General features: G+C 63.9%; 107 protein-coding genes (1 of these 107 cut by a window edge). 55 read left to right on the plus strand and 52 right to left on the minus strand.

The window, feature by feature from the left end; translation table 11 throughout:
- The 6 genes in view from AC04SF_RS26000 to AC04SF_RS26025 are tightly spaced (each overlapping or abutting the next) and all read left to right on the plus strand, a layout consistent with a single transcriptional unit that may run on beyond the window.
- On the plus strand, positions 1-426 hold the 3' portion of the coding sequence (locus tag AC04SF_RS26000; RefSeq protein ID WP_488480109.1) for a hypothetical protein. Its footprint begins 501 nt before the window's first position; 426 of the gene's 927 nt are visible here — the last part of the coding sequence; its start codon lies beyond the left edge, outside the window; its stop codon occupies positions 424-426.
- Positions 423-2,066 (plus strand): GspE/PulE family protein, encoded by a 1,644-nt coding sequence (locus AC04SF_RS26005; RefSeq protein WP_488480110.1) that lies wholly within the window; start codon positions 423-425, stop codon positions 2,064-2,066. The genes AC04SF_RS26000 and AC04SF_RS26005 overlap by 4 nt, the downstream gene beginning before the upstream one ends.
- Positions 2,066-3,283, plus strand: a complete 1,218-nt coding sequence (locus tag AC04SF_RS26010) for a type II secretion system F family protein (RefSeq protein WP_488480111.1) — start codon at positions 2,066-2,068, stop codon at positions 3,281-3,283. Before AC04SF_RS26005 ends, AC04SF_RS26010 begins: the two co-directional genes overlap by 1 nt.
- Entirely contained in the window at positions 3,280-3,753 is a 474-nt protein-coding gene (locus tag AC04SF_RS26015) for a GspH/FimT family pseudopilin (protein ID WP_488480112.1), read from the plus strand. The genes AC04SF_RS26010 and AC04SF_RS26015 overlap by 4 nt, the downstream gene beginning before the upstream one ends.
- Positions 3,750-4,109 (plus strand): PulJ/GspJ family protein, encoded by a 360-nt coding sequence (locus AC04SF_RS26020; protein ID WP_488480113.1) that lies wholly within the window; start codon positions 3,750-3,752, stop codon positions 4,107-4,109. The genes AC04SF_RS26015 and AC04SF_RS26020 overlap by 4 nt, the downstream gene beginning before the upstream one ends.
- Positions 4,106-4,831 carry a hypothetical protein gene (locus AC04SF_RS26025; protein ID WP_488480114.1) on the plus strand — a complete coding sequence of 242 codons (726 nt, stop codon included), beginning with the start codon at positions 4,106-4,108 and terminating at the stop codon, positions 4,829-4,831. Before AC04SF_RS26020 ends, AC04SF_RS26025 begins: the two co-directional genes overlap by 4 nt.
- Positions 4,832-4,854: 23 nt before the next feature.
- Here the strand turns inward: AC04SF_RS26025 and gspG are convergent, their stop codons facing one another.
- The 9 genes from gspG to AC04SF_RS26070 all read right to left on the minus strand — a co-directional run bounded on the left by gspG (position 4,855) and on the right by AC04SF_RS26070 (position 15,891).
- The gene (gspG, locus tag AC04SF_RS26030) at positions 4,855-5,325 is read right to left on the minus strand and encodes a type II secretion system major pseudopilin GspG (RefSeq protein ID WP_488480115.1); all 471 of its coding nucleotides are present in this window, start codon (positions 5,323-5,325) and stop codon (positions 4,855-4,857) included.
- The gene (locus AC04SF_RS26035; protein WP_488480116.1) at positions 5,325-5,819 is read right to left on the minus strand and encodes a prepilin peptidase; all 495 of its coding nucleotides are present in this window, start codon (positions 5,817-5,819) and stop codon (positions 5,325-5,327) included. The genes gspG and AC04SF_RS26035 overlap by 1 nt, the downstream gene beginning before the upstream one ends.
- 2 nt (positions 5,820-5,821) lie before the next feature.
- The gene (gene gspD, locus AC04SF_RS26040; protein WP_488480117.1) at positions 5,822-7,945 is read right to left on the minus strand and encodes a type II secretion system secretin GspD; all 2,124 of its coding nucleotides are present in this window, start codon (positions 7,943-7,945) and stop codon (positions 5,822-5,824) included.
- A 399-nt stretch (positions 7,946-8,344) separates the two neighbouring features.
- Positions 8,345-8,884 (minus strand): hypothetical protein, encoded by a 540-nt coding sequence (locus AC04SF_RS26045; RefSeq protein WP_488480118.1) that lies wholly within the window; start codon positions 8,882-8,884, stop codon positions 8,345-8,347.
- A 6-nt stretch (positions 8,885-8,890) separates the two neighbouring features.
- On the minus strand, positions 8,891-11,563 hold the full coding sequence (locus tag AC04SF_RS26050) for an RHS repeat-associated core domain-containing protein (RefSeq protein WP_488480198.1): 2,673 nt from the start codon (positions 11,561-11,563) through the stop codon (positions 8,891-8,893).
- 535 nt (positions 11,564-12,098) lie between these two features.
- Positions 12,099-13,526, minus strand: a complete 1,428-nt coding sequence (locus AC04SF_RS26055) for a toxin TcdB middle/N-terminal domain-containing protein (protein ID WP_488480119.1) — start codon at positions 13,524-13,526, stop codon at positions 12,099-12,101.
- Complete coding sequence (locus AC04SF_RS26060; protein ID WP_488480120.1) at positions 13,523-14,227, minus strand: hypothetical protein; 705 nt, start codon at positions 14,225-14,227, stop codon at positions 13,523-13,525. Before AC04SF_RS26060 ends, AC04SF_RS26055 begins: the two co-directional genes overlap by 4 nt.
- Positions 14,228-14,250: 23 nt before the next feature.
- Positions 14,251-14,721, minus strand: coding sequence for a hypothetical protein (locus AC04SF_RS26065; RefSeq protein ID WP_488480121.1), 471 nt, complete (start codon positions 14,719-14,721; stop codon positions 14,251-14,253).
- A gap of 639 nt (positions 14,722-15,360) precedes the next feature.
- Positions 15,361-15,891 carry a MarR family winged helix-turn-helix transcriptional regulator gene (locus tag AC04SF_RS26070; protein ID WP_488480122.1) on the minus strand — a complete coding sequence of 177 codons (531 nt, stop codon included), beginning with the start codon at positions 15,889-15,891 and terminating at the stop codon, positions 15,361-15,363.
- 240 nt (positions 15,892-16,131) lie between these two features.
- Between AC04SF_RS26070 and AC04SF_RS26075 the strand changes: the two genes are divergently transcribed.
- Positions 16,132-17,661: an MDR family MFS transporter gene (locus AC04SF_RS26075; protein ID WP_488480123.1), complete on the plus strand. Its 1,530-nt coding sequence runs from the start codon at positions 16,132-16,134 to the stop codon at positions 17,659-17,661.
- Position 17,662: 1 nt separating this feature from the next.
- On the opposite strand, the gene AC04SF_RS26080 is transcribed toward AC04SF_RS26075, so the two are convergent.
- Entirely contained in the window at positions 17,663-18,985 is a 1,323-nt protein-coding gene (locus tag AC04SF_RS26080) for an MFS transporter (RefSeq protein ID WP_488480124.1), read from the minus strand.
- A gap of 215 nt (positions 18,986-19,200) precedes the next feature.
- Between AC04SF_RS26080 and cyoA the strand changes: the two genes are divergently transcribed.
- The 8 genes from cyoA (at position 19,201) to AC04SF_RS26120 (ending at position 27,482) form a co-directional block, all read left to right on the plus strand.
- Positions 19,201-20,382 (plus strand): ubiquinol oxidase subunit II, encoded by a 1,182-nt coding sequence (gene cyoA / locus AC04SF_RS26085; RefSeq protein WP_488480125.1) that lies wholly within the window; start codon positions 19,201-19,203, stop codon positions 20,380-20,382.
- A 10-nt stretch (positions 20,383-20,392) separates the two neighbouring features.
- Positions 20,393-22,390, plus strand: coding sequence for a cytochrome o ubiquinol oxidase subunit I (cyoB, locus tag AC04SF_RS26090; RefSeq protein ID WP_488480126.1), 1,998 nt, complete (start codon positions 20,393-20,395; stop codon positions 22,388-22,390).
- A 9-nt stretch (positions 22,391-22,399) separates the two neighbouring features.
- On the plus strand, positions 22,400-23,026 hold the full coding sequence (gene cyoC, locus AC04SF_RS26095) for a cytochrome o ubiquinol oxidase subunit III (protein ID WP_488480127.1): 627 nt from the start codon (positions 22,400-22,402) through the stop codon (positions 23,024-23,026).
- Positions 23,023-23,400, plus strand: a complete 378-nt coding sequence (cyoD, locus tag AC04SF_RS26100) for a cytochrome o ubiquinol oxidase subunit IV (RefSeq protein WP_488480128.1) — start codon at positions 23,023-23,025, stop codon at positions 23,398-23,400. The genes cyoC and cyoD overlap by 4 nt, the downstream gene beginning before the upstream one ends.
- Positions 23,397-24,215, plus strand: coding sequence for an SURF1 family protein (locus AC04SF_RS26105; protein WP_488480129.1), 819 nt, complete (start codon positions 23,397-23,399; stop codon positions 24,213-24,215). Before cyoD ends, AC04SF_RS26105 begins: the two co-directional genes overlap by 4 nt.
- Positions 24,212-25,561: an ATP-binding protein gene (locus AC04SF_RS26110; RefSeq protein WP_488480130.1), complete on the plus strand. Its 1,350-nt coding sequence runs from the start codon at positions 24,212-24,214 to the stop codon at positions 25,559-25,561. The genes AC04SF_RS26105 and AC04SF_RS26110 overlap by 4 nt, the downstream gene beginning before the upstream one ends.
- On the plus strand, positions 25,551-26,087 hold the full coding sequence (locus tag AC04SF_RS26115; protein WP_488480131.1) for a response regulator transcription factor: 537 nt from the start codon (positions 25,551-25,553) through the stop codon (positions 26,085-26,087). Before AC04SF_RS26110 ends, AC04SF_RS26115 begins: the two co-directional genes overlap by 11 nt.
- Before the next feature lie 132 nt (positions 26,088-26,219).
- On the plus strand, positions 26,220-27,482 hold the full coding sequence (locus AC04SF_RS26120; protein ID WP_488480132.1) for a DUF763 domain-containing protein: 1,263 nt from the start codon (positions 26,220-26,222) through the stop codon (positions 27,480-27,482).
- A gap of 39 nt (positions 27,483-27,521) precedes the next feature.
- On the opposite strand, the gene AC04SF_RS26125 is transcribed toward AC04SF_RS26120, so the two are convergent.
- Positions 27,522-28,307: an SDR family NAD(P)-dependent oxidoreductase gene (locus tag AC04SF_RS26125; protein ID WP_488480133.1), complete on the minus strand. Its 786-nt coding sequence runs from the start codon at positions 28,305-28,307 to the stop codon at positions 27,522-27,524.
- A gap of 102 nt (positions 28,308-28,409) precedes the next feature.
- Here AC04SF_RS26125 and uxuA point away from each other — a divergent pair, with 102 nt between their 5' ends.
- Positions 28,410-29,594, plus strand: coding sequence for a mannonate dehydratase (gene uxuA, locus AC04SF_RS26130; protein WP_488480134.1), 1,185 nt, complete (start codon positions 28,410-28,412; stop codon positions 29,592-29,594).
- Positions 29,595-29,607: 13 nt separating this feature from the next.
- Here uxuA and AC04SF_RS26135 read toward each other — a convergent pair whose 3' ends face one another.
- Positions 29,608-30,465: a sigma-70 family RNA polymerase sigma factor gene (locus AC04SF_RS26135; protein WP_488480135.1), complete on the minus strand. Its 858-nt coding sequence runs from the start codon at positions 30,463-30,465 to the stop codon at positions 29,608-29,610.
- Entirely contained in the window at positions 30,465-30,941 is a 477-nt protein-coding gene (locus AC04SF_RS26140) for a carboxymuconolactone decarboxylase family protein (RefSeq protein ID WP_095198044.1), read from the minus strand. Before AC04SF_RS26140 ends, AC04SF_RS26135 begins: the two co-directional genes overlap by 1 nt.
- 190 nt (positions 30,942-31,131) lie before the next feature.
- Here AC04SF_RS26140 and AC04SF_RS26145 point away from each other — a divergent pair, with 190 nt between their 5' ends.
- A complete protein-coding gene (locus AC04SF_RS26145; RefSeq protein WP_488480136.1) occupies positions 31,132-32,571 on the plus strand; it encodes an FAD-binding oxidoreductase in 1,440 nt (479 codons plus the stop codon).
- Between the two features lie 121 nt (positions 32,572-32,692).
- Here the strand turns inward: AC04SF_RS26145 and AC04SF_RS26150 are convergent, their stop codons facing one another.
- From AC04SF_RS26150 to AC04SF_RS26170, 5 genes are read right to left on the minus strand one after another with little or no spacing between them, the layout of a single operon-like run.
- Positions 32,693-34,009, minus strand: a complete 1,317-nt coding sequence (locus AC04SF_RS26150; protein WP_488480137.1) for an aspartate aminotransferase family protein — start codon at positions 34,007-34,009, stop codon at positions 32,693-32,695.
- Positions 34,006-34,791 (minus strand): N-formylglutamate amidohydrolase, encoded by a 786-nt coding sequence (locus AC04SF_RS26155; RefSeq protein WP_488480138.1) that lies wholly within the window; start codon positions 34,789-34,791, stop codon positions 34,006-34,008. The genes AC04SF_RS26150 and AC04SF_RS26155 overlap by 4 nt, the downstream gene beginning before the upstream one ends.
- On the minus strand, positions 34,791-36,113 hold the full coding sequence (locus tag AC04SF_RS26160) for a type I glutamate--ammonia ligase (RefSeq protein WP_488480139.1): 1,323 nt from the start codon (positions 36,111-36,113) through the stop codon (positions 34,791-34,793). The genes AC04SF_RS26155 and AC04SF_RS26160 overlap by 1 nt, the downstream gene beginning before the upstream one ends.
- Positions 36,110-36,772, minus strand: a complete 663-nt coding sequence (locus AC04SF_RS26165) for a cysteine hydrolase family protein (protein ID WP_096454438.1) — start codon at positions 36,770-36,772, stop codon at positions 36,110-36,112. The genes AC04SF_RS26160 and AC04SF_RS26165 overlap by 4 nt, the downstream gene beginning before the upstream one ends.
- 1 nt (position 36,773) lies before the next feature.
- Positions 36,774-37,706 (minus strand): MurR/RpiR family transcriptional regulator, encoded by a 933-nt coding sequence (locus AC04SF_RS26170; protein ID WP_488480140.1) that lies wholly within the window; start codon positions 37,704-37,706, stop codon positions 36,774-36,776.
- Positions 37,707-37,860: 154 nt separating this feature from the next.
- Between AC04SF_RS26170 and AC04SF_RS26175 the strand changes: the two genes are divergently transcribed.
- From AC04SF_RS26175 to AC04SF_RS26205, 7 genes are read left to right on the plus strand one after another with little or no spacing between them, the layout of a single operon-like run.
- Entirely contained in the window at positions 37,861-39,027 is a 1,167-nt protein-coding gene (locus AC04SF_RS26175) for an NAD(P)/FAD-dependent oxidoreductase (protein WP_488480141.1), read from the plus strand.
- Between the two features lie 14 nt (positions 39,028-39,041).
- Entirely contained in the window at positions 39,042-40,877 is a 1,836-nt protein-coding gene (locus tag AC04SF_RS26180; RefSeq protein WP_488480142.1) for a branched-chain amino acid ABC transporter ATP-binding protein/permease, read from the plus strand.
- A 48-nt stretch (positions 40,878-40,925) separates the two neighbouring features.
- A complete protein-coding gene (locus AC04SF_RS26185; RefSeq protein ID WP_488480143.1) occupies positions 40,926-41,603 on the plus strand; it encodes an ABC transporter substrate-binding protein in 678 nt (225 codons plus the stop codon).
- The gene (locus tag AC04SF_RS26190; RefSeq protein ID WP_488480144.1) at positions 41,489-42,091 is read left to right on the plus strand and encodes an ABC transporter substrate-binding protein; all 603 of its coding nucleotides are present in this window, start codon (positions 41,489-41,491) and stop codon (positions 42,089-42,091) included. Before AC04SF_RS26185 ends, AC04SF_RS26190 begins: the two co-directional genes overlap by 115 nt.
- A 4-nt stretch (positions 42,092-42,095) precedes the next feature.
- A complete protein-coding gene (locus AC04SF_RS26195; protein ID WP_488480145.1) occupies positions 42,096-42,800 on the plus strand; it encodes an ABC transporter ATP-binding protein in 705 nt (234 codons plus the stop codon).
- Positions 42,801-42,805: 5 nt separating this feature from the next.
- Positions 42,806-43,687, plus strand: a complete 882-nt coding sequence (locus tag AC04SF_RS26200; RefSeq protein ID WP_488480146.1) for a branched-chain amino acid ABC transporter permease — start codon at positions 42,806-42,808, stop codon at positions 43,685-43,687.
- 4 nt (positions 43,688-43,691) lie between these two features.
- Positions 43,692-44,321, plus strand: a complete 630-nt coding sequence (locus AC04SF_RS26205; RefSeq protein ID WP_488480147.1) for an FMN-binding negative transcriptional regulator — start codon at positions 43,692-43,694, stop codon at positions 44,319-44,321.
- A gap of 188 nt (positions 44,322-44,509) precedes the next feature.
- On the opposite strand, the gene AC04SF_RS26210 is transcribed toward AC04SF_RS26205, so the two are convergent.
- The 11 genes from AC04SF_RS26210 to AC04SF_RS26260 form a co-directional block, all read right to left on the minus strand.
- Positions 44,510-45,019 carry a helix-turn-helix transcriptional regulator gene (locus tag AC04SF_RS26210; RefSeq protein WP_488480148.1) on the minus strand — a complete coding sequence of 170 codons (510 nt, stop codon included), beginning with the start codon at positions 45,017-45,019 and terminating at the stop codon, positions 44,510-44,512.
- Positions 45,020-45,202: 183 nt separating this feature from the next.
- Positions 45,203-46,018 carry a trypsin-like serine peptidase gene (locus AC04SF_RS26215; RefSeq protein ID WP_096454444.1) on the minus strand — a complete coding sequence of 272 codons (816 nt, stop codon included), beginning with the start codon at positions 46,016-46,018 and terminating at the stop codon, positions 45,203-45,205.
- Positions 46,015-46,371, minus strand: a complete 357-nt coding sequence (locus tag AC04SF_RS26220; protein ID WP_488480149.1) for a hypothetical protein — start codon at positions 46,369-46,371, stop codon at positions 46,015-46,017. The genes AC04SF_RS26215 and AC04SF_RS26220 overlap by 4 nt, the downstream gene beginning before the upstream one ends.
- Before the next feature lie 17 nt (positions 46,372-46,388).
- Positions 46,389-47,087 (minus strand): hypothetical protein, encoded by a 699-nt coding sequence (locus AC04SF_RS26225; protein WP_488480150.1) that lies wholly within the window; start codon positions 47,085-47,087, stop codon positions 46,389-46,391.
- A 50-nt stretch (positions 47,088-47,137) separates the two neighbouring features.
- Positions 47,138-48,172, minus strand: coding sequence for a DUF4438 domain-containing protein (locus AC04SF_RS26230; protein WP_488480151.1), 1,035 nt, complete (start codon positions 48,170-48,172; stop codon positions 47,138-47,140).
- A complete protein-coding gene (locus tag AC04SF_RS26235; RefSeq protein WP_096454452.1) occupies positions 48,169-49,002 on the minus strand; it encodes a hypothetical protein in 834 nt (277 codons plus the stop codon). Before AC04SF_RS26235 ends, AC04SF_RS26230 begins: the two co-directional genes overlap by 4 nt.
- Before the next feature lie 131 nt (positions 49,003-49,133).
- On the minus strand, positions 49,134-50,237 hold the full coding sequence (locus AC04SF_RS26240) for a hypothetical protein (RefSeq protein WP_096454454.1): 1,104 nt from the start codon (positions 50,235-50,237) through the stop codon (positions 49,134-49,136).
- A gap of 40 nt (positions 50,238-50,277) precedes the next feature.
- Complete coding sequence (locus AC04SF_RS26245) at positions 50,278-50,952, minus strand: hypothetical protein (protein WP_096454456.1); 675 nt, start codon at positions 50,950-50,952, stop codon at positions 50,278-50,280.
- Between the two features lie 23 nt (positions 50,953-50,975).
- On the minus strand, positions 50,976-52,736 hold the full coding sequence (locus AC04SF_RS26250; RefSeq protein ID WP_488480152.1) for a hypothetical protein: 1,761 nt from the start codon (positions 52,734-52,736) through the stop codon (positions 50,976-50,978).
- Between the two features lie 11 nt (positions 52,737-52,747).
- Positions 52,748-54,040 (minus strand): hypothetical protein, encoded by a 1,293-nt coding sequence (locus tag AC04SF_RS26255; protein WP_488480153.1) that lies wholly within the window; start codon positions 54,038-54,040, stop codon positions 52,748-52,750.
- A gap of 33 nt (positions 54,041-54,073) precedes the next feature.
- The gene (locus AC04SF_RS26260; protein WP_488480154.1) at positions 54,074-55,102 is read right to left on the minus strand and encodes a hypothetical protein; all 1,029 of its coding nucleotides are present in this window, start codon (positions 55,100-55,102) and stop codon (positions 54,074-54,076) included.
- Positions 55,103-55,663: 561 nt separating this feature from the next.
- On the opposite strand from AC04SF_RS26260, the gene AC04SF_RS26265 reads away from it, so the two are divergent.
- Positions 55,664-56,683 (plus strand): isopenicillin N synthase family dioxygenase, encoded by a 1,020-nt coding sequence (locus AC04SF_RS26265; RefSeq protein WP_488480155.1) that lies wholly within the window; start codon positions 55,664-55,666, stop codon positions 56,681-56,683.
- Between the two features lie 36 nt (positions 56,684-56,719).
- Here the strand turns inward: AC04SF_RS26265 and AC04SF_RS26270 are convergent, their stop codons facing one another.
- Positions 56,720-56,929 (minus strand): hypothetical protein, encoded by a 210-nt coding sequence (locus AC04SF_RS26270; RefSeq protein WP_488480156.1) that lies wholly within the window; start codon positions 56,927-56,929, stop codon positions 56,720-56,722.
- 39 nt (positions 56,930-56,968) lie between these two features.
- Here AC04SF_RS26270 and AC04SF_RS26275 point away from each other — a divergent pair, with 39 nt between their 5' ends.
- Together AC04SF_RS26275 and AC04SF_RS26280 are read left to right on the plus strand one after the other, a co-directional pair.
- Positions 56,969-57,658, plus strand: coding sequence for an SDR family NAD(P)-dependent oxidoreductase (locus AC04SF_RS26275; RefSeq protein ID WP_488480157.1), 690 nt, complete (start codon positions 56,969-56,971; stop codon positions 57,656-57,658).
- A gap of 396 nt (positions 57,659-58,054) precedes the next feature.
- On the plus strand, positions 58,055-58,306 hold the full coding sequence (locus AC04SF_RS26280; protein ID WP_488480199.1) for a hypothetical protein: 252 nt from the start codon (positions 58,055-58,057) through the stop codon (positions 58,304-58,306).
- A gap of 54 nt (positions 58,307-58,360) precedes the next feature.
- Here the strand turns inward: AC04SF_RS26280 and AC04SF_RS26285 are convergent, their stop codons facing one another.
- From AC04SF_RS26285 to AC04SF_RS26295, 3 genes are read right to left on the minus strand one after another with little or no spacing between them, the layout of a single operon-like run.
- Positions 58,361-59,497 carry a DmpA family aminopeptidase gene (locus tag AC04SF_RS26285; protein WP_488480158.1) on the minus strand — a complete coding sequence of 379 codons (1,137 nt, stop codon included), beginning with the start codon at positions 59,495-59,497 and terminating at the stop codon, positions 58,361-58,363.
- A 2-nt stretch (positions 59,498-59,499) separates the two neighbouring features.
- A complete protein-coding gene (gene xseA, locus AC04SF_RS26290; protein WP_488480159.1) occupies positions 59,500-61,065 on the minus strand; it encodes an exodeoxyribonuclease VII large subunit in 1,566 nt (521 codons plus the stop codon).
- Positions 61,066-61,116: 51 nt separating this feature from the next.
- Entirely contained in the window at positions 61,117-62,073 is a 957-nt protein-coding gene (locus AC04SF_RS26295) for a LysR substrate-binding domain-containing protein (RefSeq protein WP_488480160.1), read from the minus strand.
- A gap of 177 nt (positions 62,074-62,250) precedes the next feature.
- Between AC04SF_RS26295 and AC04SF_RS26300 the strand changes: the two genes are divergently transcribed.
- A complete protein-coding gene (locus tag AC04SF_RS26300; RefSeq protein WP_488480161.1) occupies positions 62,251-62,541 on the plus strand; it encodes a DUF1127 domain-containing protein in 291 nt (96 codons plus the stop codon).
- Positions 62,542-62,891: 350 nt separating this feature from the next.
- Here the strand turns inward: AC04SF_RS26300 and AC04SF_RS26305 are convergent, their stop codons facing one another.
- The 4 genes from AC04SF_RS26305 to AC04SF_RS26320 all read right to left on the minus strand — a co-directional run bounded on the left by AC04SF_RS26305 (position 62,892) and on the right by AC04SF_RS26320 (position 66,928).
- Positions 62,892-63,908, minus strand: coding sequence for a DUF937 domain-containing protein (locus tag AC04SF_RS26305; protein ID WP_488480162.1), 1,017 nt, complete (start codon positions 63,906-63,908; stop codon positions 62,892-62,894).
- 89 nt (positions 63,909-63,997) lie between these two features.
- The gene (locus AC04SF_RS26310; RefSeq protein ID WP_202351325.1) at positions 63,998-65,371 is read right to left on the minus strand and encodes a glutamate--cysteine ligase; all 1,374 of its coding nucleotides are present in this window, start codon (positions 65,369-65,371) and stop codon (positions 63,998-64,000) included.
- Positions 65,372-65,514: 143 nt separating this feature from the next.
- Positions 65,515-66,249, minus strand: a complete 735-nt coding sequence (locus AC04SF_RS26315) for a 16S rRNA (uracil(1498)-N(3))-methyltransferase (RefSeq protein WP_488480200.1) — start codon at positions 66,247-66,249, stop codon at positions 65,515-65,517.
- 31 nt (positions 66,250-66,280) lie between these two features.
- Positions 66,281-66,928, minus strand: a complete 648-nt coding sequence (locus AC04SF_RS26320) for a hypothetical protein (protein ID WP_488480163.1) — start codon at positions 66,926-66,928, stop codon at positions 66,281-66,283.
- An 89-nt stretch (positions 66,929-67,017) separates the two neighbouring features.
- On the opposite strand from AC04SF_RS26320, the gene AC04SF_RS26325 reads away from it, so the two are divergent.
- Together AC04SF_RS26325 and AC04SF_RS26330 are read left to right on the plus strand one after the other, a co-directional pair.
- Positions 67,018-67,716, plus strand: coding sequence for a type 1 glutamine amidotransferase (locus tag AC04SF_RS26325; RefSeq protein ID WP_488480164.1), 699 nt, complete (start codon positions 67,018-67,020; stop codon positions 67,714-67,716).
- A gap of 280 nt (positions 67,717-67,996) precedes the next feature.
- Positions 67,997-68,137, plus strand: a complete 141-nt coding sequence (locus AC04SF_RS26330; RefSeq protein WP_162034344.1) for a hypothetical protein — start codon at positions 67,997-67,999, stop codon at positions 68,135-68,137.
- Between the two features lie 41 nt (positions 68,138-68,178).
- Here the strand turns inward: AC04SF_RS26330 and AC04SF_RS26335 are convergent, their stop codons facing one another.
- The 3 genes from AC04SF_RS26335 to AC04SF_RS26345 are packed head-to-tail and all read right to left on the minus strand — an operon-like array spanning position 68,179 to position 70,949.
- Complete coding sequence (locus tag AC04SF_RS26335) at positions 68,179-68,946, minus strand: metallophosphoesterase family protein (RefSeq protein ID WP_096454483.1); 768 nt, start codon at positions 68,944-68,946, stop codon at positions 68,179-68,181.
- Between the two features lie 37 nt (positions 68,947-68,983).
- Positions 68,984-70,120 (minus strand): alpha-hydroxy acid oxidase, encoded by a 1,137-nt coding sequence (locus AC04SF_RS26340; RefSeq protein ID WP_096454485.1) that lies wholly within the window; start codon positions 70,118-70,120, stop codon positions 68,984-68,986.
- 25 nt (positions 70,121-70,145) lie between these two features.
- Entirely contained in the window at positions 70,146-70,949 is an 804-nt protein-coding gene (locus tag AC04SF_RS26345; RefSeq protein ID WP_096454487.1) for an FCD domain-containing protein, read from the minus strand.
- A 210-nt stretch (positions 70,950-71,159) separates the two neighbouring features.
- Between AC04SF_RS26345 and AC04SF_RS26350 the strand changes: the two genes are divergently transcribed.
- The 6 genes from AC04SF_RS26350 (at position 71,160) to AC04SF_RS26375 (ending at position 78,236) form a co-directional block, all read left to right on the plus strand.
- Positions 71,160-72,482 (plus strand): DUF3422 family protein, encoded by a 1,323-nt coding sequence (locus AC04SF_RS26350; RefSeq protein ID WP_096454489.1) that lies wholly within the window; start codon positions 71,160-71,162, stop codon positions 72,480-72,482.
- Between the two features lie 125 nt (positions 72,483-72,607).
- Complete coding sequence (locus tag AC04SF_RS26355) at positions 72,608-74,104, plus strand: FAD-linked oxidase C-terminal domain-containing protein (protein WP_488480165.1); 1,497 nt, start codon at positions 72,608-72,610, stop codon at positions 74,102-74,104.
- A gap of 4 nt (positions 74,105-74,108) precedes the next feature.
- Entirely contained in the window at positions 74,109-74,690 is a 582-nt protein-coding gene (locus AC04SF_RS26360; protein ID WP_488480166.1) for an ASCH domain-containing protein, read from the plus strand.
- Complete coding sequence (locus AC04SF_RS26365; protein ID WP_488480167.1) at positions 74,687-75,892, plus strand: FAD-binding protein; 1,206 nt, start codon at positions 74,687-74,689, stop codon at positions 75,890-75,892. Before AC04SF_RS26360 ends, AC04SF_RS26365 begins: the two co-directional genes overlap by 4 nt.
- An 11-nt stretch (positions 75,893-75,903) precedes the next feature.
- Positions 75,904-77,202 (plus strand): glycolate oxidase subunit GlcF, encoded by a 1,299-nt coding sequence (gene glcF / locus AC04SF_RS26370; RefSeq protein WP_488480168.1) that lies wholly within the window; start codon positions 75,904-75,906, stop codon positions 77,200-77,202.
- Between the two features lie 29 nt (positions 77,203-77,231).
- Entirely contained in the window at positions 77,232-78,236 is a 1,005-nt protein-coding gene (locus tag AC04SF_RS26375) for a hypothetical protein (protein WP_488480169.1), read from the plus strand.
- Positions 78,237-78,245: 9 nt separating this feature from the next.
- Here AC04SF_RS26375 and AC04SF_RS26380 read toward each other — a convergent pair whose 3' ends face one another.
- Entirely contained in the window at positions 78,246-79,166 is a 921-nt protein-coding gene (locus AC04SF_RS26380) for a bifunctional 5,10-methylenetetrahydrofolate dehydrogenase/5,10-methenyltetrahydrofolate cyclohydrolase (protein ID WP_477222458.1), read from the minus strand.
- Positions 79,167-79,429: 263 nt separating this feature from the next.
- Entirely contained in the window at positions 79,430-80,170 is a 741-nt protein-coding gene (locus tag AC04SF_RS26385; protein ID WP_488480170.1) for a L,D-transpeptidase, read from the minus strand.
- A gap of 215 nt (positions 80,171-80,385) precedes the next feature.
- On the opposite strand from AC04SF_RS26385, the gene AC04SF_RS26390 reads away from it, so the two are divergent.
- A complete protein-coding gene (locus AC04SF_RS26390; protein ID WP_488480171.1) occupies positions 80,386-81,024 on the plus strand; it encodes a DNA-3-methyladenine glycosylase I in 639 nt (212 codons plus the stop codon).
- A 3-nt stretch (positions 81,025-81,027) separates the two neighbouring features.
- Here AC04SF_RS26390 and AC04SF_RS26395 read toward each other — a convergent pair whose 3' ends face one another.
- Positions 81,028-81,279, minus strand: coding sequence for a hypothetical protein (locus AC04SF_RS26395; protein ID WP_488480172.1), 252 nt, complete (start codon positions 81,277-81,279; stop codon positions 81,028-81,030).
- Between the two features lie 250 nt (positions 81,280-81,529).
- On the opposite strand from AC04SF_RS26395, the gene hisS reads away from it, so the two are divergent.
- The 5 genes from hisS (at position 81,530) to AC04SF_RS26420 (ending at position 88,093) form a co-directional block, all read left to right on the plus strand.
- Entirely contained in the window at positions 81,530-83,026 is a 1,497-nt protein-coding gene (gene hisS / locus AC04SF_RS26400; protein ID WP_488480173.1) for a histidine--tRNA ligase, read from the plus strand.
- 217 nt (positions 83,027-83,243) lie between these two features.
- Positions 83,244-84,365 carry an ATP phosphoribosyltransferase regulatory subunit gene (locus AC04SF_RS26405; RefSeq protein WP_488480174.1) on the plus strand — a complete coding sequence of 374 codons (1,122 nt, stop codon included), beginning with the start codon at positions 83,244-83,246 and terminating at the stop codon, positions 84,363-84,365.
- On the plus strand, positions 84,362-85,060 hold the full coding sequence (gene hisG, locus AC04SF_RS26410) for an ATP phosphoribosyltransferase (RefSeq protein WP_488480175.1): 699 nt from the start codon (positions 84,362-84,364) through the stop codon (positions 85,058-85,060). Before AC04SF_RS26405 ends, hisG begins: the two co-directional genes overlap by 4 nt.
- Before the next feature lie 92 nt (positions 85,061-85,152).
- Positions 85,153-86,925, plus strand: a complete 1,773-nt coding sequence (locus AC04SF_RS26415) for an AMP-binding protein (protein WP_488480176.1) — start codon at positions 85,153-85,155, stop codon at positions 86,923-86,925.
- Positions 86,926-86,989: 64 nt separating this feature from the next.
- Entirely contained in the window at positions 86,990-88,093 is a 1,104-nt protein-coding gene (locus AC04SF_RS26420; RefSeq protein ID WP_488480177.1) for a calcium:cation antiporter, read from the plus strand.
- A gap of 48 nt (positions 88,094-88,141) precedes the next feature.
- Here the strand turns inward: AC04SF_RS26420 and AC04SF_RS26425 are convergent, their stop codons facing one another.
- A complete protein-coding gene (locus tag AC04SF_RS26425; protein ID WP_488480178.1) occupies positions 88,142-89,050 on the minus strand; it encodes a LysR family transcriptional regulator in 909 nt (302 codons plus the stop codon).
- Between the two features lie 75 nt (positions 89,051-89,125).
- On the opposite strand from AC04SF_RS26425, the gene AC04SF_RS26430 reads away from it, so the two are divergent.
- Both AC04SF_RS26430 and AC04SF_RS26435 read left to right on the plus strand, forming a co-directional pair.
- On the plus strand, positions 89,126-89,956 hold the full coding sequence (locus tag AC04SF_RS26430; RefSeq protein WP_488480179.1) for a class I SAM-dependent methyltransferase: 831 nt from the start codon (positions 89,126-89,128) through the stop codon (positions 89,954-89,956).
- Positions 89,957-89,968: 12 nt separating this feature from the next.
- Positions 89,969-90,493, plus strand: a complete 525-nt coding sequence (locus tag AC04SF_RS26435; RefSeq protein WP_488480180.1) for a hypothetical protein — start codon at positions 89,969-89,971, stop codon at positions 90,491-90,493.
- Between the two features lie 42 nt (positions 90,494-90,535).
- Here the strand turns inward: AC04SF_RS26435 and AC04SF_RS26440 are convergent, their stop codons facing one another.
- Positions 90,536-91,222 (minus strand): TetR/AcrR family transcriptional regulator, encoded by a 687-nt coding sequence (locus AC04SF_RS26440; protein ID WP_096454522.1) that lies wholly within the window; start codon positions 91,220-91,222, stop codon positions 90,536-90,538.
- A 103-nt stretch (positions 91,223-91,325) separates the two neighbouring features.
- Entirely contained in the window at positions 91,326-92,270 is a 945-nt protein-coding gene (locus AC04SF_RS26445; RefSeq protein WP_488480181.1) for a nucleoside hydrolase, read from the minus strand.
- A 103-nt stretch (positions 92,271-92,373) separates the two neighbouring features.
- Here AC04SF_RS26445 and AC04SF_RS26450 point away from each other — a divergent pair, with 103 nt between their 5' ends.
- Genes AC04SF_RS26450 through AC04SF_RS26465 form a run of 4 tightly spaced genes read left to right on the plus strand, consistent with a single transcriptional unit; the run spans position 92,374 to position 96,077 of the window.
- On the plus strand, positions 92,374-93,387 hold the full coding sequence (locus tag AC04SF_RS26450; protein ID WP_488480182.1) for an isopenicillin N synthase family dioxygenase: 1,014 nt from the start codon (positions 92,374-92,376) through the stop codon (positions 93,385-93,387).
- Positions 93,388-93,417: 30 nt separating this feature from the next.
- A complete protein-coding gene (locus tag AC04SF_RS26455) occupies positions 93,418-94,275 on the plus strand; it encodes an ABC transporter substrate-binding protein (RefSeq protein WP_488480183.1) in 858 nt (285 codons plus the stop codon).
- 57 nt (positions 94,276-94,332) lie between these two features.
- Entirely contained in the window at positions 94,333-95,274 is a 942-nt protein-coding gene (locus tag AC04SF_RS26460; RefSeq protein ID WP_488480184.1) for an amino acid ABC transporter permease, read from the plus strand.
- Positions 95,271-96,077: an amino acid ABC transporter ATP-binding protein gene (locus AC04SF_RS26465; protein ID WP_488480185.1), complete on the plus strand. Its 807-nt coding sequence runs from the start codon at positions 95,271-95,273 to the stop codon at positions 96,075-96,077. The genes AC04SF_RS26460 and AC04SF_RS26465 overlap by 4 nt, the downstream gene beginning before the upstream one ends.
- Positions 96,078-96,087: 10 nt before the next feature.
- Here AC04SF_RS26465 and AC04SF_RS26470 read toward each other — a convergent pair whose 3' ends face one another.
- Positions 96,088-96,996: a hydrogen peroxide-inducible genes activator gene (locus AC04SF_RS26470; protein ID WP_488480186.1), complete on the minus strand. Its 909-nt coding sequence runs from the start codon at positions 96,994-96,996 to the stop codon at positions 96,088-96,090.
- A gap of 150 nt (positions 96,997-97,146) precedes the next feature.
- Between AC04SF_RS26470 and katG the strand changes: the two genes are divergently transcribed.
- Positions 97,147-99,345 carry a catalase/peroxidase HPI gene (gene katG, locus AC04SF_RS26475; RefSeq protein WP_488480187.1) on the plus strand — a complete coding sequence of 733 codons (2,199 nt, stop codon included), beginning with the start codon at positions 97,147-97,149 and terminating at the stop codon, positions 99,343-99,345.
- A 71-nt stretch (positions 99,346-99,416) separates the two neighbouring features.
- On the opposite strand, the gene AC04SF_RS26480 is transcribed toward katG, so the two are convergent.
- Entirely contained in the window at positions 99,417-100,094 is a 678-nt protein-coding gene (locus AC04SF_RS26480; protein ID WP_010914441.1) for an MIP family channel protein, read from the minus strand.
- 302 nt (positions 100,095-100,396) lie between these two features.
- On the opposite strand from AC04SF_RS26480, the gene AC04SF_RS26485 reads away from it, so the two are divergent.
- From AC04SF_RS26485 to guaA, 5 genes are all read left to right on the plus strand, one after another.
- The gene (locus AC04SF_RS26485) at positions 100,397-101,686 is read left to right on the plus strand and encodes an RsmB/NOP family class I SAM-dependent RNA methyltransferase (protein ID WP_488480188.1); all 1,290 of its coding nucleotides are present in this window, start codon (positions 100,397-100,399) and stop codon (positions 101,684-101,686) included.
- A 74-nt stretch (positions 101,687-101,760) separates the two neighbouring features.
- The gene (locus AC04SF_RS26490) at positions 101,761-102,213 is read left to right on the plus strand and encodes a TspO/MBR family protein (RefSeq protein ID WP_488480201.1); all 453 of its coding nucleotides are present in this window, start codon (positions 101,761-101,763) and stop codon (positions 102,211-102,213) included.
- Between the two features lie 100 nt (positions 102,214-102,313).
- Positions 102,314-102,772 carry a PaaI family thioesterase gene (locus AC04SF_RS26495; protein ID WP_023686843.1) on the plus strand — a complete coding sequence of 153 codons (459 nt, stop codon included), beginning with the start codon at positions 102,314-102,316 and terminating at the stop codon, positions 102,770-102,772.
- The gene (locus tag AC04SF_RS26500; protein ID WP_488480189.1) at positions 102,772-103,437 is read left to right on the plus strand and encodes a 5'-methylthioadenosine/S-adenosylhomocysteine nucleosidase; all 666 of its coding nucleotides are present in this window, start codon (positions 102,772-102,774) and stop codon (positions 103,435-103,437) included. The genes AC04SF_RS26495 and AC04SF_RS26500 overlap by 1 nt, the downstream gene beginning before the upstream one ends.
- 55 nt (positions 103,438-103,492) lie before the next feature.
- Positions 103,493-105,055: a glutamine-hydrolyzing GMP synthase gene (gene guaA, locus AC04SF_RS26505; protein ID WP_488480190.1), complete on the plus strand. Its 1,563-nt coding sequence runs from the start codon at positions 103,493-103,495 to the stop codon at positions 105,053-105,055.
- 438 nt (positions 105,056-105,493) lie between these two features.
- Here guaA and AC04SF_RS26510 read toward each other — a convergent pair whose 3' ends face one another.
- Positions 105,494-106,129 (minus strand): hypothetical protein, encoded by a 636-nt coding sequence (locus AC04SF_RS26510; protein ID WP_488480191.1) that lies wholly within the window; start codon positions 106,127-106,129, stop codon positions 105,494-105,496.
- A gap of 996 nt (positions 106,130-107,125) precedes the next feature.
- On the opposite strand from AC04SF_RS26510, the gene AC04SF_RS26515 reads away from it, so the two are divergent.
- A complete protein-coding gene (locus AC04SF_RS26515) occupies positions 107,126-107,335 on the plus strand; it encodes a hypothetical protein (RefSeq protein ID WP_202351209.1) in 210 nt (69 codons plus the stop codon).
- A 442-nt stretch (positions 107,336-107,777) separates the two neighbouring features.
- On the opposite strand, the gene AC04SF_RS26520 is transcribed toward AC04SF_RS26515, so the two are convergent.
- From AC04SF_RS26520 to AC04SF_RS26530, 3 genes are all read right to left on the minus strand, one after another.
- Positions 107,778-109,466, minus strand: a complete 1,689-nt coding sequence (locus tag AC04SF_RS26520; RefSeq protein WP_488480192.1) for a tetratricopeptide repeat protein — start codon at positions 109,464-109,466, stop codon at positions 107,778-107,780.
- A 74-nt stretch (positions 109,467-109,540) separates the two neighbouring features.
- Positions 109,541-110,902 (minus strand): HlyD family type I secretion periplasmic adaptor subunit, encoded by a 1,362-nt coding sequence (locus AC04SF_RS26525; RefSeq protein ID WP_488480193.1) that lies wholly within the window; start codon positions 110,900-110,902, stop codon positions 109,541-109,543.
- A gap of 86 nt (positions 110,903-110,988) precedes the next feature.
- Positions 110,989-113,193 carry a peptidase domain-containing ABC transporter gene (locus tag AC04SF_RS26530; RefSeq protein WP_488480194.1) on the minus strand — a complete coding sequence of 735 codons (2,205 nt, stop codon included), beginning with the start codon at positions 113,191-113,193 and terminating at the stop codon, positions 110,989-110,991.
- Positions 113,194-113,317: the final 124 nt, after the last annotated feature.

Consider the following 113,317-nt stretch of genomic DNA (forward strand, 5'->3'; position numbering starts at 1 on the left):
GAAGACAAGCAGGCGCCGTTCGAATCCGTGTCCGAACTGCAGGAGTTTTCGGCACTGTCGTCGATACAACTGCAGACCCTGGATGGCGTTTTCACGGTCAACTCGAAGCGTGGCACGATCAGCGCCGATCGCGCGCCAGGCCGTCTTCGTGCGGCCCTTGCCAGTGGCTCCGACGCTACGGTCGTTCAAGCGTCGGCCGAACCATCGGCCTACACGGTCGATGTGGTGGTGAGGCGGGACGGTTCCGGGATTACGGGCGAGGCCGGGTTCATCATCGAAAAATCTCCGGCAGGCGCGGCATTCTCCCGCGTCGCCCGAAGCCCGGCCATCGAAGCCGGCGTGTTGCCGCCGGTGGCCGGCACCGCCGACTGCGAAGCGCTTTTCGGCACTGAGGCGGCGCGGATTCTGCGGGGGTGGAGCTCATGAACGCCTCCGCGCAGTCGAAGGGGATAGAGGCGTTTCTTGCCTTTCTCGAAGGTGAGAAGGTGCTGACCGCGCATGCCGCCCAACGCGCTTTGGGGGCATCGCGGACATCCGGACACCCGTTCGATACGGTGATGACCGAACTCGGGCTGATCGGCGAGCAGGAGCTTGCCAACAGCCTCAGCCGCTATCTCCAAGCGCCGACGCCGGTCGAGATTCCCGAACAGGTCAGCCCGGAAATGCTGGCAAGCGTGCCGCTGGCCTATCTCAGGGAAAACGCCATCCTGCCGCTGCAGATGGACGCCGAGCACCTGGTCGTCGCGGTGGCCGATCCTTTCTCGTCGGCCACCATAGACGCACTGGCCTTCCACTATGAGCGGACACTGGCGCTGCGCATCTTGCCAAGGCGCATGATCGCCGAATGCATCGATCGCATCGAGCAATCGGCCCTGGCCGCTGTTTCAAATGGCGGCGGCAGTGGCGAAACCCTGGATTTCGGTCCTGACGACCTCGAGCGCTTGAAGGATTTCGCCCGTGAAGCGCCGATCGTGCGCTTCGTCGCCGAAACCATCCACAAGGCGGTCGATGCAAGAGCCACCGACATTCACATCGAGCCGCTCGAGGACCATGTCCGCATCCGCTTCAGGCATGACGGCATGCTGTCCACCGTCGACACCGCGTCGATCGCCATGCTGTCCGGCATCTCCACCCGCATCAAGATCCTGTCGCGGCTGAACATTGCCGAACGCCGCCTGCCGCAGGACGGGCGCATGCGCATTGCCGTGCGCGGCAGGGATGTCGACCTGCGCGTCTCGGTCATTCCGTCCATTCACGGCGAGGCCATCGTGCTGCGCATTCTCGATCGTGCCGGCGTTGAGCTGAAGCTGGAGAAACTCGGTTTCGACAGCGCCGCGCAAGCGAAGATACGCACCATGTCGCAATCGGCCAACGGCATCGTGCTGATCACCGGACCGACCGGCAGCGGCAAGACGACGACGCTCTATTCGATCCTGGCCGAACGCTCGCGGCCGGATGTCAAGATTTTCACGGTCGAGGATCCGGTCGAATACCGCATGGCCGGCATCACCCAGCTGCAGGTCAATCCGGCGATCGACCTCGACTTCGCGGCCGCCTTGCGCTCGATCCTGCGGCAGGACCCCGACATCATCCTGCTCGGTGAAATCCGCGACCGCGAGACGGCTCAGGTCGCGGTCCAGGCGGCCTTGACCGGCCATCTCGTCTTCTCGACGCTGCACACCAACAGTGCCGCAGGCGCGCTGACGCGCCTGCGCGACATGGGCATCGATGGCTATCTGCTCGGCGCCACGATCCGCGGCGTCATTGCGCAGCGGCTGTTGCGCCGTATCTGCCCGACTTGCCACGGCACCGAGCAGACCGGCCCGGCCTGCCGCACCTGCAACGGCTCCGGTTACAGCGGCCGCACGGTGACCTATGAAATGCTGCAAGTGTCGCCACGCATTGCCGAGCTTATCGACCAGGGTGCCGGCGAAATGGAGATCGGCCGCATTGCCGCCGAGGACGACCTCGTGCCGATGTCGGCCCACGCAACCGCCCTTGCGCGATCGCAGGTGACCACGATGGACGAAGTCCGCCGGGTCATCGATCTCGCGGGAGATGACTGATGCCGGCCTTCGCCTATCGCGCCTATCTGGCCGACGGCTCGACGGAAGCCGGCGTTCTCGACGCGTCGACCAAACAGGACGCCGCGCGCAAATTGGCGCAGCAAGGTCGCCGTTCCTACCATCTTGCCCCTGTGAACAGCGAAAGGCCGCAGCTTCGCCTGCCGGGGCGCAGCGCGCTGACGCTGACCCGCGGGGTCGATCTCAGCCGCTTGTTTTCCGAACTTTCGGTGCTTCTGAATGCCGGCTTCACGGTCGACCGTGCCTTGGGCGCAGTCATCTCCGGCGAAGCCAACCGGCAGCGGCGCCAGCAGCTGCAAGCGGTGCTCGATCTGACGACCGGCGGCCGGCCGATCGCCGAGGCCTTTGCCGCCCTGCCGGGCATCACCCCGGATATTGCCGCGCTGCTTGCCAGCGGCGAGCGCAGTGGCAAGATGGCTTATATCTGCCAGCGGCTGGCGGACACGTTCGAGGCAACAGCCAAGCGCCGCGCGGCAATCGGCGAGGCGCTGGCCTATCCGGCCTTCCTGCTGCTGGTCATGAGCGGCGCGCTGGTCATCCTGGCAACGGTCCTGGTGCCGGCGCTGGAGCCGATCTTCGAAGGGTCATCCGCCCCCAAGCCGTTCACCATGACCATGCTTTCCACCTTCGGCATCGTGTTCCGCGATTACCCCTTCGTTTTCCCGCTGGCGACGGTTCTCGGCCTGCTTTGTTACCTTCTGGTGTCCCGTTCCGCCGGCGCCAGGAGACAGCTTTCGCACTCGGTGTTGAAGATCCCGCTCATCGGCGCACTGGTCAGGGATGCCGTAGTCGCGCGCTATCTCGAAACGCTTGCGCTGCTGCTCGGCAATGGCGTGGCGATGACCGAGGCGCTTGGCCTGGCCGCCAATGTCTCCAGGCAGAGTTCATTGGCCGCGAGCTTTGCAACGATCGAAGAAAACGTCGCCAATGGCGCGCGCCTGCATGGCGCTATCGTCAAGGCGGGGATCTTTGACCACGCGACAATGTCGCTGGTCTCCCTTGGCGAAGAGGCCAATGCGCTTCCCGTGGTGCTGGATCGCGCCGCGAAAATGCTTCAGCTGACGCTGACGCGGCGCATCGACACCGTGCTGAAGCTGCTGACGCCGGCACTCACGATTTCGCTCGGCTTTCTCGTCGGCAGCCTGGTCATTTCGGTGATGACGACGATCCTCAGCATCAACGATCTGGCGCTGCAATGACCGCCGCCCCTGGAGCCAACACAGAGGCGGACGCAACGGCGGGATTCACCCTGGTCGAAATGCTGGTGGTGCTGGCGATCATGGCGCTTGTGGCGGCCATCGCCGCGCCGGGGCTGGTCAGCCACTATCGCACCAAGAGCCTGGAGACAGTGGCCGGCGAGATCACCATGCGGTTGCGCCTGTCGCGCACATCGGCCATCGCCACCGCCCGGCCGAGGCAGATCGTTGTCGATCTCGGCAGCCGTCTCATCCGCTTCGGCGAACGCGACAGTCTTGCCTTGCCGGACGATGTCAAAGTGACCGTGATCACCGGCCAGGAGACGGTCGTCGCCGATCGGCAGACAGTGCTGACCTTCCTTCCCGACGGCAGCGCTTCCGGCATGGACATAGCGCTGGAGCAAAAAGGGCGGACCGCGCGCATCGCGGTCAACTGGCTGACAGGGCTTTCGACATGGCGAACCCTGCCATGACCGGGCCATCGTCCCCATCCTCAGCCGAAGAGGGATTCTCGATCCTGGAGATGATCGTCGCCATGACGATCCTGACGCTCGTGCTCGGCATCGCCAGCCAATCGATCGTGCTGGCCAGCCGCAGCATTGCCGCGGCCAAACGCCAGGTCGAGGCGGCCAGAACGGTTCGCATGATGCTGGCCGACTACGAGGCCAGGGCGCAAACCACGGCACAGCCCGGCTGGACCCTGAAGACCCGCACGATAGACGTCGCAAAGGCGCGGGTGACCGCCGTTCTCATCGAGAAGCCGGGTGGAGCGTTTCCAAGCGGGCCGTTCCTGACCTTCGTGCCGGCGCAAGGCCCGGCTGCGCGATGAACTGGCCGTTCTCCCGCGCTCAGGCGAAGGCCTGCGTCGTTCGCCGCCGTCTTGCAGGCGCTGCTTCATCCGACGGCAAGTCGCATCCGCAACCCCAGGCATCGGCAGCGGGATTTGCACTCATCGACGTCTTGGTAGGGCTGGCGCTGATCGGCGTCATCACATCGCTGATGATGGTCTTTCTCGGCCAGGCGCGAACGATGATGCGTATCGAGAAGGCAACCGAGTTCCAGATGGAGGTCGATGCCGCATCGCGCTTTCTCGAGACGGCGATCAGTCACGCCGAGCCCTTGCCCTTGTCGAAATCGTCACCGGACCAGGTGCTTTATCTCAGTGGCGATGGTGCCCGGATCGAATTCAATGCCGTTCAGGCGATCGGCTTCAAATCCTCGGCGCTCCGCGAGATCGCCGTGTCGCTTGGTGATGGTGGCCAGTCGGGAAGCGCTCTGATGATTGTCCAGAAAACGCGGCGCGGCAGCAAACCCGGCGCGTCGGTGTCGAGCGAACCGGTGAGGTTGATCGGCGGTGTGAGCGCCATGAAATTCGAATATCTCGACAGCGCGCTGGCATCGCCCTCGTGGCTGCCCAGCTGGAATATACCCCGGCGGCTGCCTGCCGCCGTGCGTTTCACCCTCTCGGTGGTGCGCGATGGTGCCGCCTATTCATCGCAAGGTTTTGCCCGCCTCGATCTGGCCGGCACCCCGGCGCCGCGCACGAATTGAGGAACCGTCGTGTTCGGCCACCGTCAGTTGCTGACGTCCTGATCTTCGCCGGTTCCGTCGGGCTTGCCGTCCTTGCCAAGGCTGCGGATGACCACGCCGCTGGCATCGGCCTTCACTTCATAGGAGTAGGGCCTTCCCCACGGATCCTTGAGGCCGGTGTTTCCTTTGAGATACGGCCCGTTCCAGCGCGTTTCGCCGGCAGGCTGCGCGACCAGGGCGTTGAGCCCCTCTTCGTCGGTCGGGTATTTCGCATTGTCGACATAGTAGAGTTCGAGCGCGCTTTCGATGTTGCGGATCTGCGCCTTGGCCGCATTGGTCCTGGCCGCGCCGAGATAGCGCAGCACTTGCGGTGCCGCCAGCGTGGCGATCAGCGCGATGATGGCGAGCACGACCAGAAGCTCGACCAGGGTGAAGCCGCTTTCGCCATGACCGCTTTCGCCGCCAGATCTTCTGGCGCGGCGGAATCTCTCGGAGGGTTGAAGAAAGCGCATCATCAGAGCAGTCCCATGTCTAGACCTGCAAATTGTTCCAGCACCCAGCAACAGCCGAGGCCGATGGCGATGAACGGACCGAAGGCGACGCGCGCCCGCGCAGCCGCCGGCCCCGTCGCGACCACCCGCCCGCCGACGAACAAAAGAGCGCTGGCGCTGGCGATGAACAGCAGCACCGGCAGGAGCAGCGGGCTGATCCAGCACGCGGCCGCCGCCAGCATCTTGACGTCGCCGAGGCCGAGGCCGATCCGGCCGGTCATGAGGAAATGGCCGCGCCGCAGCAGCCAGGCAGCGGCGAAAGTCGTGGCGGCGAACAGCAGATGCACCGGCAGGCCGTCTGCGTCCGCCGCCAATTGATAGGAAAGCCCGATGCCGGCCAGCGCCAGGTTTAGCCCGTCCGGAATGATCTGGCGGCGGAAATCGGCGATCGCAATGGCGCCGAGCACAACCGCCAAGGCGATCGTGGCAGCCAGCACGAGAGAGGGGTGCGCAGCCATCGTCAATACGCCAGCCTCTTCAAATCCTGCTGCAGCTTGGTGCCGCCGCGCCGCTTCTGGATCGGCGTCTGCAGGCTGATCTTGCCGCGGAACTCGTCGGTCACCTCGCGCGCTTCATTGATATCACGCACGACATGAGGCCGGATGAAGATGATCAGTTCGGTTCGTCCGATACTGTCGTCCTTCTGCTTGAACGCATTGCCGATGATCGGGATATCGCCCAGGATCGGCATCTGGGTCCGGTCGACATTGTTGCGCTGCTGGATCAGGCCGCCCAGCGCCAGGCTTTCGCCGTCATTGACCAGCACCCGCGTCTGGATCTTGCGCTGCTGGATGGTCGGCGAATCGATGCCGGAACTGGTCGTCTTGGTCACATTGCTGACCTCCTGCTCGATGTCGAGCATGACCCTGCCGGCAGCATTGATGCGCGGCGTCACCGTCAGGATGACGCCGGTATCCTTCATCTGGATCGAGTTGATGATCGGCGCGCTGCCGGTCGTCGTGTCTTGCTGTTGCTGGGTGGCGATCGGTACCTGGTCGCCGACCTGCAAGATCGCCTTCTGGTTGTTCAGCGCCATGATGGTCGGCGCCGAGATGACGTTGACGTCGGTGATGCTGGACAGCGCGTTCAGCGTCACCTGGATGTTGTCGGTCGCATAGCTCCAGCTGAAGCCGGGCAGTGCGGCCGCGGCCGCGCCCTTTGCCACGTCCGACAGCGAGATCTTGGTGCCGCCATTCTCGAAGAACCAGCGCAGGCCGTATTTCAAATCGTCGTTGAGGGTGACCTCGGCGATGACGGCTTCGAGCATGACTTGCGTCGGCAGCACGTCGACCTTGGACAGGATCTGCTCGATGCGCTCATAGTCGCGCGCCGTGGTCTGGATCAGCAAGGCATTGTTCTCGACATCGGCGACGACCGTGGCGTGCGCGGGCGGTTGTCCATCCTGCAAATCGGGCAGTGAAGGCGAGGGGCCGGTCAACGGCGCCGGCGTGACGCCATCCGACTGCATGGCGATCGGCGTCTGGTTGGGCGACACGTTCGAGCCGCCGGATTCGCCTTCGGTCTTCACCGTGGTGCCGAGAACCGAGCTCAGCACCGCGGCCAGTTCCTTGGCCGGCCGGTTCTGGATCTGGTAGACGAAGAGCTGGTTCTCGTTGGTCTCGGCCAGCCTGTCGAGCTTGTTGATCCATGTCGAGGCGCGCGCCAGATAGGCCGGGCGCGAGGTGATCACCAGCACCGAATTCAGCCGGTCATTGGGGATGAACTGGATCAGCTTGGCGCCTGGGCCTTCCTTGGTGCCGAAGATCGAATCGAGCTCGGCGGCAACCGCTTCCGGCTTGGAGGTCTTCAACGGATGCAGCGCCACCGACATGCCGCGCATCCAGTCGACATCGAACACCGAAACCGCTTCGCGGATCGCATTGAGGTCGCTGTCGCTGCCGGCGACAGTGATGATGTTGCGGGTGGAATCGACCCTCAGCACCGAGCCCTGGCGGGTGATCGGTTCGAGAATGGTCTTCATCTCGTCGGCGGCGATGAATTGCAGCTGCAGCACCTGCACCTTGACGCCGGGGCCGGACGGCGAGGTCGACGGCACGCTGACGGGCGGCGTCGAGGCCATGATCTCCGACAGCGGCACGATCTGGTAGGTGCCGGCGCGGCTGGTAATGCCGGCGGCGTTCACCGCGAGCGCCGATTGCAGGATATCGACCAGCGCATCCTTCGACACCGGCTGCGAGGTCTGCAGCGTCACCGTGCCTTGCACGCGCGGGTCGACGATGTAGTTGAGGTGCAGCGCATCGCCCAGCACCGCCTTGGCCGCGTCGGCGATCGGCGCATTGACCAGATTGAGCTCGAACTTGCCGGCGCCGTCGCTGGTCACCTTGGTGACCGGCGCGCCCGACGACACGAACTGGCCCGTGCCCTGATACTGCGCGCCGTTGAAACGCTGCGCGGCACTCTGCGCCGAGGTGATGGTGGCAGGCCCTGTGTAGCCCGACCGCAAGGGCGAGTTCTTGGCATGCAGGCTGTCGATGGTCTCGGTGAAAAAATCCGGCGAAGACGTGCAGCCGGCAACAGCCAGCAGCGTGCACAACACGACGCAATGACTCGGCTTGCTCGACATCCACCCGATTCCCCTAGGGGTCCAGTCTAGGGCTTCTTGCAAACCGATGTCGGGAATGATGGCGGTGTTTGCGGTCTATCCACAGGGTAGGTGGGGTTGCCCAGGCAGGGCGGGAGCGTTGCCGATCTGGATATCGATGGAGGACGCTTGCGCTGCAGCACAGGAGCGCGATCTCGGTCGGGGCTGCTTTAGACTAGGCTACAGAGGCGGCGTGGCCTTGGTATGGGAGGTCAAGCCGACATCGCGAAAAAGTGCACTGTCACCGTAATTCCCATGCGGTCAATCTACACGCGGCGATAGCCAGGCGAACAGGGTAAAAGCGCACTGTCACTGTAATTCCTATCGTCGGCTACCTCAGATTTATCAAAAACAAATAAAAGCGACACTGTCGCCACAAAATCAAGCTGCGGTAAGTCGGAGTCCTGTTAACTTATTGGAATCGTATATATTTTTAAAATTATCTGAAACGATTACGTCGAATCTGGCGACAACGGGATCGTGCAGTCTAAATAAGTCCAGATCTGTCGAAAATCCATTTTTTAATTTTAGTTCGAAAATCCGGGATATACTCCCGTCATCATATTTTTCATAAGATGAATTTAAAAAATCGAATCCGTCCACTTCTTCCATAGGCACATATATTTCTAAGTCGTATTTGTCAGTTTTTGCTGTGTAAAATTTGTGGCGACTCCGTAAAGTTATCGACCCAAACAGCTCGAATATTTCGCGCCTTGCAAACAAGACACCCCTCTTAGCAGTAGGCACGAAATCTCCGATTGGAAGGGGGCGTTGTTTGTCAAAACGGAATTGCAACTTACTTTGGTCGATGTCTCTCGCACCTTCCATTCCCAGAAGATCTTGCGATCCATAGTCATTCCCCCAATCACCAAGGATGGCATAATTTCTGATATCTTGTTCGGCTCGCCAATATAGCATCATAGCTCCTTAGAATTGAGTTCTACCGGCGGCGACGTCGTTCGCCCAAGCGTTCGCCGCATTCTTTTCGCCCCTCTCGTGGTTTGATATTTCATTATCAACCTTCGAGATTTCTTTGCCTATTCTACCAAGAGTGTCCTCCGTCTTCTTTCTTGTTGTAGCAAGTCCTAACTCCCTTTCAACCATTTCGGAATATAGAGTGGTATGCTTACCAAGATGGTTACTCAGTCCGATACCATTTTCTGCAGAGTTCAGACCAATTGCAAATTTCGAAAGTTGGGCCCGCGCGGCAGCTGCGTTCTTAGCTGTCAGTTCGACAATGTGATGCGCCTTCTGCCCTACGGTTTGTTTCCCGGCAGCCATTAGTGCCCGAGAGAACGTCGTTGTGCGGACACCAGGGTCCGTGGGTGTCGATCCAAACAGCGACTGCGACATCACATTATCCCAGGCAGCTTGCTTCGCGTCCTCCGGCGCCATCCCTTGAGCTACGTAACTTTGGGTCTGATTGTCGAGTTCTCGCTGTTGTTCGTCAGTTAGGTCTTGGAGTTTGGTCGGCGTGATCATAGCTACGCCGAATGTAACAACCCCCGCCACAGGATTGACAAAAGCGACTAAGCCTCGCCATCCGACGGCTTCCGCCCCCGCAAGAGCTGCCTCGTAAGCGCTTGCATCCCCATTAAGATGTCCGTTCGGGTCGCTTTTGTTAACCGGATCGTTCTGGGCATATGCATACCGATTGGTGCCCACGCCCGGCAGTGTCGGATCCCAATCATCGGGCGAGATGAACCGCCCCAGCACCGGGTCCATGTACCGGGCATTGAGATACAGAAGCCCGGTTTCGGCATCGAAGCGCTCGCCTATATAGCCCTTCTGCGTTTGGAAGCCGGTGTTGAGGCTTTCGCCATAGGTGGCGTAGGTGGTGCCTTCGACCACGGCGCCCGACATGTCGGTGACCAGCCGCACCGAGGCCAGATGCTCACGGTGCAGGAAGTATTTGGTCGTGCCGACAACCTTGATGTCGGGATGCGGGTAGCGCGTGTAGATTTCGGCGCCCGGTGTCGCCGGATTGATCTCGACATTGGCGTCGGGATAAAGCGTCGTCGCGAAGCTCGATGTTTTCTTCGCCCGCGCTCCGTCCGGTCCATAGGCGAGATTGACGGTGTTGGAGGCAAGGCTGACGGTCTTCAGCCGGTTGGCCTCGTCCCAGGCGAGCGTGCGGCTGCCGTCCGAGGTGAGGTTGCCATTGGCGTCATAGGCCATCGCATTGGCGCCGACGGTGACCGGTGCATGCGGGCGCGGGGATGTGGCCGAGGGATAGACGTAGGTGCCGGCCACACGCGTGCGTGAGGTCATGTTGTCGTTGGCGGCATAGACGAAAGTCTCGTCGAGCGTGTTGTCGCCGAGATTGTCCGCCGAGGTCAGCCGGTCGGCATTGTCATAGACATAGTTCCAGCTGCCGGGCGCCGACGCCCCGACAATGTTGGTGATGCGGCCAAGGTTGTCGCGGGTATATTGCCGGTCCATCAATGTGGTGGCGCCAAGTGCCGTGGTGATGCGCGTCACCCAGCGCCGTGTCGGCGAGTAGGTGAAGGACGTCTTCACGCCATTGACGTAGGTGATCTCCTTCGTCTGGCCATCGGCCTCGTAAATGGTCGAGGTGATGAAGCCGGGTGCCGAGGCCAGCCTGTTGCCGGCGGTGTATTGCAGCGGCGCGGCCGTCGTGCCGAAGTCGAGCTGCACCGGCAGATATTGCGTCGCCAGGGTTTGCCCCGAGGCATCGCGCAGCGTCGTCGTGGTGTGGGTCAGCGTGCCGATCGTGGCATCCTGCCGCGCCACCTTGCCGAAGCCATCATATTTGTAGCTCTGCGTGGCGGCAGCATTCTGCGACGTGGTCAGCTGGCCGATGTTCTGGAAGCCGGCCGAGGCCTCGTCATAAGTGTTCTGCGTCAGGACAAGCGGGCTGCCGCCGGAAGCCGTTGCCGTCTTCAGCGTCAGCCGGTCCATCTGGTCGTAACTGAGATTGGTGACGGTGCCCCTGGCATCGGTCTGGCTGATCAGCCGGTTGGCGGCGTCATAGACATAGGTCCAGGTGCCAAGATCGGGATCCGATGCCGACAGCCGGTTGCCGAGCAGGTCATAGGTGTAGGACCAGTTGGAACCGCCGGGATCGCTGACGCTGATCAAGCGTCCCAACCGGTCGTAGTTGCGTATCTCTCGCAAAAAGAGGCCAGTGGCATCGCGGATGACGACCACAGGGTCGCCATGCACCCAATTATAGATGGATGTCCTGTGGCCGAGTTCGTCCTGCATGAGCACGCCGGAGAAGACCGGGTTTACACCGACGGTGCCGGGATCGAGAACTTGATTGTAGGTCCGTTGGCTGGCATCCGGATTGACCGTCTTCACCAGCCGGTCGGCCCAGTCGTAGCTGTTGGTGGTCCATTGCGCGGTGTCACCGGCGAACCTTGGGAAAGCGGTGCGCAGCACATTCCCGCGTGGGTCGAAATCAGTATCGGCAATGCGCTTTGGCCCAGCCGCCGTCTCACCAGGGTTTTCGACACGATAGACCCGGCCAAGCCCGTCATAATAGGAGCGGGTAAAATCCTCGCCGGCGCCATTGGGCAGCGGCGTGTATTTGACCAGCGCCTGCGTCGCCGGATTGCCCTCGTTCTCGAACCGCATCTTGGCATAGGCGCCGGTCACGCTCTGCGACACCTGATAGGGCCGGCAGAACGGATCGTAGGCGAAGGTTTTCACCAAGCCATTCAGGTCGGTCTTGGTCGCCGGCAGGCCGCAGATGGGATTGTAGGTGGCGCTCGAGACAAAGCGCGTGTCCGCCGTCTGGCCGCCGGTGGCAAAATAGCGCGGTGCCCGCTCGGTTACGGGATAGAGGTGATAGGTGGCGTCATAGTCCCACTCGGTCTTGTGACCGAGGCCGTTGGTGGCCGAAATCTTGTTGCCGTAGCTGTCATAGGCAAAATACTGGAAAGTGGTTTTCTGCGGGCTCGAATAGATGTCGTTGAAGCTCACTCGCAAGGTGAGATTGCCCTTGGTTGGCGGGGTCGTGTTGTCGGCGTGGTTGTTGTCGTAGAAGTTCGAAATCCAGCCAATGTACGGGAATGACCCATCAAAACCGGCTTGCGTTGTCACGGCGCGCGGCAGTGACACGATATAGGCTGCGGTGTTGGGCGCGAACAATCGAGCCGTTCGCACCTCGTCACCGCTGGTATCGGTGCGGCCGTAGTCGTCCTGGACGGTGACGTTGTTGTAGGCGTCGAAATAGCGCACGACCCGAGTGGCCAGCGAAATGTTGGTGGTTAGTCCCGTGTCGGTCTCGGTCAGCGTCGTGTCGGTCGCCGTGTTCTGCACCGTGTATGGCTTGCTCGCCGTGTTGACGGCATAGGTTCTCGGCCACCTGCTTGTGCACGGTGCCCGCCCCATCCTTCCAAACCGTCAGCGACGGCAGGCCGTAGCTCGCCAGATCCTGGCGATATGTGGTCGTCACCGTCGAGGGCGCCGTCTCACCATTGGCCAGCGGTTTGGTCTCGACGATCGAGGCAAAGCCCAAAAATTTGCGCGCCGCCGGATCATATTTGCCGCCGGCATAGGTGTAGGTCGACACCGCCGTCTGGCCACGGCCGTCGCTGACCGAAAGTTTTGTGACCGCATGCACCACCTGCGGCAGGTAGTTGTTCGCCCAGGTCGATGACGGCGTGTACTCGGCCGCGACCGTCCCGCCGAGTTCCGTGGTGATCTGCTTCAACAGGTTCGGGTTGCCCGTTCCGGCGTTCGAGAAGAACATGTTGTTGTAGTCGGTGAAGTCCGGCAGGCCATCGCCGTTGAAGTCGCCGACAACCGTGCCAGCGGAAATCCCCGAAGGCAGCGTGAACTGCACCGGCGTCAATGCTGTTGACGACGGACGGAGCGAGAAAACCCGCACAGGGCCGGTGCGATACTGCTGTGTGATCGTCCCGCCAACGGTGATGACCGAGGCTTTACCGCTGTTGTCGAAGTCGCGAAGAACCGCTGTCGGTCCCGACATCGAGGAAACCGAATAGTTTTTGAAGCCGGTCCCGGTTGACAGCCAAACGGTGGCGCTGCCGTCATTGCCACTATAGCGCAAAATGTCTGTTGCGCCGTCGCCATTGACATCGCCCATGACACTGGTGCCAGGACCCGAGATCGAGAACGATGTTCCGCTGGCCTGCCAAACGCCGTTCGAAAGCGTTCCTTTTTTTGCCGTTCCTCCGCTATCCAACAGGAGCGGCTGTTGCCGGCCATTACCGAAGAAATCGCCAATGATTACAGGCGAGCTGCCTCCGACGGCATTGAGATTGTCAATGCCATCGCCATTCGCGTCGGTAACAATGGGAAACGGTGATACATCGGCAATAGTAGTTGGGAGTGCAGCACAAACAGCTTGGTAGCCTGCGGGTGCGCAAGAAGCCTTGGTCAGCCCCAGGGAGTCATCTGTCTGAATGATCGAATTGTGTGGTGTGTAGGTCGTGCGACCAGTGGCGCCGTTTGTAAAAGCAGTTACGACCGTATCGGCAAAGTCAATAGTATTTTTGGTTGCAGAGAAGCGGCCAAGTTGCGAGAAATACTGTGGAATATCAGGATCGGTGTAATTTGTGGTGTCAATCACCTGTGATACGCTTCCGTTCTGCACACCACTTGAATTGAATCTATAGATGGATTTGGTCCTCTGCTTGGCCGGACAAGGCCCTTGGTTGGCGTGACAGGTATCCACGTCCCGGATAACGTCGCCAAAAATCTCGTCTTGGCCGTCGAAATCCAAATCGCCAACCCCCTGGTCTTGAAGGGTGCGCCACTCACCGTCCCATAAACCCCATCGGTGCTCTGATAGGCCATCTGGCCGATGATCTTTGACGTGCCACCGGTGATGGTGCCGTCGGTGGCGATTGTCGCATCGGTGCCGTAGCGGGTGACGGCAGTCAGCCGCGAGGTGTTGGAGAATGGCGCCTGGTCATAGGTCAGCTGATAGGCGCCACGCAGTGTGCCGCTGACCGTCACGCCGATCGTCTTGATGCGCTGGCTGGTCTCGGAAATGTCGCGGCCATTGCCCATCAGGATCATGTCCGGACGGGTCTCGTAGTAGAACTTTACCACCGTACCGTTATAGCTGACGCTGTCGGGGTAGCAGACCGGGCTTGCCGGGCAGGTGTAGCTGTAGGTGACCGTGTTGCCGTTGGTGTCGGTCACCGAGGTCAACAGCCAGCGATAGCTCATGGCAAGGTCATAGGCCGGCGTGCCGGCCGTCGGCGTCAAATTGGCAATGGCTGCCACCGAGCGGAAGGTCGAGACCGTGCCGTCTCTATCCGTCACCTTCCATTCATTCGTGGTGCTATTCAGAGCAATGCGGCGATAGCTTTCATTCTCGGTCGCATGCGTGCCGCCGGTCGCGCAGGATGGCGAGACCATGCCGGCAACGCACGCCACCATCGCCTGGCCATCGAGCAGATAGATGTCATGGCATCATAGGCCGGCATGCCATAACCGGGCGTGGCGCGTTCGATGACGTCAAAACCATCGAGACCCCAGGCATAGCCGAGCCAGCCCTGGTAGAGGCCGCCGGTCTTGGTCTTGCGCGAGGAGTTGTAGTTCAACGCGATCTGCGGCTCGATGCCATGGAAGGCGGGAACGTCGATGCCGATCGAATAGCCGAGATTGCCGTTGCCGGCAGCCTTGGGCAGGTCCACCTTCGGCGTGCCGACTGCTTCGGGATCGCCGCTGTCGGTGGTCGTGGTCGCGGCCGCCGTCGCCGCGGCCGTTGCAGCCGGCTCCTCGGGCGCCGCCTCGGTATCGGTCGTCTTCGCCACGGCGCCGGCCTTGGCGTCGGTTGTCTTGGCATCCGTCGACTTGGTGTCGGCGGCCTTGGCATCAGCCGGCTTTACGCCAACCTTGGCCGCCGCGTCCGAGCTGCCGGTCCCTGATGAACCGCCGCCGGTTGATGGTGTCTGCGTCGACGAATTCGGCGGGCTGCCCGCGGCCGGTCCGCCGGCTCCCAGCGCCGCCCCGCCATTGCCGTAGCCGGCAGCAGAGTTTCCTGTAGTCGCGGAAGAGCCTGGGCTCTCCTGCGCTTCGGCTCATATAAGAAACAGCAGAAATATCCGCGCCGACGACACTCGCGGCAAGCACTGCCGCGCCAACAAGCAACCGCTTCATGAATCCCCCGAGCCAAGTTGCTTATCGATACTCACCTTTCATTTGACGGATACGACGCACGCTCGTCACAAAACCAATATCCACAGACTTATTTTCGGGGGGCAAGACAGAACGCCGCGCAAACTCAGCGAAATTTAGCCGGATCGGCCAACTTGCTGATGGTGCACTCTGTCGCGCTAAAGCGCGGGCGTAGAAAAGCGGCGGAGAATTTCATGGTGTCGGGCGCTGCAATTGGTATTGGCTGAGGCACGGCACGGACAATCCTGCGGCCGGCGGTCGAAACAACCGGGCGCCTACACCGGTTCCGTCTCGTCCATCATCTGCTTCACGGCATCCGCCGACTTGGTCATCTCTGCTTCGTCGGTGGCCCAAACCGCGAAGCGTTCCAGCAAGGTGGCAAACGTCACCAATTCCTGCTCGTCCCACTGCGCCAGTGCCCCGGCGAAAATCCGCCATTTGGTCTGACGAACCGCCGTCACCAGGCGTTCGCTCCTGGCGGTGAGCTTGAGGCAAATGCGCCTGGCATCGAGTTGGGATGCGACGCGGAAGGCGTAGCCGCGCTCGACCAGATCGGCGGAGATGCGGCTGGCGCGGGAGGGGTCGATCCCCATGCGCTCGGCGATGATGCCGACCGTCACCTCGTCCCGTGGCGCGTCGCCGGCGCCGGCGCTAAGTGCGACAATCGCATCGAGATGGCTTACTTCCAGCGAGGGATCGATGCGGGCCAGGATCAGGCGACCGAAATCCCGACGCTGGACGGAGCGGCGCACCTTGGTCATCACCGCATCGATGGCGGCGACGGCGTCGGCTGCTGCTTCGGACATGCCACTGCTGCGCGCCAGATCCGCCAGGTCCTGATCGCCATGCGTTTGACCCAGGGCGGAAAATCGGTCCGGTTTGCCCGGCTCGGTATCGTTGCTGCTCATATTAGAGCGCGCTAGCAAAAATATATGCAAATGTCAACTATGTGCTTATAGCATATATTTGATATTGACATATATCTGCCATGAGCACATAAACCGCGCCCAGCCTGCGGAGATACCGCCCAGCCTGCGGAGATATCAATGACTCTCGACTCGACCATTCCGGAAGCGGTGCCCGTAGAGAGTGAGGCCAGACCCGACTTGACGACGCTGATCGTCTATTTCGGCGCGCTGATTGCCATGTTCATGGCCACCATCGACATGCAGATCGTCGTCACCGCCTTGCCCACCATTGCCGGCGAACTCGGCAATCTGCATCTGTTCGGCTGGGTCGGCGCCGCCTATCTGCTCTCGACCGCCGCCGTCGCGCCGTTCTACGGCAAGCTCGGCGATATGTATGGCCGCAAGAACGTGGTGCTGACGGCGATCACCTTGTTCCTGCTGGGTTCGCTGGTCTGCGGCATGGCATGGTCGATGGAAAGCCTGATTGCGGCGCGCGTCATCCAAGGTATTGGTGGCGGCGGCCTGATGGTCTCGGCCTTCGCCATGATCGGCGAACTGTTCGGGCCACGCGACCGCGCCAAATATCAAGGCTACAGTTCGGCGGTTTTCGCGCTGTCGTCGGTCCTCGGTCCCTTGGCCGGCGGCTATATCACCAGCCTGTTCGGCTGGCGCTGGGTGTTCCTGGTCAATCTGCCGATCGGCATCGTCGTGCTGGCGATCCTGGCATTCGCCATGCGCAGCCGGTTCAACGAGAAGAGGCATCGTATCGACTACCTGGGCGGCTTGCTGCTGGCCGTCGGCACCACGGCCATCGTCTATTGGGGCTATCATGTGCTCGACCCCGCCGGGCCGGATCTGCTCACCTTCGCGCTGCCGGTCCTCGCGCTGGCAGCCATCGCCGCGTTTATCATGGTCGAGCGGCGGGCCGAGGAGCCGATCGTGCCCTTACGGCTGTTCGGCATCTCGACGGTGCGCATCGTCTCGGGCGTATCGGTGGTCGCCGGATCGGTGACGCTCGGCATGTTCTTCTATTTCGCGCTCTACATGCAGACGCTGACGGGACTGAGCCCGGCCGAAGTCGGCTTCCTGTTCCTGCCGGCTTCCCTGACTTCGATGGTCATCTCGATCGTCGCCGGGCGGGTCATTGCCGCAACCGGCCGCTACAAATGGATGCCGGTGGTGGCCATGGGGATTGGCGGGCTGCTGATGATAGGCTTTGTCTTCATCAATTCGCACACGCCGATCTGGGTGCTGGCGGTGATGATGGGCCTGTTCGGCATCAGCATGGGCCTGCAATTCCAGGTGCTGATCGTGGCGATCCAGGCCGCCGCACCGCTGCGGGACATCGGTGCGGTGACCTCGCTGATCACCCAGGCGCGGACGATCGGGGCGTCATTGGGACTGGCGCTGAACGGCGCGGTGATGACCTGGGCCTTGAACCGACAGACATCAGAGCTTCCCGCCGATACGGCCGCCCTGCTGCCGGACGGCCTGACCGGCTTGACCCCGCATTTGGCGTCAAGCCTGTCGCCCGCGGTCCGCGATGTGGTGCTCGGCCACTACTCCAGTGGCTTCAACGTGATGTTCATCTGGGTGGCGGCGCTGTACTTCGTCGCCATGGCGCTGACGCTCCTGCTGGAGGATATCCAGATCCCGAAGCGGGGCTAGTCTAGTCAGGTTGACGGTCCGCGGCCGGGCGGCGCCCGTCGATCCACAGCGCAAGCAATGTGCAGGCCGCGCCCGAGAGCAGATAGGCGCCGGCGGCGATGAGGCCGAAATTGCCGGCCAGCAGCAGGGCGGCGAGCGGCGCGAAACCGGCGCCGAACATCCACGCCAGATCCGAGGTGATCGCCGAGCCGGTATAGCGATACTGCCGGGAAAAGCGCGAGGCGACGACACCCGACGATTGCCCGAAGCTCAACCCGAGCAGAATGAAGCCCAGTACCATGAACAGCGCCTCGCCGACGGCGCCGCCATCCAGAAGCTGCGGGGCAAAGCCGCTGAAGGTCGCGATGGCGATCGCCGAACCGCCGAGCAGCGCACGGCGTCCGACGCGATCGGCCAACGGGCCCGATGCGACGATGGCAGCGATGCCAAACAGCGCGCTCACCGCCTCGATCATCAGGAAGCGTGCCGGCCCCTCATTGGTGAACAGGAACACCCAGGAAAGCGGAAACACCGTCACCATGTGGAACAGGGCGAAACTCGCCAGCGGCGCGAAGGCGCCGATGACGACGTTGTGGCCCTCGGCCCTGATCGTGTCCCTGATGCGCGTCGGCTGCAGGTCGCCGCTCTCGTACAGTTTCGAGAATTCGGGCGTAACGACAATGCGCAGCCTGGCGAACAGGGCCACGACATTGATGGCGAAGGCGACGAAGAAGGGATAGCGCCAGCCCCAGGAAAGGAAGTCGTCGGCCGACAGATTGGCGACAAAGAAGGCGAAGAGGGAACTCGCCACGATGAGGCCGATCGGCGCGCCCAGTTGCGGGATCATGGCATAGAAGCCGCGCCGGTTCTCAGGCGCGTTCAGTGCCAGCAGCGAGGGCAGCCCGTCCCATGTTCCGCCGAGCGCCAGCCCCTGTCCGATACGGGCAAGCGCCAGAAGCCAGATTGCGACCGCGCCGATGTCGCCTGAGGCGGGCAGAAACGCGATGGCGACGGTCGACGTGCCGAGCAGGAACAGAGCGATGGTCAGTTTCGCGCCACGGCCATAGGCGCGGTCGATGGCCATGAACAGAACCGAGCCGAACGGGCGCGCGACGAAGGCCAGCGCGAAGATCGAGAAGGAATAGAGCGTGCCGACAAGCGGATCGTGCGTCGGAAATATGAGCTTGGGAAACACGATGACGGAGGCGATCGCATAGACAAAGAAGTCGAAGAATTCCGACGTCCTGCCCACGATCACGCCGACCGCTATATCGCCGGCGCTGACCTGGCCATGATGCGAGCCGATCAGCTCGCTGTTGGTTTCGGCAGTCGAAGTCTGAGCCATCTTATCCGTCGCCACCGCGTGGAATGAACTGTCCGGGACCCAATTCTAGGGATTCCCCAAGGGTTCTATTGTGCACTGCACACTGCGCCAAAGCCATGCCGGCTGGGCATTGGACAAATTGTCCAATGTTGCCGCGCCGCCGCGAGCAGTAGCCCTTGGATCGATACCGCACTGCAACATGAACGGTTGCCGCGGTCCATCGAGGGCAGCGTTTGATGAAACGATTTGGAGCCTTGCTTCTGTTCCCCCTGGCCGGGCTGATGAGCGGCTGCGATCTGGTCGTGCTCGCGCCCGCCGGCGATGTCGCGGCCCAGCAGCGCGACCTGCTCGTGGTCTCGACCCTGCTGATGCTGGTCATCATCATCCCGGTCATGGCGTTGACGGTGTTCTTCGCCTGGCGCTACCGGCAATCCAACGCCTCGGCGACCTATGCGCCGGACTGGGACCATTCGACGAAACTGGAACTGGTGATCTGGGCGGCGCCGCTGCTCATCATCATCTGCCTTGGCGCGCTGACCTGGCTCGGCACGCATCTGCTCGACCCGTACCGCCGCATCGACCGCATCGAGCCCGGCCAGCCGGTCACCCAACTGCACAAGCCGCTGCGGGTCGAGGTCGTGGCGCTCGATTGGAAATGGCTGTTCATCTACCCGGACTACGGCATCGCCTCCGTCAACGAACTGGCCGCACCGGTCAACCAGCCGATCGACTTCCGCATCACCTCGTCGGCGGTGATGAATTCCTTCTACATCCCAGCCCTTGCCGGGCAGATCTATGCCATGCCGGCGATGGAGACGAAGCTGCACGCCGTCATCAACCGGCCGGGCACCTATAGCGGCTTTTCGGCCAATTACAGCGGCGCCGGCTTTTCGGGGATGCGCTTCGCCTTCCACGGCCTGTCCGACCAGGCTTTCGAGCAGTGGGTGGCGCAAGCCAGGACCGCGTCGGCCGCGCTCAGCCGAGAGAATTATCTCGAACTCGAAAAGCCGAGTGAGAACGAGCCGGTCCGCCACTATGCCTCCGTCGATCCCGACCTTTACGGCGCCATTCTCAATCTGTGCGTCGAGCGCGGCAAGATGTGCATGAACGAGATGATGTCGATCGACGCCAAGGGTGGCCTCGGTCTTGCGGGTGTGCGCAACACGCTGCCGCTGCAATACGACAAGTTCGCCCGGCGCGGCGCGGTGTTCGGCAACGATCCGTCCTATGTCGCCAGCATCTGCACGGCGGAGGAGGCGGCTGCCGCGGCGCGCGCGGCCAGCGATGCCACGCCGGCGGATTGGCCGGCCAGGAATCTTTCCCCGCTGCGTGGGGCGGGGCTGCTGAGGCCAGGCACCGAGAGCCGTCGCGCCGAGGCGGATACGCCGTCGCTCGGCTTGTTGCGACGCGAATTGTGAGAGACAGAAGATGCCCGATGCGCTGACCAAATTCATTTTCGGCCGTCTCACCTTGGACTCGCTGCCGCTGCACGAGCCGATCGTCGTCGCCACCTTCGCCGTGGTGGCGCTCGGCGGCATCGCGCTTCTCGGCGTCATCACCTATTTCAAGCTCTGGACCTATCTCTGGCGCGAGTGGTTCACCAGCGTCGACCACAAGAAGATCGGCATCATGTATATGGTGCTCGGCCTGGTCATGCTGCTGCGCGGCTTCTCCGACGCCATCATGATGCGCTTGCAGCAGGCCATCGCCTTCAACGGTTCCGAGGGCTATCTCAATTCGCACCACTACGACCAGATCTTCACCGCGCACGGCGTGATCATGATCTTCTTCGTGGCGATGCCCTTCGTCACCGGGCTGATGAACTTCGTCGTGCCGCTGCAGATCGGCGCGCGTGACGTGTCGTTCCCCTTCCTCAACAATTTCAGCTTCTGGATGACGGTCGGCGGCGCCATATTGGTCATGGCCTCGCTGTTCGTCGGCGAATTTGCCCGCACCGGCTGGCTCGCCTATCCGCCGCTCTCCGGCATCGGCTACAGTCCTGATGTCGGCGTCGACTATTATATCTGGGCGCTGCAGGTGGCGGGCGTCGGCACGACGCTGTCGGGCATCAACCTGATCTGCACCATCATCAAGATGCGCGCACCCGGCATGACGATGATGCGCATGCCTGTCTTCACCTGGACGTCGCTCTGCACCAACGTGCTGATCGTGGCGTCCTTCCCGGTGCTGACGGCGGTGCTCTCTCTGCTGGCTCTCGACCGCTATGTCGGCACCAACTTCTTCACCAACGACTTCGGCGGCAACCCGATGATGTATGTGAACCTCATCTGGATATGGGGTCACCCGGAAGTCTACATCCTCATCCTGCCGCTGTTCGGCGTCTTCTCCGAAGTCACCTCGACCTTCTCCGGCAAGCGCCTGTTCGGCTACACCTCGATGGTCTACGCCACGGTGGTCATCACCATCCTGTCGTACCTCGTCTGGCTGCACCACTTCTTCACCATGGGCTCGGGCGCCAGCGTCAATTCCTTCTTCGGCATCACCACGATGATCATCTCGATCCCGACCGGGGCGAAGATCTTCAACTGGCTATTCACAATGTATCGCGGCCGCATCCGCTTCGAACTGCCGATGATGTGGACGATGGCCTTCATGCTCACCTTCGTGGTCGGCGGCATGACCGGCGTGCTGCTTGCCGTGCCGCCGGCGGACTTCGTGCTGCACAACAGCCTGTTCCTGATCGCGCATTTCCACAACGTCATCATCGGCGGTGTGCTGTTCGGCCTGTTCGCCGGCATTGCCTATTGGTGGCCCAAGGCCTTCGGGTTCAAGCTCGATCCGTTCTGGGGCAAGGTGTCGTTCTGGTGCTGGGTGGTCGGCTTCTGGTTCGCCTTCATGCCGCTCTACATCCTCGGCCTGATGGGCGTGACGCGCCGCATGCGCGTCTTCGACGACCCATCGCTGCAGATCTGGTTCGTCATCGCCGCCTTCGGCGCGGTGCTGATCGCCTGCGGTATCGCCGCCTTCCTGGTCCAGATCTACGTCTCCATCCGCAGGCGCGAGGCCCTGACCGATCCGACCGGCGATCCCTGGGACGGCCGCACGCTCGAATGGTCGACCTCTTCGCCGCCGCCCGCCTACAACTTCGCCTTCACGCCTGTTGTGCGCGACAACGACGCCTGGTGGGACATGAAGAAGGCCGGCTACGTCAGGCCGCTCTCCGGCTTCAAGCCGATCCATATGCCGAGCAATACCGGCACCGGCGTCATCCTGGCCGCCTTCAGCGTCGCGCTCGGCTTCGGCCTGATCTGGTACATCTGGTGGCTGGCGGCGCTGAGCTTCGTCTGCCTGATCGCCACCGCGATCGGCCACACTTTCAACTATATCAGAGACTTCCACATTCCGGCTGCCGAGGTCACGCAGACGGAGGAGGCGAGGACGACGCTCCTCTCCGCTCAGGGCTAGGGGTTGAGCATGGCGTCGATAGCGACCACGGCCGGAACCGAGCCGGTCTTCCACCTGGAAGAAGAGCATGCGCATGCCGAAGGCAGCAGCACGATGCTCGGCTTCTGGCTCTATCTGATGAGCGACTGCCTGATCTTCGCCATGCTGTTCGCGGCCTATGGTGTGCTCGGCGGCAATTACGCGGCGGGGCCTGCTCCGAAGGACCTGTTCGATCTCGACCTGGTCGCGGTCAACACCACCATGCTGCTCTTGTCGTCGATCACCTATGGCTTTGCCATGCTGACAATGGACAAGGGCCGCGTCGCTGTAACGCAAGCCTGGCTTGCCGTGACCGGCCTGTTCGGCCTGGCCTTCCTGTCGATCGAACTCTACGAATTCGCGCACATGATCCATGAAGGCGCGACACCACAGCGTAGCGCCTTCCTGTCGTCCTTCTTCACTTTGGTCGGCACGCACGGCCTGCATGTCACCTTCGGCACCGTCTGGCTTGTGACGCTGATGACGCAGGTCGCCAGGTTCGGTCTCACCGAGGCCAACCGCCGCCGGCTGATGTGCCTCTCGATGTTCTGGCATTTCCTCGACGTCGTCTGGATCGGCGTCTTCACCTTCGTCTATCTGATGGGGATGTTGCGATGAGCGCTCATGATCACGCTGCCGATCACGGCCACGCCCATGGCGGCGCGGCGCACGGATCGTTAAAGGGCTATCTGATCGGCTTCGTCCTGTCGGTGATCCTAACCGCCATCCCGTTCTGGCTGGTCATGAGCGGCGCCATCGACAACAAACAGGCCACGGCCATCGTCATCATGGCCTTCGCGGTGGTGCAGATCGTCGTCCACATGGTCTTCTTCCTGCATATGAACACCGCCTCGGAGGGCGGCTGGTCGATGCTGGCCCTGATCTTCACACTGATCCTGGTCGTCATCGTGCTGACCGGTTCGCTCTGGGTGATGTACCACCTCAATGCCAACATGATGCCTGGGCTTCACGACATGCGCGAGATGCCATGAGCCCGGCGCCGGGCGCGCGGAGGGCCACTGTCGAGTCAGGGATCGGGCAGGCCGGCATTGATCTGTCCGCCGCGCCACGAAAGGACGCCGGCAGATCGCCTGCGTCGCGGCTTTTCCTCGCACTGCTCGGCCTCCTCGGCGTGCTGGTGTTTCTTGGGCTCGGCATCTGGCAGTTGGAAAGGCGGGTCTGGAAGCTCGACCTGATCGCCCGCGTCGACCAGCGCATTCATGCTCCGGTTGCCGATGCCCCCGGCCCGGGGGCCTGGGCCGGCATGACCGCGGCCAGTGGTGAATACAGCCATGTGCGACTGGCTGGGCACTTTCTGGGCGGCGCCAACACGCTGGTGCAGGCGGTGACGGAACTTGGCGGCGGCTATTGGGTGCTGACGCCGCTGCGGACCGACCGTGGCTTCGTCGTGCTGGTCAACCGTGGCTTCATCCCCCAGGAGCGCAAGGCCGAATTCGAACAAGAGAGCGGTAGCTTCACCGCGCCGGCCGTCATCGATGGGCTGTTGCGCAAGAGCGAGCCGGGCGGCGGTTTCCTGCGCAACAACGATGCCGCGGGCAATCGCTGGCATTCGCGCGACGTCACCGCCATCGCAACTACGCGCGGCCTGACGGATGTCGCCCCCTATTTCGTCGATGCGGAGGCATCCGGCACGGATGGCTGGCCGCGCGGCGGCCTGACCGTCGTGACGTTCCGCAACAGCCACCTCGTCTATGCTTTGACCTGGTTCACGCTCGCTGCGATGCTTGTTGCAGCCCTGGCCGCGCCGATGATCGGCCGCCGCCGACGGCGAGGACCGGCAAGATGAGCGTCCCGACGCAAACGCTTCGCAACGACAAATCCTTCGCGGTGTCCCTTGCGGGCAATGGCGGCACGGTCTCGGATCCCGATGCGGCGAACAGGAAGAACCTGCTCCTGCTCATCCAGCTGCGTTGGCTGGCGGTGGCGGGTCAGGTGCTCACCATTCTGGTGACGGAATACTGGTTCGATATCCCGCTGCCGCTGCCGGAGATGGCTGGCGTGGTGCTTTTCCTGATCGGGCTGAACATCTTCAGCCTCTTGGCTTCGCGCGGCCAGCGCCCGATCAGCAACGCGCAGCTCTTCGTCGCGCTGATTTTCGACATGGCAGCGCTGACGACACAGCTTTATCTGAGCGGCGGTGCCTCCAACCCGTTCGTGTCGCTCTATCTCTTGCAGATCACGCTTGGCGCCGCGCTGCTGACACCCTGGTCGACCTGGAGCCTGGTGGCCGCCGCTTCGGCCTGCTTCGTCTTCCTCACCTTCCAGTTCAAGCCGATCGCAATCCCGCACCACGGCGGCAGCGACCTGCTGGCCCTGCATATCAGGGGCATGTTCATCTGCTTCGTGCTGGCGGCCGGCCTGATCGTCATCTTCATGACGCGCATCAACCGCAATCTGCGCGAGCGCGATGCCTATCTCGCCGATCTGCGCCAGCACTCGGCCGAGGAGGACCACATTGTGCGCATGGGCCTGCTGGCCTCGGGCGCCGCGCACGAGCTGGGCACGCCGCTTTCGACCATCTCCGTCATCCTCTCCGACTGGCGCCAGACGCGCAGCGTCACCCGCAACCGCGAGCTGGCGGGGGACGTCGCCGAAATGCAGGCGCAGATCGAGCGCTGCAAAAGCATCGTGTCGGGCATCCTCATGTCCTCGGGGCAGGCGCGGGGCGAGGGCACCATCCGCACCAGCATCCGCCATTTCCTCGACGATCTTGTCCAGGAATGGCGTGTCAGCCGCCAGCCGTTCAATCTGGACTACAAGAACGATTTCGACCCCGACGAGCAGATCGTGTCCGACACGGCGCTGAAACAAGTGATCTTCAACGTGTTCGACAACGCCCAGGAAGCATCGCCCGATTGGGTCGGCGTCGCTGCCGAACGGCAGGGTGAGAAACTGGTGATTGCCGTGCGCGACCGTGGGCCGGGTTTCGACGAGGCTATTCTGGCGGCACTCGGCCAGCCCTATATGTCGAGCAAGGGACGGCCGGGCGGCGGCCTTGGCCTTTTCCTTGTCGTGAACGTGGTTCGAAAGCTGGGAGGCGACTTTTCGGCGCGTAACATGGAGCACGGGGCCTGTGTTACGCTCTCGCTGCCGCTCGTGGCGCTGACCGATGGAGATGATCATGAGGCCTGATCGATCCCTGTTTATCGTCGAGGACGACGCCACCTTCGCCAAGACGCTGAAGCGCTCTTTCGAAAAGCGCGACTACGACGTCGTGGTCTGCCACGGCAGGGAAGAACTGCTCGGCGCCCTCGAAACAGCGGTTCCTTCCTACGCCGTCGTTGATCTCAAGCTTGGCGCCGGCGGCTCCGGGCTGGAATGCGTGAAGCTGCTCAGCGCCCGCGACGCTTCGATGAGGATCGTTGTGCTGACCGGCTTTGCCAGCATCGCCACCGCGGTCGAGGCGATCAAGCTCGGCGCATGTCATTATCTGGCCAAGCCCGCCAACACCGATGACATCGAAGCCGCCTTCGGCCGGGCCGAGGGTGATGTTTCCGTCTCGCTGAGCAGCCGTCCCACCTCGATCAAGAACCTCGAATGGGAGCGCATCCACGAAACGCTTGTCGAGACCGGCTTCAACATCTCCGAAACGGCGCGCCGGCTTGGCCTGCACCGGCGCACTTTGGCCCGCAAGCTCGAGAAACGCGTGGTGAGATAGCGGGAGCGCTACGCCCACGATCGGGCTGAACCCGATTTGGTCCACGGCGAATTCGAGCGGGAGCATTCAAAGCTTTCCTGCGTGGCCCGGAATGCCTATCTGTGTGGACAGACACCGGAACAGGCAACGGATTTGGCGCAACGATCGGGCAGTGCTGATCTTCCACTTCACGGCGGGCGCGTGCCGAAATGGCTGGGCGACCGCATGACGCGCCTTGGCGCCGTCATGTGCGAGGCGATCATCCATCATTATGGCCGCAACGAGCTGCTGCGGCGGCTGGCGCATCCGTTCTGGTTCCAATCCTTCGGCGCCGTCATGGGCATGGACTGGCACTCTTCCGGCATCACGACCAGCGTCGTCGGCGCCTTGAAACGCGGCCTGACGCCGCTGTCGGGCGAACTCGGCATTCATGTCTGCGGCGGCCGTGGCGCGCATTCGCGCAAAACCCCGCATGAGCTTGCGGCAATCGGCGAGCGCATCGGCTTCGACGGAGAGCACCTGGCGACCGCCAGTCGGCTTGTCGCCAAGGTCGACAGCGCCGCCGTTCAGGATGGCTTCGACCTCTATCTGCACGGCTTCATCGTCACCGACGACGGCGACTGGGTGGTGGTGCAGCAAGGTATGAACGGCGACAGCAAGATCGCACGCCGCTACCATTGGCTGTCCGAAGGGCTGAAGAGCTTCGTCGATCAGCCGCACGCCGCCATCGAGGGCGCCAACCAGGGCGAGATCGTCAACCTGACCGACCGCCGCGCCGAGGCCTCGCGCCAGGGACAGCTGGACCTGCTGCAGGACCTCGGGCCGGACCGCATCCTGCGCGAATTCGCTGCCCTGGATGCCGGCACCGCACCGGCTCCGGAGCAGCCGCTGCTGCCGCATCTGGTCATGCCGGCTCATCATGATGTGCGCGAAAGCGATGTCGTCATGCGCCGCCTGCATGGCAACATGGCGGCCGCCGCCGAACGTGGTCCCGAGGATTTTTCCGAGCTGCTGCTGGTTCCCGGCGTCGGCGCCCGCACGGTGCGCGCGCTGGCCCTCGTCGCCGAAGTGGTGCATGGCGCGCCGTGCCGCTTTTCCGATCCCGGCCGGTTCTCGCTGGCGCATGGCGGCAAGGACAGGCACCCGTTCCCGGTACCCCTCAAGGTCTATGACGAGACCATCGGCGTGCTGAAGTCCGCCGTGCAGAAAGCCAGGCTGGGCCGCGAAGAGGAGATTGGTGCGTTGCGGCGGCTCGACGATCAGTCGCGGCAGGTCGAGCGATATGTCACCGGCCCCAGCCTGAAGGAAATCGTCGCCGGCGAATTCGATCAGTCGCATCTGCTTGGCGGCCGCAGCGTCTTTGGCTGGGAACCGGCGCCGGACCAGGCGCCGGCGAAGCCGAACAAGAAGGCATGATGGTCCCGGGGTCAACGCCCCGGGACCGCCTTCACCACTCTACTTCACGCCGATCCCGGCGGTCAGGCCGCCATCGATCTTGTAGTCGGCGCCGGTGCAGAAGCCGGCCTTGGACGAGCACAGGAAAGCGATGAGTTCGGCCACTTCCTCCGGCTCGCCGATGCGGCCAAGCGGATGGGCCGCGCCGAAGCGCCTGAAGGCCTCCTCGACATCGGCATCGCTGCCACCGTCGCCGCGCGCGGCCTTCTCCAGGATCGGCGTGCGGATCGAGCCCGGGCTGACCGAATTCACCCTTATGCCTGATGCCGCATAGTCGAGCGCAAGTGAGCGCGTCAGCGTATGGATCGCGCCTTTGGTCGTGGCGTAGGCGGCGACATTCTGCTGGCAGGCGAAGCCTTGCACCGAAGCGACGTTGACGATGGCGCCGCCGCCGCGCTTGATCATTTCCGGAATGCCGAAATGCGCGGTCAGGTAGATCGAGCCGACATTGACCGTCATCGCCCGGTTCCAGGTTTCCCAGTCGGTCGTCGTCGCGGTTCCGTAGGGATGGACCGCGGCCGAATTGACGATGACGTCGATGCCGCCGAATCTCGCGACGCCGGCCGCGACCGCGTCGCGCACCTGATCGGAGACGGAGACGTCGACCGTCTGCACCAGCGCGCTCGCTCCGGCTTTGGCAAGGCTCTCCTGCATGGCGGCATTGGCAGCCCGGTCGATGCCGCAGGCGATGATCGCGGCACCGCCTTGCGCCAGCCGCCTTGCGGTGGCGAGCGCAATGCCGGTCGTCCCCGTCACCAATGCCACCTTGCCGTCGAAATCCTTCATCGCGGGAACTCCTTCATGCGCCATCAAAAACGTGGTTCTGAGTTTGACACTCATCGGTGTCAAACAATAGGTTGCCGGTCTCACGCAAAAAGGAAAGTTGCAATGGAACAGTGCTGGCGCTGGTATGGTCCGGATGACCCGGTGACACTCGATCACGTCAGGCAGGCTGGCGCCACCGGCGTGGTTTCAGCACTTCACCACATATACGATGGCAGGGCGTGGCCCGAAGCCGATGTGCTCGAACGCAAGCGCATCATCGAGGCCGCCGGCCTGACATGGTCGGTGGTCGAAAGCATCCCGGTCCACAATTCCTTCAAGATCGGCGCGCCGGAACGCGAGCGCTATGCCGGCTACTATCGCGACAGCATCCGCACGCTCGCCAAGGCCGGCATCAAGACGATCTGCTATAATTTCATGCCGGTGGTGGACTGGACCCGCACCGACCTCATGTATCGCCTGCCGACAACCGGCTATGCCTTGCGTTTCGACGCCATCGACTTTGCCGCCTATGATCTTTTCGTGTTGCAGCGCAAGGATGGCGCGGCCAGCTATACGCCGGCACGGATCGCCGAAGCCGAGAAGCGGCTGAAGGCGTTGACGTCAGAGCAGGTCGACCAGATCGAGCGCAACCTCATCGCCGGCCTGCCGGCGACCGAGCGCAAGTATGACCGCGACAGTTTTCGCGAGGCTTTGGCGGAGTATGACGGGATCGGGCCGAAGGAGTTGCGCGACAACCTCGCCTGGTTCCTGCGCGAGATCATTCCGGTGGCGCAAGAGGAAGGGGTGCGCATGTGCATCCATCCCGACGACCCGCCCTTTTCGCTCTATGGCCTGCCACGCGTCGTTTCGACCGCGCAGGACGCGTGTTTCATCCTCAACGCCGTCGACAGCCCGGCCAATGGGCTGACCTTCTGCACCGGCTCCTACGGCACGCGCGCCGACAACGACATTGTCGCCATGGTCAAGGAATTCGCCGACCGCATCCATTTCGTCCATTTGCGCAACATCACCATCGAGGAGGACGGCTCGTTCTACGAAGCCGAGCATCTCGAAGGCGGCACCGACATGGCGCATGTGATCCTGGCTCTGATGCAGGAGGAGGCGCGCCGCCGCAAGGAGGGCCGTGCCGACTGGCGCATCCCGATGCGGCCGGACCACGGCCACCTGCTCGCCGACGACATCGGCAAGAAGAAGATTAATCCCGGCTACTCGCTGATCGGCCGGCTGAAAGGCCTCGCTGAATTGCGTGGCATCATGCGCGCCGTGGAGAAGTTCGGGCTGGCCTGATGAGCCAGGCACCTCAATGCAGGTGCCTAAGCTTGTCGGGGTTTCGCACGACGTAGATGGCCGCGATCTTGCCGTCCTCGATGTCGAGTGCGGTGGTCTGGAACTCGCCATCGGCTTCCAGGGTGACGAACCCGGGCAATCCGTTGATGAAACCGACGCGGACAAGTTTCGAAGCATGCGTGCGCAACCAGGCCGCCACGCGCTCGTACTGCGCCATCACGGCATCGAAACCGAGGGCCGGTTGCGTGGCTGCAGGACGCTTGCCGCCACCGTCGGCATGGGCGATGACATCGGTCGTCAACATGGTCCCAAGCGCCTTCATGTCACCGCTGCGCGAGGCCGCGAAAAAGGCCTCGGCAAGCTCCAGGCCGCGTTGCCTTTCCACCGTGAAGCGAGGCCGCGCCTCGCGGACATGGCCGCGCGCCCGGGCCGCCAGTTGCCGGCAGGCCGCCGGGTCGCGCTCGATGGCGGCCGCGACCTCGTCGAACCTGAGCCCGAACACATCGTGCAGCAGAAAGGCCGCCCGTTCGAGCGGAGACAGGCGTTCCAGCACCAGCATAAGCGGCAAGGTGACGTCTTCCACCTCGTCCTCTTCCACCAAGGGATCGGGAAGCCAGGGGCCGACATAGGTCTCGCGCTGGCGCCGCGCGGATTTGAGCTGATCGAGACAGAGCCGCGTCACCGTGCGGCGCAGGAATGCCTCGGGCTCGCGCACCACACTGCGGTCGGCCTTCATCCAGCGGATGAAGGCCTCCTGCACGGCGTCCTCGGCGTCCGACACCGAGCCCAGCATGCGGTAGGCGACACGCATGAGCTTGTGCCGCAGCGGGCCGAAGCCTGCTGCCGCATCGTCGGGCGCTGAGCTCGTCATCAGGCCGCGGCCACCCGGGCGGCCTTCACGGCGGCCGGGTCGGCATACAGGCCGAAACCGACGGCGATACGGTTCCAGGCGTTGATGATGTTGATCGTCAAGGTGAGCTTGATCTGCTCCTCCTCCGTGAAATGCGCCTTCAGCTCTTCATAGGCGCCTGCGCGGCCGGTGTCTTCCGAAAGCCGGGTCAGTGCCTCGGTCCAGGCAAGGGCCGCGCGTTCACGGTCGCTGTAGCAGGGCGCCTCGCGCCAGGCCGGTAGCAGATAGATGCGCTGCTCCGTTTCACCATTCTCGCGCGCTTCGGTAGCGTGGAGATTGATGCAGTTGGCGCAGCCATTGATCTGCGAGGCACGCAGTTTCACCAGTTCGGTGAGGCTGTGCTCGAGGCTGGCGGCGGCGGAGAGCTCGATCGAGGAACGCTGCCAGTTCTTCATCAGCGAAGGGGCGGCGGCGAAGAGGTCGATTTTTGCGGTCATGGTTGGCTTCCTTCTGTTGGTGTGCCGATCCCATGACGAGCGAGGGCTTGCTGGTGTGACATGCACGCCAGGATTTTTGTCCGCCATGCGCCGTTCCCGTCAGCTGCTCCAACTTGCGCGACATCTAATATAAGAGCAGAATTGAAGGCGTTTGAAGGAGAACGGCTCATAAGCAAATCGGGAGGAAACCATGAACACCATGAGCCTCACCACGCTTGATCGCGGCAAGACGACGGTCGACGCCGCAGCAATAGAAGCGCTTTCGGCACAATTGCGCGGCACACTGCTTCAGCAGGGGGACGCCGCTTACAACGAAGCCCGCACCGTGTGGAATGCCACGGTCGACCGGCGGCCCGGGCTGATTGTGTGTTGCGTCGGCGCCTCCGACGTCATTCGTGCCGTGAATTTCGCCAGGGAAAACAGGCTTCTCGTCTCCGTGCGCGGCGGCGGCCATAACATTGCCGGCAGCGCCGTCTGCGATGGCGGTCTGATGATCGATCTGTCGCCGATGAAGTCGGTGCGGGTCGATCCCGCCGCTCGGCGAGCATGGGTCGGACCCGGCGCCACGCTTGCCGATGTCGACCGCGAAACGCAAGCCTTTGGGCTGGTGGTGCCGACCGGCATCAATTCGACCACCGGCATATCAGGCCTGACCCTGGGCGGCGGCTTTGGCTGGATCACCCGCAAATTCGGCCTGACCATCGACAATCTTGTCTCCGCCGATGTGGTCACCGCCGACGGCAAATTGCTGCGCGCCAGTCAGACGGAAAATCCGGACCTGTTCTGGGCGTTGCGTGGCGGCGGCGGTAATTTCGGCATTGTCACGGCATTCGAGTTTCAACTCCACCAGATGGGTCCGCAGGTTCTGTCGGGGCTTGTCGTCCATCCTTTCGCCGATGCCGAGAAGGTGCTGGAGGAGTATCGCAAGGCGCTCGAAACGGCTCCCGACGAACTGACCTGTTGGGTGGTCATGCGGCAAGCGCCGCCGCTGCCTTTCCTGCCGGCCGAGTGGCATGGCAAGGATGTTCTGGTGCTGGCCATGTGCTATTGCGGCGATCTCCAGGCAGGTGAAAAGGCGACGAAGAAGCTTCGCGCCATCGGCTCGCCGATTGCCGATGTCGTCGGCCCCAACCCGTTCACCGGCTGGCAGCAGGCATTCGACCCATTGCTCACCCCCGGCGCCCGCAACTACTGGAAGAGCCATGACTTCACCCAGCTTCCCGACAGGGCAGTTGAGATCGTCACCGAAGCGATACGTGAGCTTCCAGGCCCGGAATGCGAGATATTCATCGGCCATGTCGGCGGTGCGGCAGGCCGTGTGGAGCAGAACGCAACGGCGTTTCCGCAACGCAGCTCGCACTTCGTCATGAATGTTCATGCCCGCTGGCGCGAACCGGCAATGGATAGGGCCTGCATCGGTTGGGCGCGCAGCCTCTATGAGGCGGCCAAACCCTATGCTGCCGGCACCGCCTATGTGAACTTCATGCCTGAGGACGAGGTTGACCGGGTCGAAGCGGCCTATGGCGGCAATTACCAGCGGCTTCTGGAGATCAAGCAGCGCTATGACCCGCTGAACCTGTTCCGCATGAATCAGAATCTACGGCCCAAACAAAGCCAGCGCGCCGCCTGAAGAGCCCGCATTACAGTGACAAAAAGCCCGCGCCTCCGCCATGGGCGCGGGCTTTCGCGTACTCTTCCGCGGCTCACTTCACAGGGGCTGCCACCGCGTGGGGCGCCTGGCCCTGTTCCCATCACCACATCATGAACGACGCGACATCCACATCCGAGACCTTGCCAGCACTCACATCGGCGATGGCCTGGTCGACGATCGCCACGCCCTCGGCCACTTCGTCTTCGGTCAACGTCAGCGGCGGCATGAATTCGAGCACATTGGCCTTCAGCCCGACATAGGTGAAGGCAGCCCCCAGTTCGTAGCCGCGATAGATGATCTTGGCCGTGGTCGTGGCAGGCACGGGCTCGCGCGTCGCGCGGTCCTTGACCAGGTCGACACCAATGGCGAGCCCGCGCCCGCGTACGTCGCCGATGATCTCGTGTTTTTCGCCGAGTGCTCGCAGCACATCGGAAAAGAGTTTGCCGATCCGCGCCGAGCGTTGGACCAGGCCTTCGCTCTCGATCGTCTTCAACACCGCGTTGCCGGCCGATGTCGCCACCGGATTGCCGGCGGTCGTCTGCAAGGCGAAGGCCGGCGCATGATCCATGATTTCCTTCGGCCCGACCACTGCCGACAGCGGCAGCCCTCCGCCAATACCCTTGCCGAAGACGACGAGGTCCGGCGTCAGCCCTTCGTGCTGGAAGCAGTGCATCATGCCGCTGCGGGCGAGCCCGACCTTGACCTCGTCGAGCACGATCTTGATGCCGTGTTTGCGGCAACGCTCCTGCAGCGCCTTGAGGAACCCTGGTGGCGGCACGATCAGCCCGCCATCCGACATCAGCGGCTCGATAAACACGGCCGCGACCTGATGCGGCGGGCAGGTGGTCTCGAACTGGTAGTCGAGCAGGGCGAGCACCTGCTCGCCGCTAAAGGTCGGGCGGAACGGATCGGGGTAGGGCAACAGCACCACGCCAGGCCGCGGCAGCGTATGCGTCATGGCGGTGTGGCCGCTGATGCCCATCGAGCCCGAAAGGTTACCGTGATAGGAGCCGATAAAGGAGATGAAGCGCGACCGGCCGGTGGCTGCCTGCAGCACGCGCACCGCGCAATCATTGGCGTCAGAGCCGGAATGGCCGAACCAGACACGCCGTTCGCCGTCTCCAGGGGTGATTGCCAGCAACCGTTCGGCCAGCGATACCGCCGGCTCGTTCGGATAGAGCAGCAGGCTGGCGCCCGCCATGTCGCGGATCGAGGCTTCGACCGCTTCGACGATGGCCGGATGGCCGTAGCCGAGCACTGCCGGGCCGGCCGATCCCGACAGGTCGAGCAGCGAGCGGCCGCCTTCCTCGATAAGCCGGTTGCCCCGGCCGCCGACGACGCTGAGCGGCGAGAAGCGCAGCTTGCCGATCTGCGCGATGGTCACGGCGTCGCGCTCGCGCAGGCTGAGATTGCTCACGAAACCGTCTCCGTCTCATGTGCGGGCAGTGCCGCCGCCAGCCGGCTCGCCCATTCCTCGATGCCGGACCGGTTCGCCAGCAGGTCCTGCCGGATCTCGACGAGGACGGCGGGGATGCCGCGGTCATCGCCATGGACAGGCACGGCGTAATCGGCGTCGCGGCTGATCACATACGGCACGTTGGCGGCGACGTTGAGGGTCGCATCCGTGCGCAAGCCCGACAGGATCGCTTCGGCGAGATCGGCCGCATGCCCGTGCAGCACGCCCGCATGCCATGGCCTGGCAACACCCAGGAAGACCGGCGTGAAGGAGTGGATCGTCACGATCCGCGTCGGCCTGCCCGCGGCCACCCGGCGGTTGAGATGCGCGGCGACCCGCTCATGGAACGGTGCGAACATGACTTCCGCGCGCCGGTCCCGTTCCACGGCATCGATGCCGACATTGCCGGGAATGTCGGTGTCTTCCGACAGGACCGGAATGCTGCCGGAGGTGCCCAGCGGCCGGTTGAGGTCGATCAGCAGCCGTGAATAGCCGCTGAGGAAGGCCGCTGCATCGAGCCGTGCCGACAACAGCCGCGTCACCTCCGCGGCGCCGATATCCCAGGCGATGTGGCGCTGCAGATGGCTGGCATCGAGACCGAGCCGCCGATACTCGACCGGTATGTGGTTGGAGGCATGCTCGCACAACAGGACGATATCCGAGCGGCCATGCTCATTGAGAACCTCGACGGCGTCGGGCCAATCTTTTTGAGGGAGCGGGTCTTTTTCAGTCTGCGCAGTCATCAATAAAGCGTCCGGTAGAGATCGCAGATGGCAGCCGGATCGAGGCCGGCCAGCCGCTCGGCCTCATGTCGCTTCAGGCCGACGAAGGTCTCGATGAAGATTGGCGCGAACCATCCGGTGACGATCTTGTCGGCGAGAAGCGCGTCCAGCGCCGCCGGCAAGGTTTCCGGCAGCCGCACCAGGCCGAGCTTTGCCCGTTCCGCTTCGCTCATCAGCGTCGGGTCGCCGGTGACCAGCGGCGGTGACGGCAGCTCCGCCTTCAGCCCTTCCAGCCCGGCGCGGATGATCACCGCCAGAGATAGATAGGGATTGCCGGTGGCGTCGGCCGCCCGGTATTCGACATTGTACTGCCGTGCCGGATCGCGTCCGCCAATCGTCACCGTCGGGCAGATACGCAGCGACGCTTCGCGGTCGCGGTCGGCGAGCCAGGTGTAGGACGAACTCCAGCTGTGCGGCTTCAGCCGGTAGAAGGACGACACGCTCGACGCCGTCATGGCGGTGATCGCCGGCAGATGGCGCAGCACGCCGGCACAGAAGGCTCCGGCCTTGGCGGACAGGCCACCAGGTTGCGCCGCATCGTATGTCACCGGCTTGCCGGCCGCGTCGACGAAGCTGAAATGGATGTGGACGCCGTTGCCGACGGCATTGGGCGCGGTCTTGGGCGCGAAGCTCGCACGCCAGCCGGCATTGCGCGCCACTTCGCGCGTGATTTCGCGGATGGCGACGGCGCGGTCGGCGGCCGTGAGTGCGTCGGCCGGCTCATGCGTCACTTCGAACTGCTCGTCGCCGAATTCGGCGATGACCACTTCGGGGCCGACGCCCGCTTCCTCCAGCGCCGCCATCAGATTGGGAGCGAACGGATCGGTGCGGCGCAGCGCGGCGAAGGACATCGAATGCGCCGGCGCGAAACTGCCTTCGGCAATGTGGAATTCATGCTCGAAGGCGGCGATGACGGAAAGCCCGGTTGCGGCCTTCAGCTCCGCCAGCGCATCCCTGAGCATGGTCCGCGTACAGCCGAGCCACGGGCTGCCGTCGAGCTCGACGATGTCGCCGGCCACCATGTCGAAGGGCGTTGCCGATCCGGTGCGTTCGGTGCGGAAGCGCGCCTTGAGGTCGGGGATCAGCCGCAGATCGCCCGACGAGCCCCAGGGATTGGGAACGACGATCGAATTGAACGGTGTCATCGACAGATTGGCCTGCAGCCAGCCGACACCGGTCGTGGCGGTTTTCTGCAATCTGCTTTCGACAACGAAACGGCCCCGGGTGATGGCGCAGAGATCCGTTGTGACGACGGCAACGAGGGGCTCGACGGTCGATGTCATGCAGTTTTTCCCAGAGCGTTGAAACGGTCGACGACGGTGTCGGTGTCGGCAACCCAGCAATAGCCGCCGAAGGCCTTGAGCGCGATGTCGTGGCGCTCCTGGGTGATGGTGGCGCAGGCGTCCGATACGCAGGTGACGAGGTAGCCGCGGTCGGCGCCGTCGCGCACCGTCATGTCGACGCACTGGTCGGTGAGCACGCCGACCACGACGAGGTAGCGGATGCCGAGGTTCTTCAGGAGGTAGTCGACATTGGTCGAGTTGAAGATGCCGGAAGAGGTCTTCGGCAGCATGATCTCGTCGCCGACAGGTGCCAGCGACGCCACCGGCAGGCCTTCGGGGAGACTCGGCGCGACATGGATCGGTGTCAGCTTGTGGTCGAGCGAGCGGTCGCGCCCATCTTCGGTCAGGCTCTGGATGATGGTGTGCAGCACTTCCACACCATTGGCCCGCGCCGCCGCCAGCAGACGTTCCTGGTTGGGGATCGTCTGCGAGGATGTCTGCCGGTAGAAATAATGGTCGGGGCCGCGCTCTGGATGCGAGGGATCGGCGCCCGGCTCCAGCCAGATGCGCTGCATGTCGACGAGCAGCAGTGCCGTCTCGCCGGCACGAAAGGCTTCGTCTCGCTTGGGTAAGGCCCGCTTCGGTAAGGTTTGGGTCATGCTAGTCGTCCTGCTTTGCTGATTTCGGTCCGGGTGTCTTGCGCGGTTCGGATGTCTGGCGCTTGCCGTTCGACTGCGGATCGCTGTCGAGCGTTACCGCATTGGCGTGCCGCACCTTCTCGATCCTCTCGATGCGCGCCCGGGCGTCGTCGCCCAGCGTCGAAACGATATGCGCGGTAAGCGCTTCCATCTGTGTGATCGCCGGCGCCAGCGTGTCGTAGGGCGAGGCGACTTCCAGCGGGCTGACAATGGTGACTTCGGCGAGATCGGATATCGGCGACAGCCATTGGTCGGTGAAAAGCAGAATGCGCACGTCGAGCGCCGCCGCCTGGCTTGCATAGGCCATCACGTCGAGCTGGTAGCGGCGATAGTCGAAGACGACCAGCACATCGCGGCGGCCGAGGTCGGCCAGCGTGTCGAATGTCTGAGGAGAAAGCACGCCGAGATCGCGGACTCCGGAGCGGAACTGCCCAAGATATCCGGCCAGCATGCCGGCGATGTGGCGGCTGAACCGGCCGCCGACCAGCACGATCTCGCCCTTGGCCTCCATCAGCAGGCGGGCTGCCCGCTCGTAGGTCTGTACCGGCGTCGCGGCGGTGGCTTTCTGCAGCGCCGCGGCGACGGAATCGAGATAGGCGAGCACGGCGCTGTCGCTGGAGCCGCTTTGCCGCTTTGCCTCCATCATCAACAGAGGCGAATGCAGCCTGGCCTCGACCTCGGCCAGCAGCTTGGACTGGAAATCCGGAAAGCCTTCATAGCCGAGCTTGACGACCAGCCGGACCACGGTCGGATCGCTGACGCCGGCGCGCCGGGCGAGCGAAGAGGCGGAGCCGAGGCCGGAGGTCGGATAGTCCGTCAAAAGCAGCCGGACGATCTTCTCTTCCGACGGCGTCAGCGCCAGATCCCCGCGCATGAGAACATCGCGTATCGCCATTGGCCTCCCCGAAATAGGTCTTGGGCTCTCAGCCTCGTTATGTAGAGTTTATTACAGGGATTTTAAATCAGGTCAACAATGAAGAGATGTTGACATTGCGCGATCACCGGCCTTACCTTGTCGGAAAGCAGCCAAGAGACTGTGGGGAACAGCCATGCGGAACGGAAGCGACGTCATCGTCGTCGGTGCCGGAATTGTTGGATCGAGCACCGCCTATCATCTCGCCAAGGCCGGCGTGAGCGTCACGCTGGTCGAGCAGACCCATCCCGCCGGCGGCCCGTCCGGCAAGTCGTCGGCGCTGCTGCGTGCCTTCTATCTGATGCCGGAACTGTCGCAGCTTTCCATCCGTGGCCGCGAGATATTGGTGTCGCTGCCGAAGATCACGGGCGAAGGATCTTTCGTAACCGAGATCGGCATGATGTGGGTCTGCGGCAACGACAATGCGGCGGGCTGGACAGCGGCGGCCGAACGCATCCATGGCGAGGGCGCCCGCATCGAGACCTTGTCGCCGCAAGCCTTTGCCGATGCAGCACCCGGCTTTGCCCTGGACAATGTCGCGCTGGCGCTGTGGGAACCCGAATATGGCTATGCCGATGCCTTCGGCGCCACCAACGCCATCGCCCGCGCCGCCCGTGCCAACGGCGCGAAAATCTTGCAGAACACGCTTGTCGACAGCCTGCAGCGGCAAGGTGACCGCATCACCGGCGTCACCTTGACCGATGGCACGGTGCTGGAGGCGGATACGGTCGTGCTCGCCGCCGGGCCATGGACGCGCCGCCTGCTGGCGACGGCGGATCTCGATCTGCCGCTGCATGTCGAGCGCCCTCCGATGGCCGTGCTCGATGCCGCCGGCAAGGCTCGGCAAGTGATGCCGTTCGCCTGGTGCGACGACATTTCCTGCAATTATGCGCGGCCCGACAATGACGGCGTCATCCTCGCCGGCACCTGGGCCGGCGGCGGCACCGGCCTGCGTCACGAACATGCCGGCCGTCCGCGTTTCGTCGAGAATCCCGACAGCTACATGGAAGGTGTCGAGGAGTCTGAATCGGTCGAAATCCTAGAGACCTTCGCCACTCGCGTGCCTGCCATGGCCGAGCTTGGCATTCGCCCGGGCTATGCCGGGCTCTACGACATGAGCCCCGACGATCTGCCGGTCATCGGACCAATGCCCGGCGTCGAAGGGCTGGTGGTTTCGGCAGGTTCCTCCGGCCACGGTTTCAAGACCGGGCCAGCCGTCGGCGAGGCCATCGCGAAGCTCGTCACCGAGGGTGCGCAGCCGATCCTGGCGCCGTTCTCGCCCGCCCGTTTCAAGGCCGCGTGATGGCGTCGGTGACGATGAGCGAGAGCAAGCCACGCGGCTTCATGCCGGCGGCATTCCGCAACGCCACGGCCGATGCCTTGTGCATGGTGGCGGTGCTGCTCTTGGTGGCGCTTGCCGCCTTCATCTTCGGCGGCGCCGCCATGCAGCGTGTCGTCACCTATGCCGCGATCATGCTGACGGCGGTGCTTGGCCTGCAGATCTTCTCCGGCAACAGCGGCATCGTCTCTTTCGGCCAGGCCGCCTTTGTCGGCCTTGGTGCCTACGCCACCGGTATCCTCACCATGCCCACTGCGCTGCAGCGCACGGCGCTGCGCGACCTGCCGGATTTCCTTGCTGGCTATCAACTCTCCTTCTTCGCGGCGCTGGCTGTCGTGCTGGTTCTCGCGGTCGTCATCGGCCTGTTGACCGGCACGCCGCTGCTCCGGCTGACCGGGTCGAGTGCCTCGATCGCAACACTCGCCATGCTGATCATCGTCTACACGCTGCTGGTCGCGGGACGCGAGATCACCCGCGGCAGCCAGCCCTTCTACGGCGTGCCGCGCGAGGTCGGTTTGTGGACAGCGGCGGCGGTCGCCTCGGTGGCGCTGATCGCGGCGCGGCTGTTTCGCGAGACCTCTTTCGGCCTCGCCACCCGCGCCGCCGCCAATGACGAGCGCGGCGCCGCCGCCGTCGGCGTCGACCAGCGCACGGCGCGTCTTGCCGCCTGGGTGGCGGGCGTGGTCGCGGCCATGGCCGCCGGCGCCATGATGGCGCAGTTCCTCGGTGCGTTCTCGCCGCGCGATTTCTATTTCGACCTCGGCTTCACCATGCTCGCCATGCTGATCGTCGGCGGCATGACGTCCTCGCTCGGCGCCTTCGCCGGCGTCATCGTCACCATCGTGGTGATCGAAGTGGTGCGGCGCTTCGAGGGCGGCGGCGAAGTGCTCGGCGTGCATCTGCCCGTGCTGTTCGGCCTGACCCAGGGCGTGCTGGCCATCGCCATGATCCTGGTCATCTGGCGGCGCCCGACCGGTCTTTTCGGCGAGCGTGAGCTCAACCTTCTGCGCCGGTCCGGACGCCAGGCGGACCTGGCTTCGGCTGCGGTGCCGCAGCAGGTTGGCGCCGACCGGCTGGTCGCCGACCATCTGTCGCGCCGCTATGCCGGCGTCGTCGCCGTGGACGATGTCAGCTTGAGCTTCGAGACCGACAGCATCACCGGCATCATCGGTCCCAACGGCGCCGGCAAGACGACCTTGCTCAACATGCTGGCCGGCGATGTCCAGCCCAGTGCCGGGACCGTGTCGGTCGGCGGCACGGTGCGGCAGGCCACGGCCTTCCGCTTTGCCCGGTCGGGCATTGCCCGCACCTTCCAGAACATCCGCGTCTTCCCGCACATGACCGTGCTGGAGAATGTCGTCGTCGCCGCGCGCCAGGTCGAACCCGATCTCGGTCACGCCGAGGCTGCGGCCATGCGCGAACTGTCCCGCATGGGGCTGGAGAAATTCGCCGACCAGCCAGCCGCCGGGCTTGCCTATGGTCAGCGCCGCCGGCTGGAAGTGGCCCGCGCCCTGGCGCTCAAGCCGCGCTTCCTGCTGCTCGACGAGCCCGCCGCCGGCATGAATGCGGTCGAGACCGCCGAACTCGTCTCCATCCTGTCGGCGGTGCGCGCCGAGCGCCGTATCGGCGTCGTGCTGATCGAGCACGACATGCGGCTGGTGATGAATCTGTGCGAGCGCATCGTCGTCATTGATCATGGTCGCGTCATCGCCGACGGCACGCCGGCCGATGTCCAGAAAAACCCCGCCGTCATCGCCGCCTATCTCGGCAGCCGCACGGCTCGCGCCAAGACAGCTGAAACCCAGACCGCATAGACCGCAACGACGACAGCCAACGATAACAAATCCAGAAGGAGAACCGACATGCCAAGCCTCTATCGCCTCCATCGCGCCGCTTTGTGCGCGGCCGTGTTCGGCATTGCCGCCATTTCCACGGCCAATGCCGAGGAGATCATCATCGGCGCGGCGACCGCGCAGACGGGCGGCCTCGCCCCCTACGACCAGCCGGCCCTTGCCGGCCTGCGCATGTCGCTCGACGAACTCAACGCCAAGGGCGGGCTCGGCGGCAAATACACCGTCAAACTGATCATCAAGGACACACGTTCCGACACCGCGCAGACCGCCACCGTCGCCCAGGAACTGATCGACGCCGGCGCCAAGATCATGATCACGCCCTGCGATGCCGACCCCTCGATTTCCGCCGGCCAGCTCACCCAGCCGCTCGGCATCCCGACCTTGACGCTGTGCGGTTCCGCCCCGGTGCTCACCGGTGCGGTCGGCGACGTCATGTTCGGCACCTATCCGGCCGACAATGTGCAGGCAACGGCGGTCGCCGACTTCGCCGTCTCCGAAGGCAAGAAGAAGGTGTTCCTGCTGACCTCGCCGACTCCACCTACACCGCCAACCTGCCGGAATATTTCGGCAAGGTGTTCGAGAGGAAGGGCGGCGCCGTCGTCGGCCGCGGCAACTTCACCATGGGCCAGCCAGACTTCTCCGCCGAGATCACCAACATCAAGGGCCTGGCCGACAAGCCCGACCTGATCATGACGGCGGCCTATGAGCCTGACTTCCCGGCCTTCATCCAGCAATTGCGCGGCGCCGGCGTCACCATCCCGGTCTATGGCGCCGATGCCATCGGCACGCCGACCATCAAGGCCCTGGGCAAGCTGGTCGACGGCGTCGTCTACACCGCGGCCGGCTATGCCGAGCCAGGCAGCAAGCTCGAGGCCTTCAACGCCGCCTTCACCAAATATGCCGGCCACGCGCCGGAATCGACCTATGAGGTCAATGGCTACGAGATCGGCCTGATCCTCGACCAGGCGGTGAAGACCGCCGGCTCCGACGATCCCAAGGCCGTTCGCGACGCCATCGCCAACCTCAAGGATTTCGAAGGCATCACCGGCAAGATCACCTATGCCGGCACCGACCGCATGCCGCTCAGGCCCGTGGCGCTGATGCGCTACGAGGGCGGCGAAGGCAAGCATGTCCAGACCCTGATCCCCGACGCCGCCGACGTTCCGGCGCCGTGATCTCATGCTGAGCGTCGAAGCCCTGAAAATCCGGTACGGCGAAGTCGAGGCGGTGCGCCGCGTCGACCTCACCGTCGACAGCGGCGAGATCATCGCGCTGGTCGGCGCCAATGGCGCCGGCAAGAGCTCGACGCTGGGCGCCGTCGCCGGGCTGGTGCCGGCGGCGTCCGGCAAGGTGGTGTTCGACGGGGCCGACATCACCGGCCTGGCGCCGGAGGCGATCGCCCGCAAGGGCGTCGCGCTGGTGCCCGAAGGCCGCCGCATCTTCGCCAGCCTGACGGTGGCCGACAATTTACGGCTCGGCGGGGCAGTGCATCAGCCGGCGGCCGAGGCGAAGCTGCGCGAGGAGGAGATGCTGGAGCTGTTCCCGATCCTGCGCCGCTACCACCGCGTCAAGGGCGGCAATCTGTCGGGCGGCGAACAGCAGATGCTGGCCATTGCCAGGGCGCTGATGGGCAAGCCGCGCATGATCCTGCTCGACGAGCCATCACTTGGCCTCGCCCCGCAACTGATCGACACCGTCTTCGACCTGATCGCCGAACTGCGTCGCAACGGCCTGACCATCCTTCTGGTCGAGCAGAACGTGGCGCTGGCGCTCGAAATCGCCGACCGCGCCGTCGTGCTTGCCAATGGCGAGGTGGTGCTGTCGGGCACGGCAAAGGAACTCGCCTCCTCGGACCTCGTCCGCCAGGCCTATCTGGGAGCTTGAGAAGCATGGTCGCGCAGCAGATCATCAATGCGGTCAGCCTCGGCGGCGTCTATGCGCTGCTGGCGCTCGGCCTGGCGATTGTCTTTTCCATTGTCGGCCTCATTAACTTCGCCCATGGCGAGCTGATGACGCTGTCGGGCTATGCGCTGCTGGCCTCGCTGGGGCTCGGCTTCCCCTTTCCGGTGGCCGTGCTTGTTGCCGTGTCCTGCGGCGCGCTCGCCGCTGTCGCCATGGAGCGCATCGCCTTCAGGCCGATGCGCGGCGCCAGCGTCACCAGTCTTTTGTTGACCAGTTTCGCCGTCTCCAGCCTTTTGAAAGTCGTCTTCCAGAACGGCATCTCGGCCCGGCCGCAGGCTGTCGCCATGCCCGGCTGGATGACCGGCGCCTTCTCCTTCGGCGATTTCACCATCGGTGTTGGTCCGAGCATTTCCATCGTCGTCTCGGCGCTGGCGCTGATTGCACTGGAGGTCTTCCTGCGCCGTTCGGTGACCGGCACGGCGATGCGCGCCGCGGCCGAGGATTTCGACGTCGTGCGCCTGATGGGCATTCCTGCGAGCCGCATCATCGCCACCGCCTTCCTGCTTTCCGGACTGTTGGCGGGGTTGGCGGCCATGCTGTGGGTGGCGCAACGCGCCTCCGTCGATCCGCTGATGGGCTTTACGCCGGTGTTAAAGGCCTTCATCGCCGCCGTCGTCGGTGGGCTGGGCAGTCTGCCCGGTGCGGTGGCCGGCGGCTTCCTGCTCGGCATCATCGAGGTGCTGCTGCAGGCGACGTTGCCGCCGGCGATCGCCCCCTACCGCGACGCCATCGTGCTGTCGGGCGTCATCGCTGTGCTGCTGCTGCGCCCGCAAGGCCTTATTCCCGCAGTCCGCGTCCAGCGCAGCTGATCTCATGTACAGCAAGCCGGAGTTTGAACCGCTATCGCGTGACGATGTGTTCGGCCTGATCGAGGCCGCCGCCTTCGCCACGGTGGTGACATCGGGTCCGCAGGGGCTAGTCGTCTCGCATCTGCCGTTCGTGCTTGATCGCGCCCGTGGCCCAAACGGCACGCTGGTCTCGCATCTCGCCAGGGCCAATCCGCACGGCGAGCTGGTTGCGCAGGGCAGGGAGGCGGTCGCCGTCTTCCAGGGGCCGCATGGCTACATCTCGCCGTCCTGGTATCCGCGCAACCCGGTGCGCGACAGCGCGCCGACCTGGAATTTCGCGGTGGTGCATTGCCATGGTCATCCCGTGCCGCTCGACGACCACGGCACCGCCCGGCATTTGCTGCAACTGGTCGACGTCTTGGAAAAGGATCGCGACGACCGATGGCGTATGCGCGAACTCGGTCCCGGCGGCATGGAACGGCGTATACCGCACATCACCGGCTTCGACCTGCCGATCGCACGGCTCGAAGCCAAATTCAAGATGGGGCAGGATGAGCGCCTCTACGACACGACCGGCGCGATCGGTGCGCTGGACGATAAAGATCCGGCACTTGCCGCGATGATGAAGGCGCACAATGCGCATCGCCAGGACTGACCGGCACGTCGGCACGAAGGCAAATGATCCCCAATCTCAGCATCGTGCTGTTCGTCAGCGCTGCGCTATGTCAGGGATCAATTGAAGTCGCCCGGAACCGCGCGACCTCTTCGGCATGCTGCTCAGGGCCGACCCATCGAAAAGGCTTTCGCCTGACCTTTTGTGAGCGAGCCGTGTCGTTCCTCGGCCTATCGCACGTCGTGGCGGAAGTCCGCCCGACCCGCCAGCACACAGGATGCGATAGCCGAGCGCCGGCCGATGTTCAGCTTGGCGAAGATGCGCCTGATGTGTTCGCGCACCGTGTAGCTGCTGATGCCGAGCTGCCGTGCAATCTCCTTGTCGAGCTTGCCGTCGGCGATCAGCAGCGCGATCTGCAGTTCGCGCCGGGTCAGCAGATCGGCGGCCGACAGCGGCAGATCTGTAGCAGCATCAGGGACATAGACTGCATCATAGATCAGATAGTGCGTGCCGGCACATACGATGCGGCCAACCGGCCGCTGAGCGCCATGGCCGCTCGGCCCGCCGCGATCGTCCTCGTCGAGATGACGGATGGCGACCAGCGAATGGCCGTTGACGACAAAGTTCGACGTGGCCGTGTCGCGCTCACATTCTTCGCCTGGCGAAGAGCTTTTCCGCGCGGCGGAAATCTCGTCAGCGAAGTCGGAAAGTCTCTGCAAATTCTCGGCACGTGCAACCATGGTCGAACGCCCCAGTTGGCAGGAAACTCAGTACAATCACAAGCCCTGGCGCACCAACAAAACTGCTACGCCGCCGAACCCCCGGCGCAACCAGTATGAAAGCTGCATAGATGGCATTGACTATAACACCTTCCGAAATATTAGCATTCCAAAAATCATCATCGGGTCGCCAATTTTCACCTTTCAGCGCCCGAATCCGGCGCGGATCGAGCGCAAAAGATCTGGGGTAAGCCTGACGCCTCGGTTGAACAGTCCGGCCGGCGCCAACGGTACACCCGGCCGGCAGCCCCAGGCGCCGCCCGAATGCGGGCGCGGACCGGCAGTGTGAACCGCGATCACCACCGGTGGGCCGGCCTGCTGACGCTGGATCCATACAGGCGCGCCGCTATGTCCCGGACAGGTATCGACGCTGTAGAAAAGCTGCCGTTCGGTGATCCGGTCGAGACGCTCGGCATGCTCCCATTGCGTGCCATCGGGTTTGTCGGCCGGATAGCCCGAAATGTGCAGCAGGCGCGAACTGCGCAGCCGTTCGAGGTCTTGGCGGTTGGGCGACCACAGCCGGAAGAAGCCGGGCGCTGGCGAAAACGGCCGTTCGAGTTCGATCAGCCCGACATCGTGCAGCGCCGACGGTCGCCGGCGATAGGGCGGATTGACATGCCATCGCTTCGCCCATTGCCAGCCGAACGGCCGCGCCTCGCGAGACGCGCGGCCTGGTGTGACGCGGATGCGCACCGCCAGATTGGGCAGGCCGAGGCGCTTGCGGATCGGGCTGGTGATGCAATGTGCGGCCGTCAGCAGTCGCGTCGGCGAAATCAGGAATGCCGTGCAGCCGGTCAGCCTGCCGTCGCCGAAGTCGCGCTCGATATGGCAGACGGCGCTGTGCGGAAAGCGGTTGGTATGCGTGACCCTGGCGCGGCCATCGGTCGGCCCGACCACGGCATAGTCCGCCTCGTCGGCCAGACGGTCGAGTTCGAAGGGCGTGGGCGAAAACAGCGTCATGTGTCTTGCCCGTGTTCGGCCTGCGGCGGCACGACATCCCGCGGCGTCACGTCCGGCGACGACACATCGTCGATCCCGGCCTCGCCCGCCGGCTCCTGTGGCGCCTCGACGGGATCCGTCTCATCGGTTGCCGCCGTGCCGAGCATGCCGCGCAGGCGGTCGACCAGCAGGTGGGCCTCTTCGCCACGGCTCTCGAGATAGGCCATGGCCCGATCCATGAACTCCTCGTCGGACCGGAAAGGCACCTCTGTCTGGCGCTGCGGCGGCGACCGCAGCGCCTTGACCTCTTGCAGAACGATTGCGTCCAGATCGGCCCATACCGACCTTGAATGCGGTGCGACTTGCCCGTGCATCGGGGCCTCCTTCGGGTTCAGTTGTCGTATATCAGTGCCGCTTCGTCGAATGTCGTGCTGTTGGGGTCGTAGAGCAGCGGGCGCTCCCGGTCCTGCAGCCAGCCCTCATAGTTCCTGGCCCGGCGCGGATGCATGGCCTGGCGGGTGAGCCGGGCCGCCTGGACCAGAATCTGGCCCGGCTGCAAATTGCGGATCGCGGCGTTGACCCTCGGGTCGGCGCGGCTCGGCTGCCGGTAATGTTCGATGATCCGCTGTGCGATGGAATTGGTTCCCTTGGTCATGCCGATGCTCAGCGGACGGTTGCGGTCTATGCCGGCGCGGGTGATGCGATAGACCTGCGGCCCTGGTGCCAGGAATGGCCGCAACAACGCATCGACCTGGCCGCCCCGGCTGGCAGCGGTGCGCGCCGCGTCGATGGCCGCGAGCGACACCGGCGGGGTCCAGCCGCGCCAGCCCGGCAGTTGCGAGCCGCGCGCCCGCACCGATGTCTGGCGGCGCGCCGGCCGTGGCGCACGCCGCACGGTCGCCTCGTCGAAAGAGGCGTCGCCACCGCATCCGCAACCGCACCCGCCGCTTGGAAAATGCCGGCGCCGGACCTCGACGGCGCGAAAGCCCTGCTGCTGGCGGCAGCGCGCGCAGCCGCATAGCCGGCGGTGGGGCACCATTTGCGCTGCCTCGTCGACCAGCGCGTCGAGTTGTTCGTCGAGATATGACATGCCGGCTCCCTTCCTCGTACCCTGTTTCAACACGGTGCGCCGGTACGGCGTCACCCCGGACCAGCGTTGACTGTTGCGTCCGATGCCGTGGCCCGCCGGCGCAGCCTCGCCACTGTCCTCTCCCGCTGTTCGACCGTCGGCAACGGAAAGGACAGCCGCGCCGGCCGCGGGGGCCTGATGTCGAGATAGCGCGCGATATTGGCGTCGGGGCTGAGCTCCAGCTGAAGCACCGAGGCCGGAGCCGAAAGTAGCGAGACAACGCCCGGTCCGTGGCCGGCGACGGTGCTGTCCGAGTGCACGACCACGCCCACCGAAACATGCCCGCCCAGCCGTGACCGGCCAAAACGGTTGTCTGCGTCCATGATCCCGACGATGTCGCCGAATCGCAGCGAACCGAGCTTGTAGCGCCGCACCATGCCAGGATCCGACATCTGGATGTCGTAGTCGCCGCGCAGCACATTGTTGCGGCCCAGCCCCGAGCCCATGACGCGGGCCGGAATGCGGTGTGTCACCTTGACGTGGATCCGGCCGTTGCGCTCGACCGGCCGCCAGCGGGCAAGCAGCCGCGGCGAGCAGTTCCAGATCGCGACGTCGGGATAATCTGTCAGGCGCAGGCCAAGGCCATAGGCCCAGACCTGGATGCGGTCACCGATCGCCATCTGCCGCATCGCCGGCAGCGGAAAGTCGATCAGCACCGTATCAACGCCGCCATGCTTGCCGGTCACCACGCCGCGCGCACCGGCGGCGCGGCCCGTGGTGACGATGGCGTGATTGCCGATACAGGAATAGCTTTGCAGCGCCTGGTTGGCGGCATCGGGGTTGCCGCCCGCGGCGCGCGCCTCGTTGCGGATCGACACCGCCGGTTCGACATGGTCGCCGGCCAGCCCGACGCAGGGGTCACCCACGCGATGGTTGAGCACGATGCCGCCAGTGCCCGGCAGCGAGCGTGGCCTGCCATCATAGCCGATACGCCATGGCGTCCCCTTTTCGGTCGGCGAGGCCACCTGTCCCGCGACGCTGATCATGACCAGGTCGCGCGCGTTGGTGCGCAAGCCGTGGACCGGAAGGATGCGGGGCGGTTTCATGCCGCGGCCTCCGCCGGGGCCAGTTCGTACCAGAGCGCGCAGGCATTGCGCCACGGATCGTCCGGCGTCTCGTCGTGGTCGGCAGGATCCTCCAGCGCCCAGTCGGTTTCGCTCCACCCGTCCGGCAGCGCCAGGATGACCGGGGCGATCACCTGGATGATCGCGGCACTGCGGCCGCTGGCGGCTATTGGGGCCGCGGCCGGCCAGAACGCCGCACCGGACCAGCCCTGGATGGCGCCAGGATGGCGCGTGACTGGAAACGCCAGCCGTCCGAGATAATCACATAGCGGCGGGAGCGCGCCGGCGGCGCCAGCGCTGGTGAGGATATAGGTGCTCTCGGGCTGAAGGGCGGCGGACAGCGCGATCACATCGCGGGCGCATTCATCCAGTGGCGCGGCGGTGCCGGCCAGATCGCCAAGCCGCGCTTCGAGCGCGGCGCAGCAGCCTTCGAAACGCGGCAGCAGGGCCGTTCCCTCGCGTTCTGGCAGCGCACTCTCATACTGTGCGTCGCCGATCCAGTGCACGCGCGACGACAGCCGGCCGTTCTGCCAGGCCCGCCGCCATGGTTCGAGTTCCAGCACCAGTTCCCGCAATGTGGCGTCCCTGACATCGGGACGGAGCCAGCCGCCGCCCATCTGGTCCGGCCGGTGGCGGTAATATTCGTCATTGTCGAGCAAGGTGTAGAAGCCGCGCGGCAGCCACACCCGCGCCGATTGCGACAGCGTCACCGTCACCAGCAATCCCATCGGCGACAGCGCCAGCGGCGCGTCGATGACGATGTTCGGCGGCTTTGGCGAGAAGCGCCCGGGAAGAGCCAGATGGTGGTCCATCACTGACAACCTTCAGACTGCCTAGAGCAAATCCTGGAAAAGCGTGACGCGGCTTTCCCACTGGAATTGCCTAGAAACAAAGCTTTGGAGCTGTTCAGCAAGTCCGCGCGGCGCTGAACAGCTCCAACGGTTCAGGCGGCTATGCGCGAGGCGGTGTTGCGATTGAGCCCGTAGGACCAATGCACACGATCGCCATCGAGGCCGGGGAAGCGGCGCCCTTCGCGCGTCAGCCGGTAGGCGGCGAGCCATGCATCGGCTTGCGAACCCATCTTCTTTGCGTCGGCGTCGAATTCGGCCGGCGTGATCGTCGTGCGGAAATCGTTCTCGGCGATATATTGCAACGTCCTGCGCCCAGCATCCGCCATCTTGGCGCGCTGCGACATCTCGGCCGCACCGCCCAGGTGCCGGTTGGCGACGGCTTCGATAACATCCCATTTGGTGTTGGCGTCGAAGGATTTCTTGATATCGGGCGCGTCGAACAGCTCGAAGATCTGCTGCACGTATTGGCCGGTTTCCCGCGTCAGCGCGAGGATGTTGCCGTAGCTCGAACGATCGAGATGGTAGCGCAGGTCCGTGCCGACGCGCTGCACCGTGGCCAGTGCGGCGAATGGCCGGTCGTTGATGGTCGAACTGCCACGGATGACCTGGCCGATCGTCAGGTCCTGGAAATACTGCGACATCGCGTTCATGAAGGCGACCAGCATGAAGTGGAAGCTGCGGTTGACGATCGCGCCCGAGGGCACCGGCGCGCGGCCATAATTGAAGACACGGCGGTAGGCAATCAGCCGGTCGCGGCGCTTGTAGCGGATCGGCCGCCACTTCTCGAGGATGTAGAGCCCGCGGGCGCCAGGGCCGCGCTGGATACGGATCTGCCCGTTCTGGAACAGCCGGCGCAGCACATCGACCACCTGGAACAGCTTCATGCGGTCCATCTGGTAGATGTAGTAGAGTTCGGCCGAAGCCTGCAGCTGTGGCGGGATGATGGATTCGTCGAAATCATTGCGCAGCAGCGGCATCTGCAGCGCATCGAATGGCTTGACCGGTCCATCGCCGAAGCCGACCAGATCCGCGAAGCTGGTGGTCGTCGAACTGGACGACCGATCAAGCAGTTCACCATAGCGGCCCTCGAACTCGCTTTCGAAAGCAGCCCGGTCCGCCGGCGACAATCCGGGCAGTTCGTCCCTGAAGAAGCGCTGGAACAGCCGTTGGATGACCTCATTGGATTCGCTAGCCATAACAGACCTCATGTTGCTCGAATTGGCGGCTCACGGTTTTTCAGGCTTTGGGCGGCTCGCCGGACGCTGCGTCCTGGCTGGCGGCAATGGCGTTCAATACGGCTGGCGCCAGGTCGAAGAAGCGCGCCAGTTCGCTGTCGGTCACAACTGTGGGAAGTCCAGTGCTGAAAGTGTTGGCGTCGCGGACGCGTCTCACGAATTCGTTGCGCCGGGTTTCCAGGGGCTTGCCCTTCTGGAATGCCACGATCTCCTGCAACGATGCGAATTTCGCCTGGTTGAACCAGCGCCCTGCGATTGTCCGGCCGACGATATCGCCTGATGTGTCGACGGCCGCAGCATAGAGCGCGGTGACATTGTCCTTGTCGCGCAGGCCAAGCGACTGAACCGTTTCGTCCAGCCTGTCGATCGCCTTGCCGATCTCGCCAAGCTTCTTGTCGATAATGTCGCCATTGGGCTGGTTCTTCAGCGTGGTGGCAATGGCTTCGATCGCCACGGTCAAGCGGTCGAAGGCCTTCGATTGTTCGCCGTCGGGGAACCCCTTGATTGCCTTGGCAACGTCGCCGATGGCCTTCTGGGTCCCCTTGCTGCTGCTGTCGACTTTCTCGGTCAACAGATCGATCGACTGCGGCGTCTCGGCCTCTACTTCGAAGCGGGCTTTGACCCCGGCGTGGAACTTGTTGGCCGGATGGTAGGGAAACGGAATTTTCGCAGCCATTGTCCTGCTCCTCTCCTGCCTGCTCAAGCCGACCAGTAGTCGGGACGGTTCTGCCCCATGCTCGCCATCGAGCTGGCGATCGGCGACGGCATCTGGACCGGGCTCGGCAGATTGGTGCCCTGGCCGAACGTATCGGCGAGGATCCGGCGGATCATCCAGCGGATCAGCGACTGGTTGTTGCGGAAATTGAAGACGTTGAAGTCGCATTGTGGGGTCAGCGACCGCACCAGGCGCTCGGTCTGGTCCTCCGCCTGGTAGAAGGTGCGCAACTCACGCACCATCAGCCCTTTCAGGCTCGAATCCCAGGCGCCGGGACCACCGAACGGGTTGAGCAATTCGCCGGAGATCGTGCCGAGCTTGCTCTTCAGCTTATCGCTGAATTCGCACAGAAGCACGCCGGGGTTCTGCAACTGGTCGGTTAGTTCCAGCACCGCGTCGACGACGATGCCGACGGCGGTCGCCCGCCTCTCCTGTTCGCCGAGGCCGTCTGGATCGGTGCCGACCGCATAGAGATCGATCGCCCTGTCGAGCAGGAACAGCATGTAGTCCAGCAGCACCTGGCAGCTGATGTCGTCATCGTCGCAACCACAGCCGGCGAAACAGTCGACCTGCTCGAGCAGGAAGCCGCGCGCGATGGTGAGGTTCATCAGGCGGATGGCGCCTTGGTCGGGGCCGCCCGCGCCGTAGAGGCCGTAGACGATGATCGGCGGCCGAGCGACATAGAGCAGCCGCGAGCTGCCTTTGGCGACGAACGCATCGACGAAGAGCTGCAGGCTGGAGACGAACGCCACCAGCGGCGGCGATTCCGGCGGACCTGACGTGATAGGCACGTCGATCGGAACCGGGATGCTCTGGCCAAACTGGATCAGGCGCTGGAAGCGGTGAACGAGCATCGCAGACGCCGTCGACAATTCACGCAGGCCCTCGACACTTGCTCCGGTCGACAGGTCGACCAGATCGTCCATCGCCTGTGACAGCGCGTTCTCCTCCAGCAGCGCGCGCAGATCTGCCTGGCCGCCCGCCTCCAGTTGCTGCACCAGGTTGCGGTAGGCTTCGATGCCACGCGGCCAGTCCTCCTGGCCGAGCGCGCTTTCGACCGAGCCGGTCAGGCTGCGCAGTGCCATGATGACGGCGTTGCGGCGCGCCTGCAGTTCACCGGCCGCTGACCGCACGATCGCGGTGCTGCGGGTGATGCCGTTGGATGCCAGTCCCTCGCCGATGGCGACAAGGATCAGCCCCGCCAGGACGTCGCAGCTTTGGGCAAAGCGCCGGAAAAGGATGGCGCTGCCGTCGGTCAGCGTGCCGACATAGCGGGCCAGCCGCGAATATTCGCCGAGCTGGCGTCGCGCCGACATGGCCCGGTCGTGGTTGACCGAATCCAGCGCTAGGCGTGCGGCCGCCAGCCCGTCATTGGCGAGCTGACGGATCGAGCGTCCCCAACCAATCATCTCGATGCGGATGTCCTTCAGCGGCGATGAGGTTGAAAGTGTCTGCAGATCGCGTTCGAGGTCATCCTGCGCCTGCGCCATCTCGACGGAGGATGGGCCGGTATTCCGGACCTGCGGCACATAATCGGGCACGCTCGAATAGGGCAGTCCTTCGCGTTCGCGGCGGTCCCTGTCCGCTTCCTGCGGATAGAAATTCAAGAGCGCGTTGGCGATCTGGTCGGGATCGCGCGGATCACTGACGCGCAGCGTCTTGCGCAGCAGATTGTCGACGGCGACCGTGGCGGGCGACCGAAACTTCGGGACCGGGCTGGCGGCGGTGGTAAACAGGTCGGCCATGACATCTCACCTCATGCTACGAGTGCGGCTGGGGACGGTTGCGCGGCAGGCCGTCGGCTTGCCTGGCGCTGGGCCAGGCTCCTGATGACGAGCTTGGCAATGGCGTCCGGTTCGGCGCCGGCCTCCAGCGCAAAGCGGCTGGCCGACACAAGAAAGCGTGGCGGCAGGTCGGGGACTTGCCCCGCCGCGATCAGGATGCCGCCGCGCCGGATGCGGGCTTCGTCGGCGCGCGAAAAAGGAATGGCATCGGCCAGCGCGTGCTGGCCCAGGCCGCGCCGCGGCTGGTAGGCGATCTCGTCGACGACAGCCGGGATGACGCGCGGCGCGGCGGCGAGCAGGGCCGGCGGCAGCCGGTGCCCCCTTGCCGGATTGTAAAGGCCTCGCCAGACGCGTTCGGCGCGCGCAGCCTCGGCGGCAAATCCCATGCGCCGCAGCATCTCGGTCAGGATCAGCACCCGGATCCAGCCGGTCGGATGGGCGCCGCCCGGGCGATAGGTCAAGGCACGTGCGCCTGGGTGGGCGAGGAACTCCATCATGCCCCAGACCGATGCCGTGCCGCCCAGCAAAAGTGCCGCCAGGTCGGCGAAAATCTCCTTGTGCCAGCGGCGCAGTATCGTCACCACCAGCGGGTCGAAACGCATCGAGGCGAGCCGGTTGCCGACCGCTTGAGCGTTCTCCTGCCATAGGCCCATATCGGCCTGCAGATTGTGGGCGACCTCATGCAGGAAGACCGACTGCCAGGGATTGTCGCGGTCCCAAGGCACGCGGATGACCGGGAACGGATTGCTGTCGCCAAGCAGCCGGGCCAGCGCTACCCCACGGCGCTGCGTGGCCGGCGAATAGCCATGTTCCATATAGGTCAGCGGCTTCAGCAGCGGGCCGCCGAACACGCCCGGCAAGGCGGCGCGGACAACCGTGTAGCAATCGAGCGCGATCGCGTCGTGGGCGGCGAGCGCCGGGGCGAAGCCGGAGCCACGCTGCGACATGACCTCGAAGAACATGCCGAAGGTGCGGCGCAGCCTGTCGATCCTGCGGTCGAGCATCGCCATCTGAGTGAGTGCGGCCTGCGCCGTTGCCGGCGGCCAGCCGCGCTCGATCTCGGCGATGTGCCGGTTGATGGCGTTGCCGATGGCCGCCAGCCGCTTGTTGGCGGCATGGAAGTGAGCCCGTGACGGCGCATAGGGCAGGTCTTCGGGACGCAGCCCGATGCGCCGCGGCGTCAGGCGATTCAGGCGCTGCGCGCGCGCTTTCAGCGCCCGCAGCTTGGTGTCCAGGAACCGCCTGGTCGAAGAACCAGCGCGCATCGCCTCGATCCTTCTTCTTGCACCGACGGGGTTTCAGTTGGGCCGGATGGTGATGCTGACCGGGCCACGGATGACGATACGCCGTCTGCGCCCGCCACCATAACCGCCCGGAACACCCGCCAGGCCGCCAAGTGCCCGCCCGGCGGCGCGCGCCAGGTTGCGTGCTGGCGCCATGCCGGAGCGGACGGCCGTGGCCGTGCGGCGCACGATCCGCCGCCCTCTCTGCAGCGGCTGCGTCAGCTGCCGGCGCAGCCCATGCCCGCGTGCCGCGACGCGGCGCGCCGTGCGTGCCAGCACCATGGGCCGGACCGAAGGTGGCGTGCGGCGGGTGACCGCCGTGCGGCGCACACTGTTGGCGATGCGCGGCAGGGCGCGGATCGCAGCCGGCCCGCCGCGGTTGACGAGCTGGGTCGCGGCGCGGCGCACGGTTCGCACCGCCTGCACGCGCGCTGCCGCCGGCATGCGCGCGGCGGCAGGTCCAAGCACGCGGCGGGCGGCAAGCCCGGCGACCAGCGGGATGGCGGCGCGGTTGCGCACCGCGAGTTCGGCGAAGGCGTCGAGCGCCTCGTCCTCGGAAGCCTCGTCCGCCATCAACTGGCCGACGACATTGGCGACGCCGCCTATGGCCGTGCCAACGCCGGGAATAAGGCTGGCGACGGGTGCCACGGCGCGGGCAATACGACCGATGGTGGGCGCGGCGCGGCGCACGGTGCGCACGGCACCGCGGATGCCACGGGCAATGCGGCGGAAGAACTCGTCGCTGTCTTCGGCGGCAAGCGCGAAGCCGAGAGCCTGGTCCCAGCCGTCGTCGTCGCCTTCATCGAAGTCGTCGCCCTCGTCGAAGTCGTCGCCCTCGTCGAATTCATCGCCGGCGTCCATATCGTCGAAGCCCGAAGCCTCGTACTCGTCGCCAGCGTCAAACTCGTCGCCTTCGTCGGCCTCATCGGCGCCGTCGAAGCCGTCGCCCTCGTCCATTTCGTCGAATTCATCGTAGCTGTCGGCGGGGCCTTCCGCTTCATCAAAGGCTAGGTCGTCGAACATCGATTCGTCATACCCGTCCATCTCGAGATCTCCTCTTGAGCGATCGGCCCCTCAGGGAAGCGGGACCAAAGCGATTAACGCCGGTTGGGATAGTCTGCCCTGGCACGATGGCTCTCAAGTCGGCAGGACCGGGTAGCTCAAAGATGGTCGTCAATATAAGTGACTATTCAGGCGAAATATTTTGTGCGTATCTATAGTAATAATACAAATATTATTTAATATCAATTTTAATAGAGTTTGATTTTCGGCGCAGATAGCCATCGTGTGCGGCCGATCAATCCGGTGGTTGCGAAATACCTGGATTGAAAGCTTGGTGGGATGCGCCGCAGCTTCCGCTCCGAACGTGCATATTTCCTGAATGAGCAGCCATCATCATCAAGCCCCCCGTGCGAATGGAAAAATTGTTCGTCGCGGTCGCGACGAAAGGCCGATCGTTTCTTTCCCGGCAATCCGAAGTCGATGAAACTTGCGCGCGTTGACGGCGGCTATGGTCGCTGAAATGTGCCTGCATGTTCAAATCGACTGGGTTTTCCTGGTGGCGGTCTCAAGCAACGCCCGGAACACGCCAGGAAGGAGCCTGATATGCCCAGAATAGTGCCTGTGCTCGATCTGAGCCGTCTTGAACAGGGTGCGTCGGAGCGCCGGACATTTCTGGCGGACTTGCGCTCCGCTTCGCGCGACATCGGCTTTTTCTATCTGGCCGGACATGGCATCTCCTGGGCGGAGATCAACGAGGTGCTCACGGCATCGCGCCAGTTCTTTGCCTTGCCTGAGGCCGACAAGCTGGCGATCGAGATGGTCAAGTCCTCGCAGTTTCGCGGCTACACCCGCGCCGGCGGCGAACTGACCAAGGGCAAGGAGGACTGGCGCGAACAGCTCGACATCGGCGTCGAACGCCAGGCAATCGCGCAAGGGCCGGGGATTCCCGCCTGGACACGGCTGCAGGGGCCGAACCAGTGGCCCCCGGCGCTGCCGGATCTCAAACCGGCATTGCTTGCCTGGCAGAGCAAGGTGACGGCCGTGGCGATCCGGTTGCTGAAGGCCTTCGCGCAATCGCTGGATCAGCCCGAGGACGCGTTCGACCCGATCTACAGCAGCGAGCCCAACCATCGCATGAAGATCGTACGCTACCCCGGCCGTGATGCGACCGGCGGCGACCAGGGTGTCGGCGCGCACAAGGATGGCGGTTTCCTGACGCTGCTGCTCCAGGACGACAATAAGGGGCTGCAGGTCGACTATGATGGCAGCTGGGTGGATGTGGACCCGATTCCCGGCACGCTCGTCGTCAACATCGGCGAATTGCTCGAACTGGCCTCCAACGGTTATCTGCGCGCGACCGTGCATCGCGTGGTGACGCCGCCCGCCGGCGTCGAGCGCATTTCGGTGCCGTTCTTCTTCAGCGCCAGGCTCGATGCGACGATACCGCTGCTTGGCCTTTCCGATGAACTGGCGGCGCAGGCGCGCGGGCCGGCAAGCGATCCGGACAACCCGCTGTTTCGCGATGTCGGCACCAATGTGCTGAAAAGCCGGTTGCGCTCGCATCCCGACGTCGCGCGCCGCCATTATGCGGATCTGCTCGAAGGGGAAAGCCGGGTTGGCTGAGCTTGCTGGCGAAGAAAGGACAGGATTTTCGCCATTCTAACCGATCTTTAGAAAACCGTTCGTCGTATCTGCCCGAGAATCGGTCCAAAAGAGAAGAATCCGTTCGGTGTTTTCCTCCCATTTCGCCGAGCGGTGTTCCCCTCTGAAGGTTTTGACCTTCTTTTTGGCCGGGCCGTTTTCGCGCCCGGCCTTTTTCTTGGTGCCGTCGCGTTGCCGCCGCCGTGCTGATCCGGCAAGCTCCGCCACAACTCGTTCGCCTGCCATCGGAAAGAAGGAGGGAATCTCATGAGATCCAATGTCGCCGTCATCGCCGGTGCGGGCTCCGGCTTGAGCGCCTCGCTGGCGCGCCTCCTCGCGAAGGAAGGGTTCAGCGTCGTTCTGGCTGCCCGTAACATTGAGAAACTCGGTGCCTTGCAGGCTGAGACCGGTGCGCAGGCCGTGGCAACGGATGTCTCCGATCCCGCGTCGGTGGAGCACCTGTTCGATGTCGCCGACAAGGCCGGCCGGCTCTCGCTGGTGGTTTTCAACGCCAGCGGATGCGCCCGCGGACCGATAGCCGAGCTCGACCCTGAGGCGGTCCGGCAGGCTTTGCTGGTCGGCGCCTATGGCGGCTTCCTGGTCGGCCAGCAGGCGGCCCGCCGGTTGGTGGCTCTAGGCTCGGGTTCGATTCTCATCACCGGTGCAACGGCCAGCGTGAAGGGCTTCGCCGGCTCCGCAGGTTTCGCGATGCCGAAATTCGGCTTGCGGGGGCTGGCCCAGTCCATGGCTCGTGAACTGGCGCCGAAGAACATCCACGTCGCGCATTTCATCATCGATGGGGCCATTGCCTCGGCCGGGTCCGGGCAGGAGACCGAGCCACAGGATCGCCGGCTGTCGCCGGACGCGATCGCCGAAGCCTATCTCTCGATCCATCGCCAGCACCGCAGCGCCTGGACATGGGAAATGGAGCTCAGGCCCTGGGTCGAGACCTTCTGAAGGGGTGCGCGGGTGCGACTTTGGTGCAAGCTGTGGGCACGGTTGGGAGGAGTCGACATTGCATGAGGATATCACTATATAGCGTCGGCTTCGCTGGCTCACGCCTTGAGGCGCAACGTCAAAAGGCGGCTGCAGCGACGGCCCTTGAGATTAAGAAACGGACTGAAAGCCGTAACAGGTAGAAGCAATTGCTCGGAGCGGGCCAGATCCCGCCAACGGTACAGTCCTTCAGAATCAGAAAATGTTCTTCACCCCTCGATTTCCTTCGGCTCTGTGGACCTTGGACGGCATTGACTTGCCGGCTGGCCGCGACTCGGCTGGAATGGCAGGATGCATCCTTTGCGGGATGCCGACGTTTATGATTACCAACCGGCTTTGCCGCCAGGGAACAGCAGTATGAGTGAACACGCGATCGAGTTCTTGCGGGGATGGATCGGCGAAAAGGTCCATTGCCAGTCCCAGGCCAGGATCGACAAGCAGGCCGAGACATTGGCCAGGGAATGTGCCGCCAAAGCTGCGGAAGTCGGAATTCCCCTGGAGGACATCCAGGAAGAAGTCGGCGACATCCAGGAACTCATTGCCTCCCGGCTGGAGGAAGCCGCCGAGGCCGATGAACACCAGCAGGCGGCCAGCAACGCCGCGGAATAGATTTTAACGGCCATTCTGTCTGAATGCGCGGGCCCTTCGGCCCGCGTTTTCGTCTCAGACGAACTTTTCTTTCAGCCCAAACTTTTCTTTCAGCCAAGTCTTCGGCAGCGCCGGCACGAAATTGCCGTCGCGTCCGGTCATGTCGTCATTGGCGACCAGGGCGTTGAGAATCGATTCCTCCACGGCCTGGATCACGGCATCGAAAAACGGATCGATGTCTGTATCGGGAATGAAATCAGCCTTGGCGATCCGGCCCGACGGCGCCAGCGCGGCGGCAGGATTGGCTGTCGAGAAGGTGAGAAAGATGTCGCCCGAGCTGTGGTAGCCGAAGCCGCCGGTCATGGCGACGCCGAGCGGCACGCGCCGGGCCAGCCGCTTCATCTGGTGCGGCAGGAATGGCGCGTCGGTGGCGACAACGGCGATGATCGAGCCCTTTTCGGCGCGCGCCGTGCCTTCGCGAACGGCCGGCTCCACGAGTTCCGGCCCGACGCGCAGGCCGCGAAGGGTAAAATTGCGTCGCTTGCCGAAATTCGACTGCACGAAGGCGCCGACCGTGTAGGAATGTCCCTGCCATGCGACGATGCGCGATGCCGTGCCCGAGCCGGCCTTGAAGCCGAAGGTGATCATGCCGGTGCCGCCGCCGACGCTGCCTTCCTCGATCGGACCGCCGGCGGCACCATCGAGGGCTTCTGCGACGTGCTCTGATGTCAAATGGTGACCGTTGATGTCGTTGAGGAACCCGTCATAGGTCTCCGCCGCCACCGGCAGGCCCCAGGCACTGTCGACCGCGGCCGGCAGCACCTGGTTCATCCAGCGCAGCGTGCCATCGCGTGAAACGCCGCAGGAATGCGTGTTGGTGATGGTGATCGGGAAGTTGAAAGCGCCGGTTTCCTCGATGATATGCGAGCCGGTCAGTTCGCCATTGCCGTTCTGGCTGAAAATCCCGGCGAAGACCGGCGTGGCCAGGTCGGGACGCGGCCTGGGCAGGATCGCGGTGACACCGGTGCGGACCGGCCCCTTGCCGACCACCAGCGCGCCATCGCCTGAAATCAGCGTCGCATAGCCGACCGCGACGCCGGGAACGTCGGTGATTGCGTTGAACGGCCCGGGCGTTCCGTCGAAGCCGATGCCGAAGCCGCGCGCGCGCGGCTTGCCGCTGGGCGTTGCCAGATGGTGCGGATTGTCGGTCATGGTCAGAACAGCGATCCCTGATTGCCGGGTTCTTTCGCCTTGGCCGTCGGCCTGGCAGCCGGCTTCGGCCGCGCCGCACCACTGGTTGCCACGGCATCCGCCGTGCCGTCGGCGAACTCCAACGAAAGCGCCATCCCCGATGCCACGTCGGCCGCCTGCTTGATGACCGCGCCGTCGGCGTCCTTCACCAGCGCGAAGCCGCGCGCGAGCACGGCCTTGTGCGAAAGCGTGGTCAGCAGGCGCTCAGCCTGGCTCAACTGGCCGCGCAGGCGCTCGAGCCGCAGCGAGATGACCCGGTCCTGCCGCCTGGCGAGCGCCGCCAGGGCGTCCCCTTGCAGTTTTTGGCGGCGTGCGATTGGTGCCGGCGACAGCCGCGTCGCGGTGCGCGCAAAGCGCGCGCGCCGTTCGCGCACAATGGCAAAGAACGCCGCCTGCGCCCGGGCGAGGTCCCGGCCGGTCAGCGTGCGCGCTTCGTTCATGCGCCGCGACAGCGTGGCCGGCGTCAGCCTTTGGCCCTGGAGCCGCGCCCGCTTGCGATCGACGCTGACGGACAGGCCGCGGCCGAGCCTCGATGTCGCCTCGTCGAGGCGCCGGCGCGGCAGCGCCAGCAATTGATCGGGCGAGGGCAGTGCGCGCGCCGCCGCACGCGCGGCCTGCCGCTTGCGTTCGAAATTGCGTGCGATGGCTGCCTTGAGCCGCGCGCCAAGGCTGGCCAGCGTCGCCTCGAGATCGGCCTTCACCGGCACGGCGATTTCGGCCGCCCCCGTCGGTGTCGGCGCCCGCACATCCGCGACGAGATCGATCAGCGTCCAGTCGGTTTCGTGGCCGACGGCAGAAATCACCGGAATGCCGGAGGCGGCAACGGCGCGGGCGAGCGCCTCGTCGTTGAAGCCCCAGAGGTCCTCAAGGCTGCCGCCGCCGCGCGCGACGATCAGAAGATCGGGTCGCTGGATGGCGCCATCCCAGGGCAGCGCGTTGAAGCCGGTGACGGCGTTGGTGACTTCCACGCCTGACGTCTCGCCCTGCACGCGCACCGGCCAGACCAGCACATGCAGCGGAAAGCGGTCCTTGATGCGGTGGATGATGTCGCGGATGACGGAGCCGGTCGGCGAAGTGACGACGCCGATGACGCGCGGCATGAACGGCAGCCGGCGTTTGCGGCCGGCATCGAAAAGTCCTTCCGCCTGCAGCCGGCGCTTGCGCTCTTCCAGCAGCGCCATCAGTGCGCCTGCGCCGGCGGGCTCGAGATTGTCGATGACGATCTGGTAGTTGGACTTGCCGGGATAGGTGGTGAGCTTGCCGGTGGCAATCACCTCCATCCCTTCCTCGGGGCGGAATTTCAGCCGGCTCATCGTGCCTTTCCACACCACGGCGTCGAGCCGGGCGCGGTCGTCCTTCAGCGCGAAATAGGCATGGCCGGAGGAATGCGGCCCGCGATAGCCCGAGATTTCGCCGCGCACCCGCACATTGCCGAACACATCCTCGACCGTGCGCTTCAGCGCGCCCGAGATCTCGCTCACCGTGTATTCGGTGGCGTTGGTGCGTGATTCGGATGCTGCTTCGCTCATCGGCCGATTGGGGGCCGGTTGGCGCCCCACGTCAAGGCGCCACGATCCTTCCTACCAGCCCGGCAGGATCTGGTTTGCCTTGGTCCGCCTGATCTTGGAGTAGGCAAGTGCGGCGAAATCGAACGTGCCGGTCTCTTCGACCAGTGGCACCGAGATGTTGTCCAGGCTCTCCGAGATATGACGGGCGAGCGCATCGACGATCTCCGGCCGCGAGGTCTGCCCGCGCATGATGCCGATGCGGCAGTCGGGCAGGGTGCCGAAGCCGTCGGCTTCGCCCAGCACCCGCATGCCGGGCCGGAGCGCGCATTCCGGCAGCACCGAGATCGCCAGGCCCGAAAGCACGGCGGCGGTGATGACGGTCGCCGAGAAGCTGGTGAACAGGATGCGATAGTCGCGGTTCTGCTGGTCCAGCACATCGACGGCGGCGCGCCGCCAGATGCAGTTCGGACGGCCAAAGGCCATCGGCAGCGTTTCCTGTTCATGCGTCGCATGGTTGGCCGAGGTGACCCACAGCAGCGGCTCGCGCCGCACCACTTCCGACTGGCCGCGCACATCATTGTGCGTCACCAGCGCCAGGTCGAGATTGCCGCGCTTGATATGCTCGACCAGCCCCGGCGTCGGCTCGCAGATGACGGTCAGCTCGACACGCGGATTGGAGCGGGTGAAACGCGCCATGATCTCCGGCAGGAAGCGGTCGGCATAGTCGTCAGGCGTGCCGATGCGGATCGTGCCTTCGAGCCGCTGGTCGTCGAAGGCGGCGAGCGTTTCGCGGTTGAGATAGAGCAGCCGCCTTGCGTAGGAGAGCAGCTTGTCGCCTTCCTCGGTCAGTTTGTTGGTGCGCCCCTCCTTCTCGAACAGCGGCTTGCCGATCCGCTCCTCCAGCCGGCGCATCTGCATCGACACCGCCGACTGGGTGCGGAGCACCTCTTCGGCTGCGCGGGTGAAGCTGCCGGTATCGGCAATCGAGATGAAGGTCTGCAACTGATCGAGATCGAGCGGCGCTTTCATCGGCATGATCCATCACTGGTGTTGATGCTAAAGATTAGAAACATTCGTTGGATTAATCAATCGGCTGATGGCAAATTGGCATTGTCCACATGAAGGCATGTGAATCGAAGCCGGAACGGCCGCTGTCGCCAGCGCCGACTGCTTGGCTTTGTCCGTTCGAGACTGAAGGAGACCGACATGACCACGTTTGATTTCGCCACCGAGACCTCGCGCATCACCTCGCGTCCGGCCGTTGCGATGCGCGTGGCCAATACCGTCTTCAATTTCTACCGCGCCTGGAAAAACCGTCGCGCCTTCTACCGCCTTGGCGAGATGTCGGATTCCGAGCTCGCCGATATCGGCCTGACGCGCGCCGACCTGCATGTCGCCATCGACGTGCCTTTCGGCCGAGACCCGACGGCGATCCTGCGCGAAATCGCCAGCGATCGCGTAGAAACGGTCGAGGACATCGCCCGCAAGGTGGCCTGATCGGTTGAGTTTCGGTCCTGCTGAACCTTTTTTGGGTTCAGCGCGACCAAGGATTATGCAGGCTCCCCACTCCCTGCCGGTTCCCCGCCGGCCTGCCTGCACGTTGCCCGGTCCTCCCAAGGGACCGGGCTTTTCTTTTGCCTCAGCTTCGTCATCCTTGGGCGTAGCGATGCGAAGCAGAGCGAAGACCCAAGGATCCATGCCGCGGCCTGTCCTCAAAAGGACGACCAGGATCCTCTCGGTCTCCTTCCCACTTCAAACATAGCATGGGACAGACACACAGGATCCTGGGGTCTGCGCCGCGTCGCTTCGCTCCTTGCTTCGCCCCAGGATGACGAAGCGAGGGTTTCTTACCGCCGGTCCATGTCCCGCTTGAACTGGTCGAAGATCGTTTCCACGCCCTTCTGGTAGTCGTCACGCTGCTGGGCGCCGGTCTCGAACATCTTGCCGAAAATATCGTCGAACGGGTTCCTTGGCCGGCCGCTCGGATTGGCCTGTGGCTGCGGGGCCTGGCGCTGCTGCGGGGCCTGAGGTTGTGGCGCTGGCTGGCCGTCAGGCATGCCGAAACCACCTCCACCACCTCCGCGCAGCATCTCCTCGAAGATTTTCCCGAGGGGGTTGTCGCCGTAGGGGCTCTGCGTCTGCTGGGGTTGCGGCTGCGCCCGGCCTTGCGGCTGTGGGGTGCCACCACCGAACATGTCCTGCAGCACCTTCCCCAACGGATTGTCGCCATAGGGATTGGGCGCCGGCTGCGGCTGGGGCGTGCCACCGCCGAACATGTCCTGCAAGACCTTACCGAGCGGGTTGTCCATCGGGTTCGGTGATGGCGGGGCCTGGCGCTGTTGCGGCGCCGGAGCCTGCATGCCGCCGCCTTGCCGCATCATCTGCTCGATGATCTCGCCGAGCGGATTGTTGCCGCCGCCAAAACCGCCAGCAGCCTGCATTTGGTTCGTCGTCTGCTTGAACAGTCCGCCCATCACCATCGAGGCAATGGCAGGCAGCATCTGCTGCAGGATCTGCTGGCTGACGCCGCTCGCTTGCGCCGCCTGGCTGGCCACGGCGCGCGACAGGTCCTTCGAACCGAACAGATGTCCGAGAATGCCATTGCCTTCATCGACGCCTTGCGGCGAGAAGGCGCGGGTCGCGTCCTCGAAATATTTCGCGTGCTGGCCGCTTGCCATCGCCGTCATGAAGGCGCCGAGCCCATAAGGATCGGCGGTGTTGCGTTGCAGCCCCTGCGAAAAGGCCGGCAGCAGAGCGGCGACCGCCGCCTGTGTCTGCTGCATCGAAAGCCCGTATTGCTGGGCAAGCGCCTGCATGCCGTTGCCGTTCTGCGCCTGCGCCAGCATGTCGAACAAGGTAGGCATCGGCTTCTCCTCCTGAATTCCTCAGAGGAGAGCCTAATTCGTTTCAACGCCCGATTGAAGCGGCTTTTGCCGCCCGCGACAGCTCGCGGTTAATACGCGTATTCCATGAACACCGGCTCGATCGAGCCGCCCCAGCGCGTGTGGTAGGCCGAAAGCATCTCCTCGGCGCTGGTGGTGCCGCGTGCGATGACCTCGTCCAAAGTGTTGAGGAACGAGGTTTCGTCATAGCCGTCGCGGTTCTTCTTGCCGCGGTTCTTCAGCCCCGTGCGCGAAATGGCCAGCACGTCGCGGGCGATCTCGCGCAGCGTGGTGTTGCGGAAGGGCGCGGCAATGCCAAGTTCCGGCACGGCGTTGCGCATGGCCAGCACTTCCTTGTAGGTCCAGCTCGCGGTCAACGCCTCGGCCGCATCGAGGGCCGCCTCGTCATAAAGCAGCCCGACCCAGAAGGCCGGCAGCGCGCAGATGCGCCGCCACGGTCCGCCGTCGGCGCCGCGCATTTCCAGGAAACGCTTCAGCCGCACATCGGGGAACAGCGTCGACAGATGGTTCGCCCAGTCGCCCATCGTCGGCAGCCCGTCCGGCACTTCGTTGCGCGCGGCACCGGCCATGAACTGGCGGAAGGTGATGTGCGTCATGTCGTGATAGTGGCCGTCGCGGATGACGAAATACATCGGCACGTCGAGCGCCCATTCGACATAGTCGGCGAAACCGAAATCGGGCGAGAAGCAGAATTCGAGCAGGCCTGAGCGCTGGTTGTCGGTGTCGCGCCAGATGTCGCCGCGCCAGCTTTGCAAGCCGTTCGGCCGGCTTTCGGTGAAGGGCGAATTGGCGAACAACGCCGTCGACAGCGGCTGCAGCTTCAGCGACACCTGCATCTTGCGGCGCATGTCGGCCTCGCTCTCGAAGTCGAGGTTCACCTGGATCGTGCAGGTGCGGTACATCATATCGAGGCCCTTGGTGCCGACCTTGGGCATGTAGCGGGTCATGATCTCATAGCGCGACTTCGGCATTTTCGGCGTCTCGGCCAGCGACCATTTCGGGCTGCCGCCGAGGCCGAGGAAGCGGATGCCCATCGGCTCGGCGATCTCGCGCACCTGCGCCAGATGCGCATTGCCTTCGCGGCAAGTCTGATGGATCGTCTCCAGCGGCGCGCCGGAAAGCTCGAACTGGCCACCGGGCTCCAGCGAGATCGCGCCCTGGCCCGTCGGCTCGACCAGGCCGATAATGCGGCCGTCGTCGATGATCGGGTCCCAACCCAGCTTCGACTGCATGCCTTCGAGGATGGCGCGAATGCCGCGCTCGCCGCCATAGGGCACGGGCGCGTTGCCGTCGACGTAGAAGGGGAACTTCTCGTGCTCGGTGCCGATGCGCCATTTGTCGCGCGGTTTGTTGCCTTCGGCCAGGTGCTCGACGAGTTCGTCAATGTCTTCGATCGGCCGGAAATCGGTAGTGTCGCGCGCCATGGTTCAGCCCTCAGAGGCGGTCGGGCGACCGCCGGGGGTAAATGGACGAAATGTCAGCAGCCGATCAAGCGAAAAATCCTGAGCCACAGGTCAAGAGGAATTGAAGGTCACGATCCGGGCGGCCTCTTGCAAGACATGACGTCCTACCAGTCTCCGACCGTTGTCTGCATCACCGCAAGTGCCGCCACGGCCGCCGTGTCGGCACGCAGGATGCGGGGGCCGAGCGGAATGGCGGTGACGAAGGGCAGGGCGCGCAGCATCTTGCGCTCGTCGTCGGAAAAGCCGCCCTCCGGCCCGACCAGCAGCGCCAGCTTCTTCTCCTTTACCGCCTGCAAGGCAGGCAGCGGATTGTTGGTCGAGGCGTCCTCGTCGCAGAAGACCAGCCGCCGTTCCTTGTCCCACCCGGTCAACAGGCGCTCGAATCTTTCCGCCTCGCGTACGTCCGGCACCGCCAGTATGCCGCATTGCTCGGCGGCCTCGACGACATTGGCACGCAGGCGGTCGATGGATGGCTTGGCCACTTGTGTGTGCTGGGTGATTACCGGCTGCAGGATGCCCGCGCCCATCTCGACCGCCTTCTGCACGAGATAGTCGAGCCGGCCCTGCTTCAGCGGCGCGAAACAATAGATGAGGTCGGGCAGGGGCGGCTGCGGCCGTTGCAGGGCCAAAACCTTGAGTTTGACCGCCTTCTTCGACTTCATCGCGATGGTCGCCGACCACTCGCCGTCGCGGCCATTGAAGACCAGGATCTCGGCGCCTTCGCCAAGCCGCAGCACATGCATAAGATAATGGCTCTGCTGCTGGCCGGCGTCGAACTCGGCATCCGCCCCGAGATCGTCAGGCACGAACAGACGTTGCATCTTGTAATTGGCGCGCATCGCCGAGGAATGGGCGAGCCGGCCGCCGGCGTCAAGTCTCGGCGGACGGATGCCACACCGGTCGAAAGCCATGATGCAAGACGTTGAGCGTCGTCGCTGGAGTGACCAGCGAAAGCTTCCTTTCGCCGAGTAAGCCGAAATCAGCGGGTGGGCCATAGCCGGCGAACGACCAGCGCAGCGCCTTGCCGCCGCGCAGCGCATAGGCTGTGCCGCCGTCCACAACCATGGCGCCGTCCGGCAGGCCGCCAAGGTCTTCAACGACAACCACGGCTGGCTTGCCGCCGGAGGCCAGCCGCTCCTTGTGCAGCCTTTTGTCGACCTGCGGGGCACGCGGCTCGGCGATGCCGAAGGCTTCGCCGAAGCGGCCGACAAAATCCTTGGCCCGTTCGCGCTGGCAAAAGAAACAGGGGCGGTGTCCTGCCGCCAGCGCCGTCACCTCGTCGAGGAAGAACAGCTCGGTCCAGCCCGCTTTGCCACCAGGACGGTTTCTGCCCATCGGCTCGCGCCGCACATTGCGGAATTGGCACACACAGATGATCCATGCCTGAAGCGCCCAGCGTTTCCTGAGCAGCGTCTTGGTCTCGGGATCGTGGATGATGCCGCGATTGCCGGTGAACAGGCCGCGCTCGGGCACGGCGTGGATGGCGCCGAACGGATCGACCCGGTTCTGCAGTGGCATAGTTTTCTCTCCGGACGCGCATCTTGGCTGCTATACAGACGGCATGATATCGCTCGTGACATCATTTTCATGTCAGCAGGGTTTTGCGAATGCGGGTGCTGGTGGTTCAGAACTACGACAATACCGGCCTCGGTCAGGTTGGCGCCGCACTTGCCGAGGCCGGTGCCGATCTCGATGTGCGTCTCCCTTACAAGGGCGATCCGCTGCCGGACGACGCTGCCGGTCACGATGCCATGGTCGTGCTCGGCGGTGGCCAGAATGCGCTGGCCGATGATGAGTATCCCTATTTTCCGGCATTGCTCGAACTGACCCGTGATTTTGCCGGCAAGGACCGCGCCGTGCTCGGCATCTGCCTTGGCAGCCAGCTCGTCGCCCGCGCGTTCGGCGGTGAGAACCGCATCGGCGGCGCCAATGAATTTGGCTGGCACGGTGTTTCGCTGACGCCGGACGCCAAGGCCGATCCGGTGCTGGGCGCGCTGCCGGAAAAATTTCCGATCTTCCAGTGGCATGACGACACGTTCGAACTGCCGCAAAACGCAGTGCGGCTCGCCGGCAACGAAGTCGCCGAGAACCAGGCGTTTCGCCTCGGCCGCGCCGTCTATGGCTTCCAGTTCCATTTCGAGGCTGATCGGCCGATGGTGAAGGACTGGAGCTCTTCCTTCGCCCCGACCATTGCTTCGCGGTATCCCGATTGGGCCGACAAGCTCGATGGCGAAATGGCCCTAAACGGACCCGACGCCGATGCCGCCGGCATTGCGATTGCCCGTGCCTGGGTGGCCACGATCTAAGAGCCTGCCCGCGCGCTCCGCGTGACATAATTGGCACGCAGCCGTGAAACCGGCTGGGGAAAACCCCTTTCATCCTTGGCTTGTGTCCGACCGCCATCCTAGAAGGCGCGCGCTCTGCATTGGCTGTGCAACCGGGATGAACCTTTTGTGTGACCCGTGCGACACACCGTCGATACAGAACGCGCTTAGAAGCGCGAAATCGTCGAAACTTTGAAGCGAATTCTCCGTTTCAACGCATTGGTAACCGCCTGGTGCACAGATGCAGGAAGCTCAACAAGAGATGACGTCCGTGAAAGCAGCGCTTCTGTCCTTTGCCATGTTGTCCGCCATCGTGCTGTGCGGTCTCGGCATATATTCCGCCGATGCCGCCAACAACCACAACGCCGTCGACGGCTACGGCGTCACCGCCTCGCTTCGCTAAAACCGGCTCGCTCGCGACGCATTCTGCGACGCGACGGGGGCTCAAGCTCCCTTAATCGCCATTTCCAGGATGCGTTTGTCCGCACCGTCGACGACGAGCGCGGTCAGCATGCCTGATTGCCAGGCAAGCGTGTCGACATTGACGCGGTTGGCCATCACTTCCGCCTCGGGGACGGGTGTGTGGCCGTGCACCACGATCTTCGGGAACAGGCCGGTGTGATCGTGGAAAACGTCGCGGATCCAGATCAGGTCCTGCGGGTCCTGCTTGTCCAGGGGAATGCCTGGCCTGATGCCGGCATGGCAGAAGAAGAAGTCGCTAAACGTTAACGAGAACGGCAGTGACCGCAGGAAATCGACATGGCTTGGCGGCATTGCCTCGAGCAGGGCCTGATGTCCCCGTCTCATCGTCTCCATCTTGCCGAACCAGCTGGCGTCGGCGGTCAGCGACACGCCATAGGACAGCGCCGTCTGGACGCCGCCATAGCGCATGAAAAGCCCTTCCGGATCGGGGGTTCTCAGAAAATCGAGAAAGCCGATATCGTGGTTGCCGGCGAGCATCAGATGGCGCGGATCGCGTTCTCGGGCCGCGATCAGAAAATCGATGACGCCCTTGGAGTCCGGCCCGCGGTCGACATAGTCGCCGAGATGGATCACCCGCCAGTCGCGAGCCGGTTTCCATTCCAGCTCGCTCTCGATCCGCTGGTGCATGGCGGCCAGCAGGTCGAGCCGGCCATGCACGTCGCCGATTGCATAGAGACGCACACCCTCCGGCCCATGCGCGTCGAGAAAATGGATGCCGGGTTCCGCCAACGCCTCATGGTCTCCATGGTCAGGCCGTCACCGGACACTAGCGGCGGAGCTGATCCTTGCCCATGTCGGTGACCAGACGCTTTCCGCACAGAGCCAGCGTGATGTCCATCTCCTTGCGGATGATTTCCAACGCTTTGGTAACCCCTTCCTTGCCGAGCGCGCCCAGGCCGTAAAGGAATGGGCGGCCGATATAGGTGCCCTTGGCGCCGAGGCAGAGCGCCTTCAGCACGTCCTGGCCGGAGCGGATGCCGCCATCCATGTGCACTTCTATTCTGTCGCCGACCGCGTCCGCAATCTCTTCCAGCGCCATGATCGAGGACGATGCTCCGTCGAGCTGGCGCCCGCCATGGTTGGAAACCACAATCGCGTCTGCGCCGGTTTTGGCCGCCATCAGCGCATCTTCCTTGTCGAGTATGCCTTTCAGGATCAGCTTGCCGCCCCAGCGCTCCTTGATCCAGGCGACGTCCTTCCACGACAGCTGCGGATCGAACTGCTCCGTCGTCCAGGATGACAGCGAAGAGACGTCGCCGACACCCTTGGCGTGGCCGACGATGTTGCGGAAGGTGCGGCGCTTGGTGCCGGCTATGCCCAGGCACCAGCGCGGCTTGCTGGCCAGGTCGATGATGTTGGCCAGCGTCATCTTGGGCGGCGCCGAAAGCCCGTTGCGGACATCTTTGTGGCGCTGGCCGAGGATCTGCAGGTCGAGCGTCAGCACCAGCGCCGAGCATTTCGCCGCCTTGGCGCGGTCGATCAAATCGAGCACGAAATCCTTGTCGCGCAGCACATAGAGCTGGAACCAGAACGGCTTCTTCGTCACCGAGGCGACATCCTCGATCGAACAGATGCTCATCGTCGACAGGGTGAAAGGCACGCCGAACTCCTCGGCCGCCTGCGCCGCCAGCATCTCGCCGTCGGCGTGCTGCATGCCGGTCAGGCCGGTCGGCGCCAACGCCACCGGCATAGACACTTTCTGGCCGATCATGGTCGATTCCAGCGAGCGGTTGCTCATGTCGACCAGCACGCGCTGGCGGAACTTGATCTTCTGGAAGTCTTCCTCGTTGGCGCGATAGGTGCTCTCGGTCCAGGCACCGGAATCGGCATAGTCGAAGAACATCTTGGGCACGCGCCGGCGCGCGAGATCCTTGAGGTCTGCGATGGTGAGAATGTCGCTCATGATGGTTCCCGCTTGATCGAAGTGATTAGGAGCGTCTGCGTGCCGGTTCGGTATCGGCGGCTTCCGAACGTTGCCGCAGCCTCAGCCGCGACACACGTTGCCAGTCGCCGCTGCGCTCGGCTTCGGCCATCGACCGCTCGACATAAATCATATGGTCCATCGCCGCTTGCCGGGCGCCGGCCGGATCGCCGGCTTTGACCGCGGCGTGGATTGCCTTGTGCTGCGCCAGCAGCGCCTCGCGCGCGCCGGGCACGGTGAACACCAGGAGCCGGTTCTGGAAGACGCCTTCCGACAAAAGCCGGTAGCAGGAGCGCAGCGTGTGCAAGAGCAGGATGTTGTGCGCGCATTCGCAGATCGCTTGATGGAACTCGACGTCAATCTCGGCTTCATCGTCGAAATCGCCGGTGCGGTGCGCCTCGTCCATGCGGGCCATGATGCGGTCGAGCAGCGCCAGATCCTCCGGGGTGGCGCGCCGCGCCGCATATTCGGCGGCTATGCCTTCGATCTCGCGGCGGTATTCAAGATAGTCGGTCACCGCCTTGCGATGCATCGAAATCAGGTCCGCCACCGGCTTGGTGAACAGCTGGCCGATAATGTCGGCGACATGGGTGCCGCCGCCGGCCTTGGTCGTCAGCAGCCCACGTCCTTCCAGTGCCTTCAGCGCGTCGCGCAAGATCGGCCGCGACACGTCGAACTGGCGTGCCAGCTCGCGCTCCCCCGGCAAGCGGTCGCCGGTGCGCAACACGCCTTCGAGGATGAGGCTCTCGATCTGCTGCACCACCTCGTCAGCGGTCCGCGAATGCTCGATCCTGGAAAAAATGTCGCTCAACAGCTGTGCCTGGGAATTGAACCGGTGTCGCGCAGGATAAAGCCTGCGTCGCCAACTGGTCAAATTATTTATCCAATTGGTCGAAGCACGTCGGTTTCGCCACGCGATGCCATATCACCTTCGGCTAAACTTTGCTGTTTGCGTCATCAAGCGATTGGCCCTAGAGGGACGCGAACGCAAGAGGGTTCACAGAAACCCGGGGGACAAGCCGTGTCAGACGACCCGTCCAATCTCGAGTTCCAGCCGCGCGCCAAGGGCAGCGTCATGGGTTTCCCCGCGCATGAGGGCCGGCCCGGCGCGCTGGGCGAGGTCCATGCCCGGCCGCATCCGCTGATCGAAAAGCCGCGCGTCCTGGTGCAACTCGCCTTCATGACCGAGGGTGGCTCCGGCGTCGATCATGCCGTGCTTTCCGAACTGTCGCGGCGCCTCGGCATCGCCGCGCCCGACCGCCAGGCCCGTCACCACGCCATGAAGTGGGGCAAGGGCTCGCTGCGCTGGGAGCGGCACACGGAATTCTCGACCTATCTGTGGGAAGGCCCGCTTTCCGAAGGCGGCAGGGCGCAGGAGGATACACCCTTCGGCAACGGCTTTTCGCCGCCGGGCACCGTCATTTCCGGCATCCGGCTCGAAATCCGCAAATGGACGCAGGCGAGCGAGCGGCTGATCGCCGCTTTCGACCCGACCAGCCTGTGCTACTCGCTGGTCGAGCGCGGCAATGCGGCCATCGTCACCGATTTTCGCCAGGATGGCGACGGTATGACCCGCATCCTGGTGCTCGACCGCGGCCTGACGCCGGCGCGCACCGGGGCGCTGTCGCAGCGGCTGATCGACATCGAAACCTACCGGACGCTCGCCATGCTCGGCCTGCCTTTGGCGCTGACCTTGTCGGGGCGCGCCCGCCGCATCGAGGACAGGCTGGCCCAGACCACGCTGGAAATGAAGGTCGCCGAGACCCGCGACAGCCAGACGCTGCTAGCCGACCTAACCGAGCTTGCCGCCGAACTGGAAGCCGACGCTGCCTCCAGCCTGTACCGCTTCGGCGCCAGCCGCGCCTATGACGGCATCGTCGTCGAGCGGCTGGAAGCGCTGGAGGAAGAGGCCGTGCCCGGCTACGACACCTGGGGCGGGTTTTTGCAGCGCCGCGTCGCACCCGCCATGCGCACCTGCCGCTCGGTCGAAGAGCGCCAGGCCAACCTGTCGCGCAAACTGACCCGCGCCACGACGCTGCTGCGCACATGGGTCGATGTCGAGGTCGAGAAGCAGAACCGCGACCTGCTCGCCTCGATGAACAACCGCGCACGCCTGCAACTGCGCCTGCAGCAGACCGTCGAAGGCCTCTCGGTCGCCGCCGTCTCCTACTATGTCGTCGGCCTCATCGGCTATGTCGCCAAGGGCGCCTCGATCTTCGGCCATGCTTTCGCACCCGAGGTGGTCACCGCCGCCTCGGTGCCGGTCGCCATCCTGCTGGTCTGGTGGGGCGTGCGCCGCGTGCGCCAGATGCATTCCGAACCGGCGAAGCACCCGGGCGAATAGCGGCAGATTGCCGCTGCGGAAGCTTGTTTCGGCTGGACGTAGGAGCCTCCCGCCGCCACAACATTTGCAACCGGCACGCTTCACTGGTAAAAGATTTTGACCAGTCAAGCAAAGTGAGGCTGCTGATGTCCGGCCTGGCCATGCCGAAACCAGATGACGCCACGATGCGCCGGCGCGACGAGATCGTCGCCGACATGCGCATCATCGTGCCGGGCGAGGGCGTGGTCGACGCGGCCAATGCCATGCGCGCCTTCGAGAGCGATGGCCTGACCGCCTATCGGCAATTGCCTCTGGTCGTCGTTCTGCCCGAGACGGTGGCGCAGGTCTCCCGCGTGCTGAAATACTGCAACGACCGTAACATCCGCGTCGTGCCGCGCGGCTCCGGCACCTCGCTGTCCGGCGGTGCGCTGCCGCTGGAAGATGCGGTGCTGCTGGTCATGAGCCGTTTCAACCGTATTCTTACGATCGATTTTCCCAATCGCATCGTCGTCGCCCAGCCGGGCGTCACCAATCTCGGCATCACCACCGCCGTCGAGCAGGAGGGCTTCTACTACGCCCCCGATCCATCCTCCCAGATCGCCTGCTCGATCGGCGGCAACGTCGCGGAGAATTCCGGTGGCGTGCACTGCCTGAAATACGGCCTGACCGCCAACAATGTGCTCGGCATCGAGATGGTGCTGATGAATGGCGAGGTGGTGCGGCTGGGCGGCAGCCATCTCGACGCCGAAGGCTACGACCTGCTTGGCGTCATGACCGGTTCGGAAGGCCTGCTCGGCGTCGTCACCGAAGTCACGGTCCGCATATTGAAGAAACCGGAGACGGCGCGCGCGCTGCTGATCGGCTTTCCGACCAGCGAACAGGGCGGCCAGTGCGTCGCCGACATCATCGGCGCCGGCATCATTCCGGGCGGCATGGAGATGATGGACCGGCCGGCGATTCACGCGGCGGAGGATTTCGTCCATGCCGGCTATCCCCTCGATGTCGAGGCTTTGCTGATCGTCGAACTCGACGGGCCGGGTGTCGAGGTCGATCATCTCATCACCGCGGTCGAGGCGATCGCCATCCGCAACGGTTCGACCACCTGCCGCATCTCGCAGTCCGAGCAGGAGCGGCTGAGCTTCTGGGCCGGGCGCAAGGCGGCATTTCCCGCGGTCGGCCGCATCTCGCCCGACTATTACTGCATGGACGGCACCATTCCGCGCAAGGAACTGCCGCGTGTGCTCGCCGGCATGCGCGAACTGTCGCAGAAATACGGTCTCGGCGTCGCCAATGTGTTTCACGCCGGCGATGGCAATCTACATCCGCTGATCCTCTACGATGCCAATGTTCCCGGCGAACTCGACAAGGCCGAAAGTTTTGGCGCCGACATATTGCGGCTCTGCGTCAAGGTCGGCGGCGTGCTCACCGGCGAACACGGCGTGGGCGTCGAGAAGCGCGACCTGATGCCGGAAATGTTCAACCAGGTCGATCTCGACCAGCAGATGCGCGTCAAATGCGCCTTCGATCCCAACCATCTGCTCAACCCGGGAAAAGTCTTCCCGCAACTGCGCCGCTGCGCGGAGCTTGGGCGCATGCATGTGCACCGGGGACAGGTGGCGTTCCCGGAGATTCCGAGGTTTTGAAGGGATGCTGTTCCGGCACCAGACCCTTGCGGCCATTGCGTCGGGCGAAGTGACGCTCGCCTTTCGCCGCTGGAAGCGGCCAACGGTTAAGGCCGGCGGGCGCATGCGGACGGCTTCGGGCGTGGTGTTGATTGGCGATGTCGCGATCGTGGACATGTCCACACTGACGGAAAAGGACGCGAGCGCGGCCGGCTTTCCAGCACTCGGAGCCCTTCAAGAGATGCTTGGCGCTGATGACGGGATCCCGGTCTATCGCATCGAACTCAACGGCATCGAACCCGACGAACGCGTTTCCTTACGCAACGAGGGCCTTTCCGATGAGGATTGGCAGGTCCTGACTCTGCGCTTTGCCCGTTGGGACAAGACATCACCCGGCTACTTCCCGTCGATCCTGCGGGCTATCGGCGCCAATCCAGAAGTGCCGGCCGCCGTCCTCGCGGCGCACGCCGGCGTCGAGAAGCTGAAGTTCAAGCAGGATGTCCGCAAGCTTGGGGAATTCGGTCTCACCGAGAGCCTCGAGGTCGGTTACCGGCTGTCGCCAAGGGGCGAAGCCGTGCTCAAAAAGCTCAGGGAGCACAGGCTTTGACGACTTTCACCCCGACCACGTCAGGCGAAGTCCTGTCCACCATTGCCTGGGCGGTGGGAGAAGAGACGCCGCTCGAAATCCTCGGTCACGGCTCCAAGCGCGGCATTGGCCGTCCGCTGCAGACACAGCACACGCTTGATTTGTCGAAACTCACCGGCGTCACGCTTTACGAACCCTCCGAACTGGTGCTGTCGGCAAAGGCCGGCACGCCGCTGGCAGAGATCGAGAAGCTGCTGGCGGAAAACGGCCAGCAACTGGCCTTCGAGCCGATGGACTACGGCCCGTTGCTCGGCGGCGAGCCGGGCAAAGGCACGATCGGCGGCGTGCTCGCCGCCAACCTCTCGGGTCCGCGCCGGCTGAAGGCGGGTGCCGCGCGCGATCATATCCTCGGCATCAATGTCGTGTCCGGCCGTGGCGAGGCCTTCAAGTCGGGCGGCCGCGTGGTCAAGAACGTCACCGGCTATGACATGTCGAAGCTGATGGCCAACAGCTGGGGCACGCTGGCCGTGTTCACCGACGTCACCTTCAAGGTGCTGCCGGCTGCCGAGACTGAAGTCACGCTCGCCATCCGTGGTCTGCTCGACGATGCCGCGGCAAACGTCATGGCCCTGGCGCTCGGCTCCAGTGCGGAAGTGTCGAGTGCCGCCCATCTGCCCGAGCGCATTGCCGCGCGTGTCGCCGGCGGCGCGCTCGGCAGTGAGGCCGCAACGCTGCTGCGCGTCGAAGGTTTCGGCCCGTCCGTCGCCTACCGCATCGCCAGGCTGAAGACGCTGCTCGGCAAGGCCGGGCCGCTGGAGGAGATTGCCGGCGAGGCTTCGCAGCTGATCTGGCGCGATGTGCGCGATATCAGGCCTTTCGCCGACGGCACCGAGAAACCGGTCTGGCGCGTGTCGATGGCACCCTTTCACGCGCATCAGATGGTTCTGACCTTGCGCATGCAAGCGGCCGTCAGTGCCTTCTACGACTGGCAGGGCGGGCTGGTGTGGCTGCGCATGGGGGAGGGCGACCCTGAAGCTTCTTTGCTGCGCGGCCTGTTGCGCAAACATGGCGGCGGGCATGCGACGCTGGTGCGCGCCGCCCCCGCCCATCGCGCCGCTTTGCCTGTCTTCGAGCCGCAGCCGCCGGCGTTGGCCGCGCTCAGCCAGCGGCTGAAGCAGGAATTCGACCCGAGGAACCTCCTCAATCCCGGCCGCATGGCCTAGGAAATCAGCAAATGCAAACCAGTTTTTCACTTGCACAGCTTGCCGATCCGCATGTCGCGGAATCGGAAAAGATCCTGCGCAAATGCGTGCATTGCGGCTTTTGCACCGCCACCTGCCCGACCTACGTGACATTGGGCAATGAGTTGGATTCGCCACGCGGGCGCATTTATCTCATCAAGGACATGCTGGAAAACGGCCGCCCCGCCGACAAGGAGATCGTCACCCATATCGACCGCTGCCTGTCGTGCCTGGCCTGCATGACCACGTGCCCCTCGGGCGTCAACTACATGCATCTGGTCGATCATGCCCGCGCCCACATCCAGGAGACCTACAAGCGTCCGCTGGTTGACCGGCTGACCCGTGCCATGCTGGCCTTCGTGCTGCCCTATCCCCAGCGCTTTCGCGCCGCGCTCAAACTGGCGAAGCTGGGAAAGCCGTTCATCGGCGTGCTCGAAAAGGTCCCGGCATTGAAGCCTCTCGGTGCGATGCTCAAGCTCGCGCCGGGGTCGATCCCCACAGCTTCACCGATGGCATCCCCGGGCGTCCATCCCGGGCAGGGGACGAAAAAGGGCCGCGTCGCCATTCTCACTGGTTGCGCGCAATCCGTGCTTGATCCCGCCATCAATGACACGACGATTTCGCTGCTGACGCGGCTCGGCGTCGAGGTCGTGGTGCCGCCGGGCGAGGGCTGCTGCGGCGCGCTGGTTCACCATATGGGGCGCGAGGAGGCCGCGCTTGCCTCGGCCAGGCAGAATGTCGATGCCTGGACGCGCGCCATCGAGCAAGGCGGGCTCGATGCCATCATCATCACCGCCTCGGGCTGTGGCACGACGATCAAGGATTATGGCTTCATGCTGCGCCTCGATCCGGCCTATGCCGACAAGGCCGCGCGCGTGTCAGGATTGGCTAAGGACATCACCGAGTATCTGGCGGCTTTTGATTTGCCCGAGCCGGTGCGCAAGCCGGGCACGGTCGTTGCCTATCACTCGGCCTGCTCGATGCAGCACGGCCAGAAGATCATCCGCCAACCAAAGGAACTGTTGGCCAAGGCGGGTTTCATCGTGCGCGAGCCGCGCGAGGGCCATTTGTGCTGCGGTTCGGCCGGCACCTACAACATCCTGCAATCCGAGATTTCGGCAAAACTGCGCGATCGCAAGGTGAAAAACATCGAGGCGACGGGCGCTTCGATCGTTGCCACCGGCAATATCGGCTGCATCACGCAGATCGCGTCCGCGGCGAAGCTGCCGGTGGTGCATACGATCAAGCTGTTGGACTGGGCCTATGGTGGCGAACCACCAAGAATGAGTTGATTGCTTCGCATCGCCCATGAGAATGGGGGATGTCCGATACAAAATCGCTAGAGATTGAAACCGTCGTTCGGCTGTTGTCGAAGACGCCGCGCGCGACACGATCGGCGCGCTATGAAGACTGCTCGGCGATCGTCGCCCGGCATCTCAAGGACGGGTCCGAATTCCTGTTTGCGCTGATAAGGGCGGCCATCGAAGCGGGCGTTCACCAGACCAATCTGATCGAAGATTCAGTTTCGTTTCTCGACGATGCGCATCTCGCTCGTCTGGCATTTTTCCTCCAAGCAGAAGTGAAACGCGGGGTGGATGTCGAGGATCTGCTGGCTCACGTCGCTTTGCAGGTGCCGGAATTGTTTCCAGACAGCACCCTGGGCAGCATTCCCGATTTCGAGGATTGGCAGACGCATGATGATCCTCGTTCGCCGCCTGCATGCCATCACTTCATCTTTGAGAGGGGCGCCCCGAGCGACATGTCTTTTCCGACGCATCCCAACCATCCCACCTGGCACTTGCCAGCAACAGACCCGTCATTTGCGATTGGCGGCGAGGGGACGACCACCTGTCCCGCTTGCGGTAACGCGCTGGCGCATCTCGTTACCCTGGACGATTTGGGCGGCCAAGCAGGGATACTCCCTCGCCTTCGTCTTGAGACTTGCAGGGATTCTCTTGAGCCGACCTACTATTACCACGATGTCACTGGAGTACCGACACAGGTCGCTCCGTTCCATTCCCCCAATGATTTCACATCCGAACCGGCGAACCGGAAGAGCATCGCCCGGCTAGCGCGGACGCCTCAGCGCTGGCTTAGGCAGTCGTATGGGATCAGCAATTCGCGGCAAAACCTGTTTCGGCTTGGCGGCTTGCCATCATGGGTTCAGGGGCCGCAATTTCCGCGGGTTCCCGGAACGGATCGGGAAATGAAATTTCTTCTCCAGTTCGATTCGCTGGCCGGCTTCTTCTGGGGCAGCGGCGGCATGCTTTACGTTTTCTGGGACGAAGAATCCCGGATCACATGCCATGTGCCGCAATACACCTGACGGAAGCAGTTACTCCGCCGCCAGCCTGTCCGCCGTGCCGTAGGTCGCCTCATAGAGCGCGCGCTGGCGGCTGAGCGCCACCATCGTGTTGCGCAGCAGGATCGCCACCGTGATCGGACCGACGCCGCCTGGCACCGGCGTGATCCAGGAGGCGACCTCGCGCACGCTTTCGGTGTCGACGTCGCCGACGATGCGGCTCGTGCCGTCCGGCCCGATCTCGGAATTGATGCCGATGTCGATGACGGCGGCACCTGGCTTCACCATGTCGGCCTTGATCAGCCGCGGCTTGCCGACCGCGACGAACAGCGCATCGGCCCGCCGCGCATGGGCGGCGACCGACCGTGTCATGTGGTGGCAGACCGTCACCGTCGCGCCTTCGCTCATCAGCAGGAAGGCGATCGGCTTGCCGACGATTTCCGAATGGCCGACGATGACCACTTCCAGTCCCTTGAGATCGAGCCCGGTTTCCTTGAGCAGTTCGACGGAGGCCGCCGCCGTGCAGGGCGCCAGGTCGAGCTGGTTGTAGACGATGTTGCCGATCGAGGCCGGATGCATGCCTTCGACGTCCTTGAGCGGATGCACGGCTGCCTGCAGCGTCCTGATCGGAATGTGCGCTGGAACCGGCCGCTGGATGATGATGCCGGTGACGCGCGGATCGGCGTTCAGGCCGTGGATTGCCGCTTCCAGTTCACCCGATGTGATGGTGGCGGGGAAACGCCGTTCCTCGAAATCGATGCCGGCAAGCTGAGCCTTGGCGCGCTGGTTGCGCACATAGACATCGACCGCATCGGTATCGCCGACGGTGATCGAGATCAGCTTGGGCGGAAAACCCTCGGCTTTGGCGATGGCCGCATCCTCGCGCACCGCAGCGATGATGCGCTGGGCAACCGGGCCGCCCTTGAGATAGCGGCTGTCGTCGGACAGGGACATGGTGCACTCTTTTTCTTGCGTTGGCGCCGACATAGCAAAAGACCGTCGAAAATGGCAGCACGAAAGCGAACCGCCATGCCTTCTGCGCGACGCAACGACGCGGGGCCATGTCGCAGGCACTGGACGCCGATCAAAAAGGAAGGGCAGCGCGGTTTCCCGTGCTGCCCTTCCTGACCGACCGCATCCCCATACGGCCCGTCCCCCGTTATTCCTTCCGACTTCAGGAAACCAAGTGTTCCCGATCAGGTGATTCGTGAAGGCTACTATATCACCTCGACCGTGGTTCCGACATTGACCCGTTCATAAAGGTCGACCACGTCCTCGTTGCGCATGCGGATGCAGCCCGACGACACCGCGCCGCCGATCGTCCATGGCTGGTTGGTGCCGTGGATGCGGTATTCGGTCGTGCCGAGATAGAGCGCGCGGGCGCCGAGCGGGTTTTCGATGCCGCCGGCCAGATAGGTCGGCAGATAGCGGCCCTTGGCTGCCTCGCGCTTGATCATCTCCGCCGGCGGGCGCCAGTCCGGCCACTCGCGCTTGTTGGTGATTTTGTGCGTGCCCGACCATTCGAAGCCGGGCTTGCCGGTGCCGACGCCGTAGCGCCGTGCCTTGCCGTTCTTCTCGACCAGGAAGAGGAAATTCTGTGTGGTATCGATGACGATCGTGCCCGGCTTCTGCGGGCCGTCATAGGCGACTTCCTGCGGCAGGTAGATCGGGTTGATCTGTGGGCGCATCACCATGCGTTTGGCCGGTGCCTGCACGGCGGCCGTCTGCACACGGTCTGGCTGCGCCGGTTGCGCCGTGCGCAGGCGTGGCTGCTGCACAAGCTGCCGGTTCTGCCGCACGATGCCGGGTGCATTGCCGAGCTGCAGCACCCAGGGGGCGGAAAGATCGGGGCTCACCATCACCGGCGGCCTGTCGGCGTAGCGGTCGCCAGCGGTTGCGGGCGAGACACCGGCAAACACAGCCGCGGCGCCGAGCACGGAAAACAAAACTCTCTTCATCGGGAACGCACCTTGATCGTCTGATACAACCGGGTGGTAACGACGCCCGGTTCAGCGGATCATTGGCGCGCAAGCAGCAACCGAAACATGAATCGGAATGCGTAAAATGCGGCTTTGTCAGTAAACCTTTTGGTGTGGTTACCGCCGGGTTCAGGAATCTGGTAAAGCCACAGTAAATGCAGCGCAAAGGCGCGTTAACGGATGGATTTTTCGCAATGAGCCATGGAAACACCGGCCTGCTTGCCGGCCCCGACGGTGTCGCGCGCTGCTTCTGGCACGGCAACCTGCCCGACTATCTCCACTACCATGATCATGAATGGGGTCGGCCGATGGCCGACGACCGCAGGCTGTTCGAAAAGATCTGCCTTGAAGGCTTCCAGTCGGGCCTGTCATGGCTGACCATCCTGCGCAAGCGCGAGAATTTTCGCGAGGCCTTCGCCGGCTTCGACTTCGACAAGGTCGCCGCCTTCACCGACAAGGATGTCGAGCGCCTGCTCGGCAATGCCGGCATCATCCGCCATCGCGGCAAGATCGTCTCGACCATCAACAACGCCAAACGCGCCCGCGAGATGGTAGACGAGTTCGGCTCGCTCGCCGCCTGGTTCTGGAAGTTCGAACCCGGCAAGGAGGAACGGCCCAAAATTGTCGACCTCGCCCATCTGCGCGCCAACCCGACCACGGCGGTCTCGGTTCGGATTTCGAAGGAATTGAAGAAGCGCGGCTGGAGTTTTGTCGGTCCGACCACGGTCTATGCCTTCATGCAAGCCATGGGTCTGGTCAACGACCATCTCGAAGGCTGTGTCTGCCGCAAGCAGGTCGAGAAGGAACGCAAGGCGTTCAAGCGGCCGGCGTAGCGTTCAGGTGCCGTTGGCGCTGGCCAGGAAAAGGCCGGCGACGATCGCCACTACTGTAGCCACCGTCGGATAGATCACCAGCAGGCCGGTCACCAATGCGTCGCGCAGGGAAGGTCCCTTGCCGGTGTCGGCCGGTACGTCGAACGGCCCGGCGGCCTGGCCAACAATTTTCGGAGCATGGGTGCCGGCCGGGCGCAGGCGTGCTGGCAACTCGCCGGCATCGCTGTTGGCATGGAATTTCACTGAGCTGGTCATGTCCCGAACCCCTTCATGTCCTGCGCTGTATCGGCTGCGATTGTGTCGGCAGGATGCCGCGCCCATGGCGGGATTGTTTCATTTTCGGTGCGTTTTCGTTTCAAGGAGGTTCGACTCTGTCCATTTCGGGTCCGGACAGACCTAGGGTGCCGCCCTTGCCGCTATCGGCTGCATCGGTTAGGAAACGCGCGCTGTGGGACGCGGTAAATTTACCGAGCCACGAAGCCACGAAACATCAGGTGCCCAATTCATGGCCGACAAATCGGAAAAGACGAAAGCGCGGCTGCCGCGCGGTTTTGCCGACCGCAGCGCCGAGGACATCCGCGCCGTCGAGAAGATGATGGCGACGATCCGCTCGGTCTATGAGCTCTACGGTTTCGAACCCGCCGACCAGCCGCTGATCGAATACACCGATGCGCTCGGCAAATTCCTGCCCGACCAGGACCGGCCGAATGAAGGCGTGTTCTCCTTCCAGGACGATGACGACCAGTGGCTGTCGCTGCGCTATGACCTGACCGCGCCGACGGCGCGTTTCGTCGCCGAGAATTACGAGCGCCTACCAAAGCCCTACCGCAGCTACCGCTCTGGCTGGGTGTTCCGCAACGAGAAGCCCGGCCCCGGCCGCTTCCGCCAGTTCATGCAGTTCGACGCCGACACGATCGGCACGCCGGGCGTCGCCGCCGACGCCGAAATGGCGATGATGATGGCCGACGTCATGGAAGCGCTCGGAATCAAGCGCGGCGACTACGTCATCCGCGTCAACAACCGCAAGGTGCTGGATGGCGTGCTGGAGGCGATCGGCCTTGGCGGCGAAGAGAATGCCGGCCGCCGGCTGACGGTGCTGCGCGCCATCGACAAGCTGGACAAGCTCGGGCCGGAAGGGGTGAAGCTTCTGCTCGGCCCGGGCCGCTGGGATGGCGGCAAGGAAGGCGAGGGCGACTTCGCCAAGGGCGCCGGGCTGAACAACGGGCAGGCCGAGGCTGTTCTTCAAGCAACGGCGAGGAACGCGCAGGCCGGCCAGGATTCCATGGTCAATTCGAACGCGACCTATCAGGAAGGCGTCGGCGAACTCGCGACCATCGAAGCCCTGGTCCGGGCGGCGGGATATGGCGAAGACCGCATCGCCATGGACCGCTCTGTCGTGCGCGGCCTCGAATATTACACCGGCCCGGTCCTCGAGGCCGAGCTGCTGGCCGAAATCCCCAATGAGGACGGGCAGATCGTGCGCTTCGGCTCGGTCGGTGGCGGTGGCCGCTACGACGGTCTGGTCTCGCGCTTCCGCGGCGAGCCGGTGCCGGCGACCGGCTTTTCGATCGGCGTGTCGCGGCTGATGACGGCGCTTAAGAACCTCGGCAAGCTCGACAGCGCCGATGTGATCGCGCCGGTCGTCGTCCTGGTCATGGACAAGGACACCGACAGCCTCGGCCGCTACCAGAAGATGGTGAGCGATCTGCGCGCCGCCGGCATCCGTTCCGAAATGTATCTTGGCGGCGCCGGCATGAAGGCGCAGCTGAAATATGCCGACCGGCGTGGTTGTCCGGTCGCCATCATCCAGGGCGGCGACGAGCGCGCCAAGGGCGAGCTGCAGATCAAGGATCTGATCGAAGGCGCGCGCATGTCCGCCGAAATCACCGACAACGCCGAATGGCGCGCCGCGCGCCCGGCGCAGGTGACGGTGGCGGAAAGTGAATTGGTCGCCGAGGTGAAGAAGATCCTGGCGGCGCAGGCGGAGGAACGCGCGAAGTGACGAGCGCTGCCCTCTCTTGTCCTTCTCCCCTTGTGGGGTCCGTAGGACGGGGCGAGACCCGCGGCTCGCCCCAGGGCGATGGCCTCGCGAAGCGAGGTCGGATGAGGGGTGCTCCAGGGAACGCCAACCTCTCACTCCGTCACCCACCCCTCATCCGTCTCGGCGCTGCGCGCCGATCCACCTTCTCCCACAAGGGGAGAAGGGAAGGGCGCAGCATATGACCTCCCGCTACCCCGCCATCGCAGCCGACATCACAAACCTCTTCGCCGCACGTGACACACACGCGGTCGAGGTCGCCGTCCTGCAGCCGGCGGACCCGTTCCTCGACATGGCCGGCGAGGATCTGCGCCGTCGCATTTTTCTCACCGAAAGCGAGACCGGGCAGACATTGTGCCTGCGGCCGGAATTCACCATTCCGGTCTGTCTCGACCATATAAGCTCGCAGGCCGGCACGCCGCGTCGCTATTCCTACCTGGGCGAAGTGTTTCGCCAGCGCCGCGAAGGCGGCAACGAGTTCTTCCAGGCCGGCATCGAGGATCTTGGCGATCGCGACACGGCGGAAGCCGATGCCCGCTCCGTGGCCGACGCGCATGCGCTGCTGTCGCTGGTACTGCCGGGCCAGGCGCTGACGATCACGCTTGGCGACCAGGGTATCTTCGAGGCGGTGCTGGCCGCGCTTGGCCTGCCGCGCGGCTGGCGCATGCGGCTGGCCCGTGCCTTCGGCTCGGCGCCGATGCTGCAGGCTGCACTTGCCGATCTCGCCAATCCGCCGCGCAACGGCCAGCTCTCTGGCGAGTTCGCCGCCCTTGTCCTAGACGGGGATATCGAAGGCCTTTCGGCACACATCGCCGGCGGCATGGAACAGGCCGGCCTGTCGGCGTCGGCCGGACGCTCACCCACGGACATTGCGCGGCGGCTGATCGAGAAAGCCGAATTGCGCAGCGTGCGGCTGTCGAACGAGGCCTTCGCGGCGCTGAAGAATTTTCTGGCGATCGACGTGCCGCTCGATGGCGCGGCCGAGGCGCTGGAAAGCTTTGCCGCCGGTGCCGGACTGTTGCTGGGTGCCGCGCTGGAGAAATTCGCCGCCCGTGCCAAGGCGATCGAGGCGCATGGCTTGCCGGCCGGGAAAATCCGCTACGACGCCGCCTTCGGCCGTCCGCTCGACTACTACACCGGCGTGGTCTTTGAAATCGCGGCGCAGGGCGGCGAGCGTCCCTTGGCCGGTGGTGGCCGCTACGATCGGCTGCTGACGCTGCTCGGCGCCAAGACCGCGATCCCCGGCGTCGGCTTTTCCGTCTGGCTCGACCGCATCGAGGCGCTGCGGGAGACGGCATCATGATCACGTTGGCCATTCCCTCGAAGGGCCGGCTCAAGGAGCAGGCGCTGGAAGTGCTGGCCAAGGCCGGCCTCGCCATCAGCCTGCCCGGCGACGAGCGCAAATATCACGCCCGCGTCGAGGGCCTGGACAATGTCGAGGTCGCCTTCCTCTCGGCTTCCGAAATATCGGGCGAAATCGGCCAGGGCGCGGTCGATCTCGGCATCACCGGCGAGGATCTGGTCCGCGAAAACCTCGCCGACTGGGAAGCCCGCGCCGAAATCGTTGCCCGTCTCGGCTTCGGCCATGCCGATGTCGTGGTGGCGGTGCCCGAAATCTGGCTCGATGTCGACACCATGGCCGATCTCGACGACGTCGCCGCCGATTTCCGCCAGCGCCACGGAAGGCGGTTGCGGATCGCCACCAAATACTGGCGGCTGACGCAGCAGTTCTTCTCGCAGAAGCACGGCATCCAGGTCTATCGCATCGTCGAAAGCCTCGGTGCCACCGAAGGCGCGCCGGCGGCTGGACTTGCCGACGTCATCGTCGACATCACCACGACCGGCTCGACGCTGCGGGCCAACCACCTGAAGGTGCTGGGCGACGGGGTTGTGCTGAGGTCGCAGGCCTGTCTGGTCGCATCAAGGAAAGATCGTTCGGTGGCGGATGAGGCGTTCGTGCGCGATATCGCTGCGAAAATGGCGGCAGCGGTCGGATAGCGATCCCCACGACCAGAACTCCACGACCATCGACAGGATTTCCACTACCTCGCCGGGCTGATAGACTCGGGCGCGCCTGGGAGGAAACAGCGATGCCGGTCAATCTCGACGAGCTGAAGAACGCCACCAATCTGCGCGGCCGCGGCGCGCGCGCCGGCAGCGTCTTTATCGCACCTGTCGACGGCAGGGCGCATGTCTCGGGCGAGCGCAAAGTGCCGCTGCTCGACAAGACCATTCCGGCCCTTTTCTCAGACACCGCCAGCAAATACGCTACGCAGGATGCCGCCGTTTTCGTCGGCCAGGACAAGCGCTTTACCTGGAGCGAGCTGTCGGACACGGTGGATGCGCTGGCCGCCGGCTTCCTGGCACTCGGTCTCGAAAAAGGCGACCGCGTCGGCATCTGGTCGCCCAACCGCTGGGAATGGCTGGTGACGCAGTTCGCCACCGCCCGCATTGGCCTGATCCTGGTCAACATCAACCCGGCCTATCGGCTGACCGAGCTCGACTATGCGCTGAACAAGGTTGGCTGCAAGGCGTTGGTCACCGCGGCCAGCTTCAAGACCTCGGACTATCTCGGCATGATCGAGACGCTGGCGCCTGAGATCGCCACGGCGGCACCCGGCAAGCTCAAGGCGAAGAAATTGCCTGATCTGAAGATCGTCATCCGTATGGGCGAGGACAACTCGCCAGGCATGTTCAATTTCGCCGACGTGCTGGCCATGGCCGGGCGAGACGAGCATGACAGTCTCGACCGCATTTCCGAAGGGCTGAAGCCGAACGACGCCATCAACATCCAGTTCACCTCGGGCACGACAGGCGCCCCCAAGGGCGCGACACTGACGCACCACAACATCGTCAACAACGGCAATTTCGTCACCTCGGCGATCAAGCTCACCGTTGACGACCGGCTCTGCATCCCGGTGCCGCTCTATCATTGCTTCGGCATGTCGATGGGCACGATGGGCTGCGTGTCGAAGGGCGCGACCATGGTTTTCCCGGGCGAGGGGTTCGACCCTGGCGCCACGCTGAAAGCCGTGTCGCAGGAGCGCTGCACCGGCCTCTACGGCGTACCGACCATGTTCGTCGGCATGCTCGACCATGCGGATTTCGCAAGCTTCGATCTCTCCAGCCTGCGCACCGGCATTATGGCCGGCTCGCCATGCCCAATCGAGGTGATGAAGAAGGTGGTGTCGCTGATGCATATGTCGGAGGTGACCATCGCCTATGGCATGACCGAGACCAGCCCGGTGTCCTTCCAGAGCGGCGTCGACGACCCGCTGGAAAAACGCGTCTCGACGGTCGGCCGCATCCATCCTCATGTCGAGGTCAAGGCCATCGATGCCGATGGCGCCACCGTTGCGGTCGGCGCGCCGGGCGAACTCTGCACGCGCGGCTATTCCGTCATGAAGGGCTACTGGGACGACGCGGAAAAGACCCGCGAGGCGATCGACGCCGACGGCTGGATGCACACCGGCGACCTCGCGACAATCGACGCCGAGGGCTATTGCAACATCGTCGGCCGGGTCAAGGACATGGTCATCCGCGGCGGCGAGAACGTCTATCCCAGGGAGGTCGAGGAATTCCTCTACCGCCATCCCAAGGTCAGGGAAGTGCAGGTGTTCGGCATTCCCGACCAAAAGTATGGCGAGGAACTGTGCGCCTGGATCGTGCTCAAGCCCGGCCAGATCGCCACTGAACAGGAAATCAGAAACTTCTGCGCTGGCCAGATCGCCCACTACAAGATCCCCCGCCACATCCGCTTCCGCACCGAATTGCCGATGACGGTGACCGGTAAGCCGCAGAAGTTCCTGATGCGCCAGGCGATGGTCGAGGAACTGGGGCTGGTGACGCAGAAGACCGCGTGAAAAACGCTTCGATCTGTCGGTGCGTGAATGCAGCCAAGGTTCGCAGAAGCGCACAGGGGCTTGAATGACTGGTTTCGGACGATCGGCGATTTCCTACGCGATGCCCCTCGCTGCGCTGGCGATGGCTGTCGCGGTCAAAGCCAGCGGGCTGTCGGTGGACCAGGGTTCGCTGAACGCCAGGATCCTTGTCGGCGCGCTGTCGTGTGCGATCATGTTCGTCACCGTTTTCGTGGTGCTCGACCACGCCGAGGCGGTAGCGCGGCGGGTAGGGGAGCCGTACGGCACGCTGGTGCTGACGTTTGCCGTCACGGCAATCGAAGTGTCGATCATTGTTTCCATGATGCTGCATGGAGAGAACAACCCGACGCTGGCACGGGAGTCCGTCTTCTCGACGGTGATGATCACATCTACCGGTGTTGTCGGCATGTGTCTCGCGCTTGGCGGCTGGCGTCATCGCAAGCAGGCCATCGTGCGGCAAGGGACCAGTGCCTATCTGGCGGTTCTGATCGCGCTGACCGTCATGACGCTTATTCTGCCGACCTACACCCAGACCACGGATCCCGGCACGTTTTCGGCAGCCCAACTTGGTTTCGTCAGCGTCCTTTCAGTGCTGCTCTATGCAAGCTTCGTGTTCGCGCAGACCGTCCGGCACCGGGAAGACTTTACCCAGGGACAACCACACGACGTTTCGGTGCGCGCTGCCCCTCACGAGAACATCTCTGCCAGCGCTCTGCTGCTGATGGCCGGGCTGATCGGAATTGTCATGCTCGCCGAGCAGGTCGCGGCAAGTGTCGAAGATACGCTCGTTGCCTACCAGGTGACCCAGGCTGACAGCATTGTGGGGGCAATGATCGCGGGGCTGGTGTTGATGCCGGAGGCCATTTCGGCGGTGCGCGCTTCACTCAACAACGAGCTGCAGCGAGGCTTGAATGTCGCGATGGGTTCAGCTTGCGCCACGATCGGGCTGACCATACCGGGAGTCGCAGCCGCCAGCCTGCTGACGGGGAGAGGACTGACCCTGGGGCTGCCGGCTGCTGATGCGGTCCTTTTGGTCCTGGCGCTTTTCATATGCAATGTAAGCTTCAGCACTGAAAGAACGACGTTCTTGACCGGAATGGTCCATCTTGTCGTATTTTTTACTTATGTATTTCTGATATTTATACCATGAAAGCTGCGGTGGAAGCGAAGCGCCAAGGCTCCAACATCCTTCGCTATCTCAGACCCCGGATTTGAGGTGGTCGATGAAGGCGCGCAGCTTCGGCAGGATCTGGCGCTTGCCGGGATGATAGAGGAAGACGCCCGGCGTCGTCGCGGCGATGGTGTCCAGCACGGGCTCGAGTTTTCCCTGGGCAATCGGACCTTCGGCGACAGGTCGAGGGATCTGCGCCACCCCAATCCCACGCATCGCGGCTCCGAGCAATGTCGGATAGTCATGCGCGATCAGCGGGCCTGAAACGATGGCCTCGATCGCCTCGTTTCCGTCGACGAATGTCCAGGGTGCGATGGCGCCGTTCGAACGGCGCAAGCGCAGGCAGGCGTGGTTGCGCAAGTCGTCGACACGTTCTGGGCGCCCATGGCGCTCGAAATAGTCGGGGCTGCCGACGACCACGAACGAGAATGACGGCGTCAGCCGGACCGCGACCATGTCGGTCGCAATGAACTGGCCGAGGCGAATGCCGGCATCGAACCCGCCGGTCGCCAGATCGACCATCTCGTCGCTCGCGGCGATCTCCAGTTCGACTTCGGGATAGGCCTGGCAGAAAGACGCGATCACCGGCTCCAGGATCAACGGCACGACGGCGCGCGGCACGGACAGGCGCAGCAAGCCGGTCGGCCGCCGGCCGACATCCCGCGCGGCCTCGCCGGCGGCGACGATCTCCTCGAAGGCAGGGCCGGCACGGTCGAGGAAGCGCTGACCGGCCTCGGTCAGGCCGACGCTGCGTGTCGTGCGGACAAACAACGCCGCACCGATGCGGGCTTCCAGCGCGCGCACCGCCTGGCTTACGGCTGACGGCGTCACGCCGAGATCGGCAGCGGCGCGGCGGAAGTTGCGGCGCTTGGCGACCGCCAGGAACACCTCGACGCCCTCCAGCGCTCCATGCCGGATTGTGTAGTTCTGCTTCATGGCCTGTTTCTATTATAGCGGATAGTTGAACTAAGGAAGCGGGTTTAAGTAAGGGGTGAACCTTGGAGACCTGCTATGACCGATGGACTTGATGGGGTGCGCGACCATTACCGCGCGACCGGCCTGACTGAACGGCTGAAGACCGTACTGGCTGCCTTCGGCCCGGAGGATCGGCTTCTCACCCCGCAGCAACTGGGCACCCTCGACCAGTTTCACACCCGTGGGCTTGCCGCCACCGCCGAGCTTGCCCAATTGGCTGACATCACCGCCGGCATGTCGGTTCTGGATGTCGGCTCGGGCATCGGCGGGCCGGCGCGCTTTCTGGCCGCGACTTGCGGCTGTCAGGTAACCGGTGTGGACATCAGCGAGCCTTTCGTGGAGGCCGCGCGCTATCTGACCGCGCGTACGGGACAGAACGGCCAGCTGTCGTTCCACGCCGCCAGCGCCCTGGAGCTTCCATTCGCTGACGGCCGTTTCGACATCGTGCTGCTGCAGCATGTGGCAATGAACATCTTCGACCGGGCGCGGCTCTACCGCGAGATTCGGCGCGTGCTGAAATCAGGTGGCAGGTTTGCCACCTTCGACGTGGTGCTGCGCGGCGGCGAGGCGCGCTATCCGCTTCCCTGGGCGCGAACGCCGGCAACAAGCTTTCTCCTGACAGCCGACGCGACGCGTGAGGCGATCGAACCGGCCGGCTTCCGCATGCTGGCATGGCAAGACGACACCGAAGTCGCCAAGGCCTGGTTCGCACAGTTACGGGCGTCGGGTCCGCCGCCTTCGCCAAATCTCGGCGTGGTGATGGGGCCGGACTTCGCCGAGCTTGCAGCCAATTTGGGACGAAATCTCATGGAAGGCCGGCTCGGCATCCTGACCGCGGTGTTCGAGGCCGCGCCGACCAACAGCTGACAGGAGACCACAATGTCAACGGAAATCCTTTTCCAGACCCATCTCGTTCTGGGTTATGTCGCGTGGCTGCTGTGCTTGCGCGCGTACATCTGGCCCTGGCTGAACTCGATGGATCGCGTCGCGGCGCAGCGCGCCATCGCCACGCTGCACAGCTTCCGCTTTTTCGGGCTCGTCTTCATCCTTCCGGGCGTCGTCAACCCTGACCTGCCCGCCAGCTTTGCCACCTTCGCCGCCTATGGCGACTTCGCAACCGGGCTGCTGGCCATGCTGGCACTGCTCACGGTGCGGATACGCCCGCTCTTCTGGCCGTTCGTCGTCGCCTTCAACGTTGCAGGCACGGTCGACCTCATTGTCGACTATTACCTCGCCATCCAGGCCGACCTCCCTGCCCATGCAGGATTGTTTGGCGCCACCTACGCGATTCCCGTCATCTACGTGCCGCTGCTGATGATCACGCACATCGCCGCGTTCTATTTTCTGGTACGCCCGCACCGGAACGCGACACGCGCCATCGCCGGCGAGGCGGCTGCTTCGTAGATGGTTTGGAAATCGGCTGGGCGTCCCGCAACCTGCCTGCCGCTACGCCCCTTGCTGGCGGCGGCCGGCCCGCATTTCGCTCGGTCGCGGCGCCGAGCCCGGCTCCTGCACGAGCGGCCCGAGCAGCACTTCTCCGAACAGCGGCTGGTAGCTCCTGCGTACCGCCGGGTCCTCCTTGAAGGACAGCGCATATTGGCCGATCTGGTGGAAATAGGTGATGCGCGCCCTGACCAGGCTTTCATCCTCGGGATAGCCCATGGCGCGGAAGGAGCGGATCAACAGCGCGATGCGCAGATCGTCCATGTCCTTCACCTCCTGCGCCAGCTTCTTCGACGTTCGCGACCAGTCGCGCACGGCAAGATCCAGCAGCGGGCTGAACGGCGCCTCATCGACCCAGACATGCACGATGTCGGTGAAGAACTGCAGGCCGTCTATGTCGTGGATGTCGCGCATGGCCCAGAACGGCGCGCAATTGGTGTTTCGCCATTCCTGCAGCAGGCCGTCGCGAAGGTCGGCCAGGCTGGCGAAGTGGAAATAGAAGCTGCCGCGCGTCACCTTGAACTGATGCGCCAGGCGATCGATCTTGACCTCGCCGATGCCACGCTTCTCCAGCACCTTGCGCGCGGCCGTGATCCAGGCCTCGCGGCTCAGCGTCTGCCGCGCCGCCTTCGCGGGCGGAGCGGCTTTGGACGGTCTCTTGCCTCTGGCCGGGGCGCTTTCGGCTTTCATCTGGTCAAGACCTTCATCGCCATATGCGACGCCTGCAAACCGTTCGCCGGCTTCGATGCGCTTCGCGACTCATCAAGTGTCCATCTATCGCGGAAGGCGCAGCTCAGGGCAATGCGCTGATCCGCTCCAGCATGAGTTCGAAGAACGGCGCCGGATCGATGCGCCGCAGGACATTGCAGTTCTTCCGCCGGCCGGTGACGTGCCACCAGTCGACGACGGTCATGCCGATCGTCTCCGGCGAGACGATGTCGACCGTGACCGCGCACTGGCGCTGCTCATAGATCTGCGGCGCCAACAGATAGCCGGTGACGCAGGCATCATGGATGGGGCGCGCCGGCGTTTCGAATTTGTGCGTGCCGTACTGGCGGAAGAAGTCGGCCAGATTGGCGGCCTCGATCGCGGCGCGGCTGCCGGTGGCACGCAGGCGGTCGAGCCATTCCGGCGTCATCAGCGCGGTGTAGGTGCAGTCTATGCCCGCCATGGTCACCGGCACGCCGCTGTCGAACACTTTGTGCGCCGCATGCGGGTCGACGAAGATGTTGAACTCCGCCGCCGGCGTGGTGTTGCCGCCCTGGAAAAAACCGCCGCCCATCAGCACGACTTCGCGCAGGCGGGGCACGATCCTCGGCTCCATGGTCATGGCCATGGCGAGATTGGTCATCGGCCCGAGCGTGCAGACGGTCAGCTCACCCTCCGGCGCGTCCATGATCGTTCGCACCATGTAGTTGACGGCGTGCTCGCTCTGAAGCGGTGTCACCGGTTCGGGAAGGTCGGCGCCGTCGAGGCCGGTTTCGCCGTGCACATATTCGGCGGTGATCAGCTTGCGCACCATCGGCGCCGGGCATCCGGCATGGACCGGCACATCAGGCCGCCCGGCAAGCTCCACCACCTTGAGCGCATTCTTCGACGTCAGGGCAAGCGGCACATTGCCGCCGACCGTGGTGATGCCGACCACGTCGAGTTCGGCCGGAGAGCCCAGCGCGAAGAGGATCGCGAAGGCGTCGTCCTGGCCCGGATCGGTGTCGATGATGATCTTGCGTGGTGCCATGTTTCAGCGCTCTTCCTTTTGCGATCGAAAGCCTATTGATGAGGCCGTTCGGATGTGTAGAAATACAGTACTGTATCTTATGTTCAAGACAGGGTGTTCGAAAATGGATGCACAAGAGCGCGGCGATTTTTCCGAAATTCCGATCCTCGACGTTTCGGCGCTCTATGGCGACGATGAGGGCGCCATCCGGGCAACGGCGGCGACGCTGCGCCGCTATCTCGAGACGATCGGCTTCCTCTATGTCACCGGGCATCCCATTCCGCGCGCCGATGTCGAAGCGGTCCGCGAAGCCTCCAAGCGCTTCTTTGCCTTGCCAGACGAAGAAAAGCTGAAGCTGAAGATCGACAAGAATTTCCGTGGCTTCCTGCCCTTTGCCGGTTCGACCATCGTGACCTCGTCGGTGGCGACCGTCAGCAAGCCGAACCAGAGCGAATCGATCTTCTTCATGCACGAGGTCGGCGCCGACGATCCAAGGGCCCTGGCCGACAAGCCCTTGCAAGGCCCCAACCAGTGGCCGGACGAAACAGCGCTTGCGGGTTTCAGGCAGACGATCGAGCGCTATGTCCAGGAAATGGGCACGCTGGCCCGCAAGATGGTCCGCGCCATTGCGCTCTCGCTCGGGCTGCCCTCCGATAGCCTCGACGGCTATTTCGAGCAGCCGACGACCTTCCTGCGGCTGCTGCACTATCCGACCCAGCCCCAGGAAGAGGGGCTCTTCGGTTCGGCACCGCACACCGACTACGGCTTCATCACCTTGCTGGCGCAGGACAATGTCGGCGGTCTCGAGGTCAAGAACAAGGCGGGCGACTGGGTTCCGGCACCTCCGGTTCCGGATTCCTTCGTCATGAATGTCGGCGACATACTGGCGCGCTGGTCGAACGACCAGTTCGTTTCGACGCCGCACCGCGTCATCAACCGCTCGGGACGCGAGCGCTATTCGCAGCCCTTCTTCTTCGATCCGTCCATGGACGAGACGATCGAGGCGCTGTCGGTCTGCGTGCCGGCCGGCACGCAGCCGAAATACGGGCCGGTGCTCTACGGCGACTATCTGATGGAGCGCATCGACAAGAACTACCACTACCGCAAGAAGAAGGCGGCGGAAGCCGCCGGCGCATAACGGCAAACAAGCAAAGAAAGGGGAACAGCAATGAATGCATATCTGCGAATGACCGGCCTTGCGCTGGCGATATCCACCATGGCCTGGGGCGGGGTTTCCCGGGCCGCCGAGATTGCGAAATCCACCGACGTCAAGCAGAGCGGGACGCTCGCCGTCGCCAACACGCTGGACTATGCGCCGTTTGAATATCTCGACGCCGACGGCAAGCAGACCGGCATCATCATCGAACTGGCCGGCGAGGTGGCCAAGCTCGTCGACGCCAAGCTCGACGTGCAGCGCACGCCGTTCCCCTCGATGATCCCCGGCCTGGCCGCCGGCCGCTTCAAGATCGCCTGGGAGACGTTCTCGGCCACGCCCGAGCGGCTGAAGCAGGTCGATTTCGTCATGTTCCTCAAGGCGGGTCTCGCCGTCTCGACTTCGCCGGACAAGAAGGCGAGCTTCAGCGGCGACACCCCGCTCTGCGGCAAGCGCATCGGCGTCTCGGCCGGCAGCGCCTCCGACTTCCTGGTCGACAAGCTGAGCAAGGAGTGCACCGACAAGGGCCAGGCGGCCATCGCGAAGTCAGTCTTCAACTCCTCGACGGATATCGTCCAGGCCGTGCTGTCCGATCGTGTCGACGCCCGCATGGACGATGCAACCGCTTCCAGCTATTTCGAGGTGACGAGCAAGGGCCAACTGGTGGTGCTGCCGACGCTTTACGATGTCGCGCCGCTCGGCATGGCGATCGCCAAGGACGACAAGGAGACCGCCGACATGATGGTGGCAGCGCTCGCCGAACTGTTCAAGAACGGCACCTACAAGGCTACCCTGGAAAAGTACGGCATGGGCGCCTACGCGATCAAGGAACCTTACTTCGTCGGCACCATGAACGCGCTGCGCGCCGAATAGGAATTACCCGGCGCCTGATCCTGGGTCAGGCGCCGGCCAGCAACCAGGAGACCATTGATGGGCATTGCCCACCAGACCGAGATCGGCGTCGAGCCAGGCGTTGCCGTCGCCGTGTCACGACTGACCGTCGTGCCGCAGCGCCGCTATGGCATCTGGGTCGGCACGGCGTTCGCCCTCTTGCTGGCCTTCCTGATCATCCGCGCTTTCGCCAGCAACCCGGCCTTCGCCTGGGGCACGGCCGCCGGCTACCTGTTCCATCCCTCGATCATGCGCGGCCTCGGCAACACGCTGGTGCTCACCGTCATCATCATGCTGCTGGCGATCGTGGTCGGCACCGTCATCGCCATCATGCGGGTGTCGCCAAGCCCGGTGCTGCGCGCCTTCGCGGGCGTCTATGTCTGGTTCTTCCGGGGTGTCCCGGCGCTGATCCAGCTGATCTTCTGGTTCAACCTGTCGCTGCTGGTGCGCGAAATCTCGCTCACTCTGCCTTTCCTGGGTACGCTGTTTTCCGTGCGCACCAATGACTTCATGACCCCGTTCTTCTCCGCAGTCGTGGCGCTTTCGCTGTGCGAGGCCGGCTATATGGCCGAGATCATCCGCGCCGGTATCAAGTCGGTGCCGTCTGGCCAGTCGGAAGCGGCGAGCGCGCTCGGCATGCCCTACCGCATGATCCTGAAGCGCATCACCCTGCCGCAGGCCATGCGCTTCGTGCTGCCGCCGACCGGCAACGAGGCGATCAACCTCTTGAAGATGACCTCGCTTGTGACCTTCATCGCGGTCGACGACCTGTTCTATACGGCGCAAAGCATCTATGCCCGCACCTTCGAGACCATCCCGCTCTTGATCGTGGTCGCCTTCTGGTATCTCGCCGTGGTCAGCATCATGTCGGTGGGACAGCATTTCCTGGAGCGCCATTTCGGCCGCAGCGACATGCGCCGAGAACCACTGACGATGCGCGCCTTGCGCAATCTGATCAGCCTACGCGGCGTTGCCCGATGAGCGACGTGAAGTCCGAAAACCGCGCCCGCTTCGGCGTGCCGGCCGACTCCATGGTGTTCGCGCGTGGCGTGCGCAAAACCTATGGCTCGCTTGAGGTCCTCAAGGGTGTCGACTTTGATGTGGCCGAGAGATCGGTGGCCTGTATCATCGGTCCGTCGGGATCCGGCAAGAGCACGTTCCTGCGCTGCATCAACCATCTGGAAAAACTCAGCGGCGGCATCCTGTTGGTCGACAGCCAGTTCGTTGGCTACGACCTCCAGGGCGACAAGCTCTACGAGGTCAAGGACGATCTCCTGTGCCAGCGCCGGGCCGAGATCGGCATGCTGTTCCAGTCGTTCAACCTGTTCTCGCACATGACGGTGATGGAGAACCTGATCGAGGCACCGACGCAGGTGCGGCGCATCCCGCTCGACCAGGCCAAGGCCGAGGCGGAAGTGCTGCTGCGGCGCGTCGGCCTTGCCGACAAGGTCGACCGTTATCCGCGCGAACTGTCCGGCGGCCAGCAGCAGCGCGTGGCGATCGCGCGTGCCATGGCGATGAAGCCGAAGGTGCTTTTGTTCGACGAGCCGACATCGGCGCTCGACCCGGAATTGGTCGGCGAAGTGCTGCAGGTGATGCGCGATCTGGCCGAGAGCGGGATGACGATGGTCGTCGTCACCCACGAAATCGGCTTTGCCCGCGAGATCGGCGATCAGCTCGTCTTCATGGATGGCGGCGTGATCGTCGAACGCGGCGCGCCGCGCGAGATGATCGCCAACCCGCAATCGCCGCGCACCCGCGAGTTTTTGTCTCGGGTTCTCTAACGCTTGGTTTTCACGCGGCTAGCACCGCCGCGCCGAGGTTGCGAATGATCTTCGCCAGTTCGACGCACTCTCCATGCCGTGCATTGTTGCGCCGCCAGGCGAGGCAGATCATGCGTTGCGGCATCGGCTCCTGGAACGGCACGATCTTGAGGTCGGGGATGGTGCCGGCGGGCCCGGCCGCCATTTCCGGGATGAGCGTCACGCCGAGTCCGTGCGCCACCATCTGCAACAGCGTGGTCAGGCTGGTGGCGCCGTAGCTGGCCATCGCCACCGGCCGCACATTGCCGCAGACGGCGAGCGCTTGTTCGCGCAGGCAATGGCCTTCCTCCAGCAGCATCAGCCGCTCCAGTGCCGGGCTTTCGGGCGGCACCGGCGGCGAGGCGAAGGCCGGATCGCCTGCCGGCACGGCGAGGAAGAAACGGTCGGGGAAAAGGGCCTCGGTGATCAGACCGGGATGGTCGAGCGGAAGCGCGGCGATAAAAGCGTCGAGCTTGCGCGATGCGACGTCCTCGACCAGGGCAGTGGTGACCGCCTCGCGCAGTTCGAGCTGCAGGGCCGGGAAATGCTTTTTCAGCTCGGGCAAGGCGCGCGGCAAAAGATAGGGCGCGACGGTCGGGATGATGCCCAGCCGGAAACGCCCCTCCATGGCCGTGCGGCCGCGCCGGGCCGTGGTTTCGACGTCACGTATGTCGGCCAGAATGCGTTCGATGCGCGGCAAGAGCGCGATCGCTTCATCGGTCATGCGCACCGACTTGCCGCCGCGTTCGAACAGCCGGCAGTTCAGCCGCTGCTCCATTTCCGCGATCTGCGAGGACAGTGCCGGTTGGCTGACGCCGGCGAGTTTTGCCGCACGCCCGAAATGCAGCGTCTGCGCCAGCGCGTCGAAATAATGCATCTGGCGAACTGTCAATCCGATCATAAGAAAATCCTATCGAAATGAACAGGAAAGGCAATTTGTTTTTATCGCGAATGCGGCCTAGTCTGGAATCATTCCAAGATGGTGCGACCGACGAGCCGCCCCCAAAAAATCTTGGCAAAGATCAAGACTCGGCAAAATCGGAGACTGAAGATGGACGCGAACACCGATGACAAAAGCGCGGGCAAATGCCCCGTCGCGCACGGAGCCGTTGGCAGGACCAATCGTGACTGGTGGCCGAACCAGCTGAACGTCCAGATCCTGCACCAGCAGTCATCCCTGTCCGACCCGATGGGTGAGGCGTTCGACTATGCCGAGGAATTCAAAAGCCTCGACCTCGACGCCGTCATCAAGGATCTGCATGCGCTGATGACGGACTCGCAGGAATGGTGGCCGGCCGATTTCGGCCATTACGGGCCGCTGTTCATCCGCATGGCTTGGCACAGCGCCGGCACCTACCGCATCGCCGACGGTCGCGGCGGCGCCGGGGCCGGCCAGCAGCGTTTCGCGCCGCTCAACAGCTGGCCGGACAACGTCAACCTCGACAAGGCTCGGCGTCTACTGTGGCCGATCAAGCAGAAATATGGCCGCAAGATCTCCTGGGCCGACCTTTTGATCCTGACCGGCAACGTCGCGCTGGAATCGATGGGCTTCAAGACCTTCGGTTTCGCCGGCGGCCGCGCCGACGTCTGGGAGCCCGAGCAGGACGTCTATTGGGGCCCCGAAGGCAAGTGGCTGGCCGACGAGCGCTACAGCGGCGACCGTGACCTGCAGAATCCTCTCGGCGCCGTGCAGATGGGCCTGATCTACGTCAATCCGGAAGGGCCGAACGGCAATCCGGATCCGCTGGCTGCGGCGCGCGACATCAGGGACACATTCGCGCGCATGGCGATGAACGATGAGGAGACGGTAGCCCTCATCGCCGGGGGCCATACGTTCGGCAAGACCCATGGTGCGGGCGATGCGAGCCTGGTGGGTGTCGAGCCGGAAGGCGCCGATATCGAGCAGCAGGGCCTTGGCTGGGCGAGCAAATTCGGCACCGGCAAGGGCGGTGACGCCATCGGCAGTGGTCTGGAAGTAATTTGGACGACCACGCCGACCAAATGGAGCAACAACTTCTTCGACAATCTGTTCGGCTTCGACTGGGAACTGACCAAGAGCCCGGCTGGCGCGCATCAGTGGACGCCGAAAGGTGGCGCGGGCGCCGGCACGGTGCCGGATGCACACAACTCGGCCAAGCGCCACGCACCCGCCATGCTGACCACCGACCTCGCGCTGCGTTTCGATCCTTCCTACGCAACGATCTCGAAGCGCTTCCACGAGAATCCGGATCAGTTCGCCGACGCTTTCGCCCGCGCCTGGTACAAGCTGACCCACCGCGACATGGGCCCGGTCGCCCGCTATCTCGGCCCATTGGTTCCCAAGGAAGAGCTGCCCTGGCAGGACGTCATCCCGGCGGTCGATCATGTGCTGATCGACGAGCAGGACGCTGAAGCGCTCAAGGCCAAGATCCTGGCTTCCGGCCTGTCGGTGTCGCAGCTGGTTTCGACGGCCTGGGCGTCGGCCTCGACCTTCCGTGGTTCCGACAAGCGCGGCGGCGCCAATGGCGCGCGCATCCGCCTCAGCCCGCAGAAGGACTGGACCGTCAACCAGCCGGCCGAGCTGGCCAAGGTGCTCGACAAGCTCGAAGCCATCGCCAAGGACTTCAACGCTTCGCAGACCGGCAGCAAGAAGGTCTCGCTTGCCGACCTGATCGTTCTCGGCGGCAACGCGGCAATCGAAAAGGCCGCGAAGGCCGCCGGCCACAGCGTCGACGTTCCCTTCTGGCCGGGCCGCATGGATGCCTCGCAGGAGCAGACCGACATCCACTCCTTCGCGCCACTGGAACCGACGATTGACGGCTTCCGTAACTATGTCGGCGGCAAGCAGCGCCTGACCGTCGAGGAGGCGCTGGTCGACCGCGCGCAGTTGCTCACGCTGACGGCGCCGGAACTGACGGTTCTCGTCGGCGGCCTGCGCGTTCTCGGCGCCAATGCCGGGCAGTCGAAGCATGGCGTCTTCACCAAGCAGCCGGAAACGTTGAGCAACGACTTCTTCGTCAACCTGCTCGACATGGGCACGGAGTGGAAGGCGACGTCCGATGCCAAGGACGTGTTCGAAGGCCGCGACCGCAAGACCGGCGAAGTCAAGTGGACCGGTACCCGTGCCGACCTGATCTTCGGTTCGCATTCGCAGCTGCGCGCGCTGGCCGAAGTCTATGCGACGGCGGATGCCAAGGCGAAGTTCGCGAAAGACTTCGTCGTGGCCTGGACCAAGGTGATGAACGCCGACCGTTTCGACATCGCCGGCTGATCCAGATAAAGCTCTATCCAACAGAAAGGCGCGGGCCGTGGCCCGCGCCTTTTGCATTCAGGCTTTTGAGATCAATCCTTCTCGAAGATGCGTGCCTTGGCGACGACGCCGGCGATGGCGCCGCCGATCAGCGGTGCGACGATGAACAGCCAGAGCTGGCTGAGCGCGGCACCGCCGGTGAACAGCGCCGGGCCGATGGAGCGGGCCGGATTGACCGAGGTGCCGGTGACCGGGATCATGGCGAAGTGAATGCCGGCCAGCGTCAGGCCGATGACCAGCCCGGCAAACGCCGTCGAGTGCTTTTCAGCGGTCACGCCGAGGATCACCGTGACGAAGGTGAAGGTACCGATCAGCTCCCACAGGAACGCCGAGCTCATGCCCCATTTCGTCTCGTCCCAGCCATTGGCGCCGAAGCCGCCGGTGTGGCCGCCGGCCTGGCCGGAAACGATGATCCACAATGCCAGCGAAGCCAGGATGGCGCCGATGATCTGCGCGATCCAATAGGGGATGACGTCCTTGGCCGGCAGCCGGCCGGCGAGGAAGACGCCGAGCGTCACCGCCGGATTGAGATGCGCGCCCGAAATCGGGCCGATTGCATAGGCGGCCGCGATGAGGCCGATGCCGAATGCCAGACCGATGCCTTCCTGGCCGAGCGGCAGCGCGCCGCCGAAGCCACCCGTCACCACCGACGCCGTGCCGATGAACACCAACAGAAATGTGCCTAGAACTTCCGCCAGATAAGTTTTCATTGCCCTCTCCTCGTAGCGATCCGCCGGTCCACGTTTTCCGCGCCGCGAATCATGCTGTGAAGAGTATTCCCAACCGAAAAACTTGGAAAGCTGAGCGGTTGCGCCACAAGCCGTGCTTGCGGTCGCCAGTTGCAAACATTAGAGACTTTGCATTTATTGATCGATCTGCTGTTGCCGGCCCGGGATATTTATGGATCGGACAGATTTCAGAAGGCCTCTTTGTCGCGAGATGGGGCGGGGTTCAATCCGGACGCGAAAGGCTCTAAGAGCAGGCGATAGATCTCGATTTGATGGAATGATCAATGCGACTGGGCGGACGGCTGGCTGCGGCCATCGAAGTGCTGGAGGACATTGGCCGGCGTCACCGGCCGGTGGCCGATGCGCTGAAGGATTGGGGCCTGTCGCACCGCTTCGCCGGCGGCGGTGATCGCGCGGCGATCGGCAACATCGTCTACGACGCGCTGCGCCACAAGCGCTCGGCCGGTTGGCTGCTCGGCGAAGACACGCCGCGCGCCATCGGCTTCGGCGCATTGCTGCTCGAATGGGGCCAGACGGCGCAGTCGCTCAACGACGCGCTCGACGGCGACAAGTTCGCGCCGCCGCTGCTCAGCGCCACAGAGCTCCAGACGGTCGCTGGTCGCCAGCTTGCCGACGCGCCGCCCGCGGTGCGGGCCGACATACCCGATTGGTGCGAACCGCTTTTCGAACGGGCCTTCGGTGAGGCATGGGTCGAAGAGGGCGCAGCGCTGGCGACCCGCCCGCCGCTCGATATCCGGGTCAACACGCTGCAGGCCGATCGCGCCAAGGTCCTCAAGGAACTGGCCGATACAGGGGCGCAGCCCGCGCGGATCGCGCCGCTCGGCATCCGCATTCCGCCCATCGACGGCGACGGCAGGCACCCCAACGTGCAGTCGGAGCCGGCCTTCCAGAAAGGCTGGTTCGAGGTCCAGGACGAGGGCTCGCAAATAGCGGCAACGCTTGCCGGCGCCGAAGCCGGCATGCAGGTGCTCGACTTCTGCGCCGGCGCCGGCGGCAAGACACTGGCGCTGTCGGCTGCGATGGACAATCGCGGCCAGATATTCGCCCACGATGCCGAAAAGGCGCGGCTGGCGCCGATCTTCGACCGCATCCGCCGTTCGGAAAACCGCAATGTGCAGGTCGTCACCAAGCCGGCTGAACTCAGCCCCCTCGCCAACCATATGGACATCGTACTGGTCGACGCACCTTGCACCGGCAGCGGCACCTGGCGGCGCCGTCCCGATGCCAAATGGCGGCTGACGCAAAGGCAGCTCGACGCCCGCAAGGGCGAACAGTCGGCAATCCTCGATGCCGCCAAACTGTATGTCAAACCCGGCGGCCTGCTGGTCTACATCACCTGCTCGGTGTTCGACGAAGAGAATGGCGAGCAGATCGCGGCATTTCGCGAGCGGCACAAGGGCTTTGCCCCGGTCGATCATCGCGTGCTCTGGGACAGCCGTTTTCCGGGTCACGGGGCTGCCGCGCGGATCGGCGCTGGCGGGGATATCTCGCTGTCCCCGGCGCTGAGCGGCACCGACGGGTTCTACTTCTGCGCCATGCGCCGGACGAATTGACGCTGCCGTTGACAGCTGGCGATGGCGCCCCAGTTGCAGATGCGCGGCGTCGGGCCGCAACGGGGGTGGAATTCTTGCATAGATACCTGTCGCTTGCGCTTTTCATTGTCCTGGTGCTGGGCGGTGGCCTGCTGATCGGTTACGCGACCTTGCCGGGCGCCTGGTACGCGTCGCTGGTCAAACCGCCGTTCAATCCGCCCAACTGGGTCTTCGCGCCTGCCTGGACATCGCTCTATGTGCTGATCGCTGTGGCTGGCTGGCGGACTTGGGTGCGAGAACCCAAGGGAGCAGCGATGAAGATCTGGGGCGTCCAGCTCGCCCTGAATTTCGCGTGGTCGCCAACCTTCTTCGGCGCGAAAATGATGGGGCCAGCTTTGGTCGTTATAGTGCTCCTTCTCGCCAGCATTGTTCTATTCATCATCAAGGTATGGAACCGAGACAGGCTTTCCGGCTGGTTGTTCGCGCCGTACGCAGCATGGGTGGCCTTCGCCACCTTGCTCAACGCCTCGCTGCTCTGGTTGAACTAGGGGGGCGACGATGTCGTTTTTGTTGCAGTGCAGCAAAAGCATTTGCCTGCCGCTCGAGCCTCTGCGATAAGCTTTCCCGGCAAACGTGAAGGCATCAGCGATGGCAGCAAAGATCGTACCGGCCCCGGACTATGAGGATCGCGTCAGGGCGTCCTTCGCCCGCCAGCAGGCGATGGCGACGATCGGCGCCGAACTGACATTGGTGACTCCAGGCATCATCGAGATCGAGATGCCTTACTCCGCGGCACTGACCCAGCAGCATGGCTTCCTGCACGCCGGCGTCATCTCGACGGCGCTGGACTCGGCCTGCGGCTACGCGGCTTTCTCCCTGATGCCGGAAAATTCCGGCGTGCTGACCATCGAATTCAAGGTCAACCTACTGGCGCCGGGCAGGGGCGAGCGCTTCCTGTTCCGTGGCTCCGTGACCAAGCCCGGCCGCACCATCATCGTCGCCGACGGCCAGGCCTATGCCTTCGCCGCCGATGGCGAGGCCAAGCTCATCGCCACAATGACGGGGACGATGATGACGGTGGTCGGCCGCGATGGGATTGCGGGCTGATGGCTAATGTTACGCGAATTGGCGGCAAGGATGTTCTCTTCGTCATGGCGGCGCAGGCCGAATACGGCCCGCATCTGCAAAAACTGTTCACGCCGCTGATGACGGGCGTCGGCCCAGTCGAATCCGGTGTCCGGCTCGGCGCCGAACTCTCCTGGTTGAAATCCGAGAAGGCGTTGCCGGACCTTGTTGTCTCGCTCGGCTCCGCCGGCAGCCGGACCCTGGAACAGACCGAAATCTATCAGGCCGTCTCCGTCAGCTATCGCGACATCGATGCCTCGCCGCTGGGTTTCGAGAAAGGCGCGACACCGTTCCTCGATCTGCCGGTGACGATGCCGCTGCCGTTTCGTATCCCCGAAATCAAGGAAGCCACGCTGTCGACCGGCGGCGCTGTCATCACCGGCGCTGCCTATAATGCAATCGCGGCCGACATGGTCGACATGGAGACCTTCGCCTGCCTGCGCGCCTGTCAGCTGTTCGACATCCCCCTCATCGGGCTGCGCGGCATTTCCGACGGCGCGGCGGATTTGCGGCATGTCGGCGACTGGACCGAATATCTGCATGTCATCGACGAGAAGCTGGCCGACGCCGTCATGCGCCTCGAACAGGCGATCGGCTCGGGTCTGCTCCGGGCGGATTCACCCCGAGCCGAGACGAGACTCGTCTGAAAGTCAGCCTACGCAACCCATTGCGCCGACTCATTTCTTTCTCTAAACGCTCGCCATGAAAACAGCCAATCATCCCGACACCGTCCTGATTGTCGATTTCGGCAGCCAGTTCACCCAGCTCATCGCCCGCCGCATCCGCGAGGCCGGCGTGTTTTCCGAGATCGTGCCGTTCCAGTCGGCCGAAGCCGCGTTCAAACGCATCAATCCCAAAGCCGTCATCCTGTCCGGCGGTCCGGCTTCGACATCGGATATCGGCAGCCCGCGCGCGCCGCAGATCGTTTTCGATGCCGGCGTGCCGGTGCTCGGCATCTGCTACGGCCAGATGGCCATGTGCGTGCAGATGGGCGGTGTCGCCGAAAGCTCCAACCATCGCGAGTTCGGCCGCGCCTTCGTCGAGATCGAGAAGGACAGCCCGCTGTTCGACGGCCTTTGGGCGACCGGCCAGCGCCATCAGGTGTGGATGAGCCATGGCGACCGGGTCATCGCCTTGCCGCCGGGTTTTCAGGTCTTCGGCAAGTCGGAGAGTTCGCCCTTCGCCATTTTCGGCAATGTCGAGCGCAAGATGTACGGCATCATGTTCCACCCCGAGGTGGTGCACACGCCGGACGGCGCCAGGCTGCTTAGGAACTTCGTCCACAACATTGCCGGCATCGAGGGCGATTGGACGATGCGCGCCTACCGCGAACACGCGGTCGAGGCGATCCGCAAGCAGGTCGGCAAGGGCAAGGTCATCTGCGCGTTGTCGGGCGGTGTGGATTCTTCGGTCGCCGCGCTTTTGATCCACGAAGCGGTCGGCGATCAGCTGACCTGCATCCTCGTCGACCATGGCCTGATGCGCAAGGACGAGGCGGCCGGTGTGGTGGCGATGTTCCACCAGCACTACAATCTGCCGCTGATCCTGGTCGATGCCTCGGAAAAATTCATCTCGGCGCTGGAAGGCGAGGTTGACCCGGAGAAGAAGCGCAAGACCATCGGCCGGCTGTTCATCGAAGTGTTCGAGGAAGAGGCCAAGAAACTCGGCGGTGCCGATTTTCTGGCGCAAGGCACGCTCTATCCCGACGTTATCGAAAGCGTCTCCTTCACCGGCGGCCCGTCGGTGACCATCAAGTCGCACCACAATGTCGGCGGCCTGCCTGCGCGCATGAACATGCAACTGGTCGAGCCGCTGCGCGAACTGTTCAAGGACGAGGTGAGAGCGCTCGGCAAAGAGCTTGGCCTGCCCGAAAGCTTCATCGGCCGCCACCCGTTCCCGGGACCGGGCCTTGCCATACGCTGCCCGGGCGGCATCACCCGCGAGAAGCTGGAGATCCTGCGCGAGGCCGATGCCATCTATCTCGACGAGATCCGCAAGGCCGGTCTCTACGACGCCATCTGGCAGGCCTTCGCGGTGCTGCTGCCGGTGCAGACCGTCGGCGTGATGGGCGACGGCCGCACCTACGAATTCGTCTGTGCGCTGCGCGCCGTCACCTCGGTCGACGGCATGACGGCGGACTTCTACCACTACGACATGGCCTTCCTGGGCGCCGCCGCCACGCGCATCATCAACGAAGTCCGCGGCATCAACCGCGTCGTCTACGACGTCACGTCGAAGCCGCCTGGTACGATCGAGTGGGAGTGACGGGGACCACGGCGATAGCGTAAGTTCGGCACATTGCGCCGTCGCTAATGTGCCTAAGCCAATGACCCGTTGCCGGCCTCGATCGCCTTTCCGCAATCTGATGGGCACCGAAACGTGGCTGTGCGAGTATGTATTGGCGTACAATGGCGTGCAAAAAGGCGGGGTTGGACAAGCGACGAACGGTTGCCGAAGGGCGATAGGCGAAGCCAGGAAAGACGAGGCTGTCGGTGTTGTCAGGTATGTCGTTACCGCTGGCGCTCGTGGCTGCATGCGACGGGTCGGCGAGGGCTTGGCGGCATCGGCGACCGAGATGGCGTCCTTCCCGATGCCGATGACTCTCGATGGCTACAGGCGGCGCCATGACGCGCGGGACGCGTCGGTGGCGTAGGATGGAGGCGCGGCAGAGACGCGCGCTGGTGAGCTGCCGGCTAGGATCTGCTATCCAGCGGCTCGACATTCTTGGAAGGCGTTGCGAAATACCGGCCCGTAGGCCGCATCCAGGCGCGCCTCATCGTTCGTGATGACAGATGCTGTGATGGCCGCGAACCTGTAGCTGCGCTCGATCTCCGCGAAAATCGGATTTAGAGGGTGGGGATGATTTGCTATGAGCCGAGCAGACGTATGGTCAAAGGCGCCGGTGCATGCCGCCACTTCGCTTACTGCCGTCTCTACCACCTTCGAACTCGCTTCACGCCCAAAGTCGTGGCAGTTGCTTTGCAGATGCCTTTTGAACTCCATAAAGGCGATAAGCCTCATCGATTCGAAACGATAGCCATTGCGAAAGCCTGGATGCGCCTGCTCTAGGGCCATGATGGCCACCATCCACGATAGTTTGGCTGATTGTAGTCCCAAGTTGTCAGCCGCTAGAATGATCGTGTCGTTCAGATCCAAGAGGGTCGTTCCCTCGTGTACAAGCTTGAACGCAGCTTCAATGACAGCATATGCTGCTGTAAAAGCCTTTTCGGGTTGGATGGGCTTGGATACCCACATCCTGCTTCGCGAGGGCGAAGTGCGCCGCCTGGCTAGAAACAGCAACGCGCTGAAAATCAGCACAACTGCGATCCACGGCGTCACGGCGTATAATCGCCCGGTTCGTTGTACACATGCCATAACGACAAAACGACGCCCGCCGCTTCGCTAATGCCGGAGGGCCGTGGTATTTGGCCCTGGTCATCCTTCATACCGGAATCCTCACCGACGACGCGCTATACTACTGGCGCCACAATCACCTGTGAAAGCTCTAGAGCTTAGGACTGAAGTCGGATGTTTAATGCGCAAAGGTCCAGGGGGCCGTGCCGGATTCGGGCTGTCAACACACCGGCCGGGTAGTGCCAAGGTGTGAACGGTACCAAATGGCTAATATCACGCTTAGCTAAAGTAATGGAACGTCCAACGGACATTTGCGGAACTAAAGTGGTAACGTCAGACCTTCGCCGTTAGCAGCCAAGACTTTAGTCCTGACCTCACCGTCTGCCCCCGGCGCTGCAACTGCCAGAGTGACCTCAATCACGTTGGCCGGTGCGTCCAGTCCTTCCCCCAACCTTGCGTAGCGCCATGGTGGCGGCTGCTAGGTGATCTTCGGGCTTGCCATTCTCTTGGCAGTGTCTGGCGTCACGGGCGACTTCATAGGACGCCGGGGCGAACGACTCTATTTCGAATGCTCGGGTTAGTTCTTCATCGCCATCGACCACACGACGAACCATTCTCCCGCTTCGACCACTTCAACGCAAGGATTGACCTTGCTGTCGTGCATGACGCTATCCATCGCAAACTCCTCAGAAAGCAATGGTGAAACGTCGATTTTTCTATCGCTCAGCCGAGGCCGTTCTCAATATCATGTGTGTGCGGAACATTAGTGATCTCTAAAAGTTGATCCGTGCGGCAGGTAGGTGCCCTCCATCGTCCTGCCGAGGCGCTCGAGCAGGCGATGATTCAGGACGCGTAAAGGTGCGGGTCGAGGAGATCACGCCGAAGCAGAAGAAGCGATGAAAGCGAGATTAATTTCTAGTGAAACACCTGCGTGGCGAGATCTGCGGCACGCTTCTTTGCAGGATTTCTCGGAGGACAATCATGCCAATTCGGCGAAAGGCAACTGAGGCCGGTATCTTTAAGCCAGCCGAAATGGCTCTGCTGGGTCGGGTGTTCGAGCAGCTGAAGCTCGAACATCAATCACCCGATGAGCGTGACGCAATCGCCTCCAGAATCATAGGCAACTACATGGCAGGCATTGTCGATGAGGATGAGCTGGTTTCGCTATCCAGGCAACCGCTGGGCCGTTAGAGGTCAGCCATTCTCGCAATTGAAGACCTTGTCAGCACCGAGACATCGCCGACACTGGAACTTCCTAAATTCTGACAAATCCTACCTGCCGTGGCGTGAGACCGGCAGTAACGTGCTTGCCGAATCTTAGTTTCTGCTACTTCAGGCTCTGACCGGTGAACACGCGATTTGTGGTCCTCGGGGCGATTGTAAGGTCCAAGACCGGATGCCGTTCGATTCATGCGACTTTCGATCGTTTGGTCTGGAACATTGGTGACTTCGAAGGGTTGGTGATTGCGGCAGTTGTCGAGGCTGCAGCAGTCAGAGGTTCCAGATTGGGGGGCGGACCTTTAATTCCCCTGTTAAACGAGCATATGGCTCATGTCGCAGCCAGTCGGTCAGCGGATTTCCAACGGTCCTCCAGCCTTCTTGGCGCCGCTTCACTCTAACAGCCACAGCAGCACTAGTTGGATCCGCCCGCAGCCCCCAGTTCGTCGGCGGCTTCACTGATCCCGTGCGCGGCCGCGCGCTCGAGCCAAAGGCGAGCGGTAACCGGGTCGCGCTCCCCGGCGAGGCCTTTCAAGAGATAACGTCCAAGCATGAATTGGGCATGGCTATGCCCACGTCCGGCAGCGGCAGCGTACCATTTTTGCGCCTTTGTCTGGTCGACCGGCAGGCCGTGGCCGGCTCCGTACAGCGCGCCAATCGCAAACATCGCCCCGGCGTGACCGTTGGCGGCGGCCTGTTCAAACAGCTGCATTGCAGCCTCGGGCTCGGGCGTGCCGCCGCGCCCATTGAGTAGCATCTCGGCGAGCGCCACGCGTGCGTCGAGCACGCCGGCGTCGGCCGCCCGCGCAAACCACACGCGGGCCTGAGTTGGGTCGGCAGCCACGCCGCGTCCATCCTGGAGGAGGCGGGCATACATATATTGCGCCTCGGCGACGCCTTCGGCCGCGCGCCGCAGCCAATGTGCCGCTTGCCCCTCGTCCTGGCGAACGCCGACGCCCTTGGCGAAGCAGAGCCCAAGGTTGAATGCCGCGATGAGGTCGCCCGATGATGCGGCCGCCTCGAACCATCCGGCAACGCTTGCACCGTCGTCCGGCTCGCCGACCCCTCCGAGGATAAGATTGGCGAGGTCGGTCTGTGCCTGCTGATTGCCGCCATTTGCGGAAGAGCGCAGCCAGCGTGCTCCTTCCTCGACATCCTCAGCCACACCATTTCCCGTCAAATAGAGCGAGGCCAAAGCGCGGGCGGCGGCTTGGTGGCCCGCTTCGGCTGCCCGCCGATACCAGTTCGCGGCTTCTGCAAAATCGGGCCGCTGTGTCTTCACATAGCGATCGCCCAGGAGATAGGCTGCCTCGATATTGCCGGCCAAGGCGGCACGCCGCATCCATGCCTCCCCGGCAGCGACATCCTGGCCGACGAGTGCACCGTCGATCAGTGCCAATCCCAACCGGAACTGGGCAGAGGGCAGGCCCTTCTCTGCAGCAGCCTGATACAGTTGAGCGGCTGCTGCCTTGTCGCATGCGACGCCGAGCCCGTGCTCGGTGAGGACCGCAAGAAGATAGGTCGCGGTCGGCAGGCCGGCGTCGGCTGCCCGCCTTACCTCTTCCGCAATCCGAACTCTGTTTTCGCGTTTGCCGCGGCGGGCCAGCGACAGGGCAAGGCCGAGACATCCTTCGGCGCAGCAGGCGGAAGCCGACTTCTCGTACCAGCGGTGTGCCGCATCGGCATCGCGCATCGATGTGGGGCCGCTGGTAAGGATATAACCGAGGATCGCCTGTCCCGTGGCCGAGCCTGCCTCCGCCGCCTTGGTGGCAAAGTCGAAAGCGGCAGCGAAGTCTGGTTTTCCCGGGGAATCAGGTTTGAACAAGTGCTCCGAGGGTCCCTTGCCGTCGGCTTCCGCCGTCACCAGCCCGGTGACGTAGAGAGCGGCGAGGAGCGCCTGCGCATCCGCGCTCCCGTGGTTGGCCGCCCGCAACAGCCATCGCGCGCCTTCCATGCGGCTCGGTGGCACACCGGCGCCTTCCAGATAGCAACGCGCGACCCGGTACTCGGCCTCGACGATCCCCGCGCGTGCCGCTTTCGCCATAAGCGGAAAGGCTTCAGCGGCCTTGCCGCTGTCAGCAAGCTGGATCGCCCGACGCAACACCGCCGCCGGGAAGGCCAGACCAGTCAGCCGATCCAGGATTGTCATCGATCCGAGCCTTTGATCCCTCCGGTACTCTATGGCTCCCGCATCGCCTCCTGGCCGATTGGGAGCATCACACCGAGAATGTACTTGAGTATCGTGCGCCGGCCGACCTTGACGTCGGCGGTCACCGGCATGCCGGGGCTGACGGCGAAACCGGCGGGCACGCCGTGGAGGGCGACCTGGTCGATGGAGATCCGCGTGCGATAGAAGGGCTCGGCGTCGGAAGGCAGCATGGCCAGGGAACTGTTCGGATCGCGCGCTTGCTCCTGTGCCGAGAAGGAATCTGGGCTGAGTGCCCGCACAGTTCCATGGGCGAGGCCGTATTGCGAATAGGGGAAGGTGTCGAACTTGATGATCACCGGGTCGCCGACATGCACAAAGCCGCTGCTCCTGCCAACGATGTTTGTCTCGATCTCGAGCGGCGCGTCGGCCGGCACCAGCGTGATAAAGCGCTCCCCTGACTGCATGACCGAGCCGACGGAGACTTTTGCCACCGATTGAACGATGGCGTCTGATTGGCTCTTCAACTCGACCAACTGGTTTCGAAGCTTTGCCTTGTTGAGAAGTTCGCGGGCGTCCGAAATCCGCGAGCTCGCCTCCGACAGGCTCTGCGAGACTTCAGCGCGCCAGCCCTGAATGTAGCCGTCACGCTCGGCGGCCACCGCTGCCTGCTGACGTTTGGCGGCTTCCGCGGTCTGTTCGGCATTGCCCAGCGCCCGGGACATTTCCGCACGGTTGTCCTCGGCGAGGAGCGTGTTGAGGCGGCTTCCTACCTGCCTTGCCTCGAGCTGCCTGCGCATCTGCTCGATCGAGTCGGCGACCGTGAGCCGCTGGCGGTAGCCGTCGGCATCCGATTGCGATCGCGAAATCACCGAGCTGAGTTCGTCACGCTGGCGTTCGAAATTCTCCACCTTGGCGTCGTAGACCGCCTTGCGTTGCTCGAATATCGACACCTGCAGGGTCCAACTCGGGTCGAGGCCGTTGTAGGTGAACGTCTGGCCGCTGGCCTCGGCCTTCAACCGCGCCACCTCCGCTTCAAGCGTCGAGACCTGCATGGCCAGTGCCGCTTGGTCGGCTGAGGTAAAGGTCGCATCGAGGCGGGCAAGCAATTGGCCTGCCTGGACGCGCTGTCCTTCCCGCACCTCAATCGAGCGGACAATCGCTGTCTCCAGCGGTTGCACGACGATGTTGGGGGATTGCGATACAACCAGCCCTCTGGTCGTTACGACCTGATCGACCGGTATCAGCCCCGCCAGGGCGATCAGCGCGATGACCAGGCTGGAGACGATCCAGACGATGCCGCGAGCCGCCCGCGGAATAGGCGCATTGGCGACTGCCGTCGACGGCCACTGGAACTCGAGTATGGCCGGCGTCGTCGGATCCCTCGTTTCCATCCGGTGCCACCGGGCGGGAAGGGGGGTGAGAGAGGTGCTGCTCATGGGTTACCCGACCTGATGCGAATATGAGGCGCGCGACATGATCAAACCAACCGCGGCGGGACGGCGACCGGGCGGCCGTGGCGGCCGTCGAGGTGCCGGTTCTGCTGCGACCACAATTGGCGATAGAGCGCGCATCGTTCGAGCAGGGTCGCATGCGGCGCGACGTCGAGGACCTTGCCCTGATCCATGACCAGGATATTGTCGCACTCGGTCAGCGAGGAGAGCCGGTGCGAAACGATGATCATCGTGCGCCCGCTGGCGATGCGCATGAGGTTGGCGCTGACAACCGCCTCGCTCTCCGGGTCGAGTGCGCTGGTCGCTTCGTCGAGGATGAGGATGGTCGGATCGTGGATGAGCGCGCGCGCGATCGCCAGCCGCTGCTTTTGACCGCCCGACAAATTGGGCGAACCTTCCTCGATGTAGGTGTCGTAGCCATTCGGCATCCGCTCGATGAATTCCTGGGCGCCGGCGAGATGCGCTGCGCGCATGGCGTCGGAGAGCGTCAGGCCTGGGCGCCCGGCGATGATGTTGTCGCGGATCGATCCGCGGAACAGAAAGTTGTCCTGCAGCACCACACCAAGCCCTTGGCGCAGATGACGCAGGTTGATTTCCTTGAGATCGACGCCATCAAGCTTGAGGAAACCACTGTAGTCGCGGTTGATCCCTTGCAGGAGGCGGGCGATTGTCGATTTTCCCGACCCGCTGCGCCCAACAATGCCAAACATGCTGCCGGCGGGAATGTGGAAGCTGACTCGGTCGAGCGCCGGTGTCTTGGTGGCGATATAGCTGAAGGTCAGGTCGCTGAACACGACCTCGCCGACCAGCCTGGGTCTCAGGCCCGTGGAATTCGAACTGCTCTCCAGCGGCCGGTTTAGGACCGACGCTGCCTCGCCGATCGCCGCACCGACCTCCTCGTAGTCTTCGACCAGTCGCGCCAGGCCAACCAGCGGCTGGGCCACGCGCTGGGCGATCATCATGAACGCGAACAGGCCGCCGACCATGTAGCCCGAGCGGTCGTTCATCGCGAGATAGGCGCCGATCAGCATGGTGCCGAGCACCATCACGCGTTCGATCGGCGTGACCAGGGTCTGCGGCCAGCTTGCCAGCTGTCCGAAGGCGAGGCGCGCCTTTCCGGATTCCGCCACCCGCTCGTCCCAGAGCGCCTTGCGCTGCGGCTCGAGACCGAGCGCCTTCACCGTCTTGATGCCGACGACAGTCTCGCCCAGCGCCGCCGACTTCCAGGTCTCGGCGTCGACCACCCGCTGGTATCTGCGGCGCAGTGGCCTGAGGAAGGCGAGGATGATCAGCATGATCACCACCGCGCAGGCCAGCACGATCCAGGCGAGGGCGGCGTTGATGTAGAACATGACCGGTACCAGCACGCACAGCGTGATCATATCCAGGAACGTGCTGAGGAGTTTTCCGGTCAGGAACTCGCGGATACGATAGACTTGGGCGAGGTGATACATCGTCTCGCCGGCCGGATGACGCTCGAAGTAGTCGAGCGGCAGGCGTAACAGCCGGCTGAAGACGTGCAGTTGCAGTTTGGTGTCCAGACGAGCGCCGACGACATTGATGATCAGCCGCCGCGCATGGCCAAGCAGTGTCTCGTAGGCGAACACCACGGCGATCACCGCCGACAGCAGCACCAACGTCGAGATGCTGTTGAACTGCAGCACCTTGTTGACCACCGTCATGACGATGAGCGGCGGCAGGATGGTAAGGACGCTCAGCGTGAACGAGGCGATGGTGATATCGCGCAGGGCATGGTTTTCGAGCCGCACCAGTTCGGCGAGCCAGCGAAGGGTGAAGGGCGCGTCCGCCGCGACATAGGATCGTGTGGCGCGCAGCAGCAGTGCCTCGCCCGTCCACACCTGCGACAGCCGCAGCTCGTCGATGGCGACGGCCTCACCATCGTCGGGTGCATCCACACTTTTCAGGAAGACGACGTTTCGCTCGGCGCTCACCCCGGTGAGGAGAGCCGCGCCGCCATCGTTGAACAACAGGACGACCGGGCCGGCGTCCTGGAAGCGCAGAAGGTGGGACCAGCGGATGCGTACGGCGCGTGACCACATGCCGGCGTCCTGCGCCCACTGCGACAGATCGGCGGCGGCCGGAACCGCGCTCGCGGCCCTGAATTCGTTCGGGTCGAGCTCGACACCGTGATAGCGGGCGGCGCGCAGCATCGCCTTGAGACGTGGCCCGATCTTGTCGAATTCAGCCGGACCGCGAGGGATCCGCGCCATAGTGCTCTCGCCGCCCGCCGCGTCGCCTTGCGCGGAACCGGCGTGAATCGGGACCGCTTGGATTTCGGCGTTCACGGGGATGTTCACCATGGACGTGTCTTCCGGCAGGCGAGGGACCTCGACA

Source organism: Mesorhizobium sp. CNPSo 4671 (assembly GCF_057784245.1).

Coding starts and splice junctions, on each gene's coding strand:
- AC04SF_RS26285 (WP_488480158.1), bottom strand. CDS start 59,497: ATGACCGACAATCCGCACCATCTGGCAACGCCCAGCGGCAAGCCGCGC.
- AC04SF_RS26435 (WP_488480180.1), top strand. CDS start 89,969: ATGTCAACGGAAATCCTTTTCCAGACCCATCTCGTTCTGGGTTATGTC.
- cyoC (WP_488480127.1), top strand. CDS start 22,400: ATGGCGTCGATAGCGACCACGGCCGGAACCGAGCCGGTCTTCCACCTG.
- AC04SF_RS26115 (WP_488480131.1), top strand. CDS start 25,551: ATGAGGCCTGATCGATCCCTGTTTATCGTCGAGGACGACGCCACCTTC.
- AC04SF_RS26160 (WP_488480139.1), bottom strand. CDS start 36,113: ATGACATCGACCGTCGAGCCCCTCGTTGCCGTCGTCACAACGGATCTC.
- AC04SF_RS26325 (WP_488480164.1), top strand. CDS start 67,018: ATGCGGGTGCTGGTGGTTCAGAACTACGACAATACCGGCCTCGGTCAG.
- cyoA (WP_488480125.1), top strand. CDS start 19,201: ATGAAACGATTTGGAGCCTTGCTTCTGTTCCCCCTGGCCGGGCTGATG.
- AC04SF_RS26170 (WP_488480140.1), bottom strand. CDS start 37,706: ATGGCGATACGCGATGTTCTCATGCGCGGGGATCTGGCGCTGACGCCG.
- AC04SF_RS26315 (WP_488480200.1), bottom strand. CDS start 66,249: ATGCGCGCCAATTACAAGATGCAACGTCTGTTCGTGCCTGACGATCTC.
- AC04SF_RS26515 (WP_202351209.1), top strand. CDS start 107,126: ATGCCAATTCGGCGAAAGGCAACTGAGGCCGGTATCTTTAAGCCAGCC.
- AC04SF_RS26420 (WP_488480177.1), top strand. CDS start 86,990: ATGACTGGTTTCGGACGATCGGCGATTTCCTACGCGATGCCCCTCGCT.
- AC04SF_RS26320 (WP_488480163.1), bottom strand. CDS start 66,928: ATGCCACTGCAGAACCGGGTCGATCCGTTCGGCGCCATCCACGCCGTG.
- AC04SF_RS26110 (WP_488480130.1), top strand. CDS start 24,212: ATGAGCGTCCCGACGCAAACGCTTCGCAACGACAAATCCTTCGCGGTG.
- AC04SF_RS26225 (WP_488480150.1), bottom strand. CDS start 47,087: ATGTCATATCTCGACGAACAACTCGACGCGCTGGTCGACGAGGCAGCG.
- AC04SF_RS26445 (WP_488480181.1), bottom strand. CDS start 92,270: ATGGCACCACGCAAGATCATCATCGACACCGATCCGGGCCAGGACGAC.
- glcF (WP_488480168.1), top strand. CDS start 75,904: ATGCAAACCAGTTTTTCACTTGCACAGCTTGCCGATCCGCATGTCGCG.
- AC04SF_RS26210 (WP_488480148.1), bottom strand. CDS start 45,019: ATGGTTGCACGTGCCGAGAATTTGCAGAGACTTTCCGACTTCGCTGAC.
- AC04SF_RS26050 (WP_488480198.1), bottom strand. CDS start 11,563: ATGCGGTTCGAGAACGAGGGCAATCCGGCGACGCAGGCGCTGGTCAAA.
- AC04SF_RS26455 (WP_488480183.1), top strand. CDS start 93,418: ATGAATGCATATCTGCGAATGACCGGCCTTGCGCTGGCGATATCCACC.
- AC04SF_RS26310 (WP_202351325.1), bottom strand. CDS start 65,371: ATGGCGCGCGACACTACCGATTTCCGGCCGATCGAAGACATTGACGAA.
- AC04SF_RS26205 (WP_488480147.1), top strand. CDS start 43,692: ATGTACAGCAAGCCGGAGTTTGAACCGCTATCGCGTGACGATGTGTTC.
- AC04SF_RS26025 (WP_488480114.1), top strand. CDS start 4,106: ATGAACTGGCCGTTCTCCCGCGCTCAGGCGAAGGCCTGCGTCGTTCGC.
- cyoB (WP_488480126.1), top strand. CDS start 20,393: ATGCCCGATGCGCTGACCAAATTCATTTTCGGCCGTCTCACCTTGGAC.
- AC04SF_RS26340 (WP_096454485.1), bottom strand. CDS start 70,120: ATGAGCGACATTCTCACCATCGCAGACCTCAAGGATCTCGCGCGCCGG.
- AC04SF_RS26015 (WP_488480112.1), top strand. CDS start 3,280: ATGACCGCCGCCCCTGGAGCCAACACAGAGGCGGACGCAACGGCGGGA.
- AC04SF_RS26035 (WP_488480116.1), bottom strand. CDS start 5,819: ATGGCTGCGCACCCCTCTCTCGTGCTGGCTGCCACGATCGCCTTGGCG.
- AC04SF_RS26470 (WP_488480186.1), bottom strand. CDS start 96,996: ATGATCGGATTGACAGTTCGCCAGATGCATTATTTCGACGCGCTGGCG.
- AC04SF_RS26500 (WP_488480189.1), top strand. CDS start 102,772: ATGGCTAATGTTACGCGAATTGGCGGCAAGGATGTTCTCTTCGTCATG.
- AC04SF_RS26145 (WP_488480136.1), top strand. CDS start 31,132: ATGAACACCATGAGCCTCACCACGCTTGATCGCGGCAAGACGACGGTC.
- AC04SF_RS26305 (WP_488480162.1), bottom strand. CDS start 63,908: ATGCCTACCTTGTTCGACATGCTGGCGCAGGCGCAGAACGGCAACGGC.
- AC04SF_RS26140 (WP_095198044.1), bottom strand. CDS start 30,941: ATGACCGCAAAAATCGACCTCTTCGCCGCCGCCCCTTCGCTGATGAAG.
- AC04SF_RS26260 (WP_488480154.1), bottom strand. CDS start 55,102: ATGGACGGGTATGACGAATCGATGTTCGACGACCTAGCCTTTGATGAA.
- AC04SF_RS26355 (WP_488480165.1), top strand. CDS start 72,608: ATGTCCGGCCTGGCCATGCCGAAACCAGATGACGCCACGATGCGCCGG.
- AC04SF_RS26280 (WP_488480199.1), top strand. CDS start 58,055: ATGAGTGAACACGCGATCGAGTTCTTGCGGGGATGGATCGGCGAAAAG.
- katG (WP_488480187.1), top strand. CDS start 97,147: ATGGACGCGAACACCGATGACAAAAGCGCGGGCAAATGCCCCGTCGCG.
- AC04SF_RS26530 (WP_488480194.1), bottom strand. CDS start 113,193: ATGGCGCGGATCCCTCGCGGTCCGGCTGAATTCGACAAGATCGGGCCA.
- AC04SF_RS26465 (WP_488480185.1), top strand. CDS start 95,271: ATGAGCGACGTGAAGTCCGAAAACCGCGCCCGCTTCGGCGTGCCGGCC.
- AC04SF_RS26360 (WP_488480166.1), top strand. CDS start 74,109: ATGCTGTTCCGGCACCAGACCCTTGCGGCCATTGCGTCGGGCGAAGTG.
- AC04SF_RS26070 (WP_488480122.1), bottom strand. CDS start 15,891: ATGTCCGAAGCAGCAGCCGACGCCGTCGCCGCCATCGATGCGGTGATG.
- AC04SF_RS26300 (WP_488480161.1), top strand. CDS start 62,251: ATGACCACGTTTGATTTCGCCACCGAGACCTCGCGCATCACCTCGCGT.
- AC04SF_RS26010 (WP_488480111.1), top strand. CDS start 2,066: ATGCCGGCCTTCGCCTATCGCGCCTATCTGGCCGACGGCTCGACGGAA.
- AC04SF_RS26485 (WP_488480188.1), top strand. CDS start 100,397: ATGCGACTGGGCGGACGGCTGGCTGCGGCCATCGAAGTGCTGGAGGAC.
- AC04SF_RS26415 (WP_488480176.1), top strand. CDS start 85,153: ATGCCGGTCAATCTCGACGAGCTGAAGAACGCCACCAATCTGCGCGGC.
- AC04SF_RS26495 (WP_023686843.1), top strand. CDS start 102,314: ATGGCAGCAAAGATCGTACCGGCCCCGGACTATGAGGATCGCGTCAGG.
- AC04SF_RS26135 (WP_488480135.1), bottom strand. CDS start 30,465: ATGACGAGCTCAGCGCCCGACGATGCGGCAGCAGGCTTCGGCCCGCTG.
- AC04SF_RS26265 (WP_488480155.1), top strand. CDS start 55,664: ATGCCCAGAATAGTGCCTGTGCTCGATCTGAGCCGTCTTGAACAGGGT.
- AC04SF_RS26185 (WP_488480143.1), top strand. CDS start 40,926: ATGCCAAGCCTCTATCGCCTCCATCGCGCCGCTTTGTGCGCGGCCGTG.
- hisG (WP_488480175.1), top strand. CDS start 84,362: ATGATCACGTTGGCCATTCCCTCGAAGGGCCGGCTCAAGGAGCAGGCG.
- AC04SF_RS26245 (WP_096454456.1), bottom strand. CDS start 50,952: ATGGCTGCGAAAATTCCGTTTCCCTACCATCCGGCCAACAAGTTCCAC.
- cyoD (WP_488480128.1), top strand. CDS start 23,023: ATGAGCGCTCATGATCACGCTGCCGATCACGGCCACGCCCATGGCGGC.
- AC04SF_RS26440 (WP_096454522.1), bottom strand. CDS start 91,222: ATGAAAGCCGAAAGCGCCCCGGCCAGAGGCAAGAGACCGTCCAAAGCC.
- guaA (WP_488480190.1), top strand. CDS start 103,493: ATGAAAACAGCCAATCATCCCGACACCGTCCTGATTGTCGATTTCGGC.
- AC04SF_RS26105 (WP_488480129.1), top strand. CDS start 23,397: ATGAGCCCGGCGCCGGGCGCGCGGAGGGCCACTGTCGAGTCAGGGATC.
- AC04SF_RS26395 (WP_488480172.1), bottom strand. CDS start 81,279: ATGACCAGCTCAGTGAAATTCCATGCCAACAGCGATGCCGGCGAGTTG.
- AC04SF_RS26005 (WP_488480110.1), top strand. CDS start 423: ATGAACGCCTCCGCGCAGTCGAAGGGGATAGAGGCGTTTCTTGCCTTT.
- gspD (WP_488480117.1), bottom strand. CDS start 7,945: ATGTCGAGCAAGCCGAGTCATTGCGTCGTGTTGTGCACGCTGCTGGCT.
- AC04SF_RS26200 (WP_488480146.1), top strand. CDS start 42,806: ATGGTCGCGCAGCAGATCATCAATGCGGTCAGCCTCGGCGGCGTCTAT.
- AC04SF_RS26215 (WP_096454444.1), bottom strand. CDS start 46,018: ATGACGCTGTTTTCGCCCACGCCCTTCGAACTCGACCGTCTGGCCGAC.
- AC04SF_RS26220 (WP_488480149.1), bottom strand. CDS start 46,371: ATGCACGGGCAAGTCGCACCGCATTCAAGGTCGGTATGGGCCGATCTG.
- AC04SF_RS26385 (WP_488480170.1), bottom strand. CDS start 80,170: ATGAAGAGAGTTTTGTTTTCCGTGCTCGGCGCCGCGGCTGTGTTTGCC.
- AC04SF_RS26180 (WP_488480142.1), top strand. CDS start 39,042: ATGAGCGAGAGCAAGCCACGCGGCTTCATGCCGGCGGCATTCCGCAAC.
- AC04SF_RS26080 (WP_488480124.1), bottom strand. CDS start 18,985: ATGGCTCAGACTTCGACTGCCGAAACCAACAGCGAGCTGATCGGCTCG.
- AC04SF_RS26230 (WP_488480151.1), bottom strand. CDS start 48,172: ATGAAACCGCCCCGCATCCTTCCGGTCCACGGCTTGCGCACCAACGCG.
- AC04SF_RS26330 (WP_162034344.1), top strand. CDS start 67,997: ATGACGTCCGTGAAAGCAGCGCTTCTGTCCTTTGCCATGTTGTCCGCC.
- AC04SF_RS26405 (WP_488480174.1), top strand. CDS start 83,244: ATGACCTCCCGCTACCCCGCCATCGCAGCCGACATCACAAACCTCTTC.
- AC04SF_RS26525 (WP_488480193.1), bottom strand. CDS start 110,902: ATGGAAACGAGGGATCCGACGACGCCGGCCATACTCGAGTTCCAGTGG.
- AC04SF_RS26390 (WP_488480171.1), top strand. CDS start 80,386: ATGAGCCATGGAAACACCGGCCTGCTTGCCGGCCCCGACGGTGTCGCG.
- AC04SF_RS26250 (WP_488480152.1), bottom strand. CDS start 52,736: ATGGCCGACCTGTTTACCACCGCCGCCAGCCCGGTCCCGAAGTTTCGG.
- AC04SF_RS26255 (WP_488480153.1), bottom strand. CDS start 54,040: ATGCGCGCTGGTTCTTCGACCAGGCGGTTCCTGGACACCAAGCTGCGG.
- AC04SF_RS26380 (WP_477222458.1), bottom strand. CDS start 79,166: ATGTCCCTGTCCGACGACAGCCGCTATCTCAAGGGCGGCCCGGTTGCC.
- AC04SF_RS26430 (WP_488480179.1), top strand. CDS start 89,126: ATGACCGATGGACTTGATGGGGTGCGCGACCATTACCGCGCGACCGGC.
- AC04SF_RS26045 (WP_488480118.1), bottom strand. CDS start 8,884: ATGATGCTATATTGGCGAGCCGAACAAGATATCAGAAATTATGCCATC.
- AC04SF_RS26195 (WP_488480145.1), top strand. CDS start 42,096: ATGCTGAGCGTCGAAGCCCTGAAAATCCGGTACGGCGAAGTCGAGGCG.
- gspG (WP_488480115.1), bottom strand. CDS start 5,325: ATGATGCGCTTTCTTCAACCCTCCGAGAGATTCCGCCGCGCCAGAAGA.
- AC04SF_RS26075 (WP_488480123.1), top strand. CDS start 16,132: ATGACTCTCGACTCGACCATTCCGGAAGCGGTGCCCGTAGAGAGTGAG.
- hisS (WP_488480173.1), top strand. CDS start 81,530: ATGGCCGACAAATCGGAAAAGACGAAAGCGCGGCTGCCGCGCGGTTTT.
- AC04SF_RS26235 (WP_096454452.1), bottom strand. CDS start 49,002: ATGGACCACCATCTGGCTCTTCCCGGGCGCTTCTCGCCAAAGCCGCCG.
- AC04SF_RS26275 (WP_488480157.1), top strand. CDS start 56,969: ATGAGATCCAATGTCGCCGTCATCGCCGGTGCGGGCTCCGGCTTGAGC.
- uxuA (WP_488480134.1), top strand. CDS start 28,410: ATGGAACAGTGCTGGCGCTGGTATGGTCCGGATGACCCGGTGACACTC.
- AC04SF_RS26375 (WP_488480169.1), top strand. CDS start 77,232: ATGTCCGATACAAAATCGCTAGAGATTGAAACCGTCGTTCGGCTGTTG.
- AC04SF_RS26155 (WP_488480138.1), bottom strand. CDS start 34,791: ATGACTGCGCAGACTGAAAAAGACCCGCTCCCTCAAAAAGATTGGCCC.
- AC04SF_RS26020 (WP_488480113.1), top strand. CDS start 3,750: ATGACCGGGCCATCGTCCCCATCCTCAGCCGAAGAGGGATTCTCGATC.
- AC04SF_RS26450 (WP_488480182.1), top strand. CDS start 92,374: ATGGATGCACAAGAGCGCGGCGATTTTTCCGAAATTCCGATCCTCGAC.
- AC04SF_RS26175 (WP_488480141.1), top strand. CDS start 37,861: ATGCGGAACGGAAGCGACGTCATCGTCGTCGGTGCCGGAATTGTTGGA.
- xseA (WP_488480159.1), bottom strand. CDS start 61,065: ATGAGCGAAGCAGCATCCGAATCACGCACCAACGCCACCGAATACACG.
- AC04SF_RS26240 (WP_096454454.1), bottom strand. CDS start 50,237: ATGGCTAGCGAATCCAATGAGGTCATCCAACGGCTGTTCCAGCGCTTC.
- AC04SF_RS26295 (WP_488480160.1), bottom strand. CDS start 62,073: ATGAAAGCGCCGCTCGATCTCGATCAGTTGCAGACCTTCATCTCGATT.
- AC04SF_RS26425 (WP_488480178.1), bottom strand. CDS start 89,050: ATGAAGCAGAACTACACAATCCGGCATGGAGCGCTGGAGGGCGTCGAG.
- AC04SF_RS26165 (WP_096454438.1), bottom strand. CDS start 36,772: ATGACCCAAACCTTACCGAAGCGGGCCTTACCCAAGCGAGACGAAGCC.
- AC04SF_RS26125 (WP_488480133.1), bottom strand. CDS start 28,307: ATGAAGGATTTCGACGGCAAGGTGGCATTGGTGACGGGGACGACCGGC.
- AC04SF_RS26480 (WP_010914441.1), bottom strand. CDS start 100,094: ATGAAAACTTATCTGGCGGAAGTTCTAGGCACATTTCTGTTGGTGTTC.
- AC04SF_RS26460 (WP_488480184.1), top strand. CDS start 94,333: ATGGGCATTGCCCACCAGACCGAGATCGGCGTCGAGCCAGGCGTTGCC.